This is a genomic window from Marinobacterium aestuariivivens (assembly GCF_042661465.1).
Lineage (GTDB): Bacteria > Pseudomonadota > Gammaproteobacteria > Pseudomonadales > Balneatricaceae > Marinobacterium_A > Marinobacterium_A aestuariivivens.
The window spans coordinates 456724-570576 of the sequence record NZ_JBHSWE010000001.1; the positions used below are offsets into that span (position 1 = coordinate 456724).

Sequence of the window (113853 nt, forward strand, 5' to 3'; positions counted from 1 at the left end):
GTTCGCCAGCGCCAGCTGATGCTGACGCTTGAGGGTTTCGCTCTGCTGCGAATAGCGCCGGACCGGCACGACGAAGTCGCACATCACCGGCTCAGTCCCCTGGTGCAGCAGCTGGTAGAAGGCATGCTGCGCATTGGGACCGACCTCGCCCCAGAGGACCGGACAGGTCCTGTGTGCGCTGGGCTGACCGTCGCGCCGCACGCTCTTGCCGTTGCTCTCCATTTCGAGCTGTTCGAGGTAGGCCGGCAGGTGCGCCAGCCGGCCATCGTAGGGCAGGATCGCATGGGCGTGGATATCGAGCAGATTGATATTCCAGATGCCGATCATCGCCAGCAGTACCGGCAGGTTCCCGCCCAGCGGCGCGGTACGGAAGTGGTCGTCCAGGGCATGGGCACCGGCCAGCATGGCGCGGAAGTTGTCCATGCCGATCTTCAGCGCGATCGGGAAACCGATGGTCGACCACATCGAATAGCGCCCGCCGGTCCAGTCCCAGAAGTGCAGCTGATTGTGCTCGGGTACACCCCACTCCTGCGCCTTTTTCGGGCTGGCGGTGACGGCGACGAAATGACGGCTGACCAGAATATCATCGGCAATACCGCTGGCCTCGGCCAGCCAGCGACGCGCGGTCTCGGCATTTGCCAGGGTATCGATGGTGGTAAAGGATTTGGACGAGACGATAAAGAGCGTCGTCGCCGGATTGAGCTGATCCAGCAGCTCCGCCAACTGACTGCCATCCATCGACGAGACGAAGTGAATCTTCAGCCCCTGGGCCTGCACCGGCTGAAAATCGCTCAATGCCCGGCAGGCCATCACCGGTCCCAGGTCCGAGCCACCGACACCGATATTCACCACGGTGTCGATCGGCTCTCCGGTATAACCGCGCCATTGCCGCAGGTGCAGCTGCGCCACCATCTCGGACATCCGGTCCAGGTTCGCATGCACCCCCGGCACCAGATCCTCCCCACCGAGCTCCAGCGAGGCATTCCGCGGCATGCGCAGCGCCGTATGGAGTGCCGGCCGCTTTTCGGTATCGTTGACCGGCTCGCCGGCGAACAGCGAAGCGATCCAGCGCGGCAGCTCGCTTGCCTGAGCCAGCTCCATCAGGCGCTCGAGTGATTCGGGCAGGATGCGCTGACGGGACAGGTCCAGCAGGAGCCCCTCGTGACGGAAGCTCAACCCCTCGAAACGCCCCGGCTGCGCCATCAGATCCTTGAGGTGCTGCGGCTTCAGCGACCCGGCATGGGACTCCAATGCCTGCCAGCAGATATCGATATTCAAACCCTTACTCCCAGAGAGCATATTCATGGGCAAAGCCTTTAAAACTTCGCCAGAAAGGCCTTCAATGCATCGGCCGTTTCCGGATGCTTCAGGCCCAGGGCGACATTCGCCTGCAGCAAACCAGCCTTGTTGCCGCAGTCATACAGATCGCCGGTCATACTGTACGCCTCGAGGGGAGTTTCGTCGATCAGGCGGACAAGGGCATCGGTGAGCTGGATCTCGCCGCCGGCACCCGGCTGGGTGTCCTGCAGCAGGCTCATCACCCGCGCCGGCAGTATATAGCGGCCGACTATCGCCAGATTGGACGGTGCCTGGTCACGCGGGGGCTTTTCGATCATGCCACGGATACCGGCGCCACCACCGATCTCGACCGCCGCACCGCCGCAATCGACGATGCCGTAACGCTCGACCTGATCCTCCGGCACCGCCTCGACCATGATCTGGCCGTGGCCGCCGGCACGGTAGCGCTCGACCATCGCCTGCATGTCGGCGCCGGTCGAGGCGTTGTCGATCAGCATGTCCGGCAGCATCACGGCGAAATCCTCGTCGCCGGTGACAGCCGCCGCGCAGAGCACCGCATGCCCCAGCCCTTTGGCGAATGGCTGGCGCACCGAGATCACCTCGACGCCCGCCGGCAGGATCTCGCGCACCGACGACAGCAGCGCCACCTTGCCCTTGCGGTCGAGTTCCGCCTCGAGCTCGTAATGGCTGTCGAAATGATCCTCAATCGCCGACTTGCCGCTGCGGGTCACCAGGATGATCTGCCTGAAGCCGGCCGCGACCGCCTCTTCGACCACATGCTGGATCACCGGTTTGTCGACCACCGACAGCATCTCTTTCGGAATCGCTTTGCTGGCGGGCAGAACGCGGGTGCCGAGACCCGCGACAGGAATGACGACTTTGCTGAGCATCAGATATCCCTTTCAGTTTGAAAACCAGATCCCTTCATCATACCGATACAATATTGATCCAGGATGAACAAAGAGCCACGTTTAAAACGATTGTTTGATTTTCTATCTGATGCCGGTGTTGCACAAGTGTCGACAGCCAGCGACAACCCTGCTGGCAGGTCGTGTAGAATTGCAGAACGGGTGAAGCCGCATTGGCACTCCATCGCAGGATGCCGCAGAGCGCAGCGAAGCGCATCTTCGAAGCCCATCACCGCCCGGTGTTGGGCTTCGACCTGCGGTCTCAGACCAACCTACGAGTTACGCGCGATTGAAACGACCCCACGCCATGTCGCTGGCACCATGGACGATAAAGAACGGATTCAGTACTTCTCGGGTGTTGCCGTAACCGAGTGGTTCGCCATCCAGCCGGATCACGGCCCCGCCGGCCTGCTCGACGACAGCCTGGGCGGCGGCCGTATCCCAGAGCGACGTCGGGCCGAGACGCGGATAGACGTCCGCCACGCCTTCCGCCACCAGGCAGAGCTTCAGTGAGCTGCCCATCGACACCAGCTCGTGCTTGCCCAGTTTCTCCAGCCAGGCCACCGTTTCGGCACCGGCATGGGAGCGGCTTCCGACCACGCGCCAGGGTTCGCCTTCGGCATGCTCGGCCACGCGAATCGGCTGACGGCCGTTTTCGTCGATCTTGAAAGCACCCAGGCCCTTCGCACCGAGATAGGCGACATCGAGCACCGGCGCATAGACGACGCCCAGAACCGCCTGGCCGTTTTCGATCAATGCGATATTGACGGTGAATTCGCCATTGCGCTTGATGAACTCCTTGGTGCCGTCCAGCGGGTCCACCAGCCAGTAGCGCCCGCTTTCATCGGCGCCGGCAAAAGCAGCAGTATCCTCCTCGGACAGGACAGGAATTGCCGGCGTCAGTGTCTGCAGACTTGCAAGGATCAGCCTGTGCGCCGCCGCGTCTGCCTCGGTCAGCGGCGACTTGTCCTCTTTCTCTTCGACGCTGAACTCGCGCCCGTAAATCTCCATGATCGCCTTGCCGGCGTCACGCGCAATCCGCTCGACGGCATCGAGCAGTCCTTGATCAATTACACTCATTTTTTGTACCCATGCACATTTGCTTAAACGCATCGCCAACCTTTGTAGGAGCCCGGCCCTCCGGGCGAATTGAATCGGCACCGAGGTTACTCGCCCACAGAGTGGGCTCCCACAACAATCACCCTTATTACCCAACCAGCATCCCGCGCTCTTCGAGCACCGCGACGATCAGATCGGCAGCCTGCTCCGGAGTCTGCCGCGTGGTATCGATACGAATCTCGGGGTTCTCCGGTGCCTCGTAGGCCGAGTCGATACCGGTGAAGTTCTTCAACTCGCCGCGACGCGCCTTCTTGTACAGCCCCTTCGGATCCCGGTCCTCGGCGACGCTGAGCGGCGTGTCGATGAACACCTCGATGAACTCGCCCTCCTGGACCAGCCCCCGCGCCATATCGCGCTCGGAACGGAACGGCGAAATAAAGGCGGTCATCACGATCAGGCCGGCATCGACCATCAGCTTGCCGACTTCGGCGACGCGGCGGATATTCTCGACCCGGTCCGCATCGGTGAAGCCGAGATCCCGATTGAGGCCGTGTCTTACATTGTCACCGTCGAGCAGGTAGGTATGCTGCCCGCGAGCATGCAGCTTCTTCTCCACGTAGTTGGCAATCGTAGATTTGCCGGCACCGGACAGGCCAGTGAGCCACAGCAGACAGGGCTTCTGCGCCTTGGCGCGGCTGCGCGCTTCCTTGTCGACATCGACATGCTGCATATGGATGTTCTGGCTGCGGCGCAGCGCAAACTTCAGCATGCCGGCACCGACCGTGCTGTTGGACATGCGGTCGATCAGGATCAGGCCTCCGGTGTCCTGGTTCTGTTCGTAGGGATCAAAGGCGATCGGGCGATCCAGCGTCAGGTTGCAGATGCCGATCGCATTGAGATCGAGCTTCTTCGCCGCCGTATGTTCCAGGGTGTTGACGTTGACCTGGTACTTGATTTCGCTGACCTGGGCGGTCACCGTCTGGGTGCCGATCTTCATCAGGTATGGACGCCCCGGCAGCAGCGGCTCCTCGTGCATCCAGACCAGGGTCGCCTCGAACTGGTCCGCCGTTTCGGCCGGCGCCTCGATGCCGGAGATCACATCGCCACGGGAAATATCGATCTCGTCCGCCAGCGTCAGGGTGATGGACTGGCCGGCCACGGCCTGGTCCAGATCGCCATCGTGGGTGACGATACGGGCTATGGTGCTCTCCTTGCCGGACGGCTGTACGCGAATCCGGTCACCGGGCCGCACGATGCCGCTGGCAATGGAGCCGGCGAAGCCGCGGAAATCCAGGTTCGGCCGATTGACCCACTGCACCGGCATGCGGAAAGCCCCTGCTGCAGGCGCTCCTCGTCCAGCTCGACGGTCTCGAGGTAACCCATCAGGGTGGTGCCGTGGTACCAGGGCATGCGCTCGCTGTGGCTGGTGATGTTGTCGCCCTTGAACGCCGACATCGGAATGAAGGTGACGTCCTCGATACCCAGCTGACGCGCGAAACCACGGTATTCCTCGGCGATCTGGTTGTAGACCTTCTCGGAGTAGTCGACCAGGTCCATCTTGTTGATCGCCACGACGATATGGCGGATGCCGATCAGCGACATCAGATAGCTGTGGCGGCGGGTCTGGGTCAGGATACCCTTGCGCGCGTCGACCATCAGGATGGCCGCATCGGCGGTCGAGGCACCGGTCACCATGTTGCGGGTGTACTGCTCATGCCCCGGCGTATCGGCGACGATGAACTTGCGCCGGTCGGTGGAGAAGAAGCGGTAGGCGACATCGATGGTGATGCCCTGCTCGCGCTCGGCGGCGAGGCCGTCGACCAGCAGCGCGAAGTCGATCTCGTCACCCTGGGTGCCGAACTTCTTCGAGTCCGCCTCAATCGCCGACAACTGGTCCTCGAACAGCATCTTGGATTCGAACAGCAGGCGCCCGATCAGGGTGCTCTTGCCGTCGTCGACGCTGCCGCAGGTGATGAAACGCAGCAGGCCCTTGCGCTCGTGCGCTTTCAAATACTGCTCGATATCCGTGGAAATCAGATCCGATACGTGCGCCATCAGAAATACCCCTCCTGTTTCTTCTTCTCCATCGACGCGGCCGAATCGTGATCGATCACGCGTCCCTGACGTTCGGATGTTTTGGTCAGCAGCATTTCCTGAATGATCGCCGGCAGGGTGTCGGCATCAGACTCCACCGCACCGGTCAGCGGATAGCAGCCCAGAGTACGGAAGCGGACCTTGCGCATCATCGGCACTTCGCCCGGCTGCAACGGCATACGCTCGTCGTCGACCATGATCAGGGCACCGTCACGCTCGACCACCGGACGCTCGGCGGAATAGTACAGCGGCACGATAGGGATGCTCTCAAGGTAGATGTACTGCCAGATATCCAGCTCGGTCCAGTTCGACAGCGGGAAGACGCGAATGCTCTCGCCCTTGTGCTTGCGGGAGTTGTAGAGCTTCCAGAGTTCCGGCCGCTGCCCCTTGGGATCCCAGCGGTGCTGGGCGCTGCGGAACGAGAAGATGCGCTCCTTGGCGCGGGATTTCTCCTCGTCGCGACGCGCACCACCGAAAGCCGCGTCGAAGCCGTACTTGTTCAGCGCCTGCTTCAGGCCCTCGGTTTTCATGATATCGGTATGGATCGCCGAGCCGTGGGTAAAGGGGTTTACATCCTTCTCGACGCCTTCCGGGTTGACGTGAACCAGCAGGTCCATCCCCAGCTTCTCGGCCATCTGGTCGCGGAACTGATACATCTCGCGAAACTTCCAGCGGGTGTCCACATGTAGCAGCGGGAACGGGGGCACCGACGGCGCAAACGCCTTCATCGCCAGGTGCAGCATCACCGCACTGTCCTTGCCGATCGAGTAGAGCATGACCGGGTTTTCGGCCTCGGCTACCACCTCGCGCATGATGTGAATACTCTCGGCTTCCAGCCGTTGCAAATGAGTCAATGCCATTGTTGTCCTCAACGATTCCGATTTTCCGGGAAAAGTACCGGGGGCGAACCCGGGGTTTCCCGGGAGACTTGAGTGTTGTGTGCCGATGCCTTTTGACTCGCCGGCGGAGCCTCAGCCGGCGCAGCCAAAAGTCTGAATGATCCTTCATGACAGGTTAACCAATCTTGAACCGCGGCATCGCGGTTCAGATCGGCCCCTGGAAAACCAGCCCGACCGGCCCTTTGCAGACCCCGAGCAGGCGTTGAAAAAATTCCTGATAAAGAGTGGAAACGGGCGGGCGGTCGCTCAGCAGCCAGTAGTACCTGCCACGCCCGACACTGACGTAGAGCTGGTAGCAGGGGGCACCGGTAGCGGGATTTGCAATCCGCCGCAACCCGCCCCACGCCAGGGTACCGCCCTTCTGCCGCATGGCGGCCTCCAGCGGCTTCAGCCGGCCTCTCGACCAGCGCTGCCGTATAGTGCCCAGCGGCCGGGCCAGCAGACTGGCCTTCAGGTCGGGTGCGTCCAGTTGCCACTGCTGCAGCAGGCGACCCAGGCTGCGGGGCGTCAGCGCCACGCCGAACTCGGCCTGCACCCACCTCAGAATGCCCTCGGCCTGCCAGAGCCCGCCGGCCTCGAGACAGGCGTCGGGCGGCGATGCGAACAGATGCCGCAGAAGCGCCAGCTCCTGTTCGGGTGCGAGACTGCGGCCGGCGCCCGCCTTGCGACCGCGCGGCTTGACGTCCACCGCGCTCCAGCCGCCAGCCACGAAAGCCTTGTAGGCGGCGATCACGGTCGGCGGGCTGAGGCCGGCCTGCTTTGCGGCTTCGGCAACCGTAGCACCACCGATTCGCAGCTGAACCGCTTCGCGTCGACGTTTGTTCAACGCCTCCGGCGATAAATGTTTTACCGATTTATTCACGCCAACTCATTGTATTAAAAAGATAAATATCCATATATCAGCAAAAACAGCCTGACAGCTATCGACAGTGTATTAAACAAATCTCTACAATGCCAACTCGTTTGTGGGTGAGGCGCAATGACTGTGGGCGAATGACCTCGACGCTAAACCGGTTTGCCCGGAGACCGGGCCCACGTCCCGTCACGCGTAACCACTTAACAAGCACCGCCGGGAAATCAGGCCCCAAAAGGGATGGAAAGGAAGACAAACATCAAATGGAAAGCTGGAACGTACTGATATCGGTGGGCGTGCTGCTGGCGCTGCTGGCCAGTGGCCGATTACAGCCGGCGGTGCTGTTCGCCGCCTGGGCCGGCGGCTTCCTGTTGCTGGGCGTCGTCGAGACGCAGGACCTGCTGGCCAGCTTCGCCAATCCGGCCCTGGCCACCCTGATCCTGCTGATGCTGGTATCGCTGGCGCTGGAAAGATCCCAACTGCTGGACCAGCTGTCCGAACATCTGCTCAAGGGGCGGGAACGGATTGCGCTGCTCAGGCTCATGGGAACCAGCGCCATTTTATCGGCCTTTCTCAACAACACCGCCGTGGTTGCGTCTTTTCTCGGCGCCATCAGTCGCCAGCGCCACATCGCCCCGTCGCGCCTGCTGATTCCACTGTCATTTGCCTCCATTTTCGGAGGCATCACGACACTGATCGGCACCTCGACCAACCTGGTCGTCAGTTCCTTCGCGGTCAGCGCCGGAATGCCGCCGCTGGAGATGTTCCAGTTCAGCCTGGTCGGCCTTCCGGTAGCGCTGCTGTGCATGGCGGTCCTGCTGATCAGCGCCCGAAACCTGCCGGTACACCGGGCCGATGAACAGGAATCAAGCCAGGAATACTTCCTCGCCGCCCAGGTACTCGGCGACTCGCCGCTGATCGGCAAAAGCATCGAGGAGAACCGGCTGAGAAATCTGGACGGGCTGTATCTGCTGGAGATCGAACGGGAGGGGCACCTGATCAGCCCGGTGGGGCCAGATGAGATCATTCATGCCGGCGATGTGCTGGCGTTCACCGGTGAAGTACAGAAGGTGCAGGTGCTACAGCGCTTTCAGGGGCTGGAGCTGTTCGGCAGCCGCACCGACGACCTGCTGGCGACCAACCTGGTGGAAGTGGTGGTATCGAATGAATCGGAACTGGCCAGTCGCACGCTGCAGGAGGTGGACTTCCGCACCATGTTCAACGCGGGCGTGGTGGGGATACGACGGGGCGAGAAACGTCTGAAGGAGCAGCTCGGCCGGATACCGCTACGGGTGGGCGACAGCCTGCTACTGGCGGTCGGCGCCGATTTCATGCAGCACCGCAACCTGGATCGCAACTTCCACGTACTGAGTGGCTCGCTGCAGCGCCCAGGCTCAGCGATACCCAGAGCGCGCTGGCCCTGTCGGGATTCGCCGCGGTCGTGGTCGCCGCCACCGCGGGCATCCTGCCGCTGTTTCACGGCCTGCTGCTGCTGCTGGGGGCCCTGCTGGCCAGCCGCGTTCTCTCGATCGGCGAGTTGCGCCGCCGCTTCCCGTTCGAGCTGCTGCTGCTGATCGGCTCCGCACTCACCATCGCCAGGGGCATGGAAGCCTCGGGCGCCGCCCAGCTGGTATCGGACTTCATCCAGGGCTACGCCAACGGATTCGGCGTCATGGGTGCCTTTATCGGCGTTTACCTGATCACGTTGCTGTTGACGGAAACCGTCACCAACAATGCCGCCGCGGCCCTCGCCTTCCCGATCGCACTGTCAACCGCCCAGGCCTTCGGCGCCGACCCGCTACCCTTCATCATGGCCGTCGCCTTCGGCGCCAGCGCCTGTTTCCTGATCCCGTTCGGCTACCAGACCCACCTGATGGTCTACTCGCCGGGCCGCTATCGCCTGCAGGACTATGTCAAAACGGGTCTTCCGGTCAGCCTCGCCTACTCCGCCGGCGTTCTGACCCTGGTGCCGCTGGTGTTCCCGTTCTGAGGGAGGCAGGCTCAACACCCTGGTACAGATGGGTTCGAACCAGTAGGTTGGGCTGAGGCCCGCAGGGCCGAAGCCCAACGATGACCGAAGCCCGACATCGGCACGCAATACGCTGCATTGCGCTAACCCACATGGCTCAGCTAATCGGCACCGAACGGTCCAACCAATGGCAAAGCAAATTCGAGTTTATGGCTGACACCCGGCCGTAGTGATACTATAGTGTCACTTTACCATCTCGGAGGAGCTCCGATGAAAGTCGAACTCGTCACCAATCTCAAACGGCAGGCAACCAAGATACTGGCAGATCTGCATCGCTCCAAGGAGGCCGTCCTTATAACCGAACATGGCCAGCCTTCGGCATATCTGGTTGATGTCGAGGATTATGAATTCATGGTGCGCCGGCTTGAGCTGCTCGAGGCACTGGCCAAAGGCGAACGGGCACAGGCCGAGGGGCGAACGCTCTCCCACTCCGAAGCCAGGGAGAAAATGGCTAAATGGCTTCGATAATCTGGACGGAGCCCGCTCTCGACCAGCTCAACGATATCGCGGAATACATAGCCCTTGAAAACCCCGGTGCTGCCCAACGTCTGGTTGCGTCGGTTTTTGACAAAGTGAGCAGACTGGAACATTTCCCGCAATCGGGGCGAAAGCCGCCGGAACTGCCAGACACCGACTATCGCGAGATCCTGGTGCCGCCCTGCCGGATCTTTTATCGGCACGATGAATCGAAAGTGCTCATTCTCCATGTCATGCGGGAAGAACGCGACCTTCGCCGCTTTATGCTGAATGCCAAATCATAGCGAAGGGCTCCGGGATGCACGCACCGCCATAGATGGCGGTCAAGGTGCCCTGCGAAACGGCCGTTTCCCGTAGGGTGCCGGTGACGCGCAGCGAACCGCACCGTTGCTATGGCAGTGCGGGGCGCCGGCCATGACCTCGAAACTCTCACCCATCGTGGCGGGTGCCTTGATATCCGGGTGCTCAGCGATCCAGTGCAACGCGATATCCACGCTGAGCTGCACGGCCCGTGTCAGGTTGAGAGATACGATATCCTGAGCATCCAGGTCCCCGGCCAGGTCTTCGGCCGAAGCGGGACAACGGGTTTCGAGCCGGCGAATGCAGCGCCGTAAAGACTCCAGCTTCTGATTGATCAGCGCTTGATCCATGCATCCAGCCTCTCTTTCAACAAGCGCTGCTGTAACGGCACGAAATCCTCGTTCGCCACTACGTTGCGCATTATCAGACGAGCATACTCTTCGTCGCTGTCTATAACACGTACACCGGTTGTAACGATCTGGTTCAACAGAGGCTCGCCAACGTCATACAGATCGATCAGGTCCACAGGTCGCCCGGTCGCGAGCGCAAGCCGTTCAATCAGATTCTCCCTCTCGCCTGGCGAGAGGGAGAATCTGATTGAACAGCGACATCGATATCGCTATGACTGCGCGCACTGCCCGTGCTGCAGGAGCCGAAGAGAATCGCCAGACGGAGTCGTCCGATCCCGGACTGGCAACACTTTCGAACTGACGCGATCAGCTCATCAATCGACTTGCCGCCGGAGCTTCCGTCAATTCCAGATGTATTCATCATGTGTCAAAGCATAGTCCCAAAGGGTTTGCAGCATTACCGCCAATCTCCAACAACCTAACCTCCCTAACTCCGCCTTCGAAGCAAATTATATAGCCGCCCTTTCAGGCTGCGCCTATAACCCTTGTCGCGGGCACGCCGCAGCAGCTCAACAGCGGTCTCGGCATTGATCTGATCGCCACTTTCGGGATCGACATAAACCGGGTAGAGAATCAGCGTCGCCGCAACCAACTCGTCCAGCGTGCGCCTGCGTGCTCGACGTGAACAGCGGAGGCTATCCTGTGTCAGCCCCCAACCGGCATAGAACGGCAAGCCGTAGGTCGAGACGGGGATCCCGCGCAGCAAAGCTTCGAAGCCCGTCAGCGAAGTCAGTGTATGCACCTCGTTGACCTGCTCCAGCAGATCCGGCATCGCGATATCGCGGACTTCGAGGTCATACAGGTCAGGCGGTCCTGTTTCCAGAACGCCCTGGCGCCCGCCACTGAGCACATCGGGATGCGGCTTGTAGATGATGAAAGCATCCGGGTTGACGGCTCGCACCGCCTCCAGCAATTGCCTGTTGGTTTTCAGCTCGGGCGAGCCGTATCGAATGGAGGCATCCGTTTCGACCTGCCCCGGCACCAGCAATATCCGCCTGCCAACGGGCAGCTCGAGCCTGCCTTCGTTACCCACGTTGTATTTCGACAATCGCTGAGATACCAGTGCTTCACGCAACCGGGAAGCCCGTTCGACAAGATCCGCCGGCATATCGGCGTTTTCGAGCAAGCTCTCGAGGTCGCTCGGCCTCGTCGCGTCGTAGTAAATGCCCTGAGAGTCCAGCACCAGCGACAGCGGATCCACCAGATCGGCGCCGAGGCCGACGGATCGTATAAAGCCATCCTCGATACGCCACAGATAACGACCCGCCGCTTCACAATGCCGAGTCAGCGACTCATCCAGGCGGGAACTCCAGACCAGCGCCCGCTCTTCTCCTGCTCCCTGCGGGATCGCTGCCTGGCGATCGACATACTGGACACTGGCCGCATTACCGAGAAAGCGCCCTAGAAAACCGCGCTTCCAGCGCGAAAAACCTATTGCCACCCAACCACCCCGCCCGCGTTCGAGCATACGTTTCTGATCGGCAATCAGGGCGATGGTATCCTCGAGTTCGCAGCGCAACCCCGTATAGGGATTGATATAGCGACAGTAACCCAGGTACGCCGCAGCGAAGACCTGCTCCAGCGAGCGCCGAACGCCTCGTCGCTCGCAGGTCTGCCTGTCATGAGTAAGGCCCCAACCCGCATAGAAGGGCATACCGAAGCAATGGACCTCCTTACCCCCATCAGCGCCTCGAAACCGAGTTGACTGGTAACCACATAGACCTTCTCTACCGCATCCAGCAGCGCCCAGGGCGAAAGATCGGCCCCGATCAGCGTACAGCACCGCTCTCTGGCGAGCTCGAGCAGGTAGCCTTTCTTCTTGCCTGCGATCACATCGGGATGGATCTTGACCAGCACTTCCGCACCCGGATTGTCGGCAATCGCTGCCTCCAACATGCGATCGAAAGCATGGTCGTCAGCCAGGCCGTACTGAATGGACGGATCACCAAACGTCTGGTCGACCACCAATACCCTGTAGGAGCCGCGCCTCGCGGCGAATAACTCTGGCACGGCGCTGGTTTCAACGGGGGAGGTACCCTTTGGGTACGTCGCTCCTAAGAGGAAAGATGCCACCTTCTGTTTCGCAAAAGCCTCTTCCAAAGGGCGCTGAATTCGCAGCGAATCCGACAACGCCCCTCCCAACGCCAGCGGCACGTCCGGCGCATGGTTGTACTTGGACAGACGGTAACGACACAACAAGTCAATGCAACGGCGAGCGCGCCCCACCTCCTCGGCGGAAAAATTCGCCGTGACGATCAGCTGTTCGAGGTCACTGGCGCGGGTGGCGTCGTAATAGATACCGGTCCCATCGACAATCAGGCTGTGCAAGGGCGCGCCGGTCACACCCAGGCCCAATGAACGCAGAAATCCGTCTTCGAGCGAGAGGTAGGGCAGCTGCCTGTCCTGTGCATAGCGACGCGCCCTGGCGGCCGTGGGCTTGAGTCCCCAACCGGCTATATGACTGACAGCAGTATTTTTGCGCCCCCATCCGAGCCGGATACAGGGCTTCTCGAGCAACTGCTCCAGATAGGGAATGCGAGCGATACCCGCGGAAAAATATCCGATCATGTTGTCCTGCGAGCACCGTCCAGTAGTTGCAGCCGGTAGGCCTCGTCATTGACCAGACGCAATATGGCTTCGACCCAGGCGTTCTGATCCATCGGCAGCAGCAACCCATTCCCACCATGCTGAACGATGCGCCCGTAAATCGGCCCTGCCGCGTAAAGACCGACAGCTCCTGCCTGGGTGATATCGAAGAACTTGGTGTGGGAACGCGCGCGATTGAACGGCGAATCGAGCAAGGGAGCAAGGCCGACGGTCCGTCCCGGGCGAGCCAGCAGCGCCTTGTAGGAGTGCCAGTCCATCGAATGGAGCACCTGAACCCTGGGCACGCCAGCGAATAGATTACGCACTTTCTGATTGCCGATGATTTCGAACACGAGATCGGGCGCACGCTCCAGCACCTGCACGATGACCGGATAAAGCCACTCGATCTCGTCGTAGTGCGATGACGAACCGTGATAAAACAGCGTTTTGACCGCTGACGTGGCCGGGTGCGGGGACTGCGGCTGCACCAGCTTCGGTTGCCACGCCCGGTACTTTTCCTGCAGCCAGGGCGTCGACACCCAGAGCTCGGCGCCAATCGACTTCAGCCAGCGCTGATGGCGCCAAACCAGTTTCAGTAGCTTCCAGCGATAACGCCAGGGCAGACCGGCATGAGCCTTCAGATCCAGCAGATCATCGTCCATGAACAGCACGACCCTGCCCAGCCGGGCGCGATTCCGCTCCACCCAGCGCCGCCACTGAGGCGTCAGGTAGCGCACGAAGACGACAGAGTCGAACTCGCCCCGGTCGTCAGGGGGCGCATCCTGCAAACGGTACTGCTCATGGAGGCATTGGCGCTTTTCCAGCTCCGGCAGGATGAAAAACTCCGTCGATGGATTCGCGGCCTGCTGGACGATTAGCGCTCTGGTCATGACAAACTAGTCGAAGGCCGGTGCGTTTCGGAATGCCAGCCCTGCCTGATCCTTGCCCGAAACGACAGGGCCGCCTGCTTCCAAGGGCCAGTCGATCGCAATATCCGGATCGTTCCACAGGATGGACACCTCATCACCAGGCGCATAGTAGTCGGTGCACTTGTACTGAAATTCGGCGCCGTCTCCGGTGACGTAGAAGCCATGGGCAAATCCGGGCGGTACCCACAGCATCTTCTTGTTCTCCTCACTCAGCGCGGCCCCGACCCAACGCCCGAAGGTGGGTGAACGCCTGCGCATGTCAACCGCCACATCGAAGACTTCGCCCCGGGTCACCCGCACCAGCTTGCCTTGCGGCTGTTCCAATTGATAATGAAGACCTCGCAACACGCCCTTGCCCGAGCGGCTGTGGTTATCCTGGACGAACAGGTAGTCGCCGCAATGCTCGACGAAAGCACTCTGACGGAAGGTTTCCATAAAGAAACCGCGATCGTCTCCGAACACTTCGGGCGTGATCAGCACCACGTCCGGGATACTCAATTTCTCAAACTTCATCGAAGACCCTACTCGATCCAGGGAAAACCGATACGCGGCAACCGTCCGAGACGGAAATCGGCACGCGAGTAATTCAGGTTGGGGTTGTAAAAAGGATCCCGCTCGATAACGCTCCCCCAACGCCGGCGCATGTAGTCGGCCTCGCGCTTCGCCCGCGCCGCCTTGACAGGGTCGTCGTCCTTGCCCCGCGACACCGATTCGTGATGGTAGAGTTCGGCATAGGGCGTGTATATCACCCGATGCCCACTCTCCCGCACACGCAGGCAGTAATCGACATCATTGAAGGCAACCGGCAGCGCCTCTTCCTCCAGCCCCCGAGCGAACGATACAGCTCACGCGGCGTGACGAAACAGGCCGCCGTAACCGCCGACAGATCCTGCGCAAGCATCGCCCGGTCCATGTAACCGGGGTCGTCTGCTGCGATAGGACCATGCAGATGGCTGGCACAACCGCCCGGCCCGAGCACGTCGCCCGCATGTTGCACACGACCGTCGGTGAAGTAGAGACGCGCGCCCACGACACCGATACCTGGCTGCAGCAGGCGGGACACCATCTCCTCCAGCCACTCCGGCGTCAGCACCTCCGTATCATTGTTCAACAGACAAAGAATGTCGCCGCGAGCCTGTTCAGCCGCGTAATTGTTGATCGCGGAAAAATTGAAGGGCCGGTCATAACGCAATACCCGGACCCGGTCATCGGCCCCGACCGCATCCATAAATGCCAGAGTTTCCGCGCAGGTCGACTGATTATCGACGATCAGGATCTCGTAGTTCGGCCAGGTCGTGCGCGCCAGCAGGCTCTCGACGCAGGGTTTGAGAAAATGCAACATGTCCCGGGTCGGGACGAGGATGCTCACCATCGGTGACACGGCTGGCAATGAGTAACGTACCCTCAGATGCGTGCCGCGATCAGGCAGCGCCTCAGCCGCCACGCTGCAGCGGCGCAAATGCTGTTCGAGGCTCGCCTTGTCCGGCACGGCATCCGCCCCCACCTGATGCCAAAGAATCGCAGGCACATGGTGGATGACCTCGTCACCACAAAGCCGTGCGAACTCTAGAGCCAGTCCATAAGCAGTCCCGAGGTCAAGGCTGCCAAGAACTTCCCTGAGCTTGTCCTCGCGAAGGGCGAGCACGGAGCCCAGATAGGCGGAACTGCGCGCCAGCTCTAGTGAAAAGTCGGGCTTGAACTTCGGGTCCTGGCGCTCGCCATCCGCAGACAGGTGGTCGTGGTCGGAGTACATCAGTGCCACGGCCGGTCGACGCAACGCCTCACAAGCAAACCAGGCCAGCGCCCAGGGCGCCAGGATCGTGCTGGCCGGCATAAACAGCGTCCAGCTCCCCGCATCGGCCGGCTCGCGAACGAGCTCCGACGCCGTGATCGCCTCCAAGCCGGAAACGCCGATTTCGGCCATTGCCCGTGGCGGGACCGGGTCTTCGATCAGCAGCCGGACGCTCGCCTGCAGGTCCCATTGCTCGCGAACAGACTCGACAGCCCGCCGCACCGCTGCAGGATCTTCCAGGCCCCGACCATCGATCAGAACCCGAAAGCGCAAACCCGCGGCGTTCCCGCGCTTCAGGCGCGCCCGCAACTGCCGACGCTGGCGGGGCGTTACCTCCTCGAAGCGCTGGATCCACTCCTCATAACAGGGGGCCGGGAAATAGGCCCTCAGCTTGCCGACCTGACGGTAACTGCGCTTTGGCTCCAACAGCGCCGCAGGCCAGCTCAAGCCGAGCACCCGCCGCTGGGCCGGCGGCATCTTGGGCAGAACACCGGCAATCCGGTCCCACATCAAGAGCCTCGCCCCTGCAGACGTCACCCGGCGCACGGTCAATTGAAGTGGGTCGACGTCCCTGCCGGCGGCCTCGGCAACGACCGACAGCCGCCGCGCCCCCGCCGGTATCGATACCAGTTCGTAAATACGCCCCTTCAGCGTGACCGGGAGCGGAACGCGCAGTTCCGTGCCCTCGGCAAGCACCCAGACGGCGAGGTCACCCTCCTCCGCAGGCAGCTGGCCGTCGATCAGATACCAGCCCGCGACGAGGCCGTTGCGAGTCGCCATCATTTGTCCTTCGGTGCCGGCATGACCCTCTCACCCAGAACCTGCCCGGTTTCACTAACCGTACAGCGGACCCTGTCACCCGGCGTGAGCTTCAGCGGCAGATGAAAGCCGACATACCCCCGCGCGGCGGGCTGAGCCTGCACAGATGCGCCGCGAAGTCGCGCGCGACGACGCGTCCCTGCGGTTGCCCGTTGACGGCGATATCGACCGCCACCGGCTCATCGCTGGTGCCGGCCCACCAGGCCCAGCCCCCGACCCGGTTCGCCGCGACCTGGGTCAAGACGCCATGGACGAAGGGCTGACCTTTTTTAAACAACTCCCAGCGCTGGTCGAACAGATCCAGGCAGCGGCGGTACAGCGCCAGGTCCTCGCGGTTGAACGCCTTCAGTTCGCGCAGCTCCTCTTCGTCGAAGCTGTGGGCCCGGCCCACCCCGCCATTCCCCAGGTTCTCCTCGCGGCGGGGGATGCCCAGCCCCGACAGCTCGTTCAGCATATCGAGGCTGTCGTTGTACCGCTCCGTCACCCCGACAAAGCCCACGCTATAAAGGGGAACATCCCGGAACGCCCGGCTCAGGCGATTTTGCATCCGGCTCTGCGAATAGAAATCCCTGAAAGTCCCCTTGTAATTTTTCACGCGCACGAAATGCTGATACTCCGACGCGATCCGCTGAAGCGGATCCCGCACGAAGGTGACAATATTCTCGACACCGAAACCGGCGACGAAGCGGTTGCAATTCATATGGCCGCCGACGATGGCGGCACCGCTCTCGTAGCAGGCGCCGTAAAAGCCCCAGAAATCCTGCTCCTGATAAACATGCTTTTGGGTAATCGCCGACGTTTCCGGCGACTCCGCGCCGTAGTCGTAAACCATACTCTGGGCACCGAGGGCCTGCTCTGCCCCCAGGCGGAAACTGGTACCCGCTGTTTTGGGTATATGAACGAATAAACGAATGGTCATTGACTTCTCATAACTCTAACTAAAAACGATCACTCATAAAGGCCGCAAAGACATCGGCCAGCGCGGTTGTCATATTCGAGGGCCCGTAGAAACTCGCGGCCCGCTCCCGCGCAGCTTCCCCCATGCGCCGGCGCGCGCTTTCGTCCGCGGCCAGCCGCAACAGGTAATCGGCAACGGCGGCTATGTCGCGAAACGGAGCAAGATACCCGGTTTGCCCGTGCTCGACCAGTTCCGGCAGCGCACCCCAGCGATAGCAGACAACGGGACGGCCAGCCGCCATCGCTTCGAGGACGGTACGCCCGAAGGACTCTTCGAAGTGCGACAGATTGACGACGACATCGGCCTGCGCCAGCGCCTCCTGCGCAGACGGCGCATAACCGGCCAAAACCAGACCTGGCGGAAGCTCCTTTCGCGGCCCGGGCTCTTAGCCGGTCCACGTGGGCGTTATCCGGCCCGATCAGCAGACAGCGGATACCCTTGCCGTCAAGCAGACGCGCCAGCTCGATGAAGTCGTCCAGGCCCTTCTTCGGCAGGTTGCTGCTGATCAGGGCGACCGAGAGGCCGGCCTGCTGTGGCAGCGGCACCTCGAACACCGCCGTATCGACGATATTGGGCACCACGAAGCTGCGAGGCGCTCCGTAGTAGCGTGCCGGCAGGCGGAGTTGGCAACCAGAACGTCGGCGCCGGTACGCACCTGTTCGGCGACCTGCTCAGGAGTGGCCATCAGCAGTTCGCACAGGGCGGGATCATGGGCCGGCATCTCCCGGCCGTGGACGACCACTGGCACGGAAAGCCGCCGCGCCGCCTGCAGGGGCTCGGCGAGCACGACGGTATTGACATACACCAGCTTTACCCCGTACTGCCGGATCAGCCCCTCCAGGCATGAAGTCGTTGCCTGCTGCGCTGCCCGCCCCTGCCGCCACCAGAGCAGCGGTACGATCGCAACCTGCTGGCACAACGCCGATACAGCGTCCAGATAGGCCTCATTGACCGCTGACGGCAGCACGGCGAGTACGTTCAGCCGTAACGACTGCATTGCTCTGGCAAGATCCAGCAGGCTACGCTCGGCACCGTACAATTCGGCGCCTGCCTGGTGGCCGCACAGCATCACCCAGGATCTGCCTTCCGCCACCGGCCGGCGCCCCTCGAAAACAGGCCGCGCTTCCAGTCCCTGTGCTCGTCCCTCCCGCAGGAAATGCAGGATCGGTCTGTCGTCCCCGACGAGGTTGGCGTAGCGCAGTCGGTAGCCGCTGGAGCTGAATGCCGGCCCCGGGTCCCGGCCCTCGGCCTCTCCTTGCGCCCAGTAGTGCTCCCAGGGTCGACCAGCAGGTCCCGGACATCCGGATTGGCGAGGACATACCACTGCGGGTCGAACAGTCCGGACTCCAGTACCAATGCCCTCTCCCAACCGCATGCAGACGCCGAAGCCGTTTCGTCGCACAGGCTTTGCGGCGCGAAAAACGGACGTTGCACCGGACGCTCCGGCAGATAGAGGTCCGCACTCGAGTGCGCCTGCGCGTGCCAGTACCGGGCCGCATCCTGGTAGTGGTAGCGAGCGCCCCAAAACCGGCTGCGCAGGCTGGTGTCCTTTTTGCGGGTCAGCGAGGTTGGCAGGCTGCGGCCGAAGGACAGGGGCACGCCCGGGCTCACCTCGCCGATCGCCTCGTCGCCGAAGGCCGCGACCAAGCGATAGTAGAATTCGGTATCACCGTCGGCCCGCACCCGGTCCCAGAAGCCCAGCGTTTCGTGAACCTCGCGCCGGAAAAGCAGCGACGAAACGTTGCGGTAGATCCAGCTTTCCTCGACCCGCCAGTGGTGAAAGCGAAGATCCGGGGTGCAGCGCACCCAGTGGGCTACCGTGGCTTTCAGCGCGGGACCGTCCAGCAACGGCCGCACCTGAAACTCGATCTTGCGCGGATGCGACCAGTCGTCGCTGTCGTGTACGGTGATGAAGGCGCCGGTCGCTGCCGCCAGTCCCCGGTTGCGGGCGGCATAGGCGCCGGCATTGCGGGGCTGGCGCAGTAATCGGAAAACACGCCCGGGCCCTTGCGCGCACCGAACGAAGGCTTCCGCGACCTCGGCGCTGCGATCGGCGCTGGCATCGTCGACGATCAGCACTTCCAGGTTTGGCCAGGTCTGCTCGGTGAGCGACCGAAGCGCCGTTTCCAGCGTCGCTTCGGCATTGAACAGCGGCACGATCACGGACACCCGCGGAGCCCCCGCCACCCGGTTTTCGTCGAATACAGGCTTGGCCGCCGCCAAGCGGTCGAGCGGGGATGCGTCTTCGGTGCCGAGATCCGTTACCGGATCGAGGCCCGAATTCGCGAACAGCCGGTTAACCCCGTCGAGCCAGCCTTCCGCTGCCGGATTGCCTGCAGCGCCGGCCTGGCACAGCGAAACAGCTGCGAGACGCTGGTCGTTATCGGAGGCCCTTTCGGCAAGCGCAGCGCCCAGAGTTCGGCCGCCTCATCGCGTCGACCGGTCTCGAGCAGCAACTCGAACAGCAGCAACAGGGGCCCGGCATGGCCCGGTGAGCGATAGTCGCCAGATTGAAAGCGCTCGAGAAACGGCAGTGCCTTGCAAGGTTCCGTCACGGACGCATACCAGCAGGCACAGGCCCAGGATGCGTAGTCCCGCTCATCGGCGCTGGCCGCCTCGTCCTCGGCAAGGCCCGCAAAGCGGGCAGCAAGTCAGCGCAATGGCGCCAGAGATGGGCTTCCCAGGCCAGAGCCCGGTTGGGGCCGGGCAGACGCCCTTCCCGCCGGCCAAAACGCAGATAATGCACCCGCGGATCCATCCCGGACGCCGCGACATCCGGATACCGGGTGAGGTACCAGGCTGCATCGAATGCGAACTCCGCTGCCAGGCCTGTGTTGACTGACTTTTTGCGCAAGCGCTGCAGCAAGCTCCCAAGGAATGGAAGCCGCCCGATATCAACCAAACGCCGTCTCCCGGCCCTCGTCCCGGCCGAATCTGAGGTAATGCACCAACGGATTCATGCCCGATGCACGCACATCCGGATACAGCTGCAAATAAAGCGCCGAATCGAATTCGGGCCCCGGGTTGCGCCCCTCGAAGCCCCCGAACTTGAGGTAATGACGGGCCGGCTCCCTTGCGAAGTTCTTGTCTGCCGCGATATCCGGATACTGGGCCAGGTACCACTTGGCGTCGAACTGAGGGCTCTTTTCGATCAGTTTCAGTTGCTGTCGCTCGGTCTTGTCGATCTTTCTGAATCCCGGCAAGCCACTTTTCCTGGGGCCGTTTCCACCGACAGCTTTGGCAGGCGCGCCGGATACGGCACGCTGCTCCTCCAGCAGCCGGGTCAGGACGACCAGCTCCTCCGTCCGGGTCTCCAGCTCCGTCGCCAGATCCTGTCGCGACCGCTGCAGGATCTCGACCTCGCTGCGCAGCGCCTTCAACGCCTTCTCCGATTCGGCGCGTGACCGTTCGCAGGCCTCAAGCTTTCGCTCCAATGCCTGGTTCCGAGTTGCCTCCTGGTGCCGCTTATCCTCTTCCTCTTTCAGGCGTTGCGTCAGCTGCGCGATCTCTTCGAAGCGCTCGGCAAGCTCCGCCTTGTGATGCGACATGAAATGAAAAGCGCTCTCGAGCTGTTTCTTCGTGTCAAGGAACAGGGACTTCAGTTTCGAACCCCGAATTTCGGGCTCTTTATCGTTCATCTTGCAACCTTGTTTTCCGGTAATACTGACAGGCTTAGCCGAGTGCATACTAATTGATCCGGGAGCCCCCGCCCAGCGACTGCCGTCGTTCGCGAGACGTATCCCGGCACTCCCTTCATACCTGCTCGATGACGGCCGCAAGGCGTCCTGCCGCCTGCCGGGCCAGCACCGCATCGACGGCCTCGACCATAACACGGATCAGCGGCTCGGTGCCCGACTTGCGCAACAGGACCCGTCCGATATTCGCGAGCTCCGCCTCGATCTGCTGCAAGGCGGCCTGCACCTGCGGCAGACTCAACGGATCCGAACCGCTCGCGGACGAATAGCCGACATTGATCAGCGTTTGCGGATAGCGCTGCATTTCACCGGTCAGGGCGTGCAGCGGCCGGGACTCGGTTGCCATCAGCTTCAGCACCTGCAACGAGGCGATGATGGCGTCCCCCGTCGTACCATGGTCGAGCAGCAGGATATGGCCCGAGCTTTCACCGCCCAGACGCCACCCGCTCTTGTGCAGCTGCTCGCTGACGTAGCGGTCGCCGACTTTCGCCCGCAGAAACTCGACACCCAGCGCCTGCAGTGCCAGTTCGAGGCCGAGGTTCGACATCTGGGTCCCCACGACACCGCCGGTATAACCCCTCGAGCGGGCATCCTTCGCCAGCAGGTAGAGGACCTGGTCACCGTCGACGACCTCTCCGTTGGCATCGACCATCATGATCCGGTCCGCGTCGCCATCCAGGGCAATACCGGCATCGGCACGATGCGCGACGACCGCCTCGACCAGGCTCTTCAGATCGGTCGCGCCGCAGCCCGCATTGATATTGACCCCGTCGGGCTTGTCGTGAATGCTGACGACCTCGGCACCGAGCTCTTCGTATACCTTGGCGGCGACCTTGTAAGCGGCACCATTGGCGCTGTCGACGACGATCCTGAGTCCGCGCAGGCTCAGCCCCCGGGGAAGGTGCCCTTGCAGTGCTCGATATAGCGTCCCGCGGCATCCTCGATACGTCGTGCCTTACCCAGTTGCTCGGACGGCACGCAGTCGATACCTTCGCTCAAAGCCTTTTGCAGCAAAGCCTCGATCGCCTGCTGCTGCTTGTCGCTGATCTTGGTCCCCTGACCGGAAAAGAACTTGATGCCGTTGTCATGATAGGGGTTGTGCGACGCGCTGATCACCACCCCGGCATCGGCCCGAAAGGTGGATGCCAGATAGGCGACGGCCGGTGTGGGCAGCGGTCCGACCAGGGCAATACCGACTCCCGCGGCGGCCAGTCCCGCCTCGAAGGCCGATTCCAGCATATAACCGCTGGCACGGGTATCCTTACCGATCAGCACTTCCCGCGTCCCATCCGCGCCCAGCACCTTGCCCGCCGCCCATCCCAGTTTCATCACGAACTCAGGGGTCATCGGAAATTCGCCTACACGGCCTCGAATACCATCAGTCCCGAAGTATTTTGTTTGCATAGAATCATCCATAACTGTCATATAACTTTCAGACACTTGGCTCTGGAAGAAAAAGTTCGCAGCTAACCCGTTGCGCTCATATCCCCATCGGATAGTCCATATTGCATAAAAATAACCGCTTACACTCACAGAGCAACGCTGACGGCGTAAAATAATGATGGCCCGAGCGCATATGCGCAGGGGCCACCGTGCTAAAACGGGAAATACAACGTTCAGGCCAACTTATCTATCGCGTTCGTCGTATGTGCTGGACCCAAGTAGAACCAAGCCCAGAAGTCACAAATCTCCAGCCAATGTTTAAGGCTGGCTGCATTTACCACATCGTGCACCCGTGGGCGCAGTCGAGATGGCAGATAACTGGTTAGCGCACGGCAACTGTCGCAGTCAATGTTCGGCATGCAGCACTTGGCTCGGCTCTGTTCCAAGTTGCTGAGAAACGTTTCATGGGTGCCATTATGGAATCCGGCGCAATCAGTCGCATACCCGGTCAGGGGATCCAACGAGTATAACGGCCCGGGAGTCGTTACCTCTTCATTAAAGGCACGAGGATAGACAATGGTATCGGGAAACTCATCGGTCAGTTCAGCAATGGTATCTCGACATTTGGCCAATGATTTAGCATCAAAACAGAGGTTATCGGACGCACTGCTCACTCGAAAGAAACGTCTATCGTTACCGGCGTGACTCGCCAGTTTATGGCGATATAACGTCGTCGGGCTGTACATGTTGAATGTCAGTTGACTACCATGATCGCTGAGTGCCGTTGCCACTTCCCGGACTTGGTCAATATTCTGCGACGTTAATGTATAGGCGAAGAAAGCCCGCGGATCACCTGCATAGTTACGGATCGCTTTCCAGAAGGTATTACCTCCCCTCAGACGGGCTGTCAGTGACTCGTTTCCTCAGACCGATACCGTGATGCGATAGGGGATGTCATGCGGAATCTTGAGCGTGCCATTTGTAGCGAGCGTGCCGTAAGGGATGAACGCCGCGGCAGCCCGCAGCCGTTCAGGATAAAGTGCCGGCTCAGCACCACCAAAATAGGCAAAGCGTGTACCTTCTTCCGCTTTGCGCCGAAAGAGAGCCGACCATTTATCGATATCCACCTCATCGGCAAGGACCGGTGTGTCTCCCTCGTAGTAGTAGCAGCCTTCACAATAGAGATTGCACCGAGAAGTGAGATCAAGACTGACTGGCCGGGTCAGTGCATTCGCATTGCGCCGCATGCGCCGATAGGCCTCGAACAGGCTTGCATCGGTTTTAGCCAACGCCACAGCCCTGCGCAGCAGCGCGGTGGTAGAGGGCGTTTGCATCCACTCATGTTTGTCATTATCACGCGTCATGAAACAATCCTTTGCAAGGCGTCAAGTAATGTACCATTGAGCACGGCCGGACCAATCGAATCATGCGCACTGACCCCCTCAATCGCGTGCAGATGCACATGCTTCAAGCCCGATAGATTATTTAATTGACTCTGGTCTTCCCGGCTCTTCGCTCCCGCATAAACATCTATGCGGCCACTAAAATCGGTGGATTCAATAAAACGCCGCGCATCCAATACCTCAGGTGGAAATAGCCGGTTCAGCTTGCGAATAGCAGCACGCGCCCGGTAATCCGAATGCGCTTCAAGAAAGGCAATATCCAGATTCACCGCAGGAGAAAAGGCCAGCACGTGCGAAGCATTCAGCGCAGCGCCGTAACGCAGTGCTCCCATCCCACCACCGGAATTGCCGATCGTCACAATACGTGAAGCGCCATACTCGTCTGCCATCTGGCGTAGCGAAGCTATAGTTGCTTCGAAACTGCCCCCAGCTCCGGCAGCCCATCCAGGTACATGCAGCCGCTCTTGTCCACCAACCGCACCATGGCTATACCATGGCCGGCAAAGAAGCGGTCAAGCAGCGCCTGCGGCACGGCTCCCACACGCCGGGCATAACCGGTAAATACAATGGCCATACAGGGTGAGCACGTGCGGAGAGAAGCCGCCACCGACTGGGTAGCATCAAACGACGGGATCAACGGCCGTTGGGATGGGCGCAGTTGCGCTTCGAAGGCGACGGCCTGTTCGAGCCCCTCGATACCGTGCTCGCGGCATAGCGCTTCCAGCCCCGCCCCCAGTTCAGGGTTCGTACTCAGGCCCTGCCCGATCGTGTTAATCAACAGATGCTGCACTACATTGGCCATATGTCCCTGCGCTTCCACCTCTCGCACCAGCGACACTGCCTGTTCAATCCGCCCCAGCGCTGATAGTGCCAACACCCACTGCAGCATGCTGAAGGCTTCAAGCTGTTGCTTTGCTTCGTATCGGCGCTGGCAGAAGACTAGGATCTCCTCATAACTGCTCTCACGCTGCCAGCAAGACAGCAGCATCAGAATCGCAGGACGGAAATCCGGCCAGCGCTGCAGCATAGTCTGCAGCAATGGAATGACAGTTGAATTAGAGACCTCATCGGCGAACTGCCGGATTGCGAGCATCGCAGTCTCAGCATCCAGTTCGGGCGCCTCCAGGTTGGGTGGCTGCACCGGGCAGTCAATCCTCGGGTCTAAGCCGTAACGGTACTGCAGTTGTTGGTAGCGCAGGCGAACCTGCTCATCATCACCCCAGAAGCGCACAGCCTGCTCTGCCGCATGCAGCGCACCGGGATAATCCCGAGCTTGCAACCGCTCCCTGATCAACTGCAGCACAGGCTTTGAACGCTCACCCGCGCTATCTGCCAGCTGCGCCCATAGCGAGTCCATCGCATCCCACGCCTTTTGCTCGTAGGCTAGTTGCAGTTGGGTACTAACAAAAACGGGACGATCCGGCCAGCGTTGAGTATAGGTGCGGCTACAAGAGGCTGCCTCCGCCAACTGCCCTGCCTGCACCAGGCAGTCAATATGCCGGTGGGCATGTAGCGGCAATCCGTTTTTTTGTACCTGTTGCTGCCACAACAAGCTGGCTTCTGCATATCGAGCGGCCTGTTCCGCCTGCTCGGCACGCTGCACCAAGTTGTCGGCTGTCGAAAACTGACTAGAGGCTTCGTTTGGCATAAATAAGGTCCTTCTCATTAAATACAGTGTGTTGCACTTCAGCGAGCCTATCTTGATTAAGGTCAAAGCAGGGCAATAGTGCAAAGCTTTTCTTGTGAAAGCACTCTACATGCAGACCAACATATGTAGTGACGCATGCTCAACCCTTGAGAGAATATTCCAGTAGCGGGAGAAGTCCCATCCCAGAGCAAACTCTTCTGAAGACGGTAACAACCCTTCTGTAGATAACGTTCCAGCGTTCTCTCACCACCTCCGCTAGTACTGCTTGGCGTCGCCGTAGCGGCCGATCTTCGGCATCAGCTCAGCGCAGGCCTTGTCGTAGGTCTGCCGCAGCGTGAGCTTTAACTCGTGTGCGACACCAACCAGCTACTGGCGCGCCTTGTGATAGAGCTTGGCATCGGTCGGGAAGGTGATGTTCTTCTCCTGCACCGTCGTATCCACGACCACCCGCTTCAGGCTCGAGGGCTTGATCACCTTCAGCTTCAGGCCGGCGTTGATCGTCTCGGTCAGCAGCCATTCGCAGCCTTCTTCGCCCAGCCGCTGCCGCCATTTGACCAGGCTGGTCGGGTGGCAAGGCAGGTCGTGCTGGAAGAACGTCTCGCCGCAGAAGTACTGGTAATACGGTGACTCCAGCCACTGCGCCAACAGCGCTTCGTCGGACAGGTTGTGCAGGTGTTGCAGATACAAAAGCCCCGCCATCAGCCGCGTCGGTAGAGCAGCCGCGCCAACCGTCGCGAAGTGCTGCCCAAGTTCCCCATCAAGCCGGTTCCAGTCGATGACGGCGGTCAGCCGCACCAGTGGATGAGCCGGATTGACGATGTCTTCCAGGCGCGGTTTGAACAAGTCACTCTGCGGTTCGTGGATCTTCTTCTTGGGCTTCATAATTCGACGATTCTGCAACTTTCTGGACTGTCAGGCGTGAAAACGAAGGGTTTCACCTGTTCGAAGCACAGTATGGTCCATTATAAATCAATGAGTTGCGAGTTTTTCAGGGCCGACTAGATATTAACCTGGCGTACAAATAGGTTCCCTCCCTATTGGTACGTCACGCCACAGAAACGGGCGCAGGTGCGCGGACATGCTGGTTTCCGTGGCGTTTGCATTGGCCTGCGGCCAATGATGAAACGTCCCTGTTTCATGTATTAACCCGCTGGGTTAATAACGTTCCAGCGCTCTCTCACAACCTCCGGTAAGTTAAAACCCAACACCGATTGACTGTCCGCCACCTAAAGTACTGACCCCGCAGACTTTCCTTCCACTTCTTCAATCATGCGATAGTCATCCACATAAATCGCACGTAGGCGTGCTTCAGTGGCTGGCGTGAGCACCTGCTTCAAGGTAGGCAGCGCCTTGCCATGAATGAATTTTTTACGGAAGTACACCACCGGGCAATCGGGATCACAAAAAGCCAGTGGTACATTCCCCTTGCTAGTGCTATTGAAAGGATCCCGAAACACCTGATCACACAGCGTGACGGGCAAGATCTCGCACATTTCATCATAGACGGCATCCAAACGGATGACCCTGTTATAAGTAATGGGTAACAAATGCCAGACCTGCGGGTACAAATGGCCATCCACCTCATGCCAGCGCTCTGTTTCAAGCAGCGCTACGTACTTGTTGACAAACTCATCAAAGGTGAGCAACCCTGGGTGACGCTGTACGACCTTACGAAGTCCCCTAAACAGATCTGTCGCTCCATCCTGCTGAATTAGCTTGTTTTTGTAGACCGAAAACACACGGTCAATCGGGTCACGGTAGACAAACAATTTGATATTAAAACGCTGATCGATTTCATCCGGCCTAAGGTCTTTCACTTGAGCGTGTTTAGCCATACAACCGATAGACGGCAACTCGCCAGGGCATACTTCTGGGTACAGCACCTGAAAGAGCCTTTTGAAAGAGGTCGAAGCATTTTTTCGGATATAGGTATAAAATAAGGAAAAGCCATCCTCCTCAAAAAGAAAATCCGGGGAGAAAGAACTCTTCTCTGCAAAGGATTGACGAGGTTTATAATCCAAAATAAATTCCTTCTTTCCTAAGTAGTCGGCCCTGAAAAACTGCCTTCTGAAGGCATTAGCGCGCTTTCCCGCCGGTTTTGCTTTAGTTCACCACTGCGACTTGGCGTTCAAACGGCAAGTGCCATTTGCTTCTGATCGTTTTTCAACCCGCTCAGCATGCGACTGAGCAAAGATTGCAGCAACAGACGGTATTTTTTGGGGGCAAAATAAAGCCACCGCAGCAGCTTGCGCAGATTCTGGCCGCAGGCGCACAGCAGCACATTGAGCGCATCGCCCAGCACGCCTTTCAGGAAGCACCGCCGCATCTTGCCATCTGACTTGAGGTGCCCGATGACCGGCTCGACGCTGTTGCGTCGCCGCATCCAACGCTTCTCCGACTCCGGCACGCCGCGCTTCTAACCGGCGATGATCACCTGCACATCGTCCACACCTGAGCCCTTATAGCCACTGTCGACGAAGCAGAACGCCGGTTTGTGGCCTGACAGAGTTTCCACCTGCTGCAACTGGTCCGCCAGCGTGTGGTCGTCATACGGATTGCCCGCATAGCTGCGAGCACCGACGATGAAGGACTCCTTGGCGGTGATGGCAATGCTGGCCTTGAGGCCGAACTCGTAGCGCTTGTGGGCCTTGCCCTTGGATATGCAGTCGACGATTGGCTCGTGCAGGCTGTACAGCTTGTTTTTGCTCTTCCGGGCCTGGGCCAGCAGTTGCTCGGCCTGGCGCAGACAGGTTTGCTGTTTGTCGCTCAGCACCAGCCCCAGGGCTTCGACCTGGCGCGCCAGGTCACGCATCACCCGTCTCAGAAAGCCCTTGACCTTCTTGATCGCCTTCTTCATACGCTTGTACGCTTGGCGTGGCCGTACCGGCCGATCTTCGGCATCAGGTCGGCGCAAGCTTTGTCGTAGGACTGCCGTAGCGTGAGCTTCAACTCGTGCGCGACACCAACCAGTTGCTGACGCGCCTTGTGATAGAGCTTGGCATCGGTCGGGAAGGTGATGTTCTTCTCCTGCACGGTCGTATCCACGACCACGCGCTTCAGGCTCGAGGGCTTGATCACCTTCAGCTTCAGGCCGGCGTTGATCGTCTCGGTCAGCAGCCAATCGCAGCCTTCTTCGCCGAGTCGCTGCCGCCATTTGATCAGGCTGGTCGGGTGACCGGGCAGGTCGTGCTGGAAGAACGTCTCGCCGCAAAAGTACTGGTAATACGGCGACTCCGCCAACTGCGCCAGCAGAGCTTCGTCGAACAGGTTGTGCAGGTGCTGGAGGTACAGGAGACCTGCCATCAGCCGCGTCGGCAGGGCTGCCGCCCCGACCGTCGCGAAGTGTTGCCCACGTTCTGCACCGAGCCGATCCCAGTCGATGACGGCGGTCAGCCGCACCAGCGGATGAACTGGATTGACGATATCTTCTAGACGCGGTTTAAACATATCGCTCTACGGTTCGTAGGGTCTTCTTCTTGGGCTTCATAATTCGACGATTCTGCAACTTTTTGGACTATCAGGCGTGAAAACGACGGGTTTAACCAGTCCCAAGCACTAAAAAGCCTTTACAAATCAATCAATTACATGTTCTTTCAGGGACGACTAAATAGTGAAAGCTGCATCAAGAAGCTTATTAACATGAATCATTCGTACAAATATAGAATCCGTTAGATGATGATCAAAAGTAGAAGGGATAAATTCGCTACTTAAACTTGAAGAATTATAGTTATACACTTCATCAACTATATCAAAATATTTATAACCCTTTATGGCAGACATCTCTTTAAGTTTTTCATTAAACATGAAATGATTTTTATTCCTTTCTATATTAGATGGAAATTTTGATTTCATTTCGTTCAGACAGTCATTAATATCATCTTGATCCTCAACATTTTCCGTTATTATTCCTTTTGTATACCTTATAGCCAAACCTCTATCTAGAGTGAGCACGGATGGATTAATACCTTTAATGATTACTCTTTCTGGAGACAGCTTTAGCACATCAATGAACGTATCGATTTGATCAAAATAGTTATCTATCAAACCATCGATGAAACCTGCGATATTTAAAGATTCTTTCTTAACAAAAACCCTATAGTAATACCCCAACTCTATATCGACCTGACCTAGTGCGAAACATAAATAATCTAGTTTTATCTGAGAAGCAAAATCCAATAATACATCATGTGACTTTAGAGTCGAATTTCTTTTTCCAAACCCACTTATAGTACTTCCATTTAATGCCTTTACATATGAGTTCACCCCTCTCAAATTCGAATTTAACTGCCTCATAGATTCATTAATATTAAAATACATACTATGAGAGTCACCAAACACCAAATAATTCACTTTTAAGCACCAAGTTACAGTATAAATTCAATTACAAGAGGACTAACACAGTAAAATTCAGTTTGCTCGATATTAAGATAGGTTTACGAGCAGGAATTAAAAACTAGACGATCATATCCAAAAGCCTCAAAGTCTTGCTTATATGATTCATAAACCAATGACTCTAAGTATTGATCATACCATTCATATAATTTATCTGAAGCGTTTGTTTTAGATGGAGAATAATTTATCCCAAGATCTAAAAGCTCTGGCAAAATATCGCCAAATACGAGCTTACTGACACAAAGTAAATCATTATTTAGATTTTCAAACTTACCAACAAAGTCAAACTTTATCTTACACAGCATAACATCATCTACTTGCCGCCGCCAATGAGAGTTTTGCTTTACAGAATTTTGTTCACACACCAGCTCTATAAACTCCTTAAATGTAACCAATTCTTCTGATTTACCTAATGCATCATAAACCTCTCTGCTTGGAAAGCTTCGTCGATCTGCAATACGATCTAGGTAGCATGAAAGTAATCTCGAATATGGATTTCTAACAAAGCAAAATCTTTTATAACCATCAGATTTGTATACCTCATCAAGTAAATCACTAGGCAACTGAAATGGAGATAGCAAAGGCGAAAGCCTTTTTTCTCTTAGAGACTTTCGATCAATATAGTTTTCTTTCCACACCTCTCCATATTCAATCTTATAAAGCAATGCCTTTATAGTTGAATTAGCGACTTTGTCTACTGCGCAGTACAAGTACTTATTTCTTATTGATATATTGGTATTATTCTGATAATCCCTAAACCGCTTTAATCCCTTATATACATCAGTCACAAAAAACACCCCTTAAAATATTTTATGCTTGTTCTCTTGGACAAAATCCACAGCAGACTCTGAACAACCAATTTGAAAAAAGCTAATTATATTATTCTTAAACTCACTAGTTATTGATAATGTTCTGTCAAATTCACCATATGCATAAGATACTGGTAAAAGCTCTAAACTATTCGAACTCAAATCTTCAAAATCTAAGTTATGGCTCAGAGTTTTAGCCTGAAAAGAAACCCTAACCCCATTAAATTCAAGCTTTATAACACCATCCTTATTTTTTATTAACTCAGCACTTTTATCCAGATTAAATCTTGCAATATAGGTTTCATCACCTGAATTTAAAATCCTATCAACAACCACCAAGAATGCTTTTTGCCGATAAAAGAATGTACGTTGAAATATGTAGACAGACCCATTAAGCTTAATAGCCACTTCAGAATCAGCCTCGATAGTTTCTTCATCGAAAAAGCGATAATGGATTTTTCCAACAGGCTTCTCAAGATTAGAAACACCCCATTGAAAATCTTTGAAGTTAACGACATTATGAGCCATTGAAGTAGTCACATACTTTCGTATGTCATCATTACAATATTTATACTTCCCCGGATCAACCACTATATCTTGCCCGCACTCCCCCCAAACGAATGATAAATTATCCGCATGTTTATGAATATTGCTATTAAAATTATTAATTACCGATAAATAAGACCCACCCTCGCCCTCTTCTCTGCATACAAAATAACCAGATTTCAAAAAAATATCGCTATAACAAGGAGAAGACTCAAGAGAACTTAAACTTGAAATACCTTTACATTCCTTAAAGTCTGTATCACCAAATGGGAGCTCTCTTCCATCAGGAAGATATAGGAAGGAGCTATTCGCCTCTGCTTCTTTAATTGTCGCACTCAGAAACTCATAATCGCTATACAAACCAGTTTTTTCGTAGCGCTTTAATGTATCTAACACTAGGTGGTGATAATGCGGGGAATGCTCTTTATGAACAAAATTTTCATCGAATTGGTCCTTAATTAAACAAGCAAATTTATCACCACAAAAACTTTTAATTTGTAACTTCTTTTTAGGACCAACCACTTCAGCCAAACATCTAAGCCCATGAATAACATAAAGCCCATGATTGTGTCTGAGATTAACATATCCTTCAGACATCATCCTTTCAACATGAGCCTTAATGATTTTCTTTAACTTTTCCGGCCGGTGAATCTTATAGGGTCTTAATTTCGTAAATATTAGATATATTTTTTCTGCTCGGATTCCTGTAGCCATATCATGCCAAGCGAAATCATTCCCATTATTTTCGCTGCATGAGTACCAGTCTTCCAAGTAGTCTAGTAGTTTATCCGCATACCCCCTTTCCTCAGTCAACAAGAAAGCATCGAGGTAAATCATCAAATATCTAAGTGTATGAAGCTGAAACTTCCAATTATTATCAACAAAAGGATCCAAAGACCAGTTAAATGGAGTCTCTATTTTGTAGGGTTCAAGGTCATCCCGGCCTATACATCTAAAACCTTCACTTTCAAAGACTTCTATTTTTTTTAGAACAAAATCAATTCTTGAAGCTTTATCCTTCACTCCGAAACTCCGGCGAAATTAAGTTAAACCATTCTTTCTGAACATCACAAAACGGTCTTATAAAATCTGCAGAATTAATTAGTGGCCAGTTGCTGGAATCAAGCACTAAGTTCTTTGCATCAGCTAAGGATTCTATAGTGAATCCTTTCCATATTTCTTCAGCCCCTTTCCATTTCCAAACTATTGGCATGGCCCCAGTTAACATCCCTTCCCCTATAGCCATGTGGAACGATTCAAAATCCGATGGAGAGAGAATAAATCCGACCATAGTGAACCATTCGTTCACGTCGTCCCCAGTGGGTCGAAGACTATCTTATGGCGAAGTTTAGGATTTCTGTTGATACGCTCGAATTGCTCACTGTAATAAGATAGCTCTTCATTCCGTTTTAATAGCCAACCGTAGTCAAGCGGGTTTTTACCCTTCACTCTTAGGCAGTAGCGTTGATCCTCTTCGAGTAAAGCTTCAAGCAGATCGATTGCTCTGTCCAGCCTTTTGCTTTTTGGCGCAATACCTATCATACCCAAGGTATAACGCGCTTCACCAGTTTTCTTCTTCGGTGTAAATTTTGTACGATCCAGATAGTTTGGGATAATCGATGTCTTTCCCTCAGGAAAGCCGTTAAAAACTTCGAAGCATTGTTTTCTGGTATGCTCACTGACAAATGCAACATGATCTATAGCATTCCAATCAGCTTCGCCTAAATATGGCGCTCGAAGCTCCTGTGCATGGAACCTAGCCACTAAACGTTGATGCGGCTTCTTGTGGTGCGAGTACCACTTGAGGTTTCCCAGGCACCACTCGCAGAAGATAAGATCGGCCTTTTCCAGTAGCGCGCGACTTTTGGCTTCGTCGTGCTTATTATGGCCCTGCCACTGGTCGATCAGGAACTCGAACTGGCCAGAGGCCTCTAGCTTTTTCTGCAACAGGGTAAAAAACTTTAGGTCATGTCCCGCAACCAGCACACGAATCTTGCGGGCAGGTTTGGGGGCCTTTGGTGTTGCCTCCAGCCATTGGTGAATCTCCCCCACGCGGGCAGAGAAGGTGTGACGTCGGGCCAGTTGCGTAAGGGCATTAGCGGCCTGCTGAGCGATTTGGGCGTCGCTTAACGCCCGGGTGAGCTGGCGGATAAACTCCTCGGTGCTGTTGGCATACAGCGGGTAGTCACGACCCAGCAGCTGCTCGTGTAGCGGGTTACGGTTGAGAATCGCCGCGCACCCTGCCCCGCCATACTCAAGAATCTTGGTGGAGTATTCCACGGTGTCGTTCATGCTCTCCGCCCGCCAGGAGAGCCCCACACAGGCCTGCTGCAGCAGCTGCTGTACGGATTCACGGGATTGCGCGCCTAACCAGCGCAGGCCCTGGGTAGTTGCCAGGGCGTGCCGCATGCGCTGCTTGTAATTGGGCTGGTCCGGCTCGTCGTGGATCTTGTCGCCTATCATCACCAGCTCGCTACCAGGCACCTGGCGGTGGATGGCGGGCCACTGCTCGACCATTTCCAAGGTCATCCATTCATCCTTGAACTTGCCGGCATAGACGGCACGTACGGGGCGTTCCGTCAGTGACGGCAGACGTTCAGGCAAATCCGGTATTACCGGCGTGTAGAGGCTAAACTTGCTCTGATCCAAGTCGGGCACCAAGGCCTTCCACAGAGCCTTGAAGCCTTCGGTCTGGCACAGCAGCCGACTGCAGCCCTGAGCGATACTCTGCATTGTGTGCCGCTGCTCGTCGCTATAGTCATCCAGGGCTTGGGGAATATCGGTGAGATACATCCAGCACTTGCCGAGCACATCCGGACTTTCCAGCAGTTTGGTGGCAACCTCCAGCCCACGCACGATGATTACGTCGTAGGGATTGACACGGTCCAGCTTGACTGCTAGTTCGGCCATCATAAGCAGCGTCAGACGTTTGAACCCCTTGCCCTGCCAGTACTGGCGGTCGGTACCATCTATGATGGCAAGGTGCTGGGCGTCTTTAAGCGGCTGAAACAATTCATCGCGCTCGGGTGTGCTCCTAGCGAGAAAATCCACCTGGGCGGTGCCGGTTGCCGCCGTAGCTAGGGCGATGGTTTGCGCCCAGATGGAGGAGCCATCGATATAGTTGAGATCGGGATTACCGCAAATCAGTACGCGTTTGGTCATGGTTTAGCCCCCACCACTTGCTGCTGTACTATGCCGCCATATTGGAACTGGTCGCTGTCTGCCACGTATAGGTCAGGCTGCTCGATAGTCGCATCGGGTTTTGCCTTAATGTAATGCCCGACGAATTCTGCCGCTTTCCATAGGATTCCGCATAATGCGGCCTGCTGCCCATAGTCAAAGAGATCCTGATTGAGCGACTTGGCCCAACCACTGGCCCTTGGTTCGTAGAGGCTGGCATTTGCAAGATCTCTAAGATAGTGCTCGCCATACTGACTACTGGGGGTTAGCCAGCCTGCTATGGGATAATCAGCTAGTTGCTCCGTTACCCAAGTGGCTTTTTCACCCGGCTGCAGTAGCACAATATTGTCGGACAGCGAGTCCGCCATAGCAGAGCCTCCCTGTGGGCATTCAATCCCTAAGCGGAACTGGCGGTAATGCTGTTTTTTTGCAAAGTGGTTCAAGGCCTCTAGATCAGCCTTGCTAAAGGCCTCAGCAACCAAGAGTATGGCCGGTTCTGTTGGTATACGGCTTTCGATACCCAGCCTTTCAAAAATATCATTCAAGCGGTGAGCGTAGGTGTGTTTGGCAAATACCTCGCGGATACCCGCCAGGCTTCTTCTGCGCCATTCGGCGTCATCGGTCATTAGCGTATGGATGGCTTCGTCGGCTTCTTCCTGACTATGCACCATCCATACAGCATCGGAGTCAAACAGGTTATCGATGCCTTTGGCGTAGGTACTGACAACCGGGGTGCCGCAGGCCATGAGTTCGAACACGCGGCGTGAGAACATGGTGGGCGAGTCTGTGACCGAGTTGACGTTCAGGAACACGCGGTAGCGACTGTACTCGTTGCAGAGTTCCTTGTAGGGCAAGCTGCCTTTGATTCCGGCCTGGTACTCCTCCGGGAAAGGGAAGATGCCAGTGCCATAGTTGCGGTCGTATATATCCAGGCCGTGCTTGTTAGCAGCCTGCAGCAGCCAGCGCATGGCTTCGCCCCTTTCGGCATGCCGGTTGCCATACCAGCTGCCCGCAAAGCACGACAACGGTTTGCGACCTGCCAGTGATGCCGGCTTGTGCAGTGCCGGCTGGGCGGCAAATGGTAAGGCGTATACGTTATGGTTACCTGTTTTGGCTCGGTAGGAATCTATCATGTTCGCGTCTGTGGTGAAGATGTGGTCCGCCAGCTTGGCGCTGCACATGAACTTCTCATGGTGTACCGGATCTTCTTTGTTCCAGAACAGGGTGGGAACCCCTTTCTGCTTGGCATATTGGCAGATTTGCGCCACTTCCTGACCGGGCTTGTTGGCATAGTTCGCCACACGATATTGCCAGCTGCCGAAATTACCCTTCCAGGCGCTTTCGATAAAGAAAAGTTCCGGCCTGTATTTTTCAGCCAGGGCGTACCAGTTGTCCGACCGGGGCTGGATCAAGTTCAGATCCTGCTCGAAGCAGCCAGTCGTGAACTCGTCCATGATGCCAATAACATAGGGCTTGCCATTCGTCGGATACTCGGGCCAGCCGAGAATACTGATTTCGGATGCCTGAGCACTAGGGGGAACAAACTTACTGGGATGGGTTTTATCGGTCTTTGGTTTGACACTGAGCTCTTTAACAAAGACATGTTCTGATACACTCTTGCTGAAACCACACAACCCGAGGCGAATCTGAGTGACACCCTCGGGAACCGTAAAGGCGTGCAGTTCCTTAACCTGGTTTTGCGTGCAAGGAAGATATTTGAAGTAAGCTTTAAGATGGCCAGATTTTGACATCTTGCCACAGGGTTGATCAACTTCTTTTCCGCTCTGATCGTAACTTTTTATCAGCAGTACAGCCTTTCTGGTCTGGTTTCCCTTTACGTTCTGATAGTCAATTGCTGCATTGACGATCAAATTCTGCCCGGGTATTACCGGAATACTGTGCCAAATAGGAGTCTTTGGTGATAGCTCAATACAATCGGGCTTCTCTAGCCGACCTTTATTATCCTGCACAAACTGTTCGAACTGCCTTTTTTCTGACTTCGAGCACACGGAAAGGTTTTCAACGAAAACTTGTTCACCAGCACTTTTGTTAAAACCACAAAGACCAAGCTGCATCTCCGTTACATTCTCTGGTACAACAAATCTGTGTTGCTCCAAGACCTGGTTTTGGGTGGAAGGTAGGTATTTGAAGTAGGCATTTAAATGTCCGGACTTAGCCATTTTACCGCAGGGCTGATCGACTTCTTTCCCAGTCTGTTCGTACGCTTTTATAAGCAGTACGGCCTTACGGTTTTGAGGCCCAGTTACATTTTTATAGTCAACCGCAGCATTAATGACCAAAATCTGACCGGGTGCTACCGAGATTCGGTGCCAAATTGGATTCTTTGACGGCAACTCGGTGCGCTCGGTTTTTTTAATTGGCCAGTATCATCAAGTCTTGAGGTGTTGGGTAGCGTTGGTTCAGGCTGGGCATTTGAACGGACACTTTTCCCGGTCAGTACCTGGACCAGCTCCTGAACGGCGTTATTGAAAACATCCGTTGTGATGTTTACAGGTACTGGCGTTTCCAGCCCTAGCCTAATAGCTTTGGCAAGCTCAGCGGAACTGCCGGCCGCGAAGCTGACAACTTGCTGGTAGCGAGATGCGTAGGGCTGCAGTGGGACAACATCCGATACCACGACAGGTTTTTGATACCCGATGGCTTCCACCACTTTCATAGGGGGAACCAGTTGGCATACCCGGTAAGGCTTTCTGGGGATGGCGATCAGGTCTGCCAGTGCATAGTACGCTGGCACCTCCTCCGGGGCCACCCGGCCTGTGGACACTATCCAAGGCTTCTTGATTAAGTCACCTTTTTTACCTGCTGCCTTCAGAAGGGCGCTCTGATCTCCCACAACCAGTAGCTTCAGGTCATGACCTTCGGAGATCAACTTCTCACAAGCAGTTTCCAGGTCATCCAGCCCTTCATAAGCATTGGTACTGCCAATATAACCAATCACTTTTACATTGGTCGAAAGGTCATGCTTCTTGCGCAGTGTGAAACTTGGAACTTCGGGACGCGTAAGCTCGGTCAAGGCATTCGGTACCAAATGGACATTCGTCCTGTTCACCCCCCGCTCAACCAACTCGCCTCTCATCGGCTCATTCAGCGTAAACACTTTAAGTGCCTGCTTTGCAACGAAGGTATCAAGTTCCGCTTCTACCGAAAATAGTTCTGTCTTTTCGAAGCCGGGTTCACGTGCAGCACGAGACAACTCCCAGAACCCACGAACTTCGTTGTAAAACGGAAGTCCAAGGCGCTTGGCGGCGACCCAGGCTGGCAGGCCTACGATATAGTTGGAGGCAGCCATTACCACCGCCGGGCGATAGACGCGAAATAATTCTATAAAGCGCTCGACGCTTTCCGCCAAGTGCTCGCTTTCGCTAATAGGAGATCGATCGTTTGGCCAGCGGCTGTGTATATAACGAACACCTTTTACCGTCACTTCAGGTCGAGTACTACCTTTGCTCGCCCCCAACTCCCACGGCCTTCCTGGCCTCACGAAGCACAGAGTCTCAAAACCATGCCCGTTTAGCGCTTGTGCTACACCCTGTGTACGCACTGCATAGCCATTGCTTCCATAGCTGGCGCCGTGGCTGACGACATAGGCGATACGACCTTCGATAGGGGTAACGGGAGTAGTTGGTTGATTGGCGAGTTCAGTGGCCTGGTGTATCAAGGTATCCATTCGAGTCCAAGAGTCAAAAAAGTTTGGAAGATATAGTTATGACCTCAGCGATAAATCCATTATCTACTGGGCTAAGCTGACAATTGCCGGGCCTCCAATGACCTATACCCGGCAAGTTGCTGGAGCAGGTTGGAAGCAATAACGAACATGCAAACCGATGAATGGTCTACATGCTCGTTTAATTTGCAGTGGGGCAGTATTACAACAGACCTACAGCGTCGACGACACTGGCTTTCTGGCGCACGGCCTCAGCCTGCACGATAAAGGGCTTGTGCTTGACCAGCACGCAGATCACATCAGCCTGGGTCAGCGCCTCGTCGAGGCTGACAAGCGCCGTATTGGCGCGCTGCAGATTCTCCGGCAGGCTTTCGATATTCGGCTCCACGATCTGTACCTGGCAGCCCAGCTCGGCTACCGCCTCGGCAATTCCAAGCGCCGGGCTCTCGCGCAGGTCGTCGATATCGGGCTTGAAGGCGATGCCGAGGCAGGCGACCTTGATATCGCTGCGGGTCGCGCCAGGATGCGCCTGGTGAAGGGCTTCGAGTTTCGCCTTGACCTGCTCGAGCACCCATTGCGGCTTGCCGTCGTTGACTTCACGGGCGGTGCGAATCAGGCGCGCCTCTTCCGGGCAGGAGTCGACGATGAACCAGGGATCGACCGCGATGCAGTGCCCGCCGACACCGGCACCCGGCTGCAGGATGCTGACGCGCGGATGGCGGTTGGCCAGGGCGATCAGTTCCCATACATTGATATCGAGCTTGTCGCAAATTACCGAGAGCTCGTTCGCAAAGGCGATGTTGACGTCACGGAAGCTGTTTTCGGTCAGCTTGGCCATCTCAGCGGTACGGGCAGTGGTAATAACACACTCGCCCTCGACGAAGATCTTGTAGACCGCCTTGGCCGCTTCCGAGCACTTCGGCGTCATGCCACCGATCACACGATCGTTCTCCACCAGCTCACGGACGACATGCCCCGGCAGTACACGTTCCGGACAGTGGGCGATGCGGATATCGGATGCTTCACCATGGGTCTGCGGGAACGTCAGATCCGGGCGCGCCTGGGCCAGCCATTCTGCCATCTGTTCGGTCGCCCCCACGGGGCTGGTCGACTCCAGTACCACCAGATCGCCCTTCTTCAGCACCGGCGCGAGCGATTCGCTGGCAGCCTTGATGTAACGCAGGTCCGCCTTGTGAGTGCCACCGGTTTCGTCGTGGACAAAAGGTGTGGGCACTGCCATCAGAAAGGCATCGGCGGGCTCCGGCTTGGTGGTGGCCCGCAGATAGCCTTCGGTTACGGCTGCGTGCACAACGATATCGAGTTCGGGTTCGACGATATGGATCTCGCCCTTGTTGATGGTATCGACGGCATGCTGGTTGACGTCTACGCCGATGACTTTTTCTTGCGCGAGGCGAAGACGGCAGCGGTGGGCAGCCCAATATAACCCAGGCCGATTACGGAAATCGTTTCAAAATTCATCATAGAGTCCTTTAGTCAAAATCAGAGAGCGGCCAGGGCATCGCGAATGCGCTGACAGGCCAGGCCATCGCCGTAGGGGTTGTGTGCGTAGCTCATGGTGTTGTAGGCATCCCGGTCGGTCAGCAGGGTGTTCAGCTCCCGGGTGATGGTTGCAACATCGGTTCCAACCAGCTTGACCGTTCCGGCCTCGACCGCTTCCGGGCGCTCGGTGGTATCGCGCATCACCAGTACCGGCTTGCCCAGGGATGGAGCCTCTTCCTGAATACCGCCGGAGTCGGTCAGAATGATGTGGGCACGATTCATCAGGTAGACGAACGGCAGGTAATCCTGCGGTGCAATCAGATGGATGTTGTCGTGCGCCACCAGCAGCCGGTGAACCGGCTCCTGTACGTTGGGATTGAGATGCACCGGATAGACGATCTGCACATCGGGGTGCGCCTCGGCCGTTTCCGCCAGCGCCTGGCAGATGCGCTCGAATCCGCCGCCGAAGCTCTCGCGCCGATGACCGGTGACGAGCACCATCTTCCTGTTATCGTCGAGAAAGTCGAAACCCTGGCTCTGCGCTTTGGCAAGGCTCTGGTCCTTGTCCAGTTTGCGGACGACTTCCAGCAGCGCATCGATCACCGTATTGCCGGTCACATGAATGTCGGATTCTTTGATGCCTTCATTCAGAAGATTCGAGCGCGAGGTCGCCGTCGGCGCGAAGTGAATATTGGCCAGCGCGCCGGTCAGCTTGCGATTACCCTCTTCCGGCCAGGGAGAATACACATTACCGGTACGCAGACCCGCTTCGACGTGACCGACCGGAATCTGCTGATAGTAGGCGGCCAGGGTGGTCGCGAAGGTCGTGGCGGTATCGCCGTGGACCAGCACCATGTCCGGCTTGAATTCGGCCAGCACGGCTTTCAGCCCCTGCAGAATACCGGTGGTGACATCGGTCAGGTCCTGGCCCGGCTTCATCAGGTTCAGGTCGTACTCCGGCTCGAGCTCGAACAGGCCGAGTACCTGATCCAGCATCTCACGGTGCTGGGCGGTTACGCAGACTTTGGCTTCGAAGCGCTCGTCGGCTGCCAGCTGCAGCGCGAGCGGCGCCATCTTGATGGCTTCCGGACGGGTTCCAAAAACGGTCAATACTTTCATCATAATTGTCTCAACGGTCCATCAATTGGTATTCAAGCTCTTGGCAGCGATTGAAATAGTGTTCGAGAAGTTGCTGGGTTTGTGCCAACTGGTTGTCTTGCCCAACATCGCTCACCGCAGAACTCAGGTACTCGTCCAGATTTGATTGCAACTTCGGAATCACTACATCCTGGCTCTGCTTTTTCACTACAGGAGCACCACGGCCTTCCGCTTTTCCCTTGTGGATAAAATGAAGCACAGGATTGACACCCGCCTGGGCCACATCGGGATTCTCGCGCAGATACTCCCGAGTATTGAACTTCGCAGAAGGATTTCGACGCATTATCCAGCCATAACGAAGAAAATGCTCGGCGGGGTCCATCCCAACCTTTTGTACATCGCTATACTGGTTTAAATACCACTCAGAATCGAACAGATCGGACTGGCTTAACGCTTGATAATCAGTTTCCATGGCATTCGCCCATTTTCTCACTTACTATATAAAATTTACTGCTCACTCAATAAACGGTGCAGGTAAAGGCCATACCCCGTTTTCTCCAGCTTGCCAGCCAGATAAGCCAGTTTCTCCCGGCCGATCCAGCCGGCACGCCAGGCGATCTCTTCGAGACAGGCCACTTTCAACCCCTGACGATGCTCGATCGTTTGCACATACTGACTCGCTTCGATCAGGCTGTCGTGCGTACCGGTATCGAGCCAGGCAAAGCCTCGGCCAAACTGCTCTACATGTAACTGACCCAGCTCAAGATAAGCATTGTTGACGGAGGTAATTTCAAGTTCCCCCGGTCTGATGGCTTTACTTCTTTGGCGATATCTACAACGTTATTGTCATAGAAGTACAGCCCGGTCACCGCATAGGGCGATTTGGGCTTTTCCGGCTTTTCTTCAATGGATATGGCGTTGCCCAGGTCATCGAACTCGACCACACCGAAACGCTCCGGGTCGTTGACCAGGTAGCCGAACACAGTAGCTCCCTTTTCACGGGCGCAGGCCCGTTTCAGTTGGTCGGAAAAGTGCTGGCCATGGAAGATATTATCCCCGAGTACCAGACAGACCGGGTCGGAGCCGATGAATTCTTCACCGATGATAAAGGCCTGCGCCAGACCGTCCGGCGACGGCTGCACGGCATAGCTGAAATTGACCCCAAATTGCTCACCGCTGCCCAGCAGTTTTTCGTACTGGGGCAAGTCATCCGGTGTCGAAATGATCAGAATCTCACGGATGCCGGACAACATCAGCACCGAGATCGGATAGTAGATCATCGGCTTGTCATAGATGGGCAGCAGTTGCTTGGATACGCCCAGTGTGATCGGGTGAAGCCTGGTTCCGGACCCGCCGGCCAGTACAATACCTTTGCGTGCCATCTGTAATGCTCCTTAACCTGAGTTCTGGAGATATTCGCTCAGTGTCAGGCCGAGCTGCGACTGCCAGTCGGGCAGTTCGATATTCAGCGCCCGCTCGAGCCGGCCAAGGTTCAGCCGGGAATTCAACGGCCGCCTGGCCGGTGTGTGATACTGTTCAGTTGTGATCGCTGCGACCTGTTGCGGGCCGATAGCCAGTTCCATCCCCTGTTCTTTCGCCAAGGTGAAGATCGCCCGGGCGAAGCCGTGCCAGCTGGTTTCGCCGTGGGGGGCGAGGTGGTAGATGCCGTGCAGGTTCGCGAACGGACAGCCCTCTGCACCAGTAACGCCCGAGTTATTCGCAGCGAGGGCGCCGCTCCCACGGGGCGAGCGAGGGAGTTTCGAGACGGCGAGGGCCGTGACTTCGGCGATCAGGCGCGCAGGGGTCGGGGCGCCGATCTGGTCGGCAACGACATTCAGGCTGTCGCGCTCCCTACCAAGGTGCAGCATCGTCTTCATAAAGTTGTGGCCGCGGGCGCTGTACACCCAGCTTGTTCGGAAGATCAGGTGCCTTGCGCCGGACGCCGCTATCGCCTCGTCACCTGCCCGCTTACTGGCACCGTAGACCGACAGCGGACCGGTTTCGCTCGCTTCGGTCCAAGGCACGGAACCGCTGCCCGGATAGACGTAGTCCGAGGAGTAGTGGATCAGCCAGCTACTCTGCGCCTGCGCATAGGCGGCCAACAGAGCGGGCAGCTCGGCGTTGAGGCGATAGGCCGCGGCTTCTTCCTTTTCAGCCGCATCCACGGCCGTCCAGGCGGCGGCGTTGACGATCAGGTCGGGGCCTGTCGATTCGACGAAGCGGCCGACGGCCTCGAGGTCGCACAGGTCCAGTTCCTGGCGCGTCGGGGCGACGATGTCACCGAAAACCGCCAGGCTGCGCAACAGTTCGAAGCCGACCTGCCCCGTGCTACCGGTCAGCAGGATTCTCATGCCAGGGCACCCAGTCGTTCGCCCTGGTAGCTGCCGTCCTGCACCCGGCGCCACCATTTTTCGTTGGCCAGGTACCACTCCACTGTCTTGCGCAGTCCGGTTTCGAAGGTCTCACGCGGCACCCAACCCAGCTCGCGCTCGATCCTGCCGGCGTCAATCGCGTAGCGCAGATCATGGCCGGGGCGGTCGGTGACATAGGTGATCAGATCGCTGTACGCAGACACGCCCTCGGGCTTCTCTGGTGCCAGTTCCTCGAGCAGCTCGCAGAGTCTGTGTACGACCTCGATATTCTGCTTCTCGTTGTGGCCGCCGATATTGTAGGTCTCACCCACAGCCCCTTCCTGAGCGACCAGCACCAATGCCCGGGCGTGATCCTCGACGAAGAGCCAGTCGCGCACCTGCTTGCCATCGCCGTACACCGGCAGCGGCTTGCCGGCCAGCGCATTGAGGATCATCAGCGGAATCAGCTTTTCCGGGAAGTGATAGGGGCCGTAGTTGTTGGAACAGTTGGTCACCAGGCTCGGCAGGCCAAAGGTACGCTGCCAGGCCCGTACCAGATGGTCGGAGCTGGCCTTGCTCGCCGAATAGGGAGAACTCGGCGCATAGGGTGTCGTTTCGGTGAAGAGGTCGTCAGCGCCATGGAGGTCGCCGTAGACCTCGTCGGTCGAGATATGGTGAAAGCGGAACGCCTGTGCCTTTTTCGGATCGCTCTCTTTCAGGCCGACCCAATAGCGGCGAGCCGCCTCGAGCAGTGTATAGGTGCCGACGATATTGGTCTGGATGAAGTCGGCCGGACCGTCGATGGAACGGTCGACATGGCTTTCGGCGGCCAGGTGCATCAGGATATCGGGCCGGTAACGATTGAAAGCGCCCTCTACCGCCGCTGCATCGCAAATATCTGCCTTTACGAAATGGTATCTGGGGTTCGAAACGACCTCCGCCAATGACTCAAGATTACCGGCGTACGTAAGCGTGTCGAAGTTAACGACACAATGCTCAGTATTTTTAATAATCTCGCGAATCACGGCAGAACCTATAAAGCCAGCCCCGCCGGTGACCAGAATCGTTTTTTCTTTCACATTCACGTCTACCTGAGATTGGGAATCGTGATTTTCTCTCGGATCAGTCACGATGATCTTTGACGATCAGAACCAGCATCTGGAAAATCAACCCCAGAAACAGCGCAATAATCGCAAACACGATGATGTTGTAGAGACGCCTTGGCTCGATCGAATATTCAGGCAGTGTGGGGCTTTGCAGTACCGATACCTGTTTCAGTTTTCGTGCAGCCTCGATTCGGGTGTTTTCCAGGGCGGCCAGGGCACCTGAATAGCTCTGCTGAGCAAACTGGGCCTTCAGCTCCAGCGTCTGATACTCCGACGATACGGTGTTGAGTGCGCCGCCCGACTGTTGAGCCATCCGCGCCCGCTCAAGGGAGATTTGATTGTTCAGGGCCTGAATCTCTCTTGCGACTTTCAGGACCTCAGGCGAGCGAGCGCTCTGGTAGCTGGCCAAGGCGGTACGTTTGGCTTTCAGGTTCGCAAGCTGAGCCTCGAGGTTGGCAACGACAGCATTGAGGCTTTCTACGGTGCCCGTTGGGGATACCAGTCCGTTCGCGTTCTGATAATCGAGCAGTGCCTGTCTGGCCTCGCTGAACCTGCCGCTGAGCTGGCTGACCTGCTTTTCGAGAAAACGTACCTGCTCTTCTGCAAGGCGCTGCCCCATCGCATTCATATGCGCCTCACCTTCGCTGAGAAGCAGGGATGCAATCGCATGTGCCATACCGGGGCTGAAAGCTTCCACGCGAATGCGCAGTACCTGTGCATAGTCGTCCAGCTCAACGGCTATCCGCTTCAGGTAATACTCGTGTACCTCCTCGATGGGCGCATCCTCCTCCATGAGACGCGAGAATACATCGATATCGCTGCTGGAGTAATGCTGACGAAAGTCCAGCTCTGCATCGACCTTGCGCAGCATATCGACCGACAAAAGATAGTCACGCAGCAGCAGCATATCTCCGCTTCCTCCCGCAGCTCCACTCAACAGTGAAGAGAAGCTGAGGGTAGGCGGAGCGATCTGCGGGCTTTCAAGCACGACGTTCGATTCGGATACATATCGATCGCTGGCCCAAACCGACCAGTACAGGGTGACCGCCGCTATGGAAACCAGACAGAAAAGCCAGTATGGGTAACGCTGTACTAAGTGCTTCATTTTAATTTAAACCCAATAAACTTGTGCCAAATACGGTTTGTATATTCGTCGCTACTGCGTTCCGGCCTTTGACTTCAGAGGAGCGGAGTCATGGTAGGCTGCGATGGCGTCATTGATGTTATCGAACCAGACAGCAGATCCCTGATGGAGCAATATTCCGGCCTGACACAGTTCTTTAAGAATCCCTTCACTGTGGGAAACCATTATAAGGCTGCTTTTCCCGATCCGGCTCTTGAAAGCCTCTTCCGCTTTCTGCCTGAAAGTACGGTCACCGACTGCAGTCGCTTCATCGGATAGATAGACATCGAAATCGAAGGCAAGCGACAGGCCAAACGCCAAACGGGCACGCATCCCCGACGAATAGGTTTTAACCGGCTCGTCAAATGCTTTACCTATCTCTGCAAACTCCTCTACGCGACGAATGACCTCTCTGAGATCGTGCTGCCCGCCATGGATGCGTGCAACGAACTTGACGTTCTGCCGCCCCGTCATCGACCGTTGAAAGCCCCCGCTCAAGCCGATGGGCCAGGATACGCTGCAGTCCCGGGTGATCTCCCCGCGGTCCGGATTATCCATCCCTCCGATAAGTCGCAGCAGAGTCGATTTGCCGGCACCATTCCGCCCAACCAAACCAACACTGATGTTTGCTGGAATCTCAAGGTTGATATCGCGAAGTACCCAGTCGCTGCCGTGATGATTGTGATAGCGCTTGTACAGATCTTTTATGCGAATCATTGCGCTTTCAGCCTCATCTCGAATCGCAAGTGCAGCATCAGGCCCAGTGATGTCAGGCTCAAGGTCCAGAGCCAGAGATAGGTCAGACTGATACCATCAAGCGAACGATACTCAGCAAAAAAGCTCTGCCTCAGGCTCTCGAGTCCATGAACGATGGGGTTCCAGAGTACATATTGCTGAAGATCATGAGGAACGAAGTTCAACGGAATAATCACCCCCGAGATGATCATCAATGGCAACGAAATAATGCGAACAACACGCCCCATCTCTGGCACCAGGGAAGACAGGGCCGACAGCGTCAGCCCTGCTCCCATACCCAGGGCCCACAGAGACAGCCAGTCGAAGAGAGCTTCCAACGGACTTTCAGGCATTAAACCCACGTCCAGCAAAAGCCCCGCCGCTATAAAGAGGAGGAAAATAAAGGTCTTCAACATGCCTTCCAGGAAGCATCGAACCAGAACCGGGTCCACTGCCTTAACCTGTCGGTAGGCAAAAAGTCCTTTGTTGGCTTCAACAGCTCCCAGAGAGCGCATCATATTCTCGCGGAACAGGAAAAAACCGAACAGACCTGTAATCAGCCAGGGCACGAAGTCCGCTCCGGCGATATGCTTACCGCCCATGATCAGCGTCCGGATAGCCACCATAATGAGGACCAATGCGATCGGTTCGGCCAGCATCCAGAACCAGGCCATACGGTCGGCCATGGTGCGGGCGACGGCTTCGCGCATAAAGAGCGCGTACCAGACCGATCTTGTGACCTGCCAGGGAGTACGGGTTTTCAAGACATCAAACTCCGTAAAATGAAGGCGCGGGCCAGGAGCCCGCGCGGGGTATCGCGTGAACGAAGATCAGAGATCGATCGCAACTTTGGTGGCGATGGCGATCTGGTAGATGATCTGCGAGAGGCTGGTCGCCAGCTGCAGGTTCTTGGTCGGGACCATCGGCAGCACCAGGATTTCGTCGCCCGGGCGCAGCGCGACGTCGTCGGCGTTGCGGACTTCGCCGTTCTGGCGCACGACCAGGATATGGTCGTCGTCGGCATGCTGGGTGAAGCCGCCGGCGCCTTCGATATAGTCCTTGACCGAGACACCCGGGGTATAGACCACGGACTGGGGCACCAGCACCTCGCCGCTGATCAGCAGGGAGTCGCTGTATTCCGGCAGGGTGATGACGTCGCCGTCCTGCAGGCGGATATCGGTGATGCGGTCGTTGTGGGCGACGACCAGTCGGCCGCTCGGCTCGACCTGGGAGGCGCGTTCGACGAACTGGCTGATCAGCTCGGCTTCACGGACGCGGATCTCGGCTTCCTGCGGCGTCGCGGATGAAGCCCCCAGGTAGGTGGTCTCGAGGCGGCGCAGGCTTTCGTCCAGCGACTGCTGCTGGCGCTCGGCGACGCTGAGGCGGCGCAGCGAGATGCTGCGCACGTCGGTCAGCTCGCGCGGCACGGCGACATTGTCCAGCAGGTCGTGCAGCCGGGTGTTCTTCGGCACGGCGTAACGGGACGGACCGTAGTAGCTGCCCTCGAGCTGCACGACGATGGTCTCGTCGCGCATATCGGCGCTGAACAGCACTTCGTCGCCGTCCTGCAGTGTCTGTGCACCGAACTCGGCGGTGGTGTAGTAGAGCGATACCGGGCCGTCGGTGCGACTGCCGCGCAGCAGTACGTGGGTCACGTCCGGTTTCAGCCGGGCCAGCCCCAGCAGCGAGTTGCCATTGAGGCTGTCCGGTGACAGTTCGTAACGGTAGTCGCGCTCGACATCGCCGGTGACGGTCACCGCCGGTCCGCGCTCGGCCACGACGATGGTATCGCCGTCGCGGAACTGCGGCCTTGCCAGATCACCGTTGAGCAGGAAGTCGTAGAGGTCGGCGCGGGCGATGACCTTGTTGTTGCGCAGCACCTCGATCTGGCGGTAGCTGCCCAGCTGGTCGTCGATGCCGCCGGCCTGATCGAGGAAGTAGAGCAGCGAGTCGCTAGGCGTGCCGGCATAGCGGCCGGGGTTCTCGACGTAGCCGGTGACGAAGACGGCGACCGGCTGGACGCCCTGCAGGTTGGTGTAGACCTGGACGTTCTCCGGATAGACAGAGCGTACCGCCGAGGTGACCCGGCTGTTGAGTTCGCCGTTGGTCAGGCCCTGGACCTTGATCGGGCCGATCGCCGGGATGAAGACATTGCCCTGGGCGTCGACCGGCAGCACACGCTCGATCTCGACCGCGCCCCAGACCCGCAGGGTGATCTGGTCGCCCGGTACCAGCTTGTAATCCGGATTGAGGCCGTCGGCCCGCACGCCGCGGAAGCCGCCGGTGAACAGGTGGGCGCCGAAGGGACGCAGCTCGTCACCCGCAACGGGCCCACGCAGCTGGGACGGATCGGCATAGGTGCCGGTACGCCAGTTGGTACCGGCCTGCTCCTCTATTTCCTTTTTCTCGGGCACCGCTTCGGCCTGCTGATAGGTCGGCAGGATCGAGGCCTCGATGCCGATGGCGCTCGCGCTTTGGGCGCCGAGACCCAGGGCCGCCGCCAGCAGTGGCGCGCCAAGGGCTTTAAGATTAAATACTGATCTCATATTTGGATTTCCTAGATCACGGATGGCGGTTACGCCCCCGATCTTCGTCGCTTGACGGTTAAGCGTTCGGGTAGCTTCGACACGGCCCGCGGCAGGTGGACATCAATTCTATGGCTTCGTTACCGAAGTGCCCGCACCGCGACCCACTGGCCGCTTCCGCCTTCGCAGGCGAGCCAGCGTGCAGGCGCCTCGTCGGTCATCTTGCTGACCACCAGTTCACGGCAGTAGCGGCCGCTGGCGGCATAATAGGGAGACTGTGCCGTCACTTCGACATTGTCACCCCAGTAGCTGCTGGCGAAGAAGCGGGTCGACTGGGCCGCGCCCTGTGCCAGGAACTCCGAAACCTCGGAAGACAGGGCCTCGCCCTTGGTAACCAGCGGCTCGCCGCCGACATAGGAAGAGGCATCATAGGCTCCCCGGGGCTGGGAGCTGCTGCAGCCGGCGACCGCGATGGCGGTCAGCAGGCCCAGGGCCACGCGGGCCAATCTGTTGGATTTTCGATACATCGGTTACAGAAACCCCTCGATTCAAATTTCGGGTGCAGCCCGGCGGCCTTGCCGGCCGAGCGCGGCAATCAGCGCATCGCCAAGCGCAATGAACGCCAGCTCGCTGACCGCGGAAAACAGATAGTCAGGGCAGCCGCTGCGATCGATACAGACCGGCAGCTGTACCCGGGTACAGGTCGTGAACGACTCTTCCTCACCACCGAGTATGACGATGGGGCCTTCGAATCGCGCCAGGGCCGCCAGCCAATGAGCCGGCTCCGGGTCGACCAGCAGAAGCAGATCCTGCTCGCACAGATGACCAGCCAGTTCATCCGGCGCAGGTCCTGCAACAGGACGAGCATCGAAGCCCGAGGCCTCGAGTGCGGCGGCAATGGCAACACCGGCACGGGCCAGGCTTTCGGGCACGGCGACCACAACCTGCCCGGTGCAGGCGTCCAAAAGACGTGCGGCCCCGGCGAAATTGTCGCCGATCGAGCCGGAAAGCCGATCGATGAGCCGGGCCTGTTCTTTCAGGCTCGCGTGGGCACGCTGCAGCATCTCACCGCCGGCGTTCATCAATGCAGATATGGATAGCTCGGACATCCCGCTCTCTTTTCAAAGACCTCGTTCGAGTCCATGACAGGACAGGAATGGCCTATATTGTTCCAAACGACTTCCCGAAAAGCCCTCAATCATGCGTTCAGAGCGCGGCCGGGAGCACGGGCCCGGTCGGCGCCGAGCAGGGAGTTTACTACCCTGCCGCGGGGGCTCACAAGGTATGGGCTTGGCGGAGCGAGCGTCCGCCACGTCGTGCCAAAGCATTCGCGGCGAGGCGCCACTCCCACAGTTCAGACACGCTACCGCCCGAAGGTTGTTCGTCGGGCAATCCTCAACACCCCGGGTGCAATTTGTTGGTTCTCGGGCCCGCACTGGTTACTTTTCGTACGGGCGCCCGAAAAAAGCTCTCAATGATTCCAGACTTTGGCCCTACTGGCCATAGGAGATTTTCCTAAGAGCTCTCTATAGCTGTTATGCCAAGAGCCAAACGGAAAATTCGGAAAGAACCATATCCGGATTTACCAAGGCAAGATGCGCGCCAATGGAAACGGCCGAAATATTACCGTTTGAAGATGACAGGAAGGTGTCTGGGTGACGGGTGAATCGTAGGGTGCTGGTTATCGCCATGGATGGCGGAAGGCCGCCCCGCGTGAATCCGAACGCGGCCCGCCTGTCAATGCAGGAGCAATTGCCAGAGAAGCGAAGCGCACCGGGACAGGTTATTTGCCCACAAAGTGGGCTCCCACAGTGGGCACCGAGGCCATTAACCCGCCGTAGGAGCCCGGCCCCCGGGCGAATACCGTTGACATCGAGGCTATTCACCCACCGTAGGAGCCCGGCCCCCGGGCGAATTCAGTTGGCATTGAGATTATTCGCCCACAGAGTGGGCCCAAAACAGTGGACTCCCACAAAAAATATGCTCAGGAGTCAGGCGCAGGCGCCAGACGCAGGCCGAGGGCCCCGTACTCCGGAGTCTCCCCTTCCAGTACCAGGGTGCCGTCGAGACGGCGGCTGAACAGCCTGACCCGCTCTTCAGGCTGGCCGTCGCGGTGCAGCAGGTGCAGCATCAGTTTGCCGCTCGGCAGCCAGCGCCAGACGCCTTCGCGGACCACCTGCGGCTGATCGTCGTGAAAATTCTCCTGCATCTTCGCCGAACCGTCACTTTCCAGCGACAGACCGATGGTGCGCACCGGCCCCTGCTCGGTCACCAGCTCGCTGAAATACTGCCCGGGCAGTGAACGCCTCGCCAGGTCACCGAAGCGTGCGCAGCCACGATAGACCTGGTCATCGAGCTTCATCACGGCGCGTATGCCATACCAGACACCGGTCCGGTCCTCGCATTCCCCGTCGACCAGCCCCAGCTCCACACGATGCTCCTGCCGACCGCCCCTGAGTGTCCCCTTCCACTCGCGGTCGTAACGCCCCCAGGGCGACTGCTCCTCGACCCGGAAGCGCAACCTGAGCAGCTGCGTCTGATCCCGCACCTCCAGAAGCCCGGCGGCCAGGTCCGCATCCCAGTCCGGGTCGGAGCCCGCCACCCTGAGCTCGATACCGTCGAGCTCCGCCCGGCAGGCGCGGGCGTCGCCACCGACCAACAGCAGGCGGACGACCTCCCCCGCCGGCGTTGCTTCCAGCTCGGTGTAAACCGGCAACCCCGGCAATGCCGCCTGCTCGCGGTAACGGCGCTGGAGCCGCCCATCCGTATCCTTTAGCATGAGCTCCTGCCGGGAATAGCAGGGCCTTAACAACCAGCCGTCACCCTTCGACACAAGCTCGCCGCGATAAAAGACCCCGCTGTCCGGTGCGACGGGGGCCTGCAATGTGCCACAGCCGTAGAACAGGGGCAGCAAGATTGTGTATAAAATCAATTGCTTGTTTAAAACACTCATCTTATAAAGACACATCTCAACCGAATATTTATATAATCGACGCGCACCCGGGAAATCAAGGATACATCAATGGCCAGACCAGCAGAATTTGATCGCACCGAGGTGTTGGACGCGGCCCTCTCGGTATTCTGGCGCTGCGGCTACCACGCCACCTCGGTCAGCGCTCTGGTCAGTGCCACCGGCCTCAAGCCCGGTTCACTCTACGGTGCCTTCAAGAGCAAACGCGAGCTCTTTCTCGAAGTGATCGATCTCTATGCCGATCGCCAGTTGCACTGGGTACAGCATTGTCTCGGCGCCACCATTCCGCCACTGCTGGCGATTCACCGCTTTTTTGTCGAGTTCCGCACCAAGCTGATACTCGAAGTCGACGGGCGTGGCGGCCTGATGGCCAAGACACTGCTCGAGCTCGGCCCCCAGGACGACGATATACGCCGCCACCTGTGTTCCCGCCTTTCGCTGATGGAACAGGAGTTCGCGAATGCCCTCGAGCGCGCCCAGCTGCTGGGCGACCTGCCCGCGACGGCCAGTCCGGCGGATCAGGCGGCTTTCATCATGAGCAATGTTTCGGGACTTTGTGTGCTCAACAGCCGCAAGGTCCAGGTGGACCGGTACGACAGCGTGATTCGCCAGATGCTGCTAGCGCTGGCACCGGAGTACGACTGGCCGGCGCTGGATACCCCCTGAGGCTGCGACGGCCTGCATATCGACTGCCGGATCCAGGGCATCGGGTCGGAGTTTCGCACGCCGGCCAGCCCGATGCGGGCGAACGGAAGCCAGCGGGGAAGAATTATGCGGCCCGATCATCGACGAACCGCGGACCCGCTGCTATTGGTTAAGGGGCCATTCCCAAACGAGAGGAAGCCCCATGTCCGACCATGTTTACAAGCTCATAGAGGTCGCCGGCTCGTCAGCCGTCGGCTACGACGACGCCGTACAGAAAGCCGTGACCAAGGCTGCCGCCTCCTGGACCATCTCGACTGGTTCGAGGTCAAGGAGATGCGCGGTCACATCCGCGACGGCAAGATCGCCCATTACCAGGTGGTGGTGAAGATCGGCTTCCGGCTGGATTGATTGACGGGTTACGCCTAAGTGTTCGGTGCGCATCGCTTCGCTCAGCAGCACCCTACGTGGCCGGACAGCCTGTAGGGTGCCGGTAAGCGAAGCGCACCGCACCGCCTGCCCCCGTCACCCGTAACACATCACCCTCCCTGCCCTTTGGTCAAAAAATAGCTATAATGGCGCGCCGTCGCTGTCTGACGACAGAAGCGTGCCGGAGGAAGCCGGCATGCCGCTCGGGACGGCTGGAAATAACAACAAGAAAAGCGGCCGCAATCGGCCTCGACAAAACAGGGATAGGTTCAGATGTCCATACGCGAATTACTCCGCCTGGGCGCGATCGTGGCCGTTTTGCTGGCAACTTCGGTGCCGGCCCGGGCGATGAGCGTGACCTTTATCAACCCCGGAAAACAGGGCGAGGTTTTCTGGGATATGGTGACCCGGACCATGGAAGCGGCGGCCCGGGACCTCGACATCGAGCTCGATGTGATCTACGCCGAACGCAACCGGGTGCAGATGCGGACCCTGGGCCTGGAGCATATCGCCCGGCACCGGCCCGACTACCTGGTGCTGGTCAATGAGGAGCAGGCGGCCGAAGAGCTGGTCGCGGCGGCCGATGCCGCCGGCATCCGTACACTGATGCTGCTCAACAGTTTCACCGACGAGCAGCGCGGCCGGGTCGGCGAGCCCCGCGGCCGGCTGAAACACTGGCTCGGCTCCCTGACGCCGGACAATGCCAGTGCCGGGCGGCGCATGATGAAGGCGTTGCAGCACTGCGCGCAGGAACGCGGACTGCCCGCGCCCCGGCACCTGCTGGCCATTGGCGGCGACAGGGTCACGCCGGCCTCGCTCGACCGCAACGCGGGCATGCTCGCCGAGCTCGAGCGCCAGCCCGATACGGTGCTGGATCGCTTTCTCTACGCCAACTGGAATCAGACCGACGCCCGCGAGGCCACCGCCCAGTATCTGCAGTGGGCACAGCGCAACCAGATCCGCCCGGCCCTGATCTGGGCGGCCAACGATCCCATCGCCGCCGGCGCCATCGACGCGCTCGAGGCGGCGGGGCTGTCCGCCACCGAGGATATCTGCGTCGTCGGCCTGAACTGGTCGCAACAGGGCCTGACCCTGTTGCAGCAGGGCAAGCTGCAGCTGACCGATGGCGGCCACTTTCTCGCCGGCGGCTGGGCCCTGGTACTGCTGCGCGACTATGACCGCGGCCTGGACTTCTACACGCCGGACAATGGCGGCCAGCTGCGCTTCGCGATGCAGAGCATCGAGCCTGCAACCTGGCGCCCTACCTCGAGCACTTCGGCGACGGCGACTGGGACCGCATCGATTATCGTCAACTGCTGCGCACCTCCGCGGACGGCGCCCCCTACGACTTTTCACTGGCCCGGCTGCTGCGCAGCCTCGAGCGCCCGCGCCGCAACGGCGACACCGGTCGGCAGGCATTGCAGCCATGATTCGCAAACGTCACTCGATTCGCTTCAAGTTCCTCTACATCATGCTCTGCGGCATGCTGGCCGCACTGCTGCTGTCGCTCAGTTACTCGCTCTACATCAGTGCCCGGCACTCCGCTCTGGAGTCGGCCGAAAAGCAGAAGGTCGTCGGTGCCTATGCCCGCCTGCTCGCCGAACCGGTGTGGAACTTCGACAACGATGCGATCGCCGCCATACAGCGGGCACTGATGACCGATTCCGACATGCTGCGCGTTGAAGTGCTCGACGAAGGCCTGCATCCCGTTGCCGACCGCCATTCGCCACTGTGGGAGGAGATCGCCGATACCCGCGTCATCGAGCAGCCGATTCTCTATCGCAATGCCCATATCGAGCAGCAGGCCGGACTGCTGCGTGTAACGGTCGGCCAGACCCGGCTCTACAATTCCATCCGCCAGCAGATCGAGGAGATCAGCATCCTGCTGTTCTCCCTGGTTCTGGCGGTGCTGATCTGCACCTGGATCATTCAGACCCGGGTCATCGGCCGCCCGCTGAACCGGCTGCTCGAGACCATCATCACGTCAAGGGAGCGCCCTTTTCAGCGTCTGCACTGGCCGATTCCGGACGAGTTCGGCCGCATCAGTGCCGCCTTCAACCGGATGCAGGACAACCTGGAACAGCAGCACCGGGCCCTGGCCGAGAGCGAGCTGCGCTTTCGCTCCCTCTACAATCGCACACCCGCGCTGCTGCTGATCCTGTCCCGCGACGGCACCATTATCGACACCAGCGACCACCTGCTGGAGTTCCTCGGCTTCAACCGCAACGACCTGATCGGCACCCCCTGGCACAACTGATGACCCGGGATTCCCTCCAGCAGCATGGCGACCGGGTGACGCGGATGCTGGCCGAGATCGGCGAGCTGAGCAACCTGCCGCTGCAGATCCGCTGCGCGCGCCAACAGCCGATTGAAGTGCTGCTGCGTGCCACCCTGCAGGACGACCAGCAGATCCTCGCGGTGATGACCGATATCACCCGGCTGAAGCAGGCACAGCAGCAAATCGACCATCAGGCCAATTTCGACCCCCTGACCGGACTGCCCAACCGCCACCGCTTCCGCCAGACCCTGGAACAGCTGATGGCCCGGCCGGATCCGGCACTGGCGCTGCTGTTCCTCGACCTCGACCACTTCAAGTGCGTCAACGATATCTTCGGCCACAGCACCGGCGACCAGTTGCTGATCGAAGCCAGCGAGCGCATCCGGGAAAGCCTGAGACCCCAGGATATGCTGGCGCGCCTGGGGGCGACGAATTCGCGCTGATCCTCGAGCGGGTGCATCAGGGTGACGCGGCCGAAGAGGTGGCACGACGGGTGCTGTCCCGGCTGGTGCGTCCCTTCCACCTCCAGGACAGCGAGATTTTCGTCTCCTGCTCGATCGGCATCGCCCTGGCGCCGCGCGATGCCGACACGCCGGAGCAGCTGCTGCAAAACGCCGATATCGCCATGTACCGCGCCAAGGAGGGCGGCCGCAACCGCTACCAGCTGTTTTTGCCGGAGCATCAGCAGGCCGCCCGCCACCGGCTGTCGATGGAACAGCTGCTGCACCATGCGCTCGATGACGATCTGCTCGAACTGCACTATCAGCCGATCATGCGACTGGAGGACAGGGGACTCGCCGGGGTCGAGGCACTGCTGCGACTGCGCCACCCCGAACGCGGCCTGCTGCCGCCCGCCGAATTCATTGCACTGGCCGAGGAGACCGGCCTGATCGTACAGCTCGGCGCCGGGCACTGCACCAGGCGATCGAGCAGTTCGCCGCTTGGCAGGGCCAGCCGGGCGCGCCCGGCTTCGTGTCGGTCAACGTCTCGACCCGCCAGTTCCAGTCCCGTCAGTTTCTGCCGTCGGTCCGCTATGCCCTCGAGCGACACGGAATCGCCGGCCACTGCCTGACACTGGAAATCACCGAAAGCCTGCTGATGCACGACAACCAGAACAACCTGCGCATCATGCAGACCCTCGCCGAACTCGGCTGCCGCATCGCGATCGACGATTTCGGCACCGGCTACTCCGCCCTCAGCTATCTGCAGAAATTCCCGCTCAGCGTGCTGAAGATCGACCGCAGCTTTACCCGTGACTGCGCCACCACCGGACCGCACCGGGGCCTGATCGAGGCGATCATCAACATGAGCCGCAGCCTCGGCCTCGAGGTGGTGACCGAAGGCATCGAAACGCCGGACCAGCTCGAATACCTTTGTCGCCACAGCGAACTCCAGGGCCAGGGCTACTACTTCAGCGAACCGCTGAGTGGAGACGCCTTCGGCAGCCGTTTTCTGGGCGCCCCACGTCGGCATTCAGATACGATCCAAGTAGCTGTTTTTGAAGAAGAATAAACGTCCCCACCCAACACTGTCTCGATTTCGCAACACCTTACCCGCGAAACCGGGCCCGAATGCCGGACCCAGCCCCACCCGGCCCCAGAGAATACGGTATAACATACTGTTTTATAAAGATTTTTATTATACTGGCACATTTTTTGTTTAGTTTCTGTAAAGCTAACCGTAAATCCATTTACGACTCAGAATCCACAAGGAGTGCCTAGATGAAAAAATCCGCCCTGCTGCTTTCAGGCGTACTGGTTGCCGCCGCCGCTCTCGCCGTCGCCAATGAAGCGATGAAACCGAGCCCGGTCCAGCAACTCGAGCTGGCTCCACAGGAGATCGAGTCGGACGACAGCCAGCATGCAGACCTTGTGGCGCCGGAACCGGAGCCACAAGCCGAAACCGACACGACGGCGGACCTGTTCTCCGCGCCTGCCAGCTCCGCGGTCGATGCAGGGCCCTCCTCGTAGGTTGGAATGATGCCCCGAAGGGGCGAATTCCGACAGACCCGGATATCGCAACCCGGAATTCGCTTCGCTCATTCCAGGCTACGGGCTGAGCAGAGCAACCGCCATGGATGGCGGGAGGCCGCCCGCGGGAAGATCGGTATTGCAGGAGCAAATACCGACGAATCGTGCCAGTTCAAGATGCAGTTCGCTTCGCTCCCGTAGGTTGGAATGATGCTCCGAAGGGGCGAATTCCGACACACCCGGACATCGCAACCCGGAATTCGCTTCGCTCATTCCAGGCTACGGGCTGAGCAGAGCAACCGCCATGGATGGCGGGAGGCCGCCCTGCGGGAAGATCGGTATTGCAGGAGCAAATACCGACGAATCGTGCCAGTTCAAGATGCAGTTCGCTTCGCTCCCGTAGGTTGGAATGATGCCCCGAAGGGGCGAATTCCGACAGACCCGGACATCGCAACCCGGAATTCGCTTCGCTCATTCCAGGCTACGGGCTGAGCGCAGCAACCGCCATGGATGGCGATAACCAGCACCCGACATGTTCGGGAAGACCCTGGGATGCCGCGACGCGCACCGCCGACACTGTTGCAAATTTCTAACAGGCGTTTAATCTTGATGTATCCATACAGAGACACTGTAAGTATTTGATTTTAAATACTTCTTGTCATTCCACCCCTTAACTGTCGCCCGCCGGGGACAAAAAAACCGCCGCAAGGCGGCGACACTGCCTCGCCACAGACGACAGAAATTCATAACTATTTGTTTTAATTGATGTTTTTAAGTTCAGGCACGGAACTTGTTGTAATTCCTGCAGTTTTGTATCCGTACCGACATGGAGTGCTCGTATGAAGATGGTTGCCGCCCTGCTGGGCAGCGCTTCGCTGTTTTCCGTTCTGGTCATCGCCAAAGGCTCGATCGAAGCCGCACAGGCCGACACTGCCGCGCCGACCGCCAACCCGGCGGCGCCCGTGTTCAATCAGCTCGATCGCAATGCCGATGGCAAGCTCAGTTTTCTCGAAGCCCGGCAGGACGCTCGGCTGATCGATACCTTCTATCGTATGGACCTGGACCTCGACGGCTTCCTGAGTCCTTACGAACTCGGCCGACTGAGCAATTGACGACCAGAGTTGCAGCCCATCGAACGGCACCCCATTGTCGCCACTTAACGACAGTCGAAAAATGATGGATAATTGAACACTTTCATCAAGCTGCAGACGCCAACCATGAGCCGCACCCACCGCTGGCGAGCCGGATCATTCAGGCAGCTCCTGCTGCTGGCATTCCTGCTGGTCGTCACGCCGCTGGGCGTTCTGCTGGTACAGGCCAGCAACGAGCTGGTCACCCAAGCACGCCAGGGACGCGAGGAAGCACGGCTGTCACTGGATATCAGCCAGCGCAACCTGCAGCTCGATATCCTGGCCGAAGACATCCTGCGCTCGGCGCGGCAATATGCCATCGTCCAGCGGGAAGAGATCCGCGTGCGCCTGCAGGAGCAGATTGCCGATTACCGCAACCTGCTGGATATTCAGAGTTTCCTGCTGGAAGGCAACGCCGTGATTCCGACGCTGCACGACACCCTGAACCTGATCGAGCAGGCCCAGGACAGCGAAATCGGCACCCCGCTGCTGGAACAGCTGGTGCTGCTGACCGACGAGCTCATCACCCAGAGCAACCGTCAGCTCGAGCAGCGGCTGGCGGAGCTGGATCTGCAGGCCCGCAGCACCCAGCAGGCGCTCTGGCTGCTCGGCGCCATCCTGATCGCCCTGTCGGCGCTGATGATGCTGTACTTCAGCGTGCGCATCAGCCACCCGGTCAGCGTGCTGATCGAGCGGATCCGCGCCCTGGGCCACGGCCACCCGCGCAGCGAAACGCCGCTGCGCGGGCCGCGGGAACTGGTCGACCTGAACGATCAGCTGGACTGGCTGGCCGGCCACCTGCAGGAACTGGAAGAGGAAAAACAGCGTTTTCTGCGCCATATTTCACATGAGCTGAAAACGCCGCTGACCACGCTGCGCGAGGGCTCGGACCTGATGGCCGAAGAAGTGGCCGGCCCGCTGTCCGACAATCAGCGCGAAATCGTGGAACTGATTCAGCGCAACAGTTTCGAACTGCAAACGCTGATCGAACAGCTGCTGGACTACAACCGGCTGCAGCAGCCCAATGCCCTGAGCATTCGCAGCACCAGCCTGAACAGCTGCATAGACGCGGCGTTGCAACCTCACCGGCTGCTGATGGAACAGAAACAGATCCGGCTCGACCTGCCGGCAAAGGACGCCCACTGGCAGACCGACCGCCCCATGTTGCACAGAATTCTCAGCAACCTGGTCTCGAATGCGATCTACTACGGAGACGAGAGCGGGGAGCTCAGCGTCCGCTATCAGGTAAGGGACAACCAGATGCAGATCGATATCGGCAACATCGGCCCCACCATTCCCGAGAACGAGCTCGAGCATATTTTCCGGCCGTTCTACCAGGGACAGAATCGCCGCCGCGGCCCGCTGAAGGGCTCCGGCATCGGCCTGAGCGTCGCCCAGGATGCGGCCAACGCCCTGGGCGCCCGACTCTCGCTTGCCCATAACACCGACCACCGGGTCGTGTTCAGAATTACGTTACCTGCGGTGAGTGACTGATATGTCGAGAAAACTGCTAATGATGCCCCTGCTGCTGGGATTGCTGGGCTGCCAAACGACCGGAGACCTGATACCGCTGACGACCACAGGCGGCAGCGGACCGGCCTGCTATGTCGACGACGACCAGCTGACGGAACTGCTGGATCAGCAATACCGCTATCAGCAGGCCGGCGGCAACAACCCGCGCCTGCAGCAGCTCGCAGCGGCACGCCAGAATGGAAACAAGGCGCTGGAGGGACTGCTGCTGACCAGCCCGGCATCGTCGCCGGAGCAGGTTACCAGGGGCGCGGCACTGCTCGGCAGCCTGCCGCTCTATCCGGACGCCCACTGCATGGCCGACCGTTATCTGTACCTGCATCTGGGCCTGGTCCGGCAGGGCCTGGGCCGCCAGACGCAGCTGAATGCGAAAAACACAGAGATTGTTGAACTGAAACGCAAGATCGAGGCGCTGACCGATCTGGAACAGCAGATCACCCGACAGCGCAAGGATTTATAATGATGAACACTATGCCCCACCTGCTACTGGTAGACGACGACACCGCGCTGCTGAAACTGCTGAAAATGCGGCTTCAGGCCCAGGATTATCGCATCAGCTGCGCGGAAAGTGGTCAGGAAGCACTCAAGGTGCTGTCCGTCGAAACGATCGACCTGGTGATCACCGACCTGCGCATGGATCAGATGGACGGCATGGCGCTGTTCGAACAGATTCAGCAGCAGCGTCCGGACCTGCCGGTGATCATCATGACCGCCCACGGCTCGATTCCGGAGGCCGTGTCGGCGACGCAGCGCGGGGTCTACGCCTTCCTGACCAAGCCGATCGACCGCGACCAGCTGCTCGACACCGTACGCGCTGCGCTCAACACCAGCGCCCGGCGCCAGGACCAGGAGTGGCGCGCCGGCATCATCGGCGCGAGCCCGGCGATCGAGTCGCTGCTGCACCAGGCGCAACGGGTGGCGGAATCGGACGTCAGCCTGCTGATCACCGGCCCCAGCGGCAGCGGCAAGGAATGTTTCGCCAAGGCGATCCACAAGGCCAGCCGCCGCGCCAGCAAGGCCTTTGTCGCGATCAACTGCGGCGCCCTGCCGGAACAGCTGCTCGAATCGGAGCTGTTCGGCCACACCAAGGGCGCCTTCACCGGCGCCATCACCCAGCACCGCGGCCTGTTCCAGGCGGCGCACGGCGGCACCCTTTTCCTCGACGAGATCGGCGACATGCCGCAGTCACTGCAGGTGAAACTGCTGCGGGCGCTGCAGGAAAGAACCATCCGCCCGGTCGGTTCGACCGAGAGCATCCCGATCGATGTCCGCATCATCTCGGCGACCCACCGCAACCTGGAACAGGCGATCGAGACCAGCGAGTTCCGCGAAGACCTTTACTACCGCCTCAATGTCGTCAACCTGGACCTGCCGCCCCTGCGCGACCGGCCCGAGGACATTCCGCTGCTGACACGGCATTTCCTCGCCAAGGCGGCGGACCGTCACAACCCCAGAGTAAGGGGCATCTCGCCGGGGGCGATCCATCTGCTGGCACAGGCCGCCTGGCCAGGCAACGTGCGCCAGCTGGAGAACGTCATCGAGCAGGTGGTGGCGCTGAGTAACAGCCCGATCGTGCCGGAAGGCCTGGTTGCCCAGGCCCTGACCAACCAGGAAAGGGTGGTACCGTCCTTCAACGAGGCGCGGGCCGACTTCGAGAAGCGCTACCTGATCAAGGTACTGCGCATCACCGAGGGCAATGTCACCCACGCCGCCCGCATCGCCCAGCGCAACCGCACCGACTTCTACAAGCTGCTGAACCGCCACGGTCTCGAGGCCAGCGAATTCAAGCCGGGGGAAAGCGCGGCCACCGCCGCGGTCAAGACAGCAACCAGCCCGCGCATGAGCAAGACGGGGTGAATGGGCTCATTCCACCCGGCCGACCGGGGCGGTGGCGGCGCCGGTAAGCCTGATAAGATCCGCCGCTGCCATCTCGATCTCGAGACCGCGCCGTCCGGCACTCATGTAGATGGTGGGAAAATCGAGGGCACTGGCATCGAGCACCGTGGGCAGGCGCTTCTTCTGCCCCAGCGGACTGATGCCGCCAACGACATAGCCGGTGGCGCGTTCGGCATCGGCAGGATCTGCCATCGCCACCTTCTTGGCCCCGAGGGCCGCGGCGGTCGCCTTCAGGTCCAGCTGACCCGAGACCGGCACGACCGCCACCGCGAGCCTGCGGCCATCGCCGTTGAGCGCCACCAGCAGTGTCTTGAACACCCGCCCGGCAGGCTGGCCGAGGGCATCCGCCGCTTCCTGACCATAGGAAGGCGCTGCCGGGTCATGGGCATATTCGTGGATCCGATACCGGACCCGGGCTTTTTTCGCCGCGTTGATTGCTGGAGTCATTGGCAGGATACGGGTTACGGGTTATGGGTTACGCGAACTTTACAGGTTTTTACGCGTCACGCGTAACCCGTCACGCGTCACTACTTGTTCAACCTCGTGAACTTCGAGCCCTCCAGGGTCAGGTTGTACATCAGCCCCTTGTTGGAAAAGATAAAGCCGATGATCGGCGACTGCAGGGTGTTGGAATCGAGGGTGCCACCCGCGCCGATCGTGGCGATGGCGACACTGCCGTCGACGCCCGCCTCCCAGCCATCGCTGCGGCGAAAGCGCGCGAGGGCGTCGTGGGTCATGAACAGGATCACCTGACTCTTGATCTGGGCACCCAGCTGAAAACCGATCGAGGCCGAAGCGGTGCTGTAGTAGTCGACGCTGCGTCCGCCGATGCGCAGCGCGCCCTCGCCGTATTCGCCACCGATGCCGATACCGGCCTTGTAGACCTCGGGAAAGATCAGCATGCCGGCCGCCTGCTGAGACAGTTCCTGCGCCGCCGGGGACTGGCGATACAGCGTCTGCAGTGCCTCGTCCGCCTTGGCGTCGATCTCGGCGCGCGAAGCCGCCTGTACGCCTGCCGCCAGCAACAGGGCAAACAGCGCGAATAAACAGCGTTGTACAGTCGTCAACATTCTCTTACCTCCTTCCGGCACCCCATGCGTCACGTAGGATGCTGCTGAGCGCAGCGAAGCGCATCATGCCCGTGTTGGGCTTCGGCCGGAAACGGCTCCTGCAATTCCGGCATTCCCGCGGGGCGGCCTCAGACCAACCTACATGTCTTGCAGCATCTACTTTATAGCTGTTTTTCGAGTATAGTACCGGCGTTTCGAATTCAGCTTTTCAGATCTGCCATGCTTCAACCTCTGCAACGCGCCATGGCCCTGCTGCAGCAAGGCCAGTACGACGAGGCCTGCGGCCTCTGCCAGCAGCTGCTGGCGCATCACCCCGATCATTTTGCCGCCCGCCATCTTCTGGGCGTCGCCCTGTTGCGCCAGGGGCGTCTGGACGCTGCCGAACAGGCGTTGCAACAGGCCTGCCGCACCCAGGCGCCCACCCGCCAGCTGGCCCAGGCCTGGAACAACCTGGCCCTCTGCCGGCAACACCGGCACAAACCCGAGGCAGCCCTCGCCGCCATCGACGAGGCGCTCGGGCGTGAGCGCGGCGAAGCGGCTTTCTGGCTGAACAGGGGCAACATTCTCGAGGTCCTGCAGGACTGGCCGCAGATGCGCGCGGCGCTGCAGCGGGCGCTGACACTGGCGCCGGGGCTGGACGAGGCCCGCATCGGCCTGGCGGTCGCCTGTCGCCAGCTGGGGCGCCTGAGCGACGCGCGGGAGCAGCTCGAGACCGTTATCGAACAGGACTACGACTGGCTCCGCGAATACATCCTGCTGCTGCTGTTGCAGCAGGACCGGGAACAGGCGCTGGCGCTCTGCGACCAGGTACCGGACAGCGACAGCCTGCAGGGCGTTGCCGACTATGTCGCCGAAGCCGGCGACCCTGCGCTGGCCACGCCGCTGTACCGGCGCGTGCTCGAGCGGGACCCGGACAATGCCTGCGCCGCGCACATGCTCGATGCCCTGACGCAACAGCCGTCCGAGCGGGCCCCGCGCGCCTATGTCGAAGCGCTCTACGATCAGCATGCCGGTGCCTTCGAGCAGCGCCTGGTCGGCCGCCTGGGTTACCGCGCGCCGGAGCTGATGGCCACCGCCCTGGCCGAGGTCCCGCCGGTACGGCTGTCGCCGGCACTGGACCTTGGCTGCGGCAGCGGACTGCTCGGACAGGCACTGCAGACCCGCTTCCCGGCCATCGACATCGACGGTATCGATCTCTCCGCCGGCATGCTGGAGCAGGCCCGCCACAAGGGCTGCTACCGCCGTCTCTGGCATGGCGATGCGGCCGAGATCCTGCAGCGCCTGCCGGCGCGGCACTATCGGCTGATCGCCAGCACCGACATGCTGATCTACCTTGGCGACCTGGCACCGCTCTTTGCCGCCGTGGCGCGCTGCCTTCACCCGGAGGGCCTTTTTGCCTTTACCGTCGAAACCGGTGCCGGCGACGGGCACCAGCTCCATGGCAGCGGTCGCTTTCGCCACGGTGCCGACTACCTGGAACGACTGGCAGGGGAGCAGGGATGGTGGATCCGGTCGCTCGAGGCCTTCCCGCTGCGACGGGAAAATGCCGGCACCATCGAAGGGCTGATGCTGATTCTGGAGCGACTGCCGGCCGGTCCTGTATGATCGGCACAACAGAACCCCATCCAGGAAGGCCCAAGATGAAGCTGTCCGCACTGCATATCTATCCGATCAAATCGACCGCCGGAATCGGCCTGGAGCGCGCCTTCGTCGAGCGCGCCGGGCTGACGTTCGACCGCCGCTTCGTTGTCGCCGACGCCACCGGCGGGTTCATGACCGCCCGCCGCCACCCGCGGCTGTTGCAGGTACGCGCCACCCCCACCGCCGACGGCCTCTGGCTGAGCGCCCCCGAGATGCCGGATCTGCGGCTGCGCTACGGCCAGTTTCCGCCGCAATATCGTTCCATCAGTGTCTGGCGCGACCATATCGACAGCCAGCAGTGCGGCGACGAGGCCGACCGCTGGTTCAGCGACTACCTCGGACAGGACTGCCGGCTGCAGTTTTTCGGCCCGCGCTCGCAGCGCGAAACCGACCGCCTGCCGCACTCTCCGGTGGCCTTTGCCGATGGCTATCCCCTGCTGCTGATCTCGGAAGGTTCGCTGGAAGACCTCAACCGACGCTGTCCGGAACCGGTCTCCATGGCCCGGTTCCGCCCCAATCTGGTCGTCTCCGGCACCGCCCCCTTCGCCGAGGACGGCTGGACGCGGATCCGCATCGGTGCCCTCGAGCTGGCGCTGGTCAAGCCCTGCTCGCGGTGCGTGATGACCACCCTGGACCCGGCCTCGGCTGAACGTCACCCCCGCCAGGAGCCGTTGCGCACCCTTTCCGGCTACCGCCGCGATGCCGACGGCCAGGTCAATTTCGGTCAGAACCTGGTACCGCTCGGCGAAGGCGTGCTCGAAGTCGGCATGGAGGTCGAAATTCTCGAGTAGGTTGGAATGATGCCCCGAAGGGGCGAATTTAGACCGGGTGGCGCTCCACCGGGTGGCGCTCCACCGGGTGGCGTTCCACCGGGTGGCGCTCCACAGGCAATTGGCGCAGCGGTCGGCCGGGAACCCGGAATTCGCCTTCGGCTCATTCCAGGCTACGGCCTAAACCAAGCGCCGGCAGTGTCTTGCGAACCTTTTCGTCAGGCGCCGACGGCCGGCTCCAGATATAGAGCAGCGCAACGAGCACAGCGGCGGCGGCAACGGCCTTCAGGCGCCAGTCGAAGTCGCGGAACAGCAGCGGGTAAGTCACCATCGCCAGCATAAGGCTCGACGACAGCCATTTGATGCGCAGCGGTATCACACCGTAGGCTTCCCAGTCGCGGATCAGCGGCCCGAACAGGCGCTGATTCAGCAGCCAGCGGTGCAGGCGTTCGGAACTGCGGGAAAAACAGAAGGCAGCGAGAATAACGAAGGGCGTCGTCGGCAACAGCGGCAGCACCACCCCGATGGCACCCAGCAGCAGCGCGAGCATGCCGGCGCAGAAGTAGAGCAGTCTAGCCATCATGATCGCCCTCCGGTGTTCGGGAACGCTGTGCCGTCGGCACCGCCTCGAGCAACAGTGCCATCGTCGACCGCAGCCCGCGTATCTGTGCACGCCGCCCGGCGCCGCTTAGAGCGGCAACTGTTTCCCAGCCGCGGCGCTGCAGCAGCGTCCAGATCAGCTGATACTGGGCGTCACGACCGAGTCCCGCCCTTTGCCAGAGCTCCGGCCCCGAGCGGCACAGTGCCCAGAGCGACGGCTCGCAGCTTTCGAAGCTGCGGTTGTGCCGGGCGAACAGCTCGATCTCGCTTCGCTCCGACGCCGAAAGCTGCGTGCTGTCCCCTGAGGGTAGCAGACTCAGCACCAGATCGGCATCCAGTTCCCGCATCTGCGCCGGCAACTGATGCAGCAGACGCCGGCGCAACTGCGCCCGGGCCGCCTCGACCAGGGCGTGCCCGGCCGCGCTCAGCGGTCGGGCCAGCATGCAGGCGAAGGTCCCGCCCACCGGATCCCGACCGGCGCCGACATGAACCGGCCGGTAGCCACTGCGCTGCCAGAACCGCAGCAGGTCGACGGTCGCGCCGAACCCGGTGCCCAGGTAATCGCAGCCCCGGGGCCCGGCCCAGTGCGCCAGCGCCTGCAGCAGCCCGGTGGCGATACCGCGGCGCTCGAGCGCAGGATGGGTGGCGATGCGCATCACCCGCAGACACCGCAGCGAAGCGGCCTCGAGCAGCCCGTCCTGGCCGATCAGGGTCTGGGGCAGCAGATGACCCGGGGTCGCCGTGTCCCCTGGCTGATACCTTCTGCAAGTGCCTGCGGCAACAGGCCCTCTTCGACCACCAGCATCGCAGCCGCCACATGCCCCCGACCGAGGCGATCCAGACCGCCAGGTTCGGGCTGTCCAGCAAGATCCGCAGGTCGCCCGGCGTGGTGCGGTAGTGAGCCAGCACCAGCAGGCCGAACAGTTCGGACAGGGTTTGCGGCTGCCCGAGCAGACGCTCGCGGTCGAGGCGCTCGATACGCGGCGCAACCGCTTCCTGGCCGGCGAAGGCCTGCGCCGGTGCCGGTTCCGCATCGAGCATCAGCATGCGGAACGACAGCGCCTCGAGAGGGTCCTCTTCGCACCAGCGTATGGGCTGGCGCATGGAAAAGGCGCGCCAGCCCGGTGTCCGACGCTGCAGTTCGCGCCGAAAGCGCACCGCGAAGCCGCGTCCGGTGCCTTCGTAACCGTGCAGCGTGGTGGCGAACACGATGCGACGGAAACGGGCCAACAGCCGGCTCAGCACCGGCGCCGGGATCGCCGCGGCCTCATCGACCAGCAGCAGGGCGCCGTCACCCTCCCCTGCATCAGCCGGTCCGGCGTCAGATAGCGCACCCGCCCGCGGCTGTCGATCAGCTCGCCGCCATGCAACTGCGCATCGGCAAGGCGCGCCTGCAAGCGCTCGAACAGCGCCGTCACCGATGCCTGTCCCGGCGCCGTGACAAGCACTTCGCCGCCGTGCTGCTCGAGCCAGTGGGCCGCCGCCAGCCCCAGAGCCGCGCTCTTGCCCCGCCCGCGGTCTGCGGTCAGTACCAGCGGCACCGACGCCTCCAGCGCCTGCAGTATCGCCGACACCGCCTGCTGCTGATCTTCGGTACGGTAAGGCTCGGGCACTGGCTGCTGTCCGGTTACGGCCGGCAATGGCGCCGGCACCGCAAAGGGCTGGTGCTGCAGCACCGGGATCACCCGGGAATCGGCTTCGAGTTGCGTCACGAGGTGTCGCAGGAAACGGTGACCGACGTCGCGTTCGGTGTAGGGCAGCACCGCGATGCTGCGGTGCTCGGGATCGTCATGGCGGTACCAGGCCTCAGCGGGCGGCGTCAGCAGGAACAGCAGGCCGCCGCCGCGCAGGGTACCGACGCTCTGGCCGAAGGCGTTGGGGTTGAAGCCGCACCAGGCATCGAACACGACCGCCTCGTATTCGCGGCCCAGATGACGCTGTACCTGTGCGGCATCGAGCCCCTCGAAACCCTCCGGCGACTCGGTACCGACCCAGAGCACCCGTTGCCAGCCGGCCGCCGCCAGCCACTGCGCCGCCTGCCGCCGCGCCCAGCCGGCATCGCCCTGCAGCCAGACCAGCTGACGGCGACGCGAACGGGCATTGGCTTCGATCAGGGGCTGCAGAACGTCTGGCGGCATGGAGGACTCCGGCATGGGCATGGCGCCCATTCTACCGCCTTTCTTCTCTGTAGGGTGGAATGAGCCAAAGGCGAATTCCACCGGTGAATCGCATTCCGGGAATCTCCGCCTGCACCCGGTTCTGATCCTTGGGTTCCGCTGCGGTCTGACACCACCGGTGGAATTCGCTTCGCTCATTGCCACCCTACAATTTACCCGTCAAACGGCAATCGTCAGCCGTCAGTTGGCAACCGCTTCGAGGGCTTCTGAACGCAGCTGCCGCGCCGCCGCTGCCAGGTTCTCGAGACTCGGGCCGACTTCCTCCCAGCCGCGTGTCTTGAGGCCGCAGTCCGGGTTGACCCAGAGCCGTTCGGCGGGAACCCGCTCGGCCGCCCGGCGCATCAGCACCACGATCTGCTCGACCGTCGGCACGTTCGGACTGTGGATATCGTAGACGCCGGGGCCGATCTCGTTGGGATACTCGAAGTCGGTAAACGCCTCGAGCAGCTGCATGTTGGAGCGGCTGGTCTCGATGGTGATGACATCGGCATCCATCGCCGCGATGGCGTGCATGATGTCGTTGAACTGCGAATAACACATGTGGGTATGGATCTGGGTCGCGGGTCCGACACCGCAGGCCGCCACGCGGAAGGCATAAACCGCCCAGTCGAGATAAGGCTCCCAGGCGCTGCGCCTGAGGGGCAGCCCTTCGCGGATTGCCGGCTCGTCGATCTGGATCGCGGCAATACCGGCGCTTTCGAGTTCGCGCACCTCGTCGCGCAATGCCAGGGCGATCTGCAGACAGGTCTGTTCGCGCGGCAGGTCGTCGCGCACGAAGGACCATTGCAGCATCGTCACCGGCCCCGTCAGCATGCCCTTGACCGGGCGCGACGTCAGCGACTGGGCGTAACGGCTCCATTCCACGGTCATGGCATCGGGACGGGCGACATCGCCGTAAATCACCGGCGGCTTGACGCAGCGCGAACCGTAGGACTGCACCCAGCCATTGCGACTGGTCGCATACCCCTGCAGCTGCTCGCCGAAGTACTCGACCATATCGTTGCGCTCGGCTTCACCGTGCACCAGCATGTCCAGACCGCAGGCTTCCTGACGGGCAATGCAGTCGGCGATCTCGGTCTGCATCCGCTCGACATAGTCTGCCTCGGGCAGTTCACCCCGCCGGAACTGTGCCCGGGTACGGCGGATATCCGCGGTCTGGGGGAAGGAGCCGATGGTGGTGGTCGGGTAGAGTGGCAGGTTCAGCCGCGAGCGCTGCAACGGCGCCCTTTCGCCATAGGGCAGGCCCCGCTCGCCATCGACCAGCGACAGCCGCCGGCAGCGCTGCCGTACCTCTTCGCGGTGCACCCGTTCCGAGCCGCGCCGGCTGGCCAGCGCCCGGGCATTGTCGGCCAGCGCATCGGCGACGTCCCGCCCGGCCAGCGCCTCGCCCAGCAGGTGCAGCTCGTCGAGTTTCTGAGCACCATAGGCGAGCCAGCTGCGCAGTTCGGGGTCGAAGGCATCCTCCGCCTCCAGATCCACCGGCACATGCAGCAGCGAACAGGAGCTGGACAGCCAGAGTCGCTCACCGAGCCGCTGCGACAGCGGCTGCAGCTCCTCCAGCAACGCCGCCAGGTCGGCTCTCCAGATATTGCGACCGTCGATGACGCCGAGGGACAGCACCTGATCGTCGCGCAGCTCGGCCAGTACGCGCCGGTATTCCTCACCGCCGCGCACCCGGTCCAGGTGCAGCCCGGCCACCGGCAGCGACAGGGCCAGATCGAGGTTGTCGCCGAGGCCTCCGAAATAGGTCGTCAACAGCAGTCGAACAGGACTCGCCGCCAGGGCTCGGTAGGCATCCTCGATCGCCGCACGCCAGGCCCGCGGCAGCTCCAGCACCAGCACCGGTTCGTCGATCTGTACCCAGTCGACACCCTGCCCTGCCAGCAACTCAAGCAACTGCAGGTAACTGTCGAGCAGGGCCGGCAGCAGTTGCAGGCGGTCGAACTCGCCGGCGGCACAGCGCGCCAGCCAGAGCCAGGTCACAGGTCCGATCAGCACCGGCTTCACCGCATGACCCGCGTCCCGGGCCTCGGTGATTTCGGCCAGCAGCTTCGACGGGTCCAGGACAAACGCCTGTTCCGCTTCGAGTTCCGGTGCCAGGTAGTGGTAGTTGGTATCGAACCATTTGGTCATTTCGCAGGCCCGCCGGGGCGTGCCCGACGGCGCCCGCCCGCGTGCCATGCGGAAGCCGGTATCGAAGATGTCGCTGGAGTCGTCGCGAAAACGTTGCGGAATCACGCCAAGCAGCAGCGAATGATCCAGTACCTGATCGTAAAGCGAGAAGTCGTTGACCGTGACCCGCGGCTGGCCGGCGGCCCGCTGCCGGGCCCAGTTCTGCTGGCGGATATGCCGCGCGACGGATAGCAGCGACTCGCGTCCGCTCGCGCCGTTCCAGTAATCTTCCAGCGCGAACTTGAGTTCCCGTTGTGCGCCGATGCGGGGTAATCCCAGGCTGTGTATAACAGGCATTCTGTACGTCCCTTATGGTTGCCGTTGAAACGGGACGCATTATGACGAAGGGTGTGAATTAATAAAATTGATGTATTTTTTGTTTTTGTTGAATGAAATTCATTTTAAAGTATCCCTGCAACCCCTCAGCCGAACAGCGGCGAATAATGGCGCAGCGCCTCGATATCGGCGACGACCCGATCCCGCCCCTGCCGTTTGGCGCGATAAAGGGCCTGGTCGGCGCGCTCGATAATGCCCAGGGCGTCAATGCAGCCGAAGGCTGCAGCGTGCAGATGCCGATACTGACCGTGACGATATCGGCCACCTCGCTGGCTTCGTGGCGGATACCGAGACCACGTACCTGCTGCCGGCACCGCTCGGCCAGCTCCAGTGCCTGCTCGTTGGTCGAGGGCAGCAGCAGTGCCAGCTCCTCACCGCCGTAACGGGCCACGAGGTCGCCCGGTCGCGCGACCACCTGACGCAGCGCGTCAGCGACCTGGCGCAGGCAGCGGTCGCCGGCCGGATGACCGTAGCGGTCGTTGTAGGCCTTGAAGCAATCGACATCCACCATGATCAGCGTCAGCGGCATAAACTCCCGTATCGCCCGCCGGCATTCGCGTTCGAGGGTATCGTCGAAATGACGGCGATTGGCGAGCCCGGTCAGCTCATCGGTGATCGCCAGGGTATTGAGCCGCTCCAGCGCCCGATGCAGCTCCGCGGTGCGCTGATCGACGAGGCGTTCGACCACCTCGGAGCGATGCAGCAACAGCCGCAGCCCGACATGGGCCACCAGCGTCAGGAAAAGCCCCAGGGCCAGCACCAGTAACGAGGCCCCTTCGATCTGCTGTGCCAGATAGCGCTGCGAAGGCGTCGCCGTCACCGTCCAGGGCGCCAGACCTGCGACCTGGAGCACGCGACTGACGGTCATATCGGGCACGGGGTCGTCCAGCCGGGTGCCGGTATAGAGGGTTCGCGCCGTCGCGCCGGCCTCCCGGAGCTGCCACTGGATCGCCGGATTTGCCGTCGGCAAACCGGCCTGAGCGACCAGCCGCCCGACCCGCAACAGGCCGCTGACCTGTCCGCGCCGAATGCCCTGGTCGCCCCTGACATCCCGTTGCGCCAGCAGAAGTTCCGGCGCCGGATCCGGCGATGCATTGCCGGTCATCGGGGACACCTGCCCCGGCAGCAACTGTTCGAATGACACCGGATAGAGGCCGGCGTCGCCGCCGGTGGCTGGCTGCCCCTGCGCCGGGCGCCACTGCAGGCGCTCGAGCGCCGGTCGCGATGCTCCGAGATCGAGAGCCGCGCGGGCGAACTCGGCCCCGGTTACCCGGTCGGAACCGGCGAACAGAATGCCCAGCGCTTCCAGCGCCCCCAGGTGTCTGACCAGCGTCTGTTCCAGTCGGTCGATACGCAGCTCAACTTCGCGGTTGAACTGGGCGACACGTTGGCGCTGCTGCTGCTGTTCCATCCAGAAAAATGCCAGCAGCGAGAGCAAAATGCCGACCACCACAACCGATCCACGCCACCAGCGCTGTCGATAGGCTGCGAAAAAGCCGCTCCGCTGCTCCGTCAATACCGTGCTCCCGTCCCTGCCGTCGAATTATTTCAGTAAAGTCAGAAGCATAGCCTGAGATGGCGAAAGAGGTAAGTGGTAAGCCGCAGCCTGGTCGTCGGAATTCGTTTCACTCATTCCAACCTACTGCCCCCAGCGGCGGTGCGTCTGATTCAGGTAGGCGAGTTCCTCGGGGTCGAGATACGCTGCAGCGCCTCGTTGCGATGGGGAAAACGCCCGAATCGGGCGATCAGGTCGCGGTGCTGATGGGCAAAATCCAGTGCGTTGTCGATCACCGGACGGCGCGTGAAAGGCACTTCCTGGCGCAGTGTCTCGAGCCGGTCGATATGCAGGTCCTGAGCCTCGAGGGACTCCGCATGCTCGAGCGGCATGTAGAAGAACAGTCGCTCGGCGAATTCCAGCGCACGGTCATGGCCCAGCTCCATACCCTGCCGGCACAGGGCGAGCGCCCGACTGTCGCCGGCGAACGCATCGGCGGTGCCGCGATAGATACTGCGTGAAAACTGGTCCAGCAACAGAATCAGAGCCAGCCGGCCGCGTGGATTGCTGCTCCAGTCCCCGAGCCCACCGCGCAGCGCCCGGCGCACAGGCCGCCCGAACAGTTCGTCGAGTTCGCGGTCATGCTCCTCCTGCCCACCCCACCAGAGGCTCTGCTTCGACTCGGACGCAAAGCCCCCGTCCAGCGGGCCGAACCAGAACCGCAGTATCTCTTCGATCGCTTCCGTCATAGCTGGCGAGCCTCTAAAGGCATTGGACACGACCGGAAAGTATAGTCGTAGGAGCGGCGCCCCGCCGCGAATATCTTTGCAGCTCCCAAGGTGCCGACGATGTTCGCGGCGGGGCGCCGCTCCCACGTTTTATTGTCTCTTTTGATGCTGCTCCCAGTTCGCCTGGCGCTGGGCATCGCTTTTCCTGAGCATCACGTAGAGCGCACCCAGGCCGCCATGCTGGGGCTGGGCCGAATGGAATGCCATGACCTCGGGGATATGGGGCAGCCACTGGTTCAGCGCGCTGCGCAGCAGACTGGTGGCGTCGTCAGGGTGCCGGCCGCGGCCATGATTGATGATGAAGCTGCGGATATTGAGCTCCATGCACTGCTGGACGAAGCTCAGCAATTCATCCCGGGCCAGCGGCAGCGGTTTGCGGATCAGTTCCAGACGGGCATCGAGGCTGTAGCGACCCAGCCGAAGGTTGCGATAGACGCCCTCCTGGACGCCGTCCCGCTTCCACTCCAGCGGATCGTGCGGATTGATGCGCAGGCCGATTGTCAGGCTCAGGCCTTCCGGCTCGCCCTCGGCCGCCCTGCGCCTGGCGACCACGGCAGGACCGGCATTGCGGGCATGGGCCGTCTCCGCCCGCCGCTCGTGCCGAATAGGCGCGACACCGTCACGGCGCATCAGCGAATCGAAATCGAGTGAGGTTTCTGGTTTGGCCATGATGAGTCCTCCTGCTGCTGTTCCGGCGCCGACCGGACAGTCCAGTATAACAGCGGAGCCCCCGGCTCTTGAACCTCGACAGGCATGACCGCTCGCGCACCGGCCAGCCCTTTTCTCACCGGTCGATCTGTTCTACAGTGGAGCGGCCAGCCGTCCAGGAAGCCACACGTTTTCCCCAGTTACCGGCCCGCCATTATCTTCCGATACGATGTCGGCGGCCCTAAGGAGGAGTACCGGATGCAACGACTGCTGCTCATCGTCACGGTGGTACTGGCCGTCACCGCCGCCTGGCTGTTTCTCGACCCCGGCACAGGCGAGGCGCCGCAAAGCCCTGTCGTCTCCGACGACGTTCGGCGCGAGGCCCGGAGCCATATCGAACAGCTCACCGCAGACCAGGACCTGCCCATCGGCATCGGCAGCGCCAACCACTTCGTCACCGCCTCTCAATTGCTCTCGCTACCCGACGGCCAGGTGCTGTCCGAAGATGTCGGGCTGGAAATGGCCATCAGCCCGGAACTCATCGACGCCGCTGCCGCCACCGCCTATGCGGTGGACATGGCGCCGCTCAAGAGCGCCCCCGCTGCGGAGACAGGCAACCGCAACAAAGCCATCCAGCGCGGCACCCTGCCTCAGCTCGCCGGCCAGATCACGCTACAGGAACTGCTCGACAACCCGGAGCGGGCCAGCGGCAAGATCTTCTACATCCATGCGGTGAACGAGGGCGACAAGGAGGGGCTCTGGGGCATCCTCAACAACGGCCTGATCAACAGTTTCGCCGAAGGCCTGGACCTGCCCCGCATCGGCGGGCGCATCCAGGTCGAGATTCCGGCAGATGCGGATCAGCGCCGACAGGACCGCAGCAGTTCCTACCTGGGCCGGATTCTCGACGACAAGGTGCGTGAAACCTACATCTACAACTACCGTCAGGGCCTGCTGGGCCAGAATCCCGACCTGATCCAGCCGGGCCAGCAACTCGTCGTCGTGAGCTTTTCCGAAGACGAACTGGTACAGATCTACAACCACTTCGTCAGCCGGAATCCGCAACGATGATCGAACTCTACACCTGGAGCACCCCCAATGGCCGCAAGGTTTCCATTATGCTGGAGGCGGTCCGGCTGCCCTACCGGGTCCACCCCATCGACATCTCCTCCGGCGACCAGTTCGACGAAGCCTTTCTCGAAATCAGCCCGAACAACCGGATTCCGGCCATCCGCGACCCGGAAGGCCCCGACGGCTCACCGATCGAACTGTTCGAAAGCGGCGCCATTCTGATCTACCTGGCGGACAAGACCGGGCTCTTTCTGCCCCAGGAGCCGTGCGCACGCTACCGGGTACTGCAGTGGCTGATGTGGCAGATGGGCAACTTCGGCCCCTTCCTCGGCCAGGCCCACCACTTCAACCGCTTCGCCACCGAGCGGGTACCCTACGCCATCGAACGCTATCGCAAGGAAGCCAACCGGCTCTGGGGGTGCTCGACAAACAGCTGACCGGCCGCGACTTCGTCGCCGATGACCTGAGCATCGCCGATTTCGCCATCTATCCCTGGTGCGCCCGCTATGAATTCCAGGAGATCGATCCCGAGCGCTATCCCAATGTGCGGGACTACATGAAGCGCATGGAGCATATCGAGTTCGTTCAGCGCGGCATGCAGGTGCCTTAAAAGCAGTCGACAATTTCCAGTAAACAGCCCGTAGGGTGGAATGAGCCTGCGAATTCCACCGGTGTTTTCGGATCACTCCCGCCACCTCCGGTGGAGCGCCACCCGGTGGAACGCCACCCGGTGGAACGCCACCCGGTGGAATTCGCTTCGCTCATTCCACCCTACACTATAGGGATGAGTGAACGCGGCGGCCGGACCGCCGGGAGGGTATCGAAATGCTGATTGGCGTTCCCAGAGAGATCAAGAACAACGAATTCAGGATCGGTATGACACCGTCCGGCGTGCGCGAACTGGTGCAGGCCGGGCATCAGGTGATGATCGAAACGGAGGGCGGCCTGGCCATCGGCCTGACCGACCAGGCCTATCGGGATGCCGGCGCCCGCATCGCCGACAGTGCCCGGGAGATCTTCGACAGTGCCGAGATGATCGTCAAGGTGAAGGAACCCCAGCCCGACGAATGCCGCATGCTGCGCCCGGACCAGGTGCTGTTCACCTATCTTCATCTGGCGCCCGACCCCGAGCAGACCCGCCTGCTGCTGGCGTCCGGCGCCATTGCCATCGCCTACGAGACGGTGACCAGCCCCCGCGGCGGCCTGCCGCTGCTGGCGCCGATGAGCGAAGTCGCCGGCCGGATGTCGATCCAGGCCGGCGCCCATGCCCTGGAGCGGGCCCAGGGCGGCCGCGGCGTGCTGCTGGGCGGGGTGCCGGCGTGGCGCCGGGCAAGGTGGTGATTATCGGCGGCGGCGTCGTCGGCGTGAATGCCGCCCGCATGGCCCTGGGCCTCGGCGCCGACGTCACCGTGCTGGATCGCTCACTGCCGCGCCTGGCGCAGCTCGACGACCTGTTCGGGCCACGCCTGAAAACCCTGTACTCCAACGCACATGCGATCGAGGAACAGGTGAGTGCGGCGGACCTGGTGATCGGCGCCGTGCTGATCCCCGGCGCGGCGGCGCCGAAACTGGTCTCCCGCCCGATGCTCGCCAGCATGACCCGCGGCAGCGTGCTGGTGGATGTCGCCATCGACCAGGGCGGCTGTTTCGAGACCTCGAAACCGACCACCCACCAGGACCCCATCTTCGAAGTCGACGGCATCAATCACTACTGCGTTGCCAATATGCCCGGCGCCGTGGCCCATACCTCGACCTTCGCCCTGACCAACGCCACCCTGCCGTTCGTGATGGCGCTGGCCGAAAAGGGCCATCGTCAGGCGCTGCTGGACGACGAGCATCTGCGCAACGGGCTCAATATTCACCGCGGCAAGGTAACCTACCGGGCGGTCAGCGAGGCATTGGGTTACGACTACGAGCCGGCCGAGATGGCGCTGGGGATGGCGTGACGCGTTACGCGTTGCCTTGCGGTGCGGTTCGCTGTACTCACCAGTCGGTGCGGTGCGCTGCGCTTACCAGCACCCTACAAGGCCGGCGACGAGACGTAGGATGCCGCTGAACGAAGTGATGCGCACCGAAAACGGGTGACAGGTGACGCGTTACGCGTCACCCATTCCCTGATCCGCTCGAGCACCGCCTCGATGCTGTCGAATGCGCGGCGCTCGAGAATCAGTGTCCGGCCAAGACGCAATGCCAGGGTTTCGGCCTGGGCGCGCTGCTGCGCATCCTCGATCGCTTCCAGGTCCAGCACATGGGCCAGGCCGATGGTACGACGAATCAGCTCGGTACCGGCATAGCCGAGGCTGTCGGCCAGCAGGTCGGCCAGCAGGGCCTCGCGGTAGGCCGGCAGATCCAGCGACGGATCGGCCGTATGGGCCTCCATATGGCCGAGGAACCGGCCCGAGAAGGTATTCCAGAAGGTCGCGACGGCCTGCAGCAGCCACTCGCGATAGGCCTGCCGCTCGGCATCGTCGCCCGGCAGCTGCGACTGACCGGCATAGTTGAGCAGCAGATTGCCGATCAGGCTGCCGACGTCGAAACCGATCGGACCGAAATAGGCGAATTCCGGATCGATGACCCGGGTGCCTTCGGCATTGGCGAATACGGAACCGGAATGCAGGTCGCCGTGCACCAGGGCTTCGGCCGCGCAGAGGAACCTGTGCTTGAGGCGGGCCACTTCCAGCTTCAGCGGCTCGTCGCTCCAGAGCGCCTCGGCCTCACTATGGATCAACGGATTGATATTGTTGCGTTCATGGTCGCAATAGGGGTCCCAGAAGAACAGATCCTCGGTGATCTTGCACAGATCCGGATTGATGAAGCGCGCCACCATCTCTTTCTTGCGGTGGGCGTCAAGATAGAGGTCCGAGGTGTGGAACAGGGTATCGGCGCAAAAGCGCCCGAGCTGGTCGGCCAGATGCGGCAGCCTGGCCCGGGCCACCAGGGCATGACGCAGGTTTTCGTAGGCGCCGATATCCTCCATCACGATCGCCGAGCGGTCGGCGTCGAAGTGGTAGACCTTGGGCACCAGGTCCGGACAGTAATCGGCCTCCAGCATCAGCGCCTCGGCTTCGATGCGGATGCGGTCCTGGGACAGCGGCCAGCCTTCGCCGATAATGCGTACATAGGGCAGCGCCTGCTTGATAATGACGCTGGCACCGCCCGGCTCGAATACGCGGAAAACGAAATTGATGTTGCCGTCGCCGATCTCTTCCACGTTCAGGGTTGCGCCCGCTTCGAACTGGCCCGAATGGCGGCGTGCGAAATCGATCACTTCGGCGTCACCGGCGAATTTGCAGTCGGTCATGGATTCTGCCCGTCAGATAGGGTTGAAAAGTGGCTATAGAAGCAAATCACAATCAATACAGCAAGCTAAGAGGCCGTAGCCTGGAATGAGCGAAGCGAATTCCGGGTTCCGAATTCCGGGGTTCGATTTTAGGTTCTTGATGCTGTTGTCGACCGGGCCTCTTTGCTATCGTTAGCCTCCTCTTTAGCCATCCCCGCTGTGAAGACGCCATGAAAGACCTGATCGCCACCAGCCTGAAGTATCAGCACGGCCAGCTGCTGGTGCTGGACCAGTACCAGTTGCCGCACCGCGAAGTCTGGCTGCCCTGCGATTCCGTCGAGGCCATGGTGGCCATGATCCGCAAGCTGCAGATCCGTGGCGCGCCCCTGATCGGCATCGGTGCCAGCCTGCTGTTGGCCCACCTCGCCGAACAGGAGACCGGCGTACCGGCACTGGAGCAGGCGGCGCAGACTCTGCGCGAATCACGCCCGACGGCGGTCAACCTGATGAACTGCATGGACCGGATGCTGGCGACCCTCCATCGCGACGGCACGGCAGCGCTGAGCGCCACGGCAGAGGCGATCTTCGACGAGGACATTGAACTCTGTCGGCGCATGGCCGAACAGGGTGCCGGGCTGATCAGGCCCGGCAGCGCCATTCTGACCCACTGCAACACCGGCAGCCTCGCGACCGCCGGTGTCGGCACCGCGATCGGCGTGATCGGCGAAGCGCAGCGTCTGGGCAAGGGTATCCATGTCTATGTCGACGAGACCCGCCCGCTGCTGCAGGGCGGCCGCCTGACCAGCTGGGAGATGCGCAGGCTCGGCGTGCCCTATACCCTGATCTGCGACAACATGGCCGCGATGCTGATGGCCCAGGGCAAGATCGACTGCGTGCTGGTCGGCGCCGACCGCATCGCCGCCAACGGCGACTTCGCCAACAAGGTGGGCACCTACTCGCTGGCGGTCAACGCCCACTACCACGGCATTCCATTCTATGCGGTCGCGCCCTATACCACCGTCGATCCGCAGTGCCCGGACGGCAGCGCCATTCCGATCGAACAGCGCGCAGCGGACGAAGTGCGCGGCGTCGGCGGCAGTTTCGGCGAGATCGTCTGGAGCCCCGGGGATGCGCCGGTCTACAACCCGGCCTTCGACGTCACACCGGCACAACTGGTGACCGGCTGGATCCTCGATACCGGCATCCTGACGCCACAACAGGTGGCCGAAGGTTCGCTGAGCCACCTGCGCTGATCGTGGCGCCGGGCTCTCTCGGGCCCGGCCGTCTCTCGATCGCTACAAGCCAACTTATTGAATTTAAAGCTTTTTACAGCCACTCCCCCTGCAGCCGTCGGCCTGTGGCAACGCAATTCCCGTCATGATCCCGCTTTCCTGTCCCAGCCCCCGCCCAGCCACCACAAAACATCACTCAACCTTTTGTTTTTAAAGAAAATAAAAATAGCTGGCACGCGGTTTGATTAAACCAGGGTGTTTTATCCAAAACTGTTTGATCCAAAACATCGTAGGAAGGAGATACCCATGAAGAAAGTTGCAACCACGCTCGGTACAGCTCTGTTCATCGCTTCTGCCATGGTACACGCCAACCCGGTGGACGATCTGTTCCAGGGCGTCGACAGCAATCAGGACGGCAAGATCAGCCAGGCTGAAGCGGCGATCAATCCCGAACTGGAAGCCCAGTTCGCCGCCATCGACGTCAACCAAGACGGTTTCCTGACGCCGGACGAATTCCAGGTCGAATCCGGGGATCCGCAGGTCGAGGGCTAAACGCCGCTCATCCCGGTTTGATGCCGCCCGGCACAGCCACAGGGAAGGATCGACGGACTGATTCGCTTATCAGGAAGGGGGCACCCGCCACCACCCAGACCCTTCCACCGTTGTCCTAGCAGGAGTCCAGGTGCCACGGATGGCACGGGTCAGGGACGACCCATTTTTCTTGCTGCGCTCATTGCCACCCTACAGCTCGATGCTGTCGATCCAGGCCTGCTCGTCCGGCGTCAGATAGAGCTGCTCGCGCAGCTGAAGCGCCCAGTGCTCTCGGCCGACAAAGGACTCGAGCAGTGCGATTGCCAGCACCCGCGCCGCCGGAACCGGGCTCCAGACCGCCGTATTCAGGCAGCGCCAGTGATGTGGATCCCGCCTGCCGGGCCTGCGTATCTGCTTCAGACAGCTGTCGCAGACCATGATGCAGTGTTCGAAATCCGCTTCGGAGCCGACCGGCGGCACCTCGTAGACCTTCAGGCTCACGCCCTGGGCGTCACAGAGCTCGCAATGGGCGCCGCAACGCCGCACCAGGTCCTTGCCGAACATCGACAGGCCGTGATGGCGCTCGTAATGTCGTTCATATCCCCTGGCCATGATCCCATACTCGTTTGGAAGTGGTACTAAGCATAGTTCAGCTGAGGATAATCGCAGGGTGGAATTCGCAGGCTCATTCCACCCTACAGCCCCTTGGCGGACGAGGTGCTGCGGCGCGGATCGGCGCCGCCGTAGAGGGTGCCGTCCCCGGCCACCATGATCGACTGGATCGCCCCCATGGCGGATTTCTGCACCACCTCGTGGCCCATGCCCTGCAGCAGTGCGATGGTGTCCGGACTGATGCCCTGCTCGATGCGAAGCTCGTCCGGCAGCCACTGGTGATGCACCCGCGGCGCATTGACCGCGGCCTGGATATTGAGGTTGTGATCGATCACATTCATCAGCACCTGCAACGTGGTGGTGATGATGCGCGAACCGCCGGGGCTGCCGGTGACCAGGAAGTTCCTGCCATCCTTCTTGACGATGGTCGGCGACATCGAGCTGAGCATGCGCTTGTTGGGCTCGATCCTGTTGGCCTCGCCGCCGATCAGGCCATAGGCGTTCGGCACGCCCGGCTTGGCGCTGAAATCGTCCATCTCGTTGTTGAGCAGGAAGCCGGCACCGTCGACGACGATATGGGAGCCGTAACTGAAGTTGATGGTGTAGGTATTGGAGACCGCATTGCCGAACTTGTCGACCACCGAAAAATGGGTGGTTTCGTTGCTCTCGTAGGGCGCGGGATCGCCGGGCCTGAGACTGGCGCTCGGCGTGGCCTTCATCGGGTCGATCCCTTCACGCAGACTGGCAGCGTAATCCTTGGATATCAGGCCCGCGACCGGCACCTCGACGAAATCGGTATCGCCGAGGTACTGCGAACGGTCGGCATAGGCCCGCTTCATCGCTTCGGCCATCAGGTGAAGGGTCCTGGCCGAGTTGTGGCCGCTCTCGGCAATCGGATAGCCCTCGAGAATGTTCAGGATCTGCACCACATGGGTACCGCCGGAGCTCGGCGGGCTCATCGAGTAGACGTCGTAGCCGCGGTAGCTGCCCTTGACCGGTTCGCGAATGGCGGGCTGGTAATTCTTCAGGTCCTCGTGGGAAATCAGGCCGCCGCCACGCTGCATCTGGGCGACGATCAGGTCGGCAGTCTCGCCTTCGTAGAAGCCCTTTACGCCCTGCTCGGCGATCCGCTTCAGAGTCGCGGCCAGGTCCTTCTGCACGAAGCGCTCGCCCGGCTCGTAGAAGCTGCCATCGGGCTTGAAGAACACTTTGCGACTGGACTCGAACTGCTGCAACCGTTCGGCGCTGCTGCGGATCCCCTCGGCGAAGCGCGGTGGGATGACGAAACCCTCCTCGGCCAGGCGGATGGCCGGTGCCGGGCCTCGGCCAGCGACAGCGTACCGTAGCGCTCCAGCGCCAGCGCCAGGCCCGCAACGGTGCCGGGCACCCCGGCGGCCAGATGGGAATAGCGGCTCCGGTCGCTGTCGACGTTGCCCTCGGCATCGAGGAACATGTCGCGGCTCGCCGCTGCGGGCGCTTTCTCGCGGTAGTCGATCGCGACGACCTCCTCCTTCTGTTCGGACGATACCAGCATAAAGCCGCCACCGCCGATATTGCCCGAACGCGGCTGGGTGACCGCCAGCGCAAAGGCCGCCGTAACCGCCGCATCGATGGCGTTGCCGCCCGCTTCCAGCACCTTCAGCGCTTCGTCGGTCGCCAGGTAGTGACTGGTCACGACCATGCCGTTGCGGGCTTCGACAGGCACGCTGCGATCGCCCTCGAGGATCGGCTGCGCCGACAGCGAGGTCGCTAAGACGAGGGAGGCGCCGACGGCGAAGGCGCGCCGGGACAGGTTGGACAGCGAGGTAATGGATAGCCGCATCTCGATCTCCTTTCATTGGCCAGGGAAGGTCCATTGGATACAGCGTAGTCTGGAATGAGCCCAGGGCGAATTCCGGGAGGGGAAAACCGGAAAAAAGGCCCCAGCCGTCGTGCCCCCTGTCGGAATTCGCCCCTTCGGGGCATCATTCCAACGTACATCGAGGTTTCAGGCGTCGAACTTCGGGAAACGCTCGGCGATATCGTTGCCGGTGAAGTTGGCGACCCAGCCTTCCGGGTTGTTGAACAGCCGGATGGCGGTAAAGCGCGGTTCAGGCCCCATATCGAACCAGTGGGTGGTGTTGGCCGGAACGGAGATCAGGTCATTCCTGCTGCACAGCACCTGGTACACCTTGCCTTCGGAGTGCAGATAGAACATGCCCTCGCCGTCGACGAAAAACCGCACTTCGTCCTCGCTGTGGGTGTGTTCGCTGAGGAACTTCTGCCGGAACTCGTCCTTCTGCGGATGGTCCGCCGTCATGCTGACGACATCGACAGTGACATAGCCCTCGGATTCTTTCAGGCGCCGGATCTCGGCGTCGTAGGCCGCCATGATCTCATCCGGGTCCATGCCCGGCGTGATCTCGCGGTCGGCCTGCCAGCGCTCGAAACGCACGCCGATCCCGTTCAGAGCCGCGGCGATCTCGTCGCCCTGTTCGCTCTGAAGCAGCGGCTGCTGCGGATTGTCTTCGCGGTAAACGGTAATCGCACTCATCGTGAATCCTCTGCTCAGATCAGACGGTTATTTCATCGAAACGCTGCACCACCGGGTGGCCAGCCGCTTCGGGCTGTTCGTCGCGGGCCAGCAGGCAGGTACCCAGGCCCGCGTCACGCGCGGCATCCAGCTCCTCGACCACATCGGACAGGAACAGAATCTCTTCGGCCGGACAGCCGATCGAGGCCGCAATCTGACGATAGGAATCGGCGTCGCGCTTGGGTCCCGTGTTGGTATCGAAATAGCCGCTGAACAGCGGCGTCAGGTCGCCGAAGTCGCTGTAGCCGAACAGCAGCTGCTGTGCCTTGACCGAGCCGGACGAGAAGACATAAAGACGGATGCCCGAGTCGTGCCAGCGGCGCAGGTACTCGCAGGCATCCTCGTACAGATGCCCCTTGAAATCCCCCTTGCGGTAGCCTTCGACCCAGATCAGGCCCTGCAGCGCCTTCAGCGGCGTAACCTTGCGGTCCTGTTCGATCCAGTGGCGAAAGGCGCCTATCAGTGTTTCGAGGTCGGCTTCCATGTCGCCGAGCTCTTCCCGCGCCTGTTCGAGAATCGATTCGATCGCGGCCTCCCCGGCATGCTCGCGCAGATAGGCCGGCAGTTTTTCGTAGGCGTAGGGGAACAGCACCCGATGCACGAACTGGATATCGGTCGTGGTGCCTTCAATATCGGTCAGGATGGCCGTGGTGGTCATACAGGGGCTCCGAGACGTTTCATTTCCAGGACACAGGCGAAGAGGAATTCCAGCCCTTCGAGGTGGCGTCGGGCTTCGTTCATGTCACGGCCCCAGGCATAGAGCCCGTGTCCGCGCACCAGCAGGCCCCAGCTCAACGGCGCCTGGTCCCAGCGCTCGGTGACGGCAGCGGCCAGCGCCTGCATATCCTGGGTATTGTCGAACAGGGCGATGCGGATGGCTTCGTCGTGTGTCAGGTTGCCGGACAGCGACTTCTGCATCTCGAACCCCTCGATCTCGAGCCAGTCGCCGGCCGTCAGCCGCGACAGCACGGTGCTGTTGACCGAATGGGTATGCAGCACCGCACCGATACCGGCATCGAGACGGTACAGGCAGCAATGCAGCAGGGTTTCGGCCGAGGGGCGCAGATCGCTGTCCAGCACCCTGCCTTCCAGATCCACGCGCAGCAGGTCCTGCCCGGTCAGATGACCCTTGTGCCGCCCCGAGGCGGTAATCAGCGCAGCGTTGTCACCGCTGCGCTGCGAGAAGTTGCCGCCGGTGGCCGGGCACCAGCCCTGCGCATCGATCCAGCGGCCGGCATCGAGGATGTCCTCGGTGGGAAGTGTGCTCATTCCACGCCTGTCTTTCAGTTGTCAGTCAAAGCCCGGATCCGCAGTGGATTCCCGCGGCAGGGCCGATAGTGTACGGGATTTGGCCGAGACGGCGAAAGCCTGTCGGTGACGGGTTACGCGTCACCCGTCACGCCCATCAGATGGAATTCATCCGCATCCTGCCAGGCAGGGAAGACTTCACGGAAACGGACCAGCTCAGCGGCATCGAGGGTCTTGGTCGCCACGAAGGCCTCAGCCGCCGGACGGTCGATAACGGCCACGCCCTTGAAATCCACCAGCATCGAGTCACCGCTGTAGTCGAGACCCTTGGCGTCCTGGCCGATGCGATTGACACCGGCGACGTAACAGAGGTTCTCGACCGCCCGGGCCTGGAGCAGAATCCGCCAGGGTGGCGCCGCGGCGCCGGCCAGTTGGCGACGCAGAGCAGCAGGTCATAGTCGTTGCGATTGCGCAGGAAGACCGGAAAACGCAGGTCATAGCACACGCTTGGCAGAATGCGCCAACCGCGGTACTCGATCAGCACCCGGCGCTCGCCCGGGGCGTAATGCTCGTGCTCGCCGGCCATGCGGAACAGGTGGCGCTTGTCGTAATGTTGGTGGCGGCCGTCCGGTTCGACGAACAGCAGCCGGTTGACAGGCCCACGCTCCGTCGCCGTCACGACACTGCCGCAGATCGCCGCACCGAGGCGGGCCGCCTGCTCGCGCAGCCAGGCCAGGGTCGGCCCCGCCTCCGGCTCGGCCAGCCCTTCGGGTGCCATTGTGAAACCGGTGGTGAACATCTCCGGCAGCACCACCAGGTCGGTGGTGCCGGGAAGCGGTGCCAGAAGGGACTCGAAGTGACGCCGGTTGGCGTCCGGGTCCTGCCAGTGCAGTGGCGCCTGTACCAGGCTGACGCGAAGATCGTCTGTCGGATTCAGATGCTGCATAGACGCTGTGCCGCCTCCTCAGTGTGGCCTCGCCCTTGGCGAAGCAGAAACGGACCAGGCGGCGCTCGAGCGGCTGCTCGCAGAAGACCGATACCGGAATCGCCGCGACGCCGGCCTCGCGGGTCAGCCAGCGGGCGAAGTCGGTATCGGCCAAGTCGCTGATCTCGCTGTAGTCGACCAGCTGGAAATAGGTCCCGGCCGCCGGCGTGAATCGGAACCGGCTGGACCCGAGCAGCTCGTTGAACAGGTCGCGCTTGGCCTGGTAGAAGGCTGGCAGCTCGAGATAATGCTCCGGCGCCTCGGTGAGGAAATCCGCCAGCGCCAGCTGTACCGGCGTGATGGTGCTGAAGGTCAGGTACTGGTGCACCTTGCGGAACTCGGCACTGAGCGACGCCGGTGCGACGCAGTAACCGACCTTCCAGCCGGTGCAGTGATAGGTCTTGCCGAACGACGAGACGACGAAGCTGCGCCGGGCCAGCTCTTCATGGCAGAGCAGGCTCTGGTGGGTGCGGCCGTCGAAGACGATATGCTCGTAGACCTCGTCGCCGATCAGCAGGATATCGGTATCGCGCACCAGGGCCGCCAGCTGCTCGAGGTCCTCGGCCGTCAGCAGGCTGCCGGTCGGATTGTGCGGCGTGTTGACGATGATCATCCGCGTACGCGGATTGATCGCATCGGCGAGACGCTGCCAGTCGATGCCGAAGTCGTGCGGCTGCAGCGGTAGGCGCACCGCACGACCGCCATTGAGCTCGATCGCGGGCTCGTAGCTGTCGTAGCAGGGGTCGAACAGGATCACCTCGTCGCCACTGCGCACCACCGCCGCGATGGCGGCGAACAGCGCTTCGGTCGCGCCGGAGGTCACGGTGACCTCGGTCTCGCTGCAGGGACGATGACCGTACAGGCGTTCGCACTTGGCGGCGATGGCCTCGCGCAGCGCGGGCACCCCGGTCATCGGCGCGTACTGGTTGGCCCCCTGCTCGATGTAGTGCGCTACCCGCCGGCGCAACGCGGCGGGGCCATCGAAATCGGGAAAGCCCTGGGACAGGTTGATCGCCCCGAGGCTGGCGGCGAGCTGGGACATCTCGGTGAAAATGGTGGTACCGACCTTCGGCAGCTTGGTCTCGGGATACCGCATCGGGCGCATTCTCCTGGAAATGGACTGTGCCGGGTTCCATTCGTCGGAATTCGCCCCTTCGGGGCATCATTCCAACCTACGTTCGAAACCGCTCAGTTTACAACAGAGATGCCATCTAGGTAGAGGCGTAGACTGGAATGAGCGACGCGAATTCCGGGGCGCTCTCAGAAAATCAGCAGATGCAGTACGCCTCGCAGAACCATCCCGGCCAGGGCGCCGAGCACCGCCGCGCGGGCGACGGCACCGACCCGCTTGCCGGCCGCCCCCAGAATCGCCACCCCGGCCAGGTCCAGCGGATGGGTGACGAACCCCGCCATGCGGTTGAGGTCGTGGGCACTGATCAGGCCCTGGTTCATCAGGTCCAGGGTCACGCCCATGAACGCCGTGCCGCCGGCGATGAACTTGGTGACGATCGGCAGCACCGTCGCCTCGGGCAGTCCGAGCAGATTCAGCAGCGGGGTCATCAGGGCGCCCAGTAACGGTATCGCCCCCAGTGCCTCGAGGGTGCCGACGAAACAGAGCGCCAGCAGCAGCATCGGCAGCGAAGCCAGGGCGATCTTCATGCCCTCCTGGCCGCCGTCGGCGAGTATCTCCATGGTGCTGCGCCGTTCCTTCACGCGCGAGACGGCGCCGGCATCCCCCTCCGCACCGTCGTCAAGACTGCGTGCCAGCAGGTAATAGGTCAGCGCCGCGGCGAACAACCCGCCGACCAGGGAAGTGACCAGAATCACCGGCAGGTTGAGCCCGACGGCCACCATCGGAAAGACCACATTGGCCTGGGACATGGTCAGCACCATCGCGAAGGTCGCGGCGATATGGCGCAGCGAGGTGCCGTTGCGGTCCATCAGCGCCAGGGTCGCGACCGGCGCGGAGAAGCTCACCAGCAGCAGCTTGATCATCGCGAAGATGCCAAGTCCCGGCAGCCCGAACAGCCTCAGCAGCGGTGCCAGCCGGTTCGCCACCCAGGCCAGCACGCCATGGGCCTCGAGCAGCTTCATCAACGCCAGCATCACCACCAGAATCGGCAACAGGATATAAAGCGCCAGTTCGACGGCGGTACGCCCGGACTCCAGTATGACGCTGACGATGGCTTCCATTCCATTCTCCGGTGCCGACGAAAGCCGCAGATTTTACATGAATCGTTAGGCGTTAGGCGTTAGGCGTTAGGCGTTAGGCGTTAGGCGTTAGGCGTTAGCCGTTAGGCGTTAGGCGTAGGGTGCTGCCAAGCGAAGCGCGGCGCACCATTGGCCTTGATGGTGCGGTTCGTCGCACTCCACTGTAAACCGCTCCTGCGTTTACAGCATTTCCACCGCCCATGGTGGTCACCGGCACCCCACGGTCCGGTCACCATTATTCCGTGTACGGCTCGATGCGGTAGGCTTCCAACCGGTAGCCGGCCGAGGCCAGGTCATGGCTGAACGCCTCGACGGTGAGAACGCCCGTGATCCAGACGGCATCGTAGAGGTTCTCGAGCCGGGTGCCGGGCTCGAAGGTGGCATGGACGATCTGGTTCGACGGCGGCGGCGGCGTGTGGATGCAGGCGCCGAACCAGGGCACCAGGAAGAAGCTGGTCACGGTCTGGCCGTCACCTTCCAGCGGCACGACGAAACCCGGCAATCGGACCATGCGCCCGTCCAGCTCCGGCACCACCGGCGCCGACTGCAGCGCGGACATCATCTCGTCGAGCTTGCGCTGGGCCCTGGGATCGAAATCGTCGAGATCGCCGAAGTCCTCGCTGCCATAGACCTGCTCGAAACTGAAATTCTGCGGCATCAGCGCCTCCCAGTCGATCGTCTCGACCGGCTGGCCATTGAGCGACTCGGCCGCGGCGGCCGGCAGGATCCAGCAGCACAGCAGCAGGCAGCAGACAGATATCAGTCGTTTCATCATCAACTCTTCAGATTCGGATGCTCATGCCGTCGGCCAGCGAATAGCGGTAGGCCCGCCAGCCCGGAATCAGTCCGGTGAGTATACCGGCCCCCTGCACCATTGCCAGCAGCGTCCACTGCCAGAGCGTCGGTGCCGAGACCCCCAGCTGCAGCCCGAGCTGCTGCTCCAGCAGCGGCTGCAGCAGCCAGAGCCCGCCATACAGAAGCGCCAGCCCCAGCAGGCAACCCAGCAGCGTCAACAGCGCCGCCTCGCTGGTCAGCAGCAGCAACAGCTGCCAGGGCCGGGCGCCGACCGAGCGCAGGATCGCGATCTCGCGGCGCCGCTCGTTGAGCCCGGTCAAAAGCACCGTCAGCAGTCCGGCGAGGCCGCTGAAAACGACGCAGGCCGAAATCGCCAGCAGCGCCCGTTCCGCGACGTTCATCAGGCTCCAGAGTTCGGCCAGCGCCACCCCCGGCAGGATCGCCAGAAGCGGCTCCTTGCGATAATCGTTGATCGCCCGCTGCAGCTGGAAGGTCGCCAGTTTCGACTTCAGACCGACCAGAAAGGCGGTGATCTGCTTCGGCGTCAGGTCCTGTTGCCGGATATCCCCGATCTTCTGCCCCGGCAGTCGGGTACCGGACTCCCAGCCGACATGGATCGCCTCGATCGCTTCGAGGCTGACCAGCAGGCTGCGATCCACTGGCGTGCCGGTACGCGCCAGTATACCGGCGACCCGAAACGGCTGGTCGTCGTGGCGGGCGAAACTGGTGTTGCCCAGGCCGTGGGCGATGACCAGCTCCTGCCCGACCTCATAGCCGAGACTCGCCGCGACTTCGGCGCCGATCACCGCATCATGGAGGTCGCTGAAGGGGCGACCGTCACTCAGCTCGACCGGGCGGCCGCGACCGTAGCGGAAATGTTCGAAAAAGGCGGCACTGGTGCCGACGACACGAAAACCGCGATGCGAATCGCCGAGCGACAGCGGTATCGTCCAGTCGACCTGGCGGTGACCGGCGATCTCGCGGTAACTGCGCCAGTCGATGTTGTTGCTGGCATTGCCGATATGGAAGATCGAATAGAGTAGCAACTGGGTCTGGCCGCTGCGGGCACCGACGATCAGGTCCGTGCCGGAGACGGTATTGGCGAAACTGTTGCGGGTCTCGGTGCGGATCTGCTCCACGCCGAGCAGCAGCATCACGCTGACGGCGATCGTCAGCACCGTCAGGGACGCGGTGCCGCGGCGGTTCTTAAGACTTTTCCAGGCCAGTATCCAGATCGCCATCAGGCCGCCCTCGCCGGCCGGTTGAGTTCCGCCAGATCGAGCCGGCGCTCGAAATGCCCTGCCAGGGCGCCGTCGTGGCTGACGAACAACAGGGTGCTGTCCTGCAATCGCGCCTCCTGCAGCAGCAGTTCGATGAAGGCGTCGCGGGCGTCGGCATCGAGGGCCGAGGTCGGCTCGTCGGCAATCAGGATCTCGGGGCTGCCGATCAGCGCCCGCGCCGCCGCGACCCGCTGCTGCTGGCCGATCGACAGTTGTGACACCGGCCGGGCGAGCAACGCCGGATCGGACAGCTGCAATTGCTCGAGCAGGCGTCGTGCCTCGCCGTCGAGGGAGTCGGCGCGGGCCAGCGCCCGGTCCCTGCGCTGGCGGGAGAAATGGCAGGGCAGCACCACGTTTTCCAGCACCGACAGATAGGGCAGCAGATTGAACAGCTGAAATATCACGCCCAGGTGATGGGCGCGAAAATGATCCCGCGCCGCCGCCCCCAGAGTGCCAAGATCCCGCCCCAGCACCCTGAGATGACCGCTGTCCGGTGTCAGCACGCCACCGATCAGGCTCAGCAGCGTGCTCTTGCCGCTGCCGGACGGGCCCTGGACAAACAGCTTTTCACCCTGTCCGACCCTCAGCGACGCTATCTCCAGCACCGGGTTCCCCGGTTGCCAGCCAAACTGTAACTGCTCGATCTCGATGGCTGCGGGCTGCATATTACCTAGAACTCGATCCTGGTCTGGTTGGAGGTCAGCGTCAGCCCCTGCTGTCCGGCGCCGATGAACTGTACCCTGAGGGACTCAAGACCCGGGAAATGGTGGAAGAGTTCCACGCTCATGCCATCCAGTTTATCGGGACGGGCGCAGCGGAAGCGGTAGCTGACCTCGAAATCGGCATGCGCATTCGGCTCGTCGCCTGCGTGATCATGCTCGTCGTGATCGCCTTCGTGACCGTGTTCCTGTTCTTGTTCTTGTTCTTGTTCGTGCTCGTGCTCATGCTCGTGCTCGTGCTCGCCATGACCGTCATGACCGGCGGCGCCGGTGTCCAAAAGCGCCTGCTCGACCTCGGCCCGGTCCAGCAGGCAGAGCGCGGCTTCGGACAGGCGCAGCATCTCGTACCCCTGCTCCAGGGTCGCGACCGCCTGCTCGACACGCTGACGCTCGTCCGCCGCCACCGCCCGATGCTCGAAGCCGACCAGATTGATGGCCGGTGACAACAACCGGGCCTCGAGCACCGGGCCATCGATGGCGATATCGAGCTGCGCCGCGCCATGACTGTGGCTGCCGTGCCGGCGTTCCATTTCATCCGCCTGGGCCTGGGCTCCCAGGGCGATCAACAGTGTCAGGGTCAATCGTTTCATGCCGGTCCTCTCACAGCTGGCGGCTCGTTCCGCCGCAAAAAAACGATACAATATAACATTCCAGCAAGGCTGACCATATTCGCAAGCCGCTGTACCGGACCCGGCTCCGGTGGCAGACTGTAGGCGCATGCAGATCCAGGGATGAAATCAATGGCGAACGCTCTGTTCCGTCGCTCCCGGGCCGCCTCCGAGCAGCTGGCACGCGATGTCGGCATTCAGCTGGACCGGCTGCGGGACCGCCGCCTCTGCCTCGGTGTCACGGGGCTCAGCCGCAGCGGAAAATCCACCTTTATCACCAGCCTGATCAATCAGCTGTTGCAACACAGAAAGTCCAGCCTGCCGGGGTTCTCTCCGGCGCTGAGCAACCGCCTGCTCGATGTTCGGCTGCATCCTCTGGAAACCCCCGGACTGCAGCCCTTCCCGTACGATCAGGCGTGGCAACAGCTGACGGCACAGCCGCCCGCCTGGCCGGAGCCGACGCGCGACGCCAGCGGCTGTCTGCTGGAACTGCGGCTTGGGCGCAAACCCGGCGGGCTCAACCCCTTTGCCCGGGACTATTTCTCGCTCTGGCTGGAAATCCGCGACTATCCTGGCGAGTGGTTGCTGGACCTGCCGCTGCGCGAACTCGGCTTTCGCGACTGGTGCCTGGAATGCAGCCACCGTTTCAGCCAGCCCCCGCCCGGAACTGGCGCCCGAGCTGATGGCCCAGCTGGCCGGAATCGACCCGCTGGCCCGGGCAGACGAAGGCCAGCTGAAGCTGTATCAGCAGGGTTTCCGTGATTTCCTCGCCGCCTGTAAGGCGCGGGGACTGAGCCAGATCCAGCCCGGCCGCTTTCTGCTGCCGGGACGGGACGACGATCCGGCGCTGATGGCGTTCGTGCCGCTGCCGGGTCTTGCCGGCCTCGACGAGTCGAGCCTTGAACAGGCTGACGACGACAGCTGGTACGGTCTCTGCAAACGTCGCTACGACGCCTATGTCCGGGAGCTGGTCGATCCCTTCTACCGTGGTTTTTTCAGCCGTATCGACCGCCAGATCGTGCTGGTCGACGTGGTCAGCGCACTCAACGGCGGCCCCGAGCTGATCGACGACATGCGCGAAGCGCTGACCCGCATCACCGACAGTTTCCATTACGGCCGCCAGAACCGTCTGCTACAGCTGATCCGGCCCCGCATCGACCGGGTGCTTTATGCCGCGACCAAGATCGACCAGGTGATTTCCGACGACCACGAAGCCGTGCGAACCTTTCTCGCGAGCCTCGTCAGCGACGCCTGGCGCCATGCCGAATACGAGGGTATCCAGCCGGTCTGCGAAGCCACGTCGGCCGTGCGCTGCTCGCGGGAGGTCGAAGACCGGGGCGATCGCGCCGTTTCCGGATTCGACAGCGAAGGCCGGCCCGTCGGTTATGTGCACCCGAGATTCCCGTCCCGGCTGCCCGACGAGGCGCACTGGCAGCGCCTGATGGATTGGGACATACCGCCGCTGCGGCCGCCCTCGGGGCTCTCGGCGCGCAATGGCGACGCCATTCCCCATATTCGCCTGGACAGCGTTCTGAATCTGTTACTGGGAGACAAATGCGTATGAGTACCGAGCCCGACAACTCCGAACGCGACAGTCGCCGCTTTACGCCAGAGTCGCAGGCCCGTTCCGCCGAAGGGGCCGATACCCCGCGTCAGGCCCGGCGTTTCGTGCCGCAACCCGACGACCGGCTGGAGGCGGTGCCGGAGCCGGTCACGGCCGCCGAATCCTTGCCGGGACTCGAGCAATACAGCCGCCTGCGCCTGGAGCGCCTGCCGGTGCGAGGACTCGGGACACTGGGAGCCGGCCTGCTGCTGCTGGTCACCGTCGTCGCGGTCGCGGAGCTGATCAGCCTCTTCGATGCCGCCCTGAGCCTGCACTGGCTGGTTGCGACTCTTTTTGCGGCACTGATCGGCTCGGTGGCGCTGCTGGCACTGCGTGCACTGCTGTCCTTTTTCCGTGCCCGCCGCAGCCTCGACCAGCTGGGCCGGCTGCGCGGGCGTGCCGAACAGCTCGGCGGACGCCATACCACCGGGCGCAGCCGGGCACTGCTCGAGCAATTGAAAGGCTTTTACAGCGCCAAACCCCAGGCCCCGCTGCTCGACCGGGCTCTGGAGACACTGCCGGACTACAGTGATGACAGCGAAATCCTGCGCCACCTCGAGCAGCATTTCCTGCAGCCGCTGGACCGCGAAGCCATGAAGCAGATTTCGGGCTACAGCGCCCAGACGGGGCTGGCCGTCGCGGTCAGCCCCTGGGCAGCACTGGACATGCTGCTGGCGCTCTGGCGCAGTCTGCGGATGGTGGACGATATCGCCCAGATCTATGGCGTGGCCCCCTCCTGGCCCAGCCGCCTGCGGCTGATCCGCAAGATCCTGACCCAGCTGACCCTTGTCGGCGCCAGCGAACTGGCGATCGACCAGATGACGGAGGACCTCGGCAGCACGGCGCTGGCAGGTGCACTCAGCGCCCGTGCCGGTCAGGGGCTCGGCGCCGGCATCCTCAGCGCCCGAATCGGGCTGGCCGCCATGCAGGTGTTGCGCCCGCTGCCTTTCGGCGAAGACCAGGCGCCCGGCATCCGTTCACTGCTGCGCCCGCTGATCGAGAAGCTCAAAACCCGGCTGGGACGGCGGAAAGATTAAAGGCACTTCGATTCGGCGATCAGCGCCAGCTTGGCCCGGCGCGTCAGTGCCTTGATCTCGATTTCGCGCCGCAACGCCTCGCCCCTGCCCGGCTGCGGCTCCTGCCAGGCCAGTTCGACCGGCCGCCGGGCCCGGGTATAGCGCGCACCAAGACGGTTGTCGTCGTTGTGCTCGCGCAGCCTTCGTTCCGGGTCCGTGGTGACGCCGGTGTAGAGACTGCCATCGGCGCAGCGCAGCATATAGACGAACCAGGACTGTTGCGACAACTCGGATCCTCCCTGAAAGTCGCGCCATTGTCGGTTACCCGGCCGGCGGGATCAACGGGGAATAGAAAACGTAGGGTGGAATGAGCCTGCGAATTCCACCGGTGCCAACAGTCACCAGCGGTGATCGATCCAAACGAGTCCGGAAATAACCGGAAACCGCTGGTGGAATTCGGTTCCCTCATTCCACCCTACAGCCAGCAGCCGCGATCCATTAAGATGGGCACCATTCTTCAAGCAGCCCCGACCCGCCATGCCCCGACGCCGCAACAGTTATTTCCAATGCCGCCAGTTCCGTATCGAACAGGGGGACTGCGCCATGAAGGTCACGACCGATGCCAGCCTCCTGGGGGCCTGGGCGCCGGTCGGACAGGCGCGCCGTCTTCTCGATATCGGCACCGGTACCGGTCTGCTGGCCCTCTTTGCCGCTCAGCGCAGCCCGGCCCGGATCGACGCGGTCGAAGTCGACGCCGCCGCTGCCGAACAGGCCCGGCAAAACTTCGCCGCCAGCCCCTGGGCCGACCGGCTGCAGCTGATCGAGGGCGACATTCGCGACCTGGCCCGGGACATGCCGGGACAATACGACGCCATCCTGTGCAATCCGCCCTTTTTCAGCGCTTCGACGCCGAATCGCTGCGAACGGCTGGCCCGCGCCCGCCATAACGACGCCCTGCCGCTGGCGGACCTGCTCGATGTGCTCGAGCGGCTGTTGAGCGGGGACGGTCGCGCCTGGCTGCTGCTACCGCCGAAGGAGACCGGGGAGGTACTGGCGGGACTGGAGCAGCGCGATCTCCATCCGCGTGGACAGCTCGAGGTGTGCAACGACGCCGACAGCGAGCCCCACCGTATCGTCCTGCAGCTGGAAAAGCGTCCGGGGCCCTGTGCCGTCGAGGAGATCCGGCTCTACGAACGACACCCCTTCCACACCGAAGAGGCGGCGCAGCTGTTCGAGCCCTATTACGTCAAGCTGCGCCGCCGGCCGTAGGGCACCATGAGCCTGCGAAACGTGCCGTTGATTTCGGTGCGGTTCGTTGCACTCCACTGTAAACCGCTCCTGCGTTTACAGCATTTCCACCGTCCATGGTGGTCACCGGCACCCTACATTCTATCCGGCTTCCGTAGGGTGCTGGTAAGCGAAGCGCACCGCACCTTATTGCCGAACGCCGGCACGGATTTACGCTGAGTCTTGGTGATTCCACGCTTAAAAGCCTAGAATTCTGCACCTATTCACCAATATTCACGGAGCAACGATGTCCAGCCACAAACTCGATCGCACCGACCGCCGCATTCTGGAGCTGCTGCAACAGGATGCCAGCCTGTCCGTGGCCGAGATCGCCGAGCGGGTCGGCCTCTCGTCGACACCCTGCAGCCGCCGCATCAAGCGCCTCGAGGAAGATGGCTACGTCGCCCGCCAGGTGGTGATTCTGAATCCGGCCCGCATCGGCCTGCCGATGACGGTACTGGTCCATATTTCCCTCGAGGCCCAGACACAGGAGCGCCTGGGCAGCTTCGAGAAGGCGATCAGCGAGCTGCCGGAAGTGATGGAGTGCTATCTGATTACCGGCAGTACCGCCGACTACGTACTGAAGATAGTGGTTCCGGATCTGGACCACTATCAACAGTTGCTGCTCAATCAGTTGACCGGCATCGCCGGGGTTCGGTCGATCATCTCCAACTTCGTGCTGCGTCAGCCGATCGACCGCACCGCCTACCCGCTGGATCATCTGGCTTGAGGGCAAAGCTTCAAGCCCCAAGCCGCCTGGAGCCTGCAGCTTGAAGTTGATACTTTCTTCACAGCTCCTCGATCTGGCGCTTGAGGTCCTCGATCTTGTGCGAAACCACCTTCTCCAGGTGCGCCAGTTCCTCCAGCAGCTGCGCCTTGCGATCCACCGCCTGCTTCTCCTGGGCCACCAGCTGATCCAGTTCGGCGACCGCACGCAGGTAGTAGGGAGACGACTCGGTGGTCGCCCGGTAGGGCACCAGTCCCTCGTTGACCTTGATATTCTTGTGCAACCGCTTGAACTTGAATTTCCTGCTCTTGGCGAACCACTCGCCATGGTGGCGATGGTAATAGATTTTCAGGACATCGATATCCCCCTCGATGCGCGTACTGTAGCGCTCGATATCCTGAATGTCCTCGATGCCCATCGCCTGCAGGGTTTCGAATGTCTTGCCGTTCATGCCCGCTTCGCTCCCGACTGACCCAACTGCACGAAGTATAGCCGCTTCCCGCGCGCGCCCGGTGACATGCCGGCTCGGGGGCTGGATGCAGCCCCGGCGAAACTGTCTATACTTTGGGCAAGCGCAGGATAATCATCAAAACAGCGTTGAAGTACGGCACGTACAACCAATCTTACCGGCCAGATACAGGACCCTCAGACGCCTTTCACGCCTCTCCCCTCTACCGGTCAGCCAGACGCTGTGTCACCTGCGAGTTGTGCGGTCCGATGCTCCGATGCAACGTTGGCCGCGAGGGTTAATTTCTTGCTGATAGGGCCTTTAAATGGACTGCGAAATCACCGGATTGACCGCCGATACGATCTTGCGAACCCTGGAAACCTATCCGGGCGCCGAGTGGGTGAACATTCCTTATCGCTGCCCCTGGGAAAATACCGTCAGCCGCCATCCGCTGATTTCCGACCGCATGGCGGAGCGCATCCGTTTCCGGCTCCCCTTTCCCGCCAGCACGCTGGAGATCCGGATTCTTGCGGCCCTTTCAGGGGGCAAACTGTTCGAGAACGATCTCGTCACCCTGCTCGGCGGCGACGAGGAGGACAGCCTTGAAGCGATCGAGGCATTGCATCAGCGCGGTCAGATTGCATTGTGCGAAAGTCACAATGTACGCCACTGGCTGATTGCCGATATCGAGCTGCGCAAGCTCCTCAAACGCGAACTGGAACTGGTGTAGGTCTGAACGCCTTCTTCCCGCCAAGGCGCGATGAACCTGGAATCAGAGATGGCCAAGGCTGAAACGCTCGCCGCAGCTGTACACCACCAGCTCTTCACCGCCGTCGGCTGCGGGCTCGATGCCGGCCATCTCGACCAGACGGTAGAACAGATTGCGATGAATGCGTCCGGCCATGCCGAAACGGACTGCCAGCTCGGGCGCCGGCTCTCCGGTCTGCGGATCCTGCCGGACACAGAGGGGATGCCCGGGGCCTGCAACGACATGGTCACCGGTCCTGCTGGTGAAATGCAGCTCCGGCCCCCGGCCGCCGTCACGGACCTCGAGCTCCACCCACTGAAACGGCAGATCGTCGACCTGGATCCCGACCTTCTCGACCGGCGTCTTGAGAAAGTAGCGCCCCTCTTCGCGCCAGAGCACCCTGGAAAACAGCCGCACCATCCGCTCGCGGCCGATCGGGCTGCCGCAGTAGTACCAGGTGCCGTCGCGGCCGATGCGCATATCGATATCACCACAGAACGGCGGGTTCCATTTTTCCAGCGGCGGAATACCATCGCCCTCGCTTTCGAGCTGGCGTTCTGTCCCGGCCAGGTCAAATCCGGTCATGCGAGGCTGACTCCTCTTGGCGTTGTGGGGGCCGGCTCGGGCCCGGATTAGAATCGTTCAACTTTACTGTAAAACATTTCATCATATAACCCAATTACATGAAAAACGTTCACTGTTAGAATTATCAGCACTTAAAAGACAGACGACAACGGCACAGTGCAGCTATGAGAATCTCCCTGGAAGAAAAATTCGCCGATCCCACCCGCGGGGTCTATTTTGTCGGCACGACGCCCCCACGCGACGATACCGAGCCGGAGAAGGTCCAGGAGATTGCCGACAAACTGCTCGCCCGCCTGGGCCAGATCGATTACGACGGTCTTATCGTCTATGACATTCAAGACGAAAGCAGCCGCATCAGCAAGCCGCGTCCCTTCCCCTACATGCAGACCCTGGATCCGCGAGTCTATTCAAGCCTGCTACGGGAGAAATCGGTACATCGGGTAATTACCTACAAGAGCGTGGCGCAACGCGACCGCGCCGATTTCGAGCACTGGCTCGAGCAGTCGCGCGAGGCATTCAATATTCGCGACCTGGTGCTCGTGGGCAGCCCGTCGTCGGAAGGCGAGATCCGTCTTTCACTGGCCGATGCCTACCGCGCGCTCGAGCAGCATCCGCTGAACTATCACCTGGGCGGCGTCACCATTGCCGAACGCCATGCCAGCAAGGGCAACGAACACCTGCGCCTGCTCGACAAGACCGCCCAGGGCTGCCAGTTCTTCATCTCTCAGGCGGTCTACAATGCCCAGGCGACCATCGATCTGCTCAGCAGTTACGCCCGCGAGTGCCGCAACCGCGGTATTGCGCCGAAGCGCATCATCCTGACCTTCACGCCCTGCGGCAGCGCCAAGACGCTGGAGTTTATGGAATGGCTGGGCATTTCGGTGCCGGAGGCGACCCGCTGGCGCATCCTGGACGCCAAGAACCCGCTGGCGGAGTCTGTCCGGGTCTGCCGCAGCAACCTCGACCAGATTCTCGAAGCGGCGATGCCGCTTGGCATTCCGCTGGGCCTCAACATCGAGAGCCTGACCAACCGCAAGGACGAGATCGATGCGTCTATCCGGCTGTTCAAGCTGCTGAAGGCGACTCTGGATCTGAAGCTGGCAGAGAGCCATTTGTAGGATACTCCATGGCGTCTGCCCCCTGATCGTGGGAGATTCTATGGTTCCTGGCCACCCCTGATCATGGCCGGTGCCATGGTCGATATTTCGTAGGAGCCTCGCTCCGGGGCGAAAAGCTCTGGTACCGAGGCTGTTCGCACCGGGGCGGCGCTCCTACGCCGGGCGCTGAATTTTCGGGGGCGGCTTCAGCGCGAAGGGGAGGGCTCCAAAGGCGGCTATTCGCGGCTAAAGCCACTCCCACGGGTAAGTCAGCACGAATCGCAGAACGCGTGATGCCAAAGGTTGGGCTGCGCCCAACATGGTGGGTTACGCGGCGTCCCAAGCACCTGAATACATTCCAATTCCGCGGCCGTTACGCCGCTAACACCACCCTACGGCGGTGCATCGACTGTATCGAGTTCCCTGAGCAGCGATTCCAGCTCGCTGTAACGTTCCGGCTCCCAGAGAATCAGTTGGCGCTCGTAGTCGATCTTGTAACGGGCGTTCATCAGGAAGTCCATTCCAAGCAGGCCGTCGTTGCCGACCGACGGCCCCTGGTGATCGATCACCATGGCGCGCACGTTGGCAACCTTGTACGGACCGATTTCGATGCGGTCGAAGTTGACGCTCTGGGTCTCGATGCTGCCGCCGCCGGCGACCCGGGCATAGCCACCCGGACGGGTTGCGTAGCTCAGACCGCTGAGAGCATCCTTGTGGAAAACCGTGCTGGTCGCACCGGTGTCGAGCACCATTCGCGTTTTCGCGCTGCGCCCGCCATAGACGACGGTCACCGGCACCAGCACCCGGTTGTTGGCGACCCGCACCGAGGTTTCCATAGTCCTGAGCAGTTGCTCGAGCTCCCGGCGCCGCTGGCTGAACTGCTGCTGGCGCTGCTGGTCTGCCCTCTCGCTACGCTCCCTGGCCAGCTCATCCGGGCTTTTCCCCTCGGAGTATTCCTGGCGGCTTTCGAGCTGGTCCCGATACTGCTGCGGTACCTTGCTCAGGCTATCGACGAACACCTGACGTCCCCGGTCGTCGACATACTTGTAGATACGCGCCTCGGCCGCGGAGGCCAGTACAAGCCCCAGTGCGAGCATCGAGGCGCCGAACACCCTGATTGGAAACGCCATAGCCGGATCCTCCTTCCATCCCTGATGTGCAGGGCCCACTAGCCCCACAAGTCGCCGTTCATACTTGTGAGTACGGGGCAGGGCTAACCTCCCGCCAGTTTGACGCGGAAGCCCTCCTGCTCCAGCGCCTGCTTCAGCCGCTCACGGTGATCGCCCTGAATCTCGATCACCCCCTCCTTGAGCGAACCGCCGGTACTACAAAGCTTCTTCAGTCTTTTGCCCAACTGTTTCAGCTCCGCTTCCGCCAGCGGCACCCCGGTGACCGTGGTCACCCCCTTGCCCTTGCGGCCCGACGTTTCACGCCGGATACGCACGATTCCGTCGAGGGACTGCAGCCGGGCCTGATCGGCCAGATCGGCGCAGATGCACTCGGCCAGGGTTCGCGACATTCCGGGCAGATATCGCCCTTCTCGGTAGAATAGACCAGCCCGCGCAGCTGATCCTGCAATGAAGCCATCACCTTTTCTCCCGGCACGCCGAAAAACCGCTTCCGGCGCGCCTGACTGTTCAGTAACAAAGCGCCTATTGTACCCGCTTCAGGGGTTGAGCCCACCTATCTGCCGGGCCAGATAGGTGGCATAGGTATCGGTCATCCCCCCGATGAAGTCCAGCGCCCTGCGATAGGCGGCATAGAGCGGCGTCTGCGGCGACGGCGCATGGATGCCCATCAGGCTGAGAATCTTTTCGCTGCGATAGTTCAGCCGCTCCGGTCCCTTGACGTGCTGGTCGTGAACGGCCCGGCAGAATGCCTCGAGCAGCGTGCCGAGACTGCTGTAGCCGCCGACCTCGAGTTCGGTCTTGCGTGTATCGGGAAACACCCGCTCCCGCGCCAGGCGCTTGGCCCGCGCCAGGCCATCGCGCACGCCCTCGTTGCCATCCGCCAGCAGCTCGCCACGGTACTCCCCGGCCATGATGGCGTCGTAGTGACAACAGAAGGCCGACAGCGCCGACTCGATCATGTTCTCCATCGCCGTGCCCCGCAATGCCGAAATTTTGCGCCGCGCCGACGCCTGGGTCGCGAAGATCGCATCGTCGTAGCGCAGGTCGCCGCACAGCTGCAGCAGGATGGGTCTGATCTCGTCGAAACCGAGGATGTTCAGTTCGATGGCGTCTTCGAGATCCAGAATCGCATAGCAGATATCGTCGGCCGCCTCCATCAGCCAGGTCAGCGGGTGGCGGCTCCACCAGTGCGGTCCCAGCGGGATCAGTCCCAGCTCCTCGCCGAGCTTGTCCAGTATCGCCCGTTCGCTCTGGAAACAGCTGAACTTGCCGCCGGCGGTGGCCCGCTCCACGGTCCAGGGATACTTCAGCAGCGTGCCCAGGGTGGGATAGGTGAGTCGCAGGCCGCCGTCGAACAGGTGATTCTCGATACAGGTGACCACCCTGAAACCCTGGGCATTGCCTTCGAAGGTCTCCAGGTCCGCCAGCTCCGGCGGACTCAGGGTCTCCAGCAGGTCGCCAGAAGCCTCGCGGCGGAACCAGTCGCGGATCGCGTATTCCCCGGCGTGCCCGAACGGCGGGTTGCCGATATCGTGGGCCAGACAGGCGGACTGGACCACGGTCCCCAGGTCATGGGGACTGATCCAGTCCGGCAACTGGCCGGCGATCAGTTCACCGACCCGGATGCCGAGGGTACGCCCCAGACTGCCGACCTCGATCGAATGGGTCAGGCGGGTATGGATGTGATCGTTCAGCGCCAGCGGATGCACCTGGGTCTTGCGCCCGAGCCGGCGGAAGGCGCTGGAGAACACGATACGGTCGTTATCCTTGTGAAAGTGACTGCGACCGATTTCGCGCGGTCCCAGGTGCTCATGCCCGTATCGCCGCGTCGTCAGAAGCCTGTCCCACTGCATTGCCATCACTGTCTCTCCTCGGGATCCCAAATGGCCGCTTATCCCGAGTATACCCGGCAGGCGAGGCGGTCGTCTCCCGCCGACAGGCTCCGGCGTCCACATGAGAAAATATCCAGACCGGGCGCAGGAACTTACGTAAAACGGCGGTTTCGAACGCTGAATGGGAAATGAACAGCACCGTTATTACCGAACCCGGTTGAAGTGCGGCAGCAACGGACTACAGAAAGCTGCTAGACTGAGTCGCTACCGACTTTGGTCGTACAATGTCACCGGCAAAAGGGACTGCGAATGAACAACACCAACAACAAGCCATTCGTTGCAATCCAGCCCGCCCCGGGCTGAGCAGGGCTGAACGGGGGATACCGCCACCATGAGTGACTATATCCACTGGAGTCTGAAAGGGGCAGGCATCAGTTTGCGCAGCTGCAATGTCGATGAAATCATCAACGAACGCCCCAATATCCGCTGGTGCGAGGCGCTGGTCGACGCTCATCTTGTCGAAGGCGGCGAAGCCCTGCACAGCCTCGAGCGTGTTCGTCACCAGTATCCCGTGACGCTGCACGGCCTGGGACTGGCCCTGGGATCGACGGCGCCGCTGGATACCGGTTACCTGGTCCGGATCCGGGCCCTGGCCGATCGCATCGATGCCAGCTGGATCTCCGACCATATCTGCTTCACCAGTCTCGGCAACTGCTTCAGCCACGAACTGCTGCCGCTGCCCTACACCGAGGAGTCGCTGGACCATATCGCCTCGCGCATCAATCAGGTACAGGAATTTCTCGGCCGCCGTATCCTGCTGGAAAACCCGGCCCGCTACATGAGCTACAACCACTCCACCCTGAGTGAGGGCGAGTTCATGGCGGAGATGGCCAGACGCGCCGACTGCTACCTGCTGCTGGATGTCAACAACAGCTACATCACCGAGCACAACCTCGGCGCCGGTGCCCTGGACACGATCAACAGCCTGCCCCCGGAGCGGGTGCGCGAAATCCACCTGGCCGGCTTCGACAGCCGGGCCGACTACCTGCTCGACAGCCATAACAGCCCGGTCAGCGAACCGGTCTGGGCACTGTACGAAGAGGCACAGAAGCGCTTTACCTGCGCTCCCACCCTGATCGAATGGGAACAGGATGTACCGCAACTGTCGGTTATCCTCCGGGAAGTCAGACGCGCCCAGCGCATCATGCGACGGATACAGGGTAACCGGAGACTGATCTGATGCGACTGGAGCAGCTGCAGCAGGCCCTTGACGAAGCCCTCCAGGGTCGGTCGGAGCCGGCCCTGCAGCACCTGGTCAGCAGTCGGCGGCTGTCGTCCACCGAGTGTCTCGAGCTGTACCGGCAGCTGTTACTGAGTGCCCACCTCAGGACTCTGCAGCGTCTGTTCCCGGCCTGTGCCAGGCTGCTGGGAAGGGCCCATTTTCAACAGCTGGCCCGGCACTGTGCCCACTGCAGCACCGGCCCTCCGGGCGAATGCATGCCCTCGCGGCTGGCGCAGTACCTCGACGGCCAGCCGGAACTTGCCGGCATGCCGTTCCTGCCGGAACTGGCGCAGCTGGAATGGCTGCTCTACTGCGCCTGGCGCGCACCCGACGATCCCGAGCTCAATCTGGATATCCTGACCGAATTCCCGGAAGAACTTCACAGCGAGGTGCGGCCTATTGCCAGCCACGCCCTGCGGCTGATGAACAGCAGCTGGCCGGTTTACGAGATCTGGCTGGCCTGCCGGCAGGAAACCCTGGCAACCGCTACTGGAGCTGCCCGGCGGCTGGCTGTGCATCTACCGCCACCTCGATCGGGCCCAGGTCGAGAAGGTCGACGATATCCAGGTCCTGATGCTCAGCGGCATCCTGCTGGGCTACAACCTCTATCAGCTCAGCTGCGACGTGCCGAACCTGAACGAGCTGCTGACCTGGATGATTGCCCGCGGCTGGATATCACGCCTGGAGTTCTCCTGCGTTGCCGGCGACACGGAACCCAGGTCTGAATGATGCCCCAAAAGCGTTCGGCCGGGCGGCGTTCCACGGCCGGCACAAGGTGCTGGTGTTGAACGGAACCAGGGATTCAAAACCCGAAATTCGCCTTCGGCTCATGTAGGTTGGAATGATGCCCCGCAGGGGCGAATTCCGACATCGGGTTGCCACGGCGGCTGAAAAGTCCCCGGAATTCGCCTTCGGCTCATTCCAGTCTACGCCCCCTTGTAGGCATCCAGCGCCGCCTTGCGCACCCGGGCGTAATCGATGATCGGCGCGAGGCCGCGGACCCGTGCGGTCGTGGCCGGGTCATGGCGCTGCCTGGCCGGCAACTGCGCCAGCTCCGGCAGCCACCGGCAGACGAATTCGCCCCGGGGATCGAAGCGCTCGGACTGGCGCATCGGACTGAAAATCCGAAAATAGGGCGCGGCATCGGCGCCGACCGACGCGCTCCACTGCCAGCCACCGAGGTTCGAGGCGAAATCGCCGTCGATCAGGCGACTCATGAAGTAATCACAGCCCAGGCGCCAGTCGACACCCAGCAGCTTGGTGAGAAAGGAAGCCGTGACCATGCGCAACCGGTTGTGCATCCAGCCGGTTGCAAGCAGTTGGCGCATCGCCGCATCGACGATCGGGAACCCCGTTTCGCCACGACACCAGGCCTCGAACCGCTCGGGCCGCTCGAGCCAGCGGATGCGGGCCTCGACGTCGGGCCGAAAAGGCGCATACCTGCTCAGCTGCGGGAAGGCGACCAGCAGATGACGATAGAACTCGCGCCAGATCAGTTCGTTGACCCAGCTGCTTTCGAGCCAGCCCGACCCCAGCGCCAGCCGGGCCGCAGCCAGGCACTGGCGTGCCGACAGCTGGCCGGTGGCCAGATAGGGGGACAGCCGCGATGTCGAATCCAGCGCGGGATAATCCCGCCTTTCGCCGTAAACGCCGAGGTCATCGGCCACGAACTGCTGCAGGCGAGCCGCCGCGGCCGCCTCGCCGGCCGGCCAGAGTTCGGCGTCAAAGGCCAGGTCCGGCACCGGCACCGGGTCGGATTGCAGCGCGGTGACAGTCCTGGGCCGCGGCGCCGGCAGGCAATCGAAATCGCCTTGCAGCAGCAGCCGCCGCCAGGCCTTGCTGAAGGGCGTGAAGACGCGAAAAGGCTCGCCCTTGCCGTTGAGTACGACACCGGGCGGCAGAATCAGATCGCCATGAAAACCCTCGACGCGGATACCGGCCTGGCGCAAAACGCGTTTGACCTGACGGTCCCGGCGTCGTTCGTTGAGGGGATACTCGTAATTGAACCGCAGAGCGCCGGTCGCAAGCGTGCGACAGAGGGTAAGCAGCGCCGGGGCGCAGTCATCGAAGCGGGGTACCTCCAGCACGCGCAGCGGGATATTCAACGCCTGAAGGCCGACCCGCAAACGCGCCAGCGCATCATGCCAGAAGGCCAGTTTCACCGGGGCATCGAGGTGCTCCTGCCATTGCTGAGGCGTGCGCACGACGACCGCCACGACCGGATCGCCGGAGGCGCAGGCGGCCGTCAGCGCGGGGTTATCCGCCAGGCGCAGATCATTGCGGAACCAGACGATGTTCATATGAAGTTGCGCAGGCCCAGCTGGTAGGGATGCGGATCGAGATAGGACTGCTGCTGGATATAGTCGCTGCCGTAGCGCTTGAGGTAGTGCTTGATGAGCGTCAGCGGCACCACCAGATGCACCTCGGCGCGGCGGTAACGCTCGATCACGTCCAGCAGCTCCTGCTTGCAGTCGCTGTCGATCGACTTTTTCAGGTAACCGAGTATGTGCATCAGCACGTTGACATGGCTCTTGCGGCTGGCGCGCTGGGCCATATGCGCCATGAACCCGGCGATATAGGTGTCCATCGCCTCCTGCAGCGGCAGGCTGTGGGCCTCGGCGAGATAGCGCCCCAACTGGCGATAGCCCTCGTAACTGTGGGCCATCAGCAGATACTTGCTGCGGCTGTGATACTGCAGCAGCGCATGGTAGCCCGGATCCGCCTCGACCTCGGTTTTCCAGCGATTCAGCGCGAATACCCGGGTAATGAAGTTCTCGCGCAGCACCGGATCGTGCAGCCGCCCCTCCTCCTCCACCGGTAACAGCGGGTTCGCTGCCATCAGCGCCGCGGCGAAAATACCGCGCCCGGCGGCATTCGGAATGCCGTTCTCGTGGTAGATCTTGACCCTCTCCATGCCGCAGCTGGGCGAGCCCTTGATCAGGATATAGCCGCACAGGTCCGGCATCCGGGACGCCAGATCGCGCCCCTTCTCGGCCAGGGCGTCGGTCACGTCCAGATCCGGGTGCTGGGTTCCCAGGGCCCGGGGCGCGGCGGGATCGCCGACCAGCCTGATCGCTTCGCGCGGAACGCCAAGGCCAACGGCGAGTTCCGGACAGAAGGGCTTGAAGTCGAAACAGTCGGCCAGTACCTCGAGACAGTAGCTCGAGCGCTTGTGACCGCCGTTGTAGCGTACCTTTTCACCCAGCAGACAGGCGCTGATCCCCACCGGGATACGGTCAACCTCTGCCAGTATTGGACTCTCGTGCATGGCCGGAACCTACATGCCTATAAAGGGTTGAACCAGGCGCCCCATCAGACCGCTGAACTTGAGCGGCGCATCGGTGGCGATAAGACAGATGCAATCCTCATCGGTGTCGTTGAGCGGCTGATGCGAGACCTCCAGATCGAGGTCTGCGACATCGCCGGCCCTGAAGCGCCCCAGCTCGTCATTATAGGAGCCGCGCAGCACCAGCGTCAGCTCGCTACCGCGGTGACCATGGTGCGGCACCGAAACGCCGGGGGCAATTCGCAGCAGGCGTGTCGCACCGGGCCCGCCGAGATGCAGATCGACCTGCTTGACGCCGGGCGCAAGACTGCGCCACTGCAGACCGTCGAGGGAACCCTGCAGCCGCTCGGCAAGGGCCGAGGGCATGTCCGGATCCCGCCGCGCCGCACCGCGCGCGACAGGGGCCGGCTCGGGCATCTCGCTATCCAGGCGCTCGAGCACTCGTGCCAGGGCGTCGCCGCTGTCCTCGAGCGCAACCGGCTCGAGCACCTCGAGCAGGGCGCCGCCGACCGCTTCCGCCTGCAGCAGCCGCTCGCGACACTGCGGGCAGCGCTCCAGATGGCAGGCCACCAGCAGTGCCATGCCCGGCACCAGCGAGCCCGCGGCATAAGCCATCAGGGTCGCATCGTCCAGATGATGACGTATGTTCACGACGGCTCCCCCACATCAGCTTGAGTTTGTCGAACGCCAGCCGCAACCGGCTCTTGACGCTTCCCAGCGGTATCCCGAGTATCTCGGCGATTTCAGAGTGACTGCGGCCGTCGTAATAGGACATGTACAGCACCTGGGCCTGGGCTTCCGGCAACTGCCGGATACAGGCCGCCATGCGATCACTGAGCACCGCCCCCTCCCCGGCATGACGCTCATCGGTGTCGGGCTCTTCCGGATCGAGCTCGTACAACGGCATTTTCTCGCGCCGCAGCCGGTCGATGCAAAGATTGCGGGCCAGCGTGAAGATCCAGGTGCTCGCATTGGCCTTGCCCGGGCTGAACAGGTGCGCCTTGCGCCACACCGACAGCATCGCCTCCTGGGACAGTTCGTCCGCCTGCGCCGGCGACATGCCAAGGCGCATCAGGTACGCCTTCACACGCGGGGCAAAATGCTCGAAAAGCCGGGCAAAGAGCGCCCGGTCGCGCGTCTCGGCCAGCAGAGCCAGGCAAGCGCTCCATTCTTCCCGCATCGGGGGTGCCTCTTTGAACAACGGGGTGACAGTAGCCACATCGCCTCCGGAAGATTGTGCTCGTGATCCTGAGTGCTATACGCTGCATCGCCTGAAATGGATCAGCACCCATCGGACCCGGAAACGGTGATCTGAGTGTGCCCGCATCTTCGTACAGAGGCGCAACAGATGCAAAGGAAACCAGAATGAACGTACAGGCACTTCGTCCCCTCAAGATCGCCGTCGTCGGCTCGGGCATTTCGGGGCTGTCCTGCGCCTGGCTGCTGAGCCGGCAGCATCAGGTGACACTGTTCGAGAAGGACGACCGTCTGGGCGGCCACTCCAATACCGTCGAGCTCGATCTCGATGGCCGCCAGACCCCGGTCGACACCGGCTTTATCGTCTACAACCCGGTCAACTACCCCAACCTGGTGCGGCTGTTCGAGACCCTGGGGTCGAAAGCCGCGCCACCGAGATGTCCTTCTCGGTCTCCCTCGACCAGGGCGGCCTGGAGTACAGCGGTACCGGGCTGCCGGGCCTGTTCGCCCGGCGCCGCAACCTGCTGAGCCCCCGCTTCTGGTCATTGATACGCGACCTGCTGCGGTTCTACCGCGCCTCGCAAGCGTACGGCCAGGACAGTGAACTGGCCGGACTCACGCTCGGACAACTGCTGCAGCGCGAGGGGTATGGCCACGCCTTTATCGACGACCACCTGCTGCCGATGGGGGCTGCCATCTGGTCCACGCCAGTGGACAGGATGCTCGACTATCCGGCGCTGGCGTTCCTGCGCTTCTGCCAGAACCACGGCCTGGTACAGCTCAATGACCGGCCTCAGTGGCGCACCCTGGTCGGCGGCAGTCGCAGCTATGTCGAACGCATCGAGCGGGTATTGCAGGAGCGCGGCGAGATTCGCCTCAACAGCCGCATCCATCGCATCGTTCGCCGCCCTGGCCGTATCGAACTGGAATTCATGCACGGCGAGCGGGAAGTCTTCGACCAGGTGGTGCTGGCCTGCCACGCCAACCAGGCGCTGTCGCTGCTGCATAATCCCAGCAGCGACGAACAGCAGTTGCTCGGCGCCTTCGAGTATCAGCGCAACCGCGCCGTGCTGCACAGCGATCCGGCCCTGATGCCCAAACGCCGCGCCGCCTGGGCCAGCTGGAACTACCTCGCAGAGGGTACCCGCCCGCGCAGCCGCGAGGTATCGGTGAGCTACTGGATGAACCGCCTGCAGCACCTGCCCGCATCACATCCGCTGTTCGTGACCCTGAATCCGCTGCAGGAGCCGGCACCGGGCGCCATTCACCGCAGCTTCCTCTATGATCACCCGACCTTCTCGCTGGCCGCGCTCGACGCCCAGCAACGTCTCTGGGACCTTCAGGGCGAGCGCAACACCTGGTTCTGCGGCGCCTATTTCGGCTACGGCTTCCATGAGGACGGTCTGCAGTCGGGACTGGCGGTGGCGGAAGCCCTCGGCGGCATTCCCAGGCCCTGGGCGCTGGACGAACCGAATCACCGCATCTTCGTGCCAACGGAAAAAGCCAGGAAGTCGGCCGCATGACAGCCTCCGCGCTTTACCTGGGACAGGTCATGCATCACCGGCTGGTGCCAAAGGTGCATCGCTTCCGCTATCGGGTGCTGTCGCTGCTGCTCGACCTCGACGAGATCGATGCGCTGGACCGGCATCTGCGACTGTTCTCCCGCAACCGGTTCAACCTGTTCTCCTTTCACGACCGCGACCACGGCAGCGGTCACGGCGAGGACCTGAAGTCCGACATCGTCCGAACCCTCGCCGACGCTGGCGTCGATCTGGGCAAGGGCCGCATTTCGCTGCTCTGTTACCCACGCATCCTCGGCTACGTATTCAATCCGCTGAGCGTTTATTACTGCCGGGATGGGGACAACCGTCTCAGGGCAATACTATACGAAGTCAGCAATACCTTCGGTCAGCGTCACAGCTACCTGCTCCCGGTAGACGACGGCGACGAACCGGTGCGTCATGCCATCGACAAGGGTTTCTACGTCTCCCCGTTCATGCCGATGGACTGCCGCTATCACTTCAGGATGCCGCCGCCGGGAAACCGCGTGGGGGTGCATATCGAACAGACCCGCGACGGCGAGTGCATCTTCATTGCCAGCTTCACCGGGCGGCGTGAAGCACTGACCGACCGGTCCCTGCTGAGGGCCTGGTTCGCCCACCCGCTGATGACCTTCAAGGTGATCGCCGGCATCCACTGGGAAGCGCTTCGGCTCTGGCTCAAGGGGCTGCGACTGCAGCCGCGGCCGGCACCGCCGTCGACGCCGCTGACCGCCGGCGCCCCGCGGGGACCTGCCACCCTCATTACCCAGCACAAGCCCCCTTGGGAGAACGCGTTGATGAAACCGACTGAATACAGCGTCGCGTCCGATCTGCCGCGGCTGGCGGAGACCGCCGCCGGCGGCTGGTTCAACCGCCTCTGGCTGCGCAGCCTGGCGCCCTGGCTGGCGCGGATGGATTATGGCCGGCTCGACCTGCTGCTGCCGAACGGGCAACGGCTGCGCATCGGCAATGCCGCCAAAAGCAGCCTGCATGCCGAGGTGCGCCTGCACAACCTGCGGCCGTTGCGTCGGCTGCTGCAGGGCGGTCTGCTTGGCTGGGCGGAAAGCTACCTTGCCGGCGACTGGGACAGCCCCGACCTGAGCGCCCTGATGCTCTGGGGACTCGGCAACGAGCATGCCTTCGGCCGCCTGGCCGAGGGTAACCGCCTCAGCGCCACGGTACAGCGGCTGTTGCACCGGTCGCGTCGCAATACCCGTCGCGGCAGCCGCCGCAATATCGCCTACCATTACGACCTGGGCAACGACTTCTACCGTCTCTGGCTCGATCCGACGATGACCTACTCGTCCGCGCTCTTCGCCGACGCCGGACAGAGTCTCGAAGAAGCACAGCGCAACAAGTACCGCCGCATCTGCGACCTGCTCGAACTGACGCCGGGGCAGCGGGTGCTCGAAATCGGCTGCGGCTGGGGCGGCTTCGCCGAGACCGCCGCCCGCGAGTACGCAGCCGAGGTCGACGGCATCACCCTGTCGCGCGAGCAGCTCGCCTGGTCGCGCCAGCGCATGTCCGAGCAGGGGCTGGAGGCACGCTGCCGCTTCTCCCTGACCGACTACCGCGACCTCGAAGGCCGCTTCGACCGCATCGCCTCGATCGAGATGTTCGAAGCCGTCGGCGAAGAGCACTGGCCGCTCTATTTCGAGCAGCTGCGCCGCCGCCTCAAGCCGGGCGGCCTGGCCGTGCTGCAGGTTATCAGCATCGCCGACGGTCGCTTCGAGCAGTACCGCCGCGGCGCCGACTTCATCCAGCGCTATATCTTCCCCGGAGGCATGCTGCCGAGCCCGTCCCGGCTGACTGCGGAGATCGAGGCGGCCGGTCTGCAGCTGGCGCATCGGGAAACCTTCGGTAGCGACTATGCCCGCACCTTGCAGCACTGGCGCCAGGCCTTCCTCGCGCAGTGGCCGCGAATCGGGGCGCAGGGCTTCGACGAGCGCTTCCGGCGCATGTGGCTCTACTATCTGGCCTATTGCGAGGGCGGCTTCCGCCAGGGTTCCATCGATGTCGGCCTCTACCTGCTGCGCGCGCCCTGAGCGGCGGCGCCCCCGGCATCCGACGGCGCCGCTGACGACGGACAGCCTCAGGCGCTATGGTGCCCTGGGGCTTCCGCTGGCGCTGCCCACCGTCGCTGTCTATGTGCTGCTGCCCACCTGGTACTTCGAGACAACCGGGCTGTCGCTGACGCTGATCGGCGCCCTGCTGCTGTTCACCCGGCTGTTCGACGTCGTCACCGATCCGCTGATCGGCCTGGCCATCGACCGTTATCCCGCCATCCGGCCGGCGCGGCCGATTCTGATCGGAGGTCTGTTGTGCGCACCGGCACTGTGGCTACTGGTGAACCCGCTTGCGGACCAGGCGGCCCTGTCGCTGCTGGCCGGTCTCCTGCTGCTCTACCTGGGCTGGACGCTGATCCAGGTTCCGTACCTGGCCTGGCTGCCGCGGCTGCATGACGACAGCCACGAACGCAATCGCGCGGCGGGTTTTCGCGAAGCCATGACGCTGGCGGGCCTGGTGCTGTCCGCCGCACTGCCGGCCGCCGCCTCCCTTGCCGGCTTCGACGTGCAGCAGGGGCTCAACCTGCTCGTTCTGGTCACGCTGCTGATTGGCGCCTTCGCTGTCCGGGCCCTGGGGCAGCTGCCGGCCGGGCGGCTGCCGTCACAGGCGTCGTCCGACGGGGGCTGGCGCCTGTTTCGCGAAAACCGCCTGGCCCTGCGTCTGCTGACCGGCTGGTTCGTCAACGGTCTGGCCAACGGCTTCCCGGCCATTCTGTTCCCGCTGTTCGTCTCGGCCTGGCTGGGGGCAGCGAACTGGACCGCTCCCTGTACATCCTGCTGTACTTCGGTGCCGCCATCCTGTCGCTGCCGCTGTGGCTCAAGATTTCGCGTCGCTTTGCCCGCCCCCGCCTGTGGTGCCTGGCGATGCTCGGCGCCATCGCCGCCTTTGCCCTGGCGCCGCTGCTGACGCCGGCCACCGCAGCCGCCTTCGTGCCGATCTGCCTGATCACCGGCGCCGCCCTCGGCGCCGACCTGACACTGCCCCATGTCATCCAGGCCGAGATCTCGGACTGGGACCGCTACCGCTTCGGGCGCGAGCGCAACGGCATCCTGTTCGCCTGCTGGAACATGGCGACCAAACTGGCACTGGCGCTTTCCGCCGGTTTCGCCTTCGTAGTGCTTGGCGCCAGCGGCTTCGAGGACGGTCAGCCGGAGCCACTCTGGCTGCTGGCGATGATCTACGCCCTGCTGCCCTGCGTATGCAAGGGGTGGCTGTACTGCTGCTCTGGAATTTCCCGTTACAGCCTTCACAGCACCGGGCAATACGCCTGCGACTGGACCGCCGCCAACGGAGCGCTGCCGACCATGAGGTTATTGATTCTGCTGACCACCCTCTTCCTCGCCGGATGCAGCGACATGAGAATTGAGCAATTTCGCGACAGTCCACACGTCCTGAAGCTCGAGGACTATTTCGACGGCCGGGTACTGGCGTGGGGATCGTTCGAGGACCGGTTCGGCACGGTAAGGCGGCAGTTTTTCGTCGAGATCGACGGCCACTGGAACGGTGAGGCACTGGTGCTGCACGAGGCTTTCCGCTATGACGACGGCGAGGAGCAGGTTCGGGTCTGGACCATCAGACCGGACGGTCAGGGCGGTTATACCGGAACGGCCGACGACGTCGTCGGCGTCGCCCGCGGCCGGATCGCCGGCAATGCCCTGCACTGGCAGTATGAGATGAATCTGGCGGTCGGCGAAAGACGCTGGCGCGTGCGGTTCGACGACTGGATGCTGCTGCAGCCGGATGGCGTCATGCTCAACCGCGCGCAAGTCAGCAAGTGGGGGCTGCGGATCGGCGAAGTCCGACTGTTCTTCCTCAAGCCCGACGCGGCCCGCGAACGCCTTCAGCTTTGACTCAAGCCCGTCCGCGGGCGGGCGAAGCGCTTGAGGCCGGCGACCAGACAGGCGGTCAGCAGCGCACCCGCGGCGATCGCCACCAGGTAGCCGGCCCAGTTGCCCACCAGTGGTATCACGAAGACCCCGCCATGGGGTGCCAGCAACTGGCAACCGAAGGTCATCGACAGCGCCCCGGCCAGCATCGATCCGAGGATACAGGCCGGCAGAACCCGCAGCGGGTCGGCCACCGCATAGGGAATGGCCCCCTCGGTGATGAAGGAGGCCCCCATCACCAGGCAGGCGCGGCCCGATTGACGTTCGAGCGGATTGAATACCCCCGGAAACAGCAGCGTCGCCAGCCCCAGCCCCAGGGCGGCACCATGCCGCCGGCCATCACCGCGGCCTGGGGGAAATAGTTGCCGGCCTCGATCGCGGCGATGCCGAAGGTATAGGCCGCCTTGTTCACGGGCCCGCCCATGTCCACCGCCATCAGCCCCGCCAGCAGCGCGCCCAGCGCGATGCGATTGCCCAGCTGCAGGCCGTTGAGCCAGCCCACCAGGCCGTTGTTCAGTGTCGATATCGGCTCCACCAGCCAGACCATCAGCCCGCCGCAGAGCAGCAGCCCGGCCACCGGATAGATCAGGATGGTGCGGATCGCATCAAGCGCCTCGGGTAGCGGGCGGCACAGCCGTTGCAGCAGCAATACACCATAGCCCCCGATCAGCCCGGCCACCATGCCGCCGAGAAAGCCGGCACCGGCCTGAGCCGCGATATAGCCGCCGACCATCGCCGGCATCAGCCCGGGCCGGTCGGCGATGCTGCGGCCGATAAAGGCCGCCAGCACCGGCACCATCAGCCCGAAGGCGCCCTGGGGACCACCCAGCTCGATCAGCAGGCGCGCCAGCGGGTGGAAATCCGCCGAGGCAGGGTCGGCCGCATCGATGCCGAACAGAAAGGACAGGGTGATGAGTATGCCGCCCCCGACCACGAACGGCAGCATGCTCGAGACGCCGGTCATCAGGTGACGGTAGAAACCCCAGTGCCCCTGGTCCTCCGGCACGCCGACAGACGCAGCCTCCGCACGAATCGTCTCCCCGGCGGGCGGCAGCCGCAGCGCCCGCAGCAGCAGTCGCCGGGGGTCGCGGATGGCATCGGTGACCGGCACCTGCAGCAACGGCTTGCCGGCGAAGCGCTGGCGATTGATATTGCGGTCGACCGCCAGGATCACGGCATCGGCCTGCTGGATGTCGTCCACCGACAACGCACCGCGCACCCCGGCGGCGCCATGGGTCTCGACCTTCAGATCCAGGTGCAACCCCCGTGCCGCCTCCTGCAGGCGCTCCGCGGCCATGTAGGTGTGAGCTATACCCGCCGGACAGGAGGTGACAGCGACGAGGCGGACGTCGGCATCGCCCTGCGGCACCGGCAACTCGACGCCCTCGGCCTCGGCGAACAGCCGCAGCACCTCCATTGGCGTCTGCGCCTCGACAAGGCGTGCGCGAAAGGCCGGATCGATCAGATGGCAGGAGGCGGCCGCCAGTACATCGAGGTGCCGGCCATCGTCATCGGCGGGCTCGGCGATCATCAGGAAGAACCGGGACGGCTGACCGTCGAGCGCACCGAAATCGATGCCCTCGCGGGCGATGGCAAAGGCCAGCGCGGGCTCGCGCACGCCGTCACTGCGTGCATGGGGCACCGCGATGCCCTGCTCCAGACCGGTGCTGCCGCTGGCCTCGCGCGCCAGGAGGGCGTCCAGGAAGGCGTCGGCGTCTTTGAGTTTGCCGGCCCGATCGAGCAGAGCCACCAGTTCGGCCAGGACGTCGTGCTTGCTGTGACTCTCGAGATTAAGTGCTATGCGATCGCTGGCCAGCAGGTCGGTCAACGCCATGGCTGTACT

At 61.3% G+C, this 113853-nt stretch carries 103 protein-coding genes and 17 pseudogenes (1 of these 120 only partly in view); 35 read left to right on the top strand and 85 right to left on the bottom strand.

Annotated elements, in window-relative coordinates; all coding sequences use genetic code 11:
- The 7 genes and pseudogenes from pgi to ACFQDL_RS02350 all read right to left on the bottom strand — a co-directional run.
- A protein-coding gene (gene pgi / locus ACFQDL_RS02320) for a glucose-6-phosphate isomerase (protein WP_379907621.1) crosses the window boundary here: on the bottom strand, positions 1-1278 show its 5' portion. The gene continues 357 nt to the left of window position 1, outside the view; 1278 of the gene's 1635 nt are visible here — the first part of the coding sequence; the start codon lies at positions 1276-1278; its stop codon lies beyond the left edge, outside the window.
- A gap of 38 nt (positions 1279-1316) precedes the next feature.
- Entirely contained in the window at positions 1317-2189 is an 873-nt protein-coding gene (gene galU, locus ACFQDL_RS02325) for a UTP--glucose-1-phosphate uridylyltransferase GalU (RefSeq protein ID WP_379907622.1), read from the bottom strand.
- On the bottom strand, positions 2189-2437 hold the full coding sequence (locus tag ACFQDL_RS02330) for a hypothetical protein (RefSeq protein WP_379907623.1): 249 nt from the start codon (positions 2435-2437) through the stop codon (positions 2189-2191). The genes galU and ACFQDL_RS02330 overlap by 1 nt, the downstream gene beginning before the upstream one ends.
- Before the next feature lie 49 nt (positions 2438-2486).
- Positions 2487-3287 (bottom strand): 3'(2'),5'-bisphosphate nucleotidase CysQ, encoded by an 801-nt coding sequence (gene cysQ / locus ACFQDL_RS02335; RefSeq protein ID WP_379907624.1) that lies wholly within the window; start codon positions 3285-3287, stop codon positions 2487-2489.
- Between the two features lie 127 nt (positions 3288-3414).
- Positions 3415-5321: pseudogene (cysN, locus tag ACFQDL_RS02340) on the bottom strand (sulfate adenylyltransferase subunit CysN).
- Entirely contained in the window at positions 5321-6220 is a 900-nt protein-coding gene (gene cysD / locus ACFQDL_RS02345; protein ID WP_379907625.1) for a sulfate adenylyltransferase subunit CysD, read from the bottom strand. The pseudogene cysN and the gene cysD overlap by 1 nt, the downstream one beginning before the upstream one ends.
- A gap of 184 nt (positions 6221-6404) precedes the next feature.
- Positions 6405-7085, bottom strand: a complete 681-nt coding sequence (locus tag ACFQDL_RS02350; RefSeq protein WP_379907626.1) for a helix-turn-helix domain-containing protein — start codon at positions 7083-7085, stop codon at positions 6405-6407.
- A gap of 290 nt (positions 7086-7375) precedes the next feature.
- Here ACFQDL_RS02350 and ACFQDL_RS02355 point away from each other — a divergent pair, with 290 nt between their 5' ends.
- From ACFQDL_RS02355 to ACFQDL_RS02370, 4 genes are all read left to right on the top strand, one after another.
- The gene (locus tag ACFQDL_RS02355) at positions 7376-8686 is read left to right on the top strand and encodes an SLC13 family permease (RefSeq protein WP_379907627.1); all 1311 of its coding nucleotides are present in this window, start codon (positions 7376-7378) and stop codon (positions 8684-8686) included.
- On the top strand, positions 8578-9102 hold the full coding sequence (locus ACFQDL_RS02360; protein ID WP_465264009.1) for an SLC13 family permease: 525 nt from the start codon (positions 8578-8580) through the stop codon (positions 9100-9102). The genes ACFQDL_RS02355 and ACFQDL_RS02360 overlap by 109 nt, the downstream gene beginning before the upstream one ends.
- 249 nt (positions 9103-9351) lie before the next feature.
- Positions 9352-9609, top strand: coding sequence for a type II toxin-antitoxin system Phd/YefM family antitoxin (locus ACFQDL_RS02365; protein ID WP_379907628.1), 258 nt, complete (start codon positions 9352-9354; stop codon positions 9607-9609).
- A complete protein-coding gene (locus tag ACFQDL_RS02370; RefSeq protein ID WP_379907629.1) occupies positions 9597-9902 on the top strand; it encodes a type II toxin-antitoxin system RelE/ParE family toxin in 306 nt (101 codons plus the stop codon). Before ACFQDL_RS02365 ends, ACFQDL_RS02370 begins: the two co-directional genes overlap by 13 nt.
- 39 nt (positions 9903-9941) lie before the next feature.
- On the opposite strand, the gene ACFQDL_RS02375 is transcribed toward ACFQDL_RS02370, so the two are convergent.
- From ACFQDL_RS02375 to ACFQDL_RS02585, 43 genes and pseudogenes are all read right to left on the bottom strand, one after another.
- Entirely contained in the window at positions 9942-10268 is a 327-nt protein-coding gene (locus ACFQDL_RS02375; RefSeq protein ID WP_379907630.1) for a DUF86 domain-containing protein, read from the bottom strand.
- On the bottom strand, positions 10253-10444 hold the full coding sequence (locus ACFQDL_RS02380; RefSeq protein WP_379907631.1) for a hypothetical protein: 192 nt from the start codon (positions 10442-10444) through the stop codon (positions 10253-10255). The genes ACFQDL_RS02375 and ACFQDL_RS02380 overlap by 16 nt, the downstream gene beginning before the upstream one ends.
- A 32-nt stretch (positions 10445-10476) precedes the next feature.
- Positions 10477-10692 (bottom strand): nucleotidyltransferase domain-containing protein, encoded by a 216-nt coding sequence (locus tag ACFQDL_RS02385; RefSeq protein ID WP_379907632.1) that lies wholly within the window; start codon positions 10690-10692, stop codon positions 10477-10479.
- A 63-nt stretch (positions 10693-10755) separates the two neighbouring features.
- Positions 10756-11769: a capsular polysaccharide export protein, LipB/KpsS family gene (locus ACFQDL_RS02390; protein WP_379912823.1), complete on the bottom strand. Its 1014-nt coding sequence runs from the start codon at positions 11767-11769 to the stop codon at positions 10756-10758.
- A gap of 156 nt (positions 11770-11925) precedes the next feature.
- Positions 11926-12896, bottom strand: a pseudogene (locus ACFQDL_RS02395) (capsular polysaccharide export protein, LipB/KpsS family); the annotation flags it as partial.
- Positions 12893-13804: a glycosyltransferase family protein gene (locus tag ACFQDL_RS02400; RefSeq protein ID WP_379907634.1), complete on the bottom strand. Its 912-nt coding sequence runs from the start codon at positions 13802-13804 to the stop codon at positions 12893-12895. The pseudogene ACFQDL_RS02395 and the gene ACFQDL_RS02400, both read right to left, overlap by 4 nt.
- Before the next feature lie 6 nt (positions 13805-13810).
- Positions 13811-14356: a dTDP-4-dehydrorhamnose 3,5-epimerase gene (gene rfbC / locus ACFQDL_RS02405; RefSeq protein WP_379907636.1), complete on the bottom strand. Its 546-nt coding sequence runs from the start codon at positions 14354-14356 to the stop codon at positions 13811-13813.
- Between the two features lie 8 nt (positions 14357-14364).
- The gene (locus tag ACFQDL_RS02410) at positions 14365-14592 is read right to left on the bottom strand and encodes a hypothetical protein (RefSeq protein ID WP_379907638.1); all 228 of its coding nucleotides are present in this window, start codon (positions 14590-14592) and stop codon (positions 14365-14367) included.
- Positions 14589-16415, bottom strand: a complete 1827-nt coding sequence (locus tag ACFQDL_RS02415; protein WP_379907639.1) for a glycosyltransferase family 2 protein — start codon at positions 16413-16415, stop codon at positions 14589-14591. The genes ACFQDL_RS02410 and ACFQDL_RS02415 overlap by 4 nt, the downstream gene beginning before the upstream one ends.
- Before the next feature lie 91 nt (positions 16416-16506).
- Positions 16507-17373, bottom strand: a complete 867-nt coding sequence (locus ACFQDL_RS02420) for a sulfotransferase family protein (protein ID WP_379907641.1) — start codon at positions 17371-17373, stop codon at positions 16507-16509.
- Positions 17374-17392: 19 nt separating this feature from the next.
- On the bottom strand, positions 17393-17764 hold the full coding sequence (locus ACFQDL_RS02425; protein WP_465264010.1) for a glycosyltransferase: 372 nt from the start codon (positions 17762-17764) through the stop codon (positions 17393-17395).
- Positions 17765-17917: 153 nt separating this feature from the next.
- The gene (locus ACFQDL_RS02430; protein ID WP_379907643.1) at positions 17918-18505 is read right to left on the bottom strand and encodes a hypothetical protein; all 588 of its coding nucleotides are present in this window, start codon (positions 18503-18505) and stop codon (positions 17918-17920) included.
- Positions 18481-19599, bottom strand: a complete 1119-nt coding sequence (locus tag ACFQDL_RS02435) for a glycosyltransferase family 2 protein (protein ID WP_379907645.1) — start codon at positions 19597-19599, stop codon at positions 18481-18483. The genes ACFQDL_RS02430 and ACFQDL_RS02435 overlap by 25 nt, the downstream gene beginning before the upstream one ends.
- Positions 19600-19673: 74 nt before the next feature.
- Complete coding sequence (locus ACFQDL_RS02440) at positions 19674-19967, bottom strand: hypothetical protein (protein ID WP_379907647.1); 294 nt, start codon at positions 19965-19967, stop codon at positions 19674-19676.
- 339 nt (positions 19968-20306) lie between these two features.
- The gene (locus ACFQDL_RS02445; RefSeq protein WP_379907649.1) at positions 20307-21050 is read right to left on the bottom strand and encodes a hypothetical protein; all 744 of its coding nucleotides are present in this window, start codon (positions 21048-21050) and stop codon (positions 20307-20309) included.
- Positions 21051-21165: 115 nt separating this feature from the next.
- Positions 21166-22511 (bottom strand): annotated as a pseudogene (gene glmM, locus ACFQDL_RS02450) (phosphoglucosamine mutase).
- A gap of 212 nt (positions 22512-22723) precedes the next feature.
- On the bottom strand, positions 22724-23281 hold the full coding sequence (locus ACFQDL_RS02455; RefSeq protein WP_379907651.1) for a hypothetical protein: 558 nt from the start codon (positions 23279-23281) through the stop codon (positions 22724-22726).
- A gap of 132 nt (positions 23282-23413) precedes the next feature.
- Complete coding sequence (locus ACFQDL_RS02460; protein WP_379907653.1) at positions 23414-23854, bottom strand: radical SAM protein; 441 nt, start codon at positions 23852-23854, stop codon at positions 23414-23416.
- The gene (locus ACFQDL_RS02465; protein WP_379907655.1) at positions 23851-24282 is read right to left on the bottom strand and encodes a hypothetical protein; all 432 of its coding nucleotides are present in this window, start codon (positions 24280-24282) and stop codon (positions 23851-23853) included. Before ACFQDL_RS02465 ends, ACFQDL_RS02460 begins: the two co-directional genes overlap by 4 nt.
- Positions 24283-24296: 14 nt before the next feature.
- Positions 24297-25541, bottom strand: coding sequence for a tetratricopeptide repeat protein (locus tag ACFQDL_RS02470; protein ID WP_379907657.1), 1245 nt, complete (start codon positions 25539-25541; stop codon positions 24297-24299).
- 258 nt (positions 25542-25799) lie between these two features.
- Positions 25800-26423 (bottom strand): annotated as a pseudogene (locus ACFQDL_RS02475) (transposase); the annotation flags it as partial.
- Positions 26424-26767: 344 nt separating this feature from the next.
- Positions 26768-27562, bottom strand: coding sequence for a sulfotransferase family 2 domain-containing protein (locus ACFQDL_RS02480; protein ID WP_379907659.1), 795 nt, complete (start codon positions 27560-27562; stop codon positions 26768-26770).
- Positions 27563-27669: 107 nt separating this feature from the next.
- Positions 27670-28988: pseudogene (locus ACFQDL_RS02485) on the bottom strand (IS5 family transposase).
- Between the two features lie 156 nt (positions 28989-29144).
- Positions 29145-29891 (bottom strand): hypothetical protein, encoded by a 747-nt coding sequence (locus tag ACFQDL_RS02490; RefSeq protein ID WP_379907661.1) that lies wholly within the window; start codon positions 29889-29891, stop codon positions 29145-29147.
- Between the two features lie 83 nt (positions 29892-29974).
- Positions 29975-30721 carry a sulfotransferase family protein gene (locus ACFQDL_RS02495; RefSeq protein WP_379907663.1) on the bottom strand — a complete coding sequence of 249 codons (747 nt, stop codon included), beginning with the start codon at positions 30719-30721 and terminating at the stop codon, positions 29975-29977.
- A 12-nt stretch (positions 30722-30733) separates the two neighbouring features.
- Positions 30734-32311, bottom strand: a complete 1578-nt coding sequence (locus ACFQDL_RS02500) for a heparinase II/III domain-containing protein (protein WP_379907665.1) — start codon at positions 32309-32311, stop codon at positions 30734-30736.
- Positions 32301-32597 (bottom strand): hypothetical protein, encoded by a 297-nt coding sequence (locus ACFQDL_RS02505; RefSeq protein WP_379907667.1) that lies wholly within the window; start codon positions 32595-32597, stop codon positions 32301-32303. The genes ACFQDL_RS02500 and ACFQDL_RS02505 overlap by 11 nt, the downstream gene beginning before the upstream one ends.
- Positions 32594-34450: a glycosyltransferase family protein gene (locus ACFQDL_RS02510; protein WP_379907669.1), complete on the bottom strand. Its 1857-nt coding sequence runs from the start codon at positions 34448-34450 to the stop codon at positions 32594-32596. The genes ACFQDL_RS02505 and ACFQDL_RS02510 overlap by 4 nt, the downstream gene beginning before the upstream one ends.
- Positions 34447-36768: a CgeB family protein gene (locus ACFQDL_RS02515; RefSeq protein ID WP_379907671.1), complete on the bottom strand. Its 2322-nt coding sequence runs from the start codon at positions 36766-36768 to the stop codon at positions 34447-34449. The genes ACFQDL_RS02510 and ACFQDL_RS02515 overlap by 4 nt, the downstream gene beginning before the upstream one ends.
- A gap of 14 nt (positions 36769-36782) precedes the next feature.
- Positions 36783-38156, bottom strand: coding sequence for a glycosyltransferase (locus ACFQDL_RS02520; RefSeq protein ID WP_379907672.1), 1374 nt, complete (start codon positions 38154-38156; stop codon positions 36783-36785).
- A gap of 199 nt (positions 38157-38355) precedes the next feature.
- Positions 38356-39632, bottom strand: a pseudogene (gene wecC / locus ACFQDL_RS02525) (UDP-N-acetyl-D-mannosamine dehydrogenase).
- A 21-nt stretch (positions 39633-39653) separates the two neighbouring features.
- On the bottom strand, positions 39654-40772 hold the full coding sequence (gene wecB / locus ACFQDL_RS02530; protein WP_379912825.1) for a non-hydrolyzing UDP-N-acetylglucosamine 2-epimerase: 1119 nt from the start codon (positions 40770-40772) through the stop codon (positions 39654-39656).
- A gap of 10 nt (positions 40773-40782) precedes the next feature.
- Positions 40783-41223 carry a hypothetical protein gene (locus ACFQDL_RS02535; RefSeq protein WP_379907674.1) on the bottom strand — a complete coding sequence of 147 codons (441 nt, stop codon included), beginning with the start codon at positions 41221-41223 and terminating at the stop codon, positions 40783-40785.
- Positions 41224-41258: 35 nt separating this feature from the next.
- Positions 41259-42133, bottom strand: a pseudogene (gene rfbA, locus ACFQDL_RS02540) (glucose-1-phosphate thymidylyltransferase RfbA).
- Between the two features lie 12 nt (positions 42134-42145).
- On the bottom strand, positions 42146-43102 hold the full coding sequence (rfbD, locus tag ACFQDL_RS02545; RefSeq protein WP_379907676.1) for a dTDP-4-dehydrorhamnose reductase: 957 nt from the start codon (positions 43100-43102) through the stop codon (positions 42146-42148).
- Positions 43099-44181, bottom strand: a complete 1083-nt coding sequence (rfbB, locus tag ACFQDL_RS02550) for a dTDP-glucose 4,6-dehydratase (protein ID WP_379907678.1) — start codon at positions 44179-44181, stop codon at positions 43099-43101. The genes rfbD and rfbB overlap by 4 nt, the downstream gene beginning before the upstream one ends.
- A gap of 43 nt (positions 44182-44224) precedes the next feature.
- Positions 44225-45313 carry a KpsE/RkpR family capsule polysaccharide export protein gene (locus ACFQDL_RS02555; protein ID WP_379907680.1) on the bottom strand — a complete coding sequence of 363 codons (1089 nt, stop codon included), beginning with the start codon at positions 45311-45313 and terminating at the stop codon, positions 44225-44227.
- A 51-nt stretch (positions 45314-45364) separates the two neighbouring features.
- Positions 45365-46048, bottom strand: coding sequence for an ABC transporter ATP-binding protein (locus ACFQDL_RS02560; protein WP_379907681.1), 684 nt, complete (start codon positions 46046-46048; stop codon positions 45365-45367).
- Positions 46045-46776 carry an ABC transporter permease gene (locus ACFQDL_RS02565; RefSeq protein ID WP_379912827.1) on the bottom strand — a complete coding sequence of 244 codons (732 nt, stop codon included), beginning with the start codon at positions 46774-46776 and terminating at the stop codon, positions 46045-46047. Before ACFQDL_RS02565 ends, ACFQDL_RS02560 begins: the two co-directional genes overlap by 4 nt.
- A 120-nt stretch (positions 46777-46896) precedes the next feature.
- Positions 46897-48612, bottom strand: a complete 1716-nt coding sequence (locus tag ACFQDL_RS02570) for a polysaccharide biosynthesis/export family protein (RefSeq protein WP_379907683.1) — start codon at positions 48610-48612, stop codon at positions 46897-46899.
- Positions 48613-48731: 119 nt separating this feature from the next.
- Entirely contained in the window at positions 48732-49088 is a 357-nt protein-coding gene (locus ACFQDL_RS02575) for a DVU3141 family protein (RefSeq protein ID WP_379907685.1), read from the bottom strand.
- Between the two features lie 51 nt (positions 49089-49139).
- Entirely contained in the window at positions 49140-49700 is a 561-nt protein-coding gene (locus ACFQDL_RS02580; protein ID WP_379907687.1) for a hypothetical protein, read from the bottom strand.
- A gap of 875 nt (positions 49701-50575) precedes the next feature.
- Positions 50576-51370, bottom strand: a complete 795-nt coding sequence (locus tag ACFQDL_RS02585) for a hypothetical protein (protein WP_379907689.1) — start codon at positions 51368-51370, stop codon at positions 50576-50578.
- A gap of 243 nt (positions 51371-51613) precedes the next feature.
- Here ACFQDL_RS02585 and ACFQDL_RS02590 point away from each other — a divergent pair, with 243 nt between their 5' ends.
- The 10 genes and pseudogenes from ACFQDL_RS02590 to ACFQDL_RS02635 all read left to right on the top strand — a co-directional run bounded on the left by ACFQDL_RS02590 (position 51614) and on the right by ACFQDL_RS02635 (position 61398).
- The gene (locus ACFQDL_RS02590) at positions 51614-52228 is read left to right on the top strand and encodes a TetR/AcrR family transcriptional regulator (RefSeq protein WP_379907690.1); all 615 of its coding nucleotides are present in this window, start codon (positions 51614-51616) and stop codon (positions 52226-52228) included.
- 181 nt (positions 52229-52409) lie between these two features.
- Positions 52410-52615: pseudogene (locus ACFQDL_RS02595) on the top strand (dodecin).
- Positions 52616-52906: 291 nt separating this feature from the next.
- Positions 52907-54316: an ABC transporter substrate-binding protein gene (locus tag ACFQDL_RS02600; protein ID WP_379907692.1), complete on the top strand. Its 1410-nt coding sequence runs from the start codon at positions 52907-52909 to the stop codon at positions 54314-54316.
- Complete coding sequence (locus ACFQDL_RS02605) at positions 54288-54890, top strand: HAMP domain-containing protein (protein WP_379907694.1); 603 nt, start codon at positions 54288-54290, stop codon at positions 54888-54890. Before ACFQDL_RS02600 ends, ACFQDL_RS02605 begins: the two co-directional genes overlap by 29 nt.
- A gap of 164 nt (positions 54891-55054) precedes the next feature.
- Positions 55055-56423, top strand: a pseudogene (locus ACFQDL_RS02610) (putative bifunctional diguanylate cyclase/phosphodiesterase).
- 209 nt (positions 56424-56632) lie between these two features.
- Entirely contained in the window at positions 56633-56881 is a 249-nt protein-coding gene (locus tag ACFQDL_RS02615; protein WP_379907695.1) for a hypothetical protein, read from the top strand.
- Between the two features lie 839 nt (positions 56882-57720).
- Positions 57721-57993: a hypothetical protein gene (locus ACFQDL_RS02620; RefSeq protein WP_379907697.1), complete on the top strand. Its 273-nt coding sequence runs from the start codon at positions 57721-57723 to the stop codon at positions 57991-57993.
- 72 nt (positions 57994-58065) lie between these two features.
- The gene (locus ACFQDL_RS02625) at positions 58066-59505 is read left to right on the top strand and encodes a sensor histidine kinase (protein WP_379907699.1); all 1440 of its coding nucleotides are present in this window, start codon (positions 58066-58068) and stop codon (positions 59503-59505) included.
- Positions 59506-59524: 19 nt separating this feature from the next.
- A complete protein-coding gene (locus ACFQDL_RS02630) occupies positions 59525-60001 on the top strand; it encodes a hypothetical protein (protein ID WP_379907701.1) in 477 nt (158 codons plus the stop codon).
- A 2-nt stretch (positions 60002-60003) separates the two neighbouring features.
- Positions 60004-61398: a sigma 54-interacting transcriptional regulator gene (locus ACFQDL_RS02635; RefSeq protein WP_379907703.1), complete on the top strand. Its 1395-nt coding sequence runs from the start codon at positions 60004-60006 to the stop codon at positions 61396-61398.
- A gap of 6 nt (positions 61399-61404) precedes the next feature.
- Here the strand turns inward: ACFQDL_RS02635 and ybaK are convergent, their stop codons facing one another.
- A complete protein-coding gene (gene ybaK, locus ACFQDL_RS02640) occupies positions 61405-61884 on the bottom strand; it encodes a Cys-tRNA(Pro) deacylase (protein ID WP_379907705.1) in 480 nt (159 codons plus the stop codon).
- An 80-nt stretch (positions 61885-61964) separates the two neighbouring features.
- Positions 61965-62507, bottom strand: a complete 543-nt coding sequence (locus tag ACFQDL_RS02645) for a BPSL1445 family SYLF domain-containing lipoprotein (protein ID WP_379907706.1) — start codon at positions 62505-62507, stop codon at positions 61965-61967.
- A gap of 219 nt (positions 62508-62726) precedes the next feature.
- On the opposite strand from ACFQDL_RS02645, the gene ACFQDL_RS02650 reads away from it, so the two are divergent.
- The gene (locus ACFQDL_RS02650) at positions 62727-64112 is read left to right on the top strand and encodes a tetratricopeptide repeat protein (RefSeq protein ID WP_379907709.1); all 1386 of its coding nucleotides are present in this window, start codon (positions 62727-62729) and stop codon (positions 64110-64112) included.
- 35 nt (positions 64113-64147) lie between these two features.
- Positions 64148-64939, top strand: coding sequence for an MOSC domain-containing protein (locus ACFQDL_RS02655; protein ID WP_379907710.1), 792 nt, complete (start codon positions 64148-64150; stop codon positions 64937-64939).
- A 142-nt stretch (positions 64940-65081) separates the two neighbouring features.
- On the opposite strand, the gene ACFQDL_RS02660 is transcribed toward ACFQDL_RS02655, so the two are convergent.
- The 8 genes and pseudogenes from ACFQDL_RS02660 to smrA all read right to left on the bottom strand — a co-directional run bounded on the left by ACFQDL_RS02660 (position 65082) and on the right by smrA (position 73155).
- A complete protein-coding gene (locus tag ACFQDL_RS02660; protein ID WP_379907711.1) occupies positions 65082-65501 on the bottom strand; it encodes a YbaN family protein in 420 nt (139 codons plus the stop codon).
- On the bottom strand, positions 65491-66552 hold the full coding sequence (locus ACFQDL_RS02665; protein WP_379907712.1) for a GNAT family N-acetyltransferase: 1062 nt from the start codon (positions 66550-66552) through the stop codon (positions 65491-65493). Before ACFQDL_RS02665 ends, ACFQDL_RS02660 begins: the two co-directional genes overlap by 11 nt.
- Before the next feature lie 58 nt (positions 66553-66610).
- Positions 66611-66763, bottom strand: a pseudogene (locus tag ACFQDL_RS02670) (hypothetical protein); the annotation flags it as partial.
- Positions 66757-67656, bottom strand: a complete 900-nt coding sequence (locus ACFQDL_RS02675; RefSeq protein WP_379907713.1) for a tRNA(Met) cytidine acetyltransferase TmcA domain-containing protein — start codon at positions 67654-67656, stop codon at positions 66757-66759. The gene ACFQDL_RS02675 and the pseudogene ACFQDL_RS02670, both read right to left, overlap by 7 nt.
- Positions 67657-67875: 219 nt before the next feature.
- On the bottom strand, positions 67876-70164 hold the full coding sequence (metE, locus tag ACFQDL_RS02680) for a 5-methyltetrahydropteroyltriglutamate--homocysteine S-methyltransferase (protein ID WP_379907715.1): 2289 nt from the start codon (positions 70162-70164) through the stop codon (positions 67876-67878).
- A gap of 58 nt (positions 70165-70222) precedes the next feature.
- Positions 70223-71719: a GGDEF domain-containing protein gene (locus ACFQDL_RS02685; RefSeq protein WP_379907716.1), complete on the bottom strand. Its 1497-nt coding sequence runs from the start codon at positions 71717-71719 to the stop codon at positions 70223-70225.
- A gap of 152 nt (positions 71720-71871) precedes the next feature.
- The gene (locus ACFQDL_RS02690) at positions 71872-72447 is read right to left on the bottom strand and encodes a DUF924 family protein (RefSeq protein WP_379907717.1); all 576 of its coding nucleotides are present in this window, start codon (positions 72445-72447) and stop codon (positions 71872-71874) included.
- 129 nt (positions 72448-72576) lie between these two features.
- Positions 72577-73155 carry a DNA endonuclease SmrA gene (gene smrA, locus ACFQDL_RS02695; protein WP_379907718.1) on the bottom strand — a complete coding sequence of 193 codons (579 nt, stop codon included), beginning with the start codon at positions 73153-73155 and terminating at the stop codon, positions 72577-72579.
- A gap of 237 nt (positions 73156-73392) precedes the next feature.
- Here smrA and ACFQDL_RS02700 point away from each other — a divergent pair, with 237 nt between their 5' ends.
- The 4 genes and pseudogenes from ACFQDL_RS02700 to ald all read left to right on the top strand — a co-directional run bounded on the left by ACFQDL_RS02700 (position 73393) and on the right by ald (position 76151).
- Positions 73393-74205, top strand: a complete 813-nt coding sequence (locus tag ACFQDL_RS02700; RefSeq protein WP_379907719.1) for a hypothetical protein — start codon at positions 73393-73395, stop codon at positions 74203-74205.
- Positions 74202-74642, top strand: a complete 441-nt coding sequence (locus ACFQDL_RS02705) for a glutathione S-transferase N-terminal domain-containing protein (RefSeq protein WP_379907720.1) — start codon at positions 74202-74204, stop codon at positions 74640-74642. Before ACFQDL_RS02700 ends, ACFQDL_RS02705 begins: the two co-directional genes overlap by 4 nt.
- Positions 74624-74815, top strand: a complete 192-nt coding sequence (locus ACFQDL_RS02710) for a glutathione S-transferase C-terminal domain-containing protein (protein WP_379907721.1) — start codon at positions 74624-74626, stop codon at positions 74813-74815. The genes ACFQDL_RS02705 and ACFQDL_RS02710 overlap by 19 nt, the downstream gene beginning before the upstream one ends.
- 215 nt (positions 74816-75030) lie before the next feature.
- A pseudogene (gene ald / locus ACFQDL_RS02715) lies at positions 75031-76151 on the top strand (alanine dehydrogenase).
- A gap of 74 nt (positions 76152-76225) precedes the next feature.
- On the opposite strand, the gene mtnK reads toward ald, so the two are convergent.
- Positions 76226-77506, bottom strand: a complete 1281-nt coding sequence (mtnK, locus tag ACFQDL_RS02720; protein ID WP_379907722.1) for an S-methyl-5-thioribose kinase — start codon at positions 77504-77506, stop codon at positions 76226-76228.
- Between the two features lie 209 nt (positions 77507-77715).
- Here mtnK and mtnA point away from each other — a divergent pair, with 209 nt between their 5' ends.
- Positions 77716-78738: an S-methyl-5-thioribose-1-phosphate isomerase gene (gene mtnA / locus ACFQDL_RS02725; protein ID WP_379907723.1), complete on the top strand. Its 1023-nt coding sequence runs from the start codon at positions 77716-77718 to the stop codon at positions 78736-78738.
- 285 nt (positions 78739-79023) lie between these two features.
- Positions 79024-79269 carry an EF-hand domain-containing protein gene (locus ACFQDL_RS02730; RefSeq protein ID WP_379907724.1) on the top strand — a complete coding sequence of 82 codons (246 nt, stop codon included), beginning with the start codon at positions 79024-79026 and terminating at the stop codon, positions 79267-79269.
- Between the two features lie 189 nt (positions 79270-79458).
- Here the strand turns inward: ACFQDL_RS02730 and ACFQDL_RS02735 are convergent, their stop codons facing one another.
- The 12 genes and pseudogenes from ACFQDL_RS02735 to ACFQDL_RS02790 all read right to left on the bottom strand — a co-directional run bounded on the left by ACFQDL_RS02735 (position 79459) and on the right by ACFQDL_RS02790 (position 90260).
- Positions 79459-79860 carry a phnA protein gene (locus tag ACFQDL_RS02735; protein WP_379907725.1) on the bottom strand — a complete coding sequence of 134 codons (402 nt, stop codon included), beginning with the start codon at positions 79858-79860 and terminating at the stop codon, positions 79459-79461.
- Positions 79861-79943: 83 nt separating this feature from the next.
- Positions 79944-81682: pseudogene (gene ggt, locus ACFQDL_RS02740) on the bottom strand (gamma-glutamyltransferase).
- Positions 81683-81847: 165 nt separating this feature from the next.
- On the bottom strand, positions 81848-82393 hold the full coding sequence (locus tag ACFQDL_RS02745) for a 1,2-dihydroxy-3-keto-5-methylthiopentene dioxygenase (RefSeq protein WP_379907726.1): 546 nt from the start codon (positions 82391-82393) through the stop codon (positions 81848-81850).
- Positions 82394-82412: 19 nt separating this feature from the next.
- Positions 82413-83090 carry an acireductone synthase gene (gene mtnC, locus ACFQDL_RS02750; protein ID WP_379907727.1) on the bottom strand — a complete coding sequence of 226 codons (678 nt, stop codon included), beginning with the start codon at positions 83088-83090 and terminating at the stop codon, positions 82413-82415.
- Complete coding sequence (locus ACFQDL_RS02755; RefSeq protein WP_379907728.1) at positions 83087-83701, bottom strand: methylthioribulose 1-phosphate dehydratase; 615 nt, start codon at positions 83699-83701, stop codon at positions 83087-83089. The genes mtnC and ACFQDL_RS02755 overlap by 4 nt, the downstream gene beginning before the upstream one ends.
- A gap of 113 nt (positions 83702-83814) precedes the next feature.
- Positions 83815-84626 (bottom strand): annotated as a pseudogene (locus ACFQDL_RS02760) (amidohydrolase).
- Positions 84627-84699: 73 nt separating this feature from the next.
- Positions 84700-85770 (bottom strand): annotated as a pseudogene (locus ACFQDL_RS02765) (pyridoxal phosphate-dependent aminotransferase); the annotation flags it as partial.
- A gap of 155 nt (positions 85771-85925) precedes the next feature.
- Positions 85926-86858 carry a nucleoside recognition domain-containing protein gene (locus ACFQDL_RS02770; RefSeq protein ID WP_379907729.1) on the bottom strand — a complete coding sequence of 311 codons (933 nt, stop codon included), beginning with the start codon at positions 86856-86858 and terminating at the stop codon, positions 85926-85928.
- A 253-nt stretch (positions 86859-87111) separates the two neighbouring features.
- Complete coding sequence (locus tag ACFQDL_RS02775; protein ID WP_379907730.1) at positions 87112-87648, bottom strand: DUF3299 domain-containing protein; 537 nt, start codon at positions 87646-87648, stop codon at positions 87112-87114.
- A gap of 10 nt (positions 87649-87658) precedes the next feature.
- Entirely contained in the window at positions 87659-88912 is a 1254-nt protein-coding gene (locus tag ACFQDL_RS02780) for an ABC transporter permease (protein ID WP_379907731.1), read from the bottom strand.
- Positions 88912-89616 carry an ABC transporter ATP-binding protein gene (locus ACFQDL_RS02785; protein ID WP_379907732.1) on the bottom strand — a complete coding sequence of 235 codons (705 nt, stop codon included), beginning with the start codon at positions 89614-89616 and terminating at the stop codon, positions 88912-88914. The genes ACFQDL_RS02780 and ACFQDL_RS02785 overlap by 1 nt, the downstream gene beginning before the upstream one ends.
- A gap of 5 nt (positions 89617-89621) precedes the next feature.
- Positions 89622-90260: a DUF2796 domain-containing protein gene (locus ACFQDL_RS02790; protein ID WP_379907733.1), complete on the bottom strand. Its 639-nt coding sequence runs from the start codon at positions 90258-90260 to the stop codon at positions 89622-89624.
- 150 nt (positions 90261-90410) lie between these two features.
- Here ACFQDL_RS02790 and ACFQDL_RS02795 point away from each other — a divergent pair.
- Positions 90411-91842, top strand: a pseudogene (locus ACFQDL_RS02795) (YcjX family protein).
- The gene (locus tag ACFQDL_RS02800; RefSeq protein WP_379907734.1) at positions 91839-92918 is read left to right on the top strand and encodes a TIGR01620 family protein; all 1080 of its coding nucleotides are present in this window, start codon (positions 91839-91841) and stop codon (positions 92916-92918) included. The pseudogene ACFQDL_RS02795 and the gene ACFQDL_RS02800 overlap by 4 nt, the downstream one beginning before the upstream one ends.
- On the opposite strand, the gene ACFQDL_RS02805 is transcribed toward ACFQDL_RS02800, so the two are convergent.
- A complete protein-coding gene (locus ACFQDL_RS02805) occupies positions 92915-93184 on the bottom strand; it encodes a GIY-YIG nuclease family protein (protein ID WP_379907735.1) in 270 nt (89 codons plus the stop codon). The two genes, ACFQDL_RS02800 and ACFQDL_RS02805, sit on opposite strands and share 4 nt — an antisense overlap.
- 250 nt (positions 93185-93434) lie before the next feature.
- On the opposite strand from ACFQDL_RS02805, the gene ACFQDL_RS02810 reads away from it, so the two are divergent.
- Both ACFQDL_RS02810 and ACFQDL_RS02815 read left to right on the top strand, forming a co-directional pair.
- Entirely contained in the window at positions 93435-94166 is a 732-nt protein-coding gene (locus tag ACFQDL_RS02810) for a tRNA1(Val) (adenine(37)-N6)-methyltransferase (protein ID WP_379907736.1), read from the top strand.
- A 265-nt stretch (positions 94167-94431) separates the two neighbouring features.
- Complete coding sequence (locus ACFQDL_RS02815; RefSeq protein WP_379907737.1) at positions 94432-94914, top strand: Lrp/AsnC family transcriptional regulator; 483 nt, start codon at positions 94432-94434, stop codon at positions 94912-94914.
- A 58-nt stretch (positions 94915-94972) separates the two neighbouring features.
- Here ACFQDL_RS02815 and ACFQDL_RS02820 read toward each other — a convergent pair whose 3' ends face one another.
- Positions 94973-95362, bottom strand: coding sequence for a DUF3461 family protein (locus ACFQDL_RS02820; RefSeq protein WP_379907738.1), 390 nt, complete (start codon positions 95360-95362; stop codon positions 94973-94975).
- A gap of 322 nt (positions 95363-95684) precedes the next feature.
- Between ACFQDL_RS02820 and ACFQDL_RS02825 the strand changes: the two genes are divergently transcribed.
- Entirely contained in the window at positions 95685-96089 is a 405-nt protein-coding gene (locus ACFQDL_RS02825) for a hypothetical protein (RefSeq protein ID WP_379907739.1), read from the top strand.
- A gap of 42 nt (positions 96090-96131) precedes the next feature.
- Here the strand turns inward: ACFQDL_RS02825 and ACFQDL_RS02830 are convergent, their stop codons facing one another.
- Entirely contained in the window at positions 96132-96692 is a 561-nt protein-coding gene (locus tag ACFQDL_RS02830) for a DUF1285 domain-containing protein (protein WP_379907740.1), read from the bottom strand.
- Positions 96693-96856: 164 nt separating this feature from the next.
- On the opposite strand from ACFQDL_RS02830, the gene ACFQDL_RS02835 reads away from it, so the two are divergent.
- The gene (locus ACFQDL_RS02835; RefSeq protein ID WP_379907741.1) at positions 96857-97810 is read left to right on the top strand and encodes a methylenetetrahydrofolate reductase; all 954 of its coding nucleotides are present in this window, start codon (positions 96857-96859) and stop codon (positions 97808-97810) included.
- A 371-nt stretch (positions 97811-98181) separates the two neighbouring features.
- On the opposite strand, the gene ACFQDL_RS02840 is transcribed toward ACFQDL_RS02835, so the two are convergent.
- The 3 genes and pseudogenes from ACFQDL_RS02840 to ACFQDL_RS02850 all read right to left on the bottom strand — a co-directional run bounded on the left by ACFQDL_RS02840 (position 98182) and on the right by ACFQDL_RS02850 (position 100778).
- Positions 98182-98919, bottom strand: a complete 738-nt coding sequence (locus ACFQDL_RS02840; protein ID WP_379907742.1) for an aspartyl protease family protein — start codon at positions 98917-98919, stop codon at positions 98182-98184.
- 83 nt (positions 98920-99002) lie between these two features.
- Positions 99003-99376 (bottom strand): annotated as a pseudogene (locus ACFQDL_RS02845) (translation initiation factor Sui1).
- Between the two features lie 79 nt (positions 99377-99455).
- The gene (locus tag ACFQDL_RS02850) at positions 99456-100778 is read right to left on the bottom strand and encodes a deoxyguanosinetriphosphate triphosphohydrolase (protein ID WP_379907743.1); all 1323 of its coding nucleotides are present in this window, start codon (positions 100776-100778) and stop codon (positions 99456-99458) included.
- A gap of 364 nt (positions 100779-101142) precedes the next feature.
- Between ACFQDL_RS02850 and bufB the strand changes: the two genes are divergently transcribed.
- Together bufB and ACFQDL_RS02860 are read left to right on the top strand one after the other, a co-directional pair.
- Positions 101143-101991, top strand: coding sequence for an MNIO family bufferin maturase (bufB, locus tag ACFQDL_RS02855; RefSeq protein WP_379907744.1), 849 nt, complete (start codon positions 101143-101145; stop codon positions 101989-101991).
- On the top strand, positions 101991-102758 hold the full coding sequence (locus ACFQDL_RS02860; RefSeq protein WP_379907745.1) for an HvfC/BufC family peptide modification chaperone: 768 nt from the start codon (positions 101991-101993) through the stop codon (positions 102756-102758). Before bufB ends, ACFQDL_RS02860 begins: the two co-directional genes overlap by 1 nt.
- Positions 102759-102959: 201 nt before the next feature.
- Here the strand turns inward: ACFQDL_RS02860 and phrB are convergent, their stop codons facing one another.
- The 4 genes and pseudogenes from phrB to ACFQDL_RS02880 form a co-directional block, all read right to left on the bottom strand.
- A complete protein-coding gene (gene phrB, locus ACFQDL_RS02865; RefSeq protein WP_379907746.1) occupies positions 102960-104333 on the bottom strand; it encodes a deoxyribodipyrimidine photo-lyase in 1374 nt (457 codons plus the stop codon).
- A complete protein-coding gene (locus tag ACFQDL_RS02870) occupies positions 104330-105301 on the bottom strand; it encodes a YbgA family protein (protein WP_379907747.1) in 972 nt (323 codons plus the stop codon). The genes phrB and ACFQDL_RS02870 overlap by 4 nt, the downstream gene beginning before the upstream one ends.
- A gap of 9 nt (positions 105302-105310) precedes the next feature.
- A complete protein-coding gene (locus ACFQDL_RS02875; protein ID WP_379907748.1) occupies positions 105311-105970 on the bottom strand; it encodes a ChrR family anti-sigma-E factor in 660 nt (219 codons plus the stop codon).
- A gap of 76 nt (positions 105971-106046) precedes the next feature.
- Positions 106047-106499, bottom strand: a pseudogene (locus ACFQDL_RS02880) (sigma-70 family RNA polymerase sigma factor); the annotation flags it as partial.
- 185 nt (positions 106500-106684) lie between these two features.
- On the opposite strand from ACFQDL_RS02880, the gene ACFQDL_RS02885 reads away from it, so the two are divergent.
- From ACFQDL_RS02885 to ACFQDL_RS02905, 5 genes are read left to right on the top strand one after another with little or no spacing between them, the layout of a single operon-like run.
- On the top strand, positions 106685-107044 hold the full coding sequence (locus ACFQDL_RS02885; RefSeq protein WP_379907749.1) for an FAD-dependent oxidoreductase: 360 nt from the start codon (positions 106685-106687) through the stop codon (positions 107042-107044).
- Positions 106954-108039, top strand: a complete 1086-nt coding sequence (locus ACFQDL_RS02890; protein WP_379907750.1) for an NAD(P)/FAD-dependent oxidoreductase — start codon at positions 106954-106956, stop codon at positions 108037-108039. Before ACFQDL_RS02885 ends, ACFQDL_RS02890 begins: the two co-directional genes overlap by 91 nt.
- The gene (locus ACFQDL_RS02895; RefSeq protein WP_379907751.1) at positions 108036-110102 is read left to right on the top strand and encodes a DUF1365 family protein; all 2067 of its coding nucleotides are present in this window, start codon (positions 108036-108038) and stop codon (positions 110100-110102) included. Before ACFQDL_RS02890 ends, ACFQDL_RS02895 begins: the two co-directional genes overlap by 4 nt.
- The gene (locus tag ACFQDL_RS02900; protein ID WP_379907752.1) at positions 110071-111030 is read left to right on the top strand and encodes an MFS transporter; all 960 of its coding nucleotides are present in this window, start codon (positions 110071-110073) and stop codon (positions 111028-111030) included. Before ACFQDL_RS02895 ends, ACFQDL_RS02900 begins: the two co-directional genes overlap by 32 nt.
- A complete protein-coding gene (locus tag ACFQDL_RS02905; protein WP_379912829.1) occupies positions 110934-111974 on the top strand; it encodes a DUF3833 family protein in 1041 nt (346 codons plus the stop codon). Before ACFQDL_RS02900 ends, ACFQDL_RS02905 begins: the two co-directional genes overlap by 97 nt.
- On the opposite strand, the gene ACFQDL_RS02910 is transcribed toward ACFQDL_RS02905, so the two are convergent.
- Both ACFQDL_RS02910 and ACFQDL_RS02915 read right to left on the bottom strand, forming a co-directional pair.
- The gene (locus ACFQDL_RS02910; protein WP_379907753.1) at positions 111965-112246 is read right to left on the bottom strand and encodes a hypothetical protein; all 282 of its coding nucleotides are present in this window, start codon (positions 112244-112246) and stop codon (positions 111965-111967) included. The genes ACFQDL_RS02905 and ACFQDL_RS02910 overlap by 10 nt on opposite strands.
- The gene (locus ACFQDL_RS02915) at positions 112246-113844 is read right to left on the bottom strand and encodes a PTS fructose transporter subunit IIABC (RefSeq protein ID WP_379907754.1); all 1599 of its coding nucleotides are present in this window, start codon (positions 113842-113844) and stop codon (positions 112246-112248) included. The genes ACFQDL_RS02910 and ACFQDL_RS02915 overlap by 1 nt, the downstream gene beginning before the upstream one ends.
- Positions 113845-113853: the final 9 nt, after the last annotated feature.

Coding starts and splice junctions, on each gene's coding strand:
- ACFQDL_RS02565 (WP_379912827.1), bottom strand. CDS start 46,776: ATGCGCGAAGCCGTCGCCCGCACCATGGCCGACCGTATGGCCTGGTTC.
- ACFQDL_RS02400 (WP_379907634.1), bottom strand. CDS start 13,804: ATGACCAGAGCGCTAATCGTCCAGCAGGCCGCGAATCCATCGACGGAG.
- ACFQDL_RS02660 (WP_379907711.1), bottom strand. CDS start 65,501: ATGATGGCTAGACTGCTCTACTTCTGCGCCGGCATGCTCGCGCTGCTG.
- ACFQDL_RS02510 (WP_379907669.1), bottom strand. CDS start 34,450: ATGACCAAACGCGTACTGATTTGCGGTAATCCCGATCTCAACTATATC.
- ACFQDL_RS02705 (WP_379907720.1), top strand. CDS start 74,202: ATGATCGAACTCTACACCTGGAGCACCCCCAATGGCCGCAAGGTTTCC.
- ACFQDL_RS02895 (WP_379907751.1), top strand. CDS start 108,036: ATGACAGCCTCCGCGCTTTACCTGGGACAGGTCATGCATCACCGGCTG.
- ACFQDL_RS02810 (WP_379907736.1), top strand. CDS start 93,435: ATGCCCCGACGCCGCAACAGTTATTTCCAATGCCGCCAGTTCCGTATC.
- ACFQDL_RS02820 (WP_379907738.1), bottom strand. CDS start 95,362: ATGAACGGCAAGACATTCGAAACCCTGCAGGCGATGGGCATCGAGGAC.
- ACFQDL_RS02470 (WP_379907657.1), bottom strand. CDS start 25,541: ATGCCAAACGAAGCCTCTAGTCAGTTTTCGACAGCCGACAACTTGGTG.
- ACFQDL_RS02570 (WP_379907683.1), bottom strand. CDS start 48,612: ATGAGATCAGTATTTAATCTTAAAGCCCTTGGCGCGCCACTGCTGGCG.
- bufB (WP_379907744.1), top strand. CDS start 101,143: ATGAGTGACTATATCCACTGGAGTCTGAAAGGGGCAGGCATCAGTTTG.
- ACFQDL_RS02375 (WP_379907630.1), bottom strand. CDS start 10,268: ATGGATCAAGCGCTGATCAATCAGAAGCTGGAGTCTTTACGGCGCTGC.
- ACFQDL_RS02635 (WP_379907703.1), top strand. CDS start 60,004: ATGAACACTATGCCCCACCTGCTACTGGTAGACGACGACACCGCGCTG.
- ACFQDL_RS02840 (WP_379907742.1), bottom strand. CDS start 98,919: ATGGCGTTTCCAATCAGGGTGTTCGGCGCCTCGATGCTCGCACTGGGG.
- ACFQDL_RS02835 (WP_379907741.1), top strand. CDS start 96,857: ATGAGAATCTCCCTGGAAGAAAAATTCGCCGATCCCACCCGCGGGGTC.
- ACFQDL_RS02620 (WP_379907697.1), top strand. CDS start 57,721: ATGAAGATGGTTGCCGCCCTGCTGGGCAGCGCTTCGCTGTTTTCCGTT.
- ybaK (WP_379907705.1), bottom strand. CDS start 61,884: ATGACTCCAGCAATCAACGCGGCGAAAAAAGCCCGGGTCCGGTATCGG.
- ACFQDL_RS02370 (WP_379907629.1), top strand. CDS start 9,597: ATGGCTTCGATAATCTGGACGGAGCCCGCTCTCGACCAGCTCAACGAT.
- ACFQDL_RS02745 (WP_379907726.1), bottom strand. CDS start 82,393: ATGAGTGCGATTACCGTTTACCGCGAAGACAATCCGCAGCAGCCGCTG.
- ACFQDL_RS02600 (WP_379907692.1), top strand. CDS start 52,907: ATGTCCATACGCGAATTACTCCGCCTGGGCGCGATCGTGGCCGTTTTG.
- ACFQDL_RS02615 (WP_379907695.1), top strand. CDS start 56,633: ATGAAAAAATCCGCCCTGCTGCTTTCAGGCGTACTGGTTGCCGCCGCC.
- ACFQDL_RS02355 (WP_379907627.1), top strand. CDS start 7,376: ATGGAAAGCTGGAACGTACTGATATCGGTGGGCGTGCTGCTGGCGCTG.
- ACFQDL_RS02365 (WP_379907628.1), top strand. CDS start 9,352: ATGAAAGTCGAACTCGTCACCAATCTCAAACGGCAGGCAACCAAGATA.
- ACFQDL_RS02885 (WP_379907749.1), top strand. CDS start 106,685: ATGAACGTACAGGCACTTCGTCCCCTCAAGATCGCCGTCGTCGGCTCG.
- ACFQDL_RS02780 (WP_379907731.1), bottom strand. CDS start 88,912: ATGGCGATCTGGATACTGGCCTGGAAAAGTCTTAAGAACCGCCGCGGC.
- mtnA (WP_379907723.1), top strand. CDS start 77,716: ATGAAAGACCTGATCGCCACCAGCCTGAAGTATCAGCACGGCCAGCTG.
- rfbC (WP_379907636.1), bottom strand. CDS start 14,356: ATGAAGTTTGAGAAATTGAGTATCCCGGACGTGGTGCTGATCACGCCC.
- ACFQDL_RS02730 (WP_379907724.1), top strand. CDS start 79,024: ATGAAGAAAGTTGCAACCACGCTCGGTACAGCTCTGTTCATCGCTTCT.
- rfbD (WP_379907676.1), bottom strand. CDS start 43,102: ATGAGAATCCTGCTGACCGGTAGCACGGGGCAGGTCGGCTTCGAACTG.
- ACFQDL_RS02700 (WP_379907719.1), top strand. CDS start 73,393: ATGCAACGACTGCTGCTCATCGTCACGGTGGTACTGGCCGTCACCGCC.
- smrA (WP_379907718.1), bottom strand. CDS start 73,155: ATGGCCAAACCAGAAACCTCACTCGATTTCGATTCGCTGATGCGCCGT.
- mtnK (WP_379907722.1), bottom strand. CDS start 77,506: ATGACCGACTGCAAATTCGCCGGTGACGCCGAAGTGATCGATTTCGCA.
- ACFQDL_RS02330 (WP_379907623.1), bottom strand. CDS start 2,437: ATGGGCTTCGAAGATGCGCTTCGCTGCGCTCTGCGGCATCCTGCGATG.
- ACFQDL_RS02915 (WP_379907754.1), bottom strand. CDS start 113,844: ATGGCGTTGACCGACCTGCTGGCCAGCGATCGCATAGCACTTAATCTC.
- cysQ (WP_379907624.1), bottom strand. CDS start 3,287: ATGAGTGTAATTGATCAAGGACTGCTCGATGCCGTCGAGCGGATTGCG.
- ACFQDL_RS02790 (WP_379907733.1), bottom strand. CDS start 90,260: ATGAAACGATTGACCCTGACACTGTTGATCGCCCTGGGAGCCCAGGCC.
- ACFQDL_RS02675 (WP_379907713.1), bottom strand. CDS start 67,656: ATGCCGCCAGACGTTCTGCAGCCCCTGATCGAAGCCAATGCCCGTTCG.
- ACFQDL_RS02630 (WP_379907701.1), top strand. CDS start 59,525: ATGATGCCCCTGCTGCTGGGATTGCTGGGCTGCCAAACGACCGGAGAC.
- ACFQDL_RS02900 (WP_379907752.1), top strand. CDS start 110,071: ATGTCGGCCTCTACCTGCTGCGCGCGCCCTGAGCGGCGGCGCCCCCGG.
- ACFQDL_RS02580 (WP_379907687.1), bottom strand. CDS start 49,700: ATGTCCGAGCTATCCATATCTGCATTGATGAACGCCGGCGGTGAGATG.
- ACFQDL_RS02655 (WP_379907710.1), top strand. CDS start 64,148: ATGAAGCTGTCCGCACTGCATATCTATCCGATCAAATCGACCGCCGGA.
- ACFQDL_RS02755 (WP_379907728.1), bottom strand. CDS start 83,701: ATGAGCACACTTCCCACCGAGGACATCCTCGATGCCGGCCGCTGGATC.
- ACFQDL_RS02650 (WP_379907709.1), top strand. CDS start 62,727: ATGCTTCAACCTCTGCAACGCGCCATGGCCCTGCTGCAGCAAGGCCAG.
- ACFQDL_RS02590 (WP_379907690.1), top strand. CDS start 51,614: ATGGCCAGACCAGCAGAATTTGATCGCACCGAGGTGTTGGACGCGGCC.
- ACFQDL_RS02535 (WP_379907674.1), bottom strand. CDS start 41,223: ATGGAAACTGATTATCAAGCGTTAAGCCAGTCCGATCTGTTCGATTCT.
- ACFQDL_RS02850 (WP_379907743.1), bottom strand. CDS start 100,778: ATGGCAATGCAGTGGGACAGGCTTCTGACGACGCGGCGATACGGGCAT.
- ACFQDL_RS02555 (WP_379907680.1), bottom strand. CDS start 45,313: ATGAAGCACTTAGTACAGCGTTACCCATACTGGCTTTTCTGTCTGGTT.
- ACFQDL_RS02815 (WP_379907737.1), top strand. CDS start 94,432: ATGTCCAGCCACAAACTCGATCGCACCGACCGCCGCATTCTGGAGCTG.
- ACFQDL_RS02385 (WP_379907632.1), bottom strand. CDS start 10,692: ATGATGAATACATCTGGAATTGACGGAAGCTCCGGCGGCAAGTCGATT.
- ACFQDL_RS02770 (WP_379907729.1), bottom strand. CDS start 86,858: ATGGAAGCCATCGTCAGCGTCATACTGGAGTCCGGGCGTACCGCCGTC.
- ACFQDL_RS02585 (WP_379907689.1), bottom strand. CDS start 51,370: ATGCTAAAGGATACGGATGGGCGGCTCCAGCGCCGTTACCGCGAGCAG.
- metE (WP_379907715.1), bottom strand. CDS start 70,164: ATGCCTGTTATACACAGCCTGGGATTACCCCGCATCGGCGCACAACGG.
- ACFQDL_RS02870 (WP_379907747.1), bottom strand. CDS start 105,301: ATGCACGAGAGTCCAATACTGGCAGAGGTTGACCGTATCCCGGTGGGG.
- ACFQDL_RS02785 (WP_379907732.1), bottom strand. CDS start 89,616: ATGCAGCCCGCAGCCATCGAGATCGAGCAGTTACAGTTTGGCTGGCAA.
- ACFQDL_RS02465 (WP_379907655.1), bottom strand. CDS start 24,282: ATGGCAGACGAGTATGGCGCTTCACGTATTGTGACGATCGGCAATTCC.
- ACFQDL_RS02415 (WP_379907639.1), bottom strand. CDS start 16,415: ATGGCGACTCGCAACGGCCTCGTCGCGGGCTGGTATCTGATCGACGGC.
- ACFQDL_RS02830 (WP_379907740.1), bottom strand. CDS start 96,692: ATGACCGGATTTGACCTGGCCGGGACAGAACGCCAGCTCGAAAGCGAG.
- cysD (WP_379907625.1), bottom strand. CDS start 6,220: ATGGCATTGACTCATTTGCAACGGCTGGAAGCCGAGAGTATTCACATC.
- ACFQDL_RS02910 (WP_379907753.1), bottom strand. CDS start 112,246: ATGGGGGCCTCCTTCATCACCGAGGGGGCCATTCCCTATGCGGTGGCC.
- galU (WP_379907622.1), bottom strand. CDS start 2,189: ATGCTCAGCAAAGTCGTCATTCCTGTCGCGGGTCTCGGCACCCGCGTT.
- mtnC (WP_379907727.1), bottom strand. CDS start 83,090: ATGACCACCACGGCCATCCTGACCGATATTGAAGGCACCACGACCGAT.
- ACFQDL_RS02560 (WP_379907681.1), bottom strand. CDS start 46,048: ATGATTCGCATAAAAGATCTGTACAAGCGCTATCACAATCATCACGGC.
- ACFQDL_RS02735 (WP_379907725.1), bottom strand. CDS start 79,860: ATGGCCAGGGGATATGAACGACATTACGAGCGCCATCACGGCCTGTCG.
- ACFQDL_RS02460 (WP_379907653.1), bottom strand. CDS start 23,854: ATGACGCGTGATAATGACAAACATGAGTGGATGCAAACGCCCTCTACC.
- ACFQDL_RS02860 (WP_379907745.1), top strand. CDS start 101,991: ATGCGACTGGAGCAGCTGCAGCAGGCCCTTGACGAAGCCCTCCAGGGT.
- ACFQDL_RS02445 (WP_379907649.1), bottom strand. CDS start 21,050: ATGAACGATAAAGAGCCCGAAATTCGGGGTTCGAAACTGAAGTCCCTG.
- phrB (WP_379907746.1), bottom strand. CDS start 104,333: ATGAACATCGTCTGGTTCCGCAATGATCTGCGCCTGGCGGATAACCCC.
- ACFQDL_RS02775 (WP_379907730.1), bottom strand. CDS start 87,648: ATGAAACGACTGATATCTGTCTGCTGCCTGCTGCTGTGCTGCTGGATC.
- ACFQDL_RS02645 (WP_379907706.1), bottom strand. CDS start 62,507: ATGTTGACGACTGTACAACGCTGTTTATTCGCGCTGTTTGCCCTGTTG.
- ACFQDL_RS02420 (WP_379907641.1), bottom strand. CDS start 17,373: ATGACCATTCGTTTATTCGTTCATATACCCAAAACAGCGGGTACCAGT.
- ACFQDL_RS02890 (WP_379907750.1), top strand. CDS start 106,954: ATGTCCTTCTCGGTCTCCCTCGACCAGGGCGGCCTGGAGTACAGCGGT.
- ACFQDL_RS02520 (WP_379907672.1), bottom strand. CDS start 38,156: ATGGATACCTTGATACACCAGGCCACTGAACTCGCCAATCAACCAACT.
- wecB (WP_379912825.1), bottom strand. CDS start 40,772: ATGAAAGTATTGACCGTTTTTGGAACCCGTCCGGAAGCCATCAAGATG.
- ACFQDL_RS02690 (WP_379907717.1), bottom strand. CDS start 72,447: ATGACGGAAGCGATCGAAGAGATACTGCGGTTCTGGTTCGGCCCGCTG.
- ACFQDL_RS02825 (WP_379907739.1), top strand. CDS start 95,685: ATGGACTGCGAAATCACCGGATTGACCGCCGATACGATCTTGCGAACC.
- ACFQDL_RS02800 (WP_379907734.1), top strand. CDS start 91,839: ATGAGTACCGAGCCCGACAACTCCGAACGCGACAGTCGCCGCTTTACG.
- ACFQDL_RS02605 (WP_379907694.1), top strand. CDS start 54,288: ATGACCGATTCCGACATGCTGCGCGTTGAAGTGCTCGACGAAGGCCTG.
- ACFQDL_RS02665 (WP_379907712.1), bottom strand. CDS start 66,552: ATGCGGAACCGGCACCGGCGCAGGCCTTCGCCGGCCAGGAAGCGGTTG.